The 115,343-nt window shown below is 40.3% G+C and carries 99 protein-coding genes and 2 tRNA genes (2 of these 101 only partly in view); 45 read left to right on the plus strand and 56 right to left on the minus strand.

What is annotated here, in order from left to right; genetic code table 11:
- Positions 1-1,616: the 3' portion of a T9SS type A sorting domain-containing protein gene (locus tag Q0058_RS03595; protein ID WP_298221365.1), read on the plus strand. 397 nt of this gene lie to the left of the window's left edge; only the last 1,616 of its 2,013 coding nucleotides appear in the window; its start codon lies beyond the left edge, outside the window; the stop codon is at positions 1,614-1,616.
- A gap of 63 nt (positions 1,617-1,679) precedes the next feature.
- Here Q0058_RS03595 and rpmA read toward each other — a convergent pair whose 3' ends face one another.
- Together rpmA and rplU are read right to left on the minus strand one after the other, a co-directional pair.
- Complete coding sequence (rpmA, locus tag Q0058_RS03600) at positions 1,680-1,940, minus strand: 50S ribosomal protein L27 (RefSeq protein ID WP_298221366.1); 261 nt, start codon at positions 1,938-1,940, stop codon at positions 1,680-1,682.
- Between the two features lie 23 nt (positions 1,941-1,963).
- Positions 1,964-2,338, minus strand: coding sequence for a 50S ribosomal protein L21 (rplU, locus tag Q0058_RS03605; protein ID WP_298221367.1), 375 nt, complete (start codon positions 2,336-2,338; stop codon positions 1,964-1,966).
- Between the two features lie 176 nt (positions 2,339-2,514).
- Between rplU and Q0058_RS03610 the strand changes: the two genes are divergently transcribed.
- Together Q0058_RS03610 and Q0058_RS03615 are read left to right on the plus strand one after the other, a co-directional pair.
- Positions 2,515-3,837, plus strand: a complete 1,323-nt coding sequence (locus Q0058_RS03610) for a pitrilysin family protein (protein WP_298221368.1) — start codon at positions 2,515-2,517, stop codon at positions 3,835-3,837.
- Positions 3,838-3,845: 8 nt separating this feature from the next.
- Positions 3,846-5,888, plus strand: a complete 2,043-nt coding sequence (locus tag Q0058_RS03615) for a pitrilysin family protein (protein ID WP_298221369.1) — start codon at positions 3,846-3,848, stop codon at positions 5,886-5,888.
- A 45-nt stretch (positions 5,889-5,933) separates the two neighbouring features.
- On the opposite strand, the gene Q0058_RS03620 is transcribed toward Q0058_RS03615, so the two are convergent.
- Positions 5,934-6,800 (minus strand): DMT family transporter, encoded by an 867-nt coding sequence (locus Q0058_RS03620; RefSeq protein ID WP_298221370.1) that lies wholly within the window; start codon positions 6,798-6,800, stop codon positions 5,934-5,936.
- A gap of 115 nt (positions 6,801-6,915) precedes the next feature.
- Here Q0058_RS03620 and Q0058_RS03625 point away from each other — a divergent pair, with 115 nt between their 5' ends.
- Positions 6,916-7,287 (plus strand): heavy metal-associated domain-containing protein, encoded by a 372-nt coding sequence (locus tag Q0058_RS03625; protein WP_298221371.1) that lies wholly within the window; start codon positions 6,916-6,918, stop codon positions 7,285-7,287.
- 49 nt (positions 7,288-7,336) lie between these two features.
- Here Q0058_RS03625 and gldD read toward each other — a convergent pair whose 3' ends face one another.
- The 4 genes from gldD to mutY are packed head-to-tail and all read right to left on the minus strand — an operon-like array spanning position 7,337 to position 10,737.
- Positions 7,337-7,900, minus strand: a complete 564-nt coding sequence (gldD, locus tag Q0058_RS03630) for a gliding motility lipoprotein GldD (RefSeq protein ID WP_298221372.1) — start codon at positions 7,898-7,900, stop codon at positions 7,337-7,339.
- A 6-nt stretch (positions 7,901-7,906) separates the two neighbouring features.
- The gene (locus Q0058_RS03635) at positions 7,907-9,202 is read right to left on the minus strand and encodes a gliding motility-associated protein GldE (protein ID WP_298221373.1); all 1,296 of its coding nucleotides are present in this window, start codon (positions 9,200-9,202) and stop codon (positions 7,907-7,909) included.
- A gap of 23 nt (positions 9,203-9,225) precedes the next feature.
- Positions 9,226-9,648, minus strand: coding sequence for a single-stranded DNA-binding protein (ssb, locus tag Q0058_RS03640; RefSeq protein ID WP_298221374.1), 423 nt, complete (start codon positions 9,646-9,648; stop codon positions 9,226-9,228).
- A gap of 48 nt (positions 9,649-9,696) precedes the next feature.
- Positions 9,697-10,737 carry an A/G-specific adenine glycosylase gene (gene mutY, locus Q0058_RS03645; RefSeq protein ID WP_298221375.1) on the minus strand — a complete coding sequence of 347 codons (1,041 nt, stop codon included), beginning with the start codon at positions 10,735-10,737 and terminating at the stop codon, positions 9,697-9,699.
- 132 nt (positions 10,738-10,869) lie between these two features.
- Here mutY and Q0058_RS03650 point away from each other — a divergent pair, with 132 nt between their 5' ends.
- Both Q0058_RS03650 and Q0058_RS03655 read left to right on the plus strand, forming a co-directional pair.
- Complete coding sequence (locus Q0058_RS03650) at positions 10,870-11,160, plus strand: HU family DNA-binding protein (RefSeq protein WP_166333787.1); 291 nt, start codon at positions 10,870-10,872, stop codon at positions 11,158-11,160.
- Positions 11,161-11,535: 375 nt separating this feature from the next.
- Positions 11,536-13,080 carry an Rne/Rng family ribonuclease gene (locus tag Q0058_RS03655; protein WP_298221376.1) on the plus strand — a complete coding sequence of 515 codons (1,545 nt, stop codon included), beginning with the start codon at positions 11,536-11,538 and terminating at the stop codon, positions 13,078-13,080.
- A 380-nt stretch (positions 13,081-13,460) separates the two neighbouring features.
- Here the strand turns inward: Q0058_RS03655 and Q0058_RS03660 are convergent, their stop codons facing one another.
- Positions 13,461-13,904, minus strand: coding sequence for a nucleoside deaminase (locus Q0058_RS03660; protein ID WP_298221377.1), 444 nt, complete (start codon positions 13,902-13,904; stop codon positions 13,461-13,463).
- On the opposite strand from Q0058_RS03660, the gene Q0058_RS03665 reads away from it, so the two are divergent.
- Positions 13,903-14,553: a hypothetical protein gene (locus tag Q0058_RS03665; RefSeq protein ID WP_298221378.1), complete on the plus strand. Its 651-nt coding sequence runs from the start codon at positions 13,903-13,905 to the stop codon at positions 14,551-14,553. The two genes, Q0058_RS03660 and Q0058_RS03665, sit on opposite strands and share 2 nt — an antisense overlap.
- Positions 14,554-14,597: 44 nt before the next feature.
- Positions 14,598-16,364: a 1-deoxy-D-xylulose-5-phosphate synthase gene (locus Q0058_RS03670; RefSeq protein ID WP_298221379.1), complete on the plus strand. Its 1,767-nt coding sequence runs from the start codon at positions 14,598-14,600 to the stop codon at positions 16,362-16,364.
- A 55-nt stretch (positions 16,365-16,419) separates the two neighbouring features.
- Here the strand turns inward: Q0058_RS03670 and Q0058_RS03675 are convergent, their stop codons facing one another.
- The 6 genes from Q0058_RS03675 to Q0058_RS03700 all read right to left on the minus strand — a co-directional run bounded on the left by Q0058_RS03675 (position 16,420) and on the right by Q0058_RS03700 (position 26,146).
- Complete coding sequence (locus tag Q0058_RS03675; protein ID WP_298221380.1) at positions 16,420-19,131, minus strand: T9SS-dependent M36 family metallopeptidase; 2,712 nt, start codon at positions 19,129-19,131, stop codon at positions 16,420-16,422.
- Between the two features lie 76 nt (positions 19,132-19,207).
- Positions 19,208-20,551, minus strand: coding sequence for a deoxyguanosinetriphosphate triphosphohydrolase (locus Q0058_RS03680; protein WP_298221381.1), 1,344 nt, complete (start codon positions 20,549-20,551; stop codon positions 19,208-19,210).
- 222 nt (positions 20,552-20,773) lie between these two features.
- A complete protein-coding gene (locus Q0058_RS03685; protein WP_298221382.1) occupies positions 20,774-23,191 on the minus strand; it encodes a ribonucleoside-diphosphate reductase subunit alpha in 2,418 nt (805 codons plus the stop codon).
- A 220-nt stretch (positions 23,192-23,411) separates the two neighbouring features.
- On the minus strand, positions 23,412-24,389 hold the full coding sequence (locus tag Q0058_RS03690) for a ribonucleotide-diphosphate reductase subunit beta (RefSeq protein ID WP_298221383.1): 978 nt from the start codon (positions 24,387-24,389) through the stop codon (positions 23,412-23,414).
- 289 nt (positions 24,390-24,678) lie between these two features.
- Positions 24,679-25,257, minus strand: coding sequence for a DUF3109 family protein (locus tag Q0058_RS03695; protein ID WP_298221384.1), 579 nt, complete (start codon positions 25,255-25,257; stop codon positions 24,679-24,681).
- A 22-nt stretch (positions 25,258-25,279) separates the two neighbouring features.
- Positions 25,280-26,146: a T9SS type A sorting domain-containing protein gene (locus tag Q0058_RS03700; protein ID WP_298221385.1), complete on the minus strand. Its 867-nt coding sequence runs from the start codon at positions 26,144-26,146 to the stop codon at positions 25,280-25,282.
- 309 nt (positions 26,147-26,455) lie between these two features.
- On the opposite strand from Q0058_RS03700, the gene Q0058_RS03705 reads away from it, so the two are divergent.
- Genes Q0058_RS03705 through Q0058_RS03715 form a run of 3 tightly spaced genes read left to right on the plus strand, consistent with a single transcriptional unit; the run spans position 26,456 to position 27,885 of the window.
- The gene (locus Q0058_RS03705; protein ID WP_298221537.1) at positions 26,456-27,034 is read left to right on the plus strand and encodes a MarC family protein; all 579 of its coding nucleotides are present in this window, start codon (positions 26,456-26,458) and stop codon (positions 27,032-27,034) included.
- A gap of 39 nt (positions 27,035-27,073) precedes the next feature.
- Positions 27,074-27,274 (plus strand): hypothetical protein, encoded by a 201-nt coding sequence (locus Q0058_RS03710; RefSeq protein ID WP_298221386.1) that lies wholly within the window; start codon positions 27,074-27,076, stop codon positions 27,272-27,274.
- Positions 27,274-27,885, plus strand: a complete 612-nt coding sequence (locus Q0058_RS03715; protein ID WP_298221387.1) for an FAD-dependent oxidoreductase — start codon at positions 27,274-27,276, stop codon at positions 27,883-27,885. Before Q0058_RS03710 ends, Q0058_RS03715 begins: the two co-directional genes overlap by 1 nt.
- 11 nt (positions 27,886-27,896) lie before the next feature.
- On the opposite strand, the gene Q0058_RS03720 is transcribed toward Q0058_RS03715, so the two are convergent.
- The 3 genes from Q0058_RS03720 to Q0058_RS03730 are packed head-to-tail and all read right to left on the minus strand — an operon-like array spanning position 27,897 to position 30,498.
- Complete coding sequence (locus Q0058_RS03720) at positions 27,897-29,477, minus strand: S41 family peptidase (RefSeq protein ID WP_298221388.1); 1,581 nt, start codon at positions 29,475-29,477, stop codon at positions 27,897-27,899.
- Entirely contained in the window at positions 29,477-29,905 is a 429-nt protein-coding gene (locus Q0058_RS03725; RefSeq protein WP_298221389.1) for a dCMP deaminase family protein, read from the minus strand. Before Q0058_RS03725 ends, Q0058_RS03720 begins: the two co-directional genes overlap by 1 nt.
- A 2-nt stretch (positions 29,906-29,907) precedes the next feature.
- Positions 29,908-30,498 (minus strand): HupE/UreJ family protein, encoded by a 591-nt coding sequence (locus Q0058_RS03730; RefSeq protein ID WP_298221390.1) that lies wholly within the window; start codon positions 30,496-30,498, stop codon positions 29,908-29,910.
- A 168-nt stretch (positions 30,499-30,666) separates the two neighbouring features.
- Between Q0058_RS03730 and Q0058_RS03735 the strand changes: the two genes are divergently transcribed.
- Positions 30,667-31,098, plus strand: a complete 432-nt coding sequence (locus Q0058_RS03735; protein ID WP_298221391.1) for a TerB family tellurite resistance protein — start codon at positions 30,667-30,669, stop codon at positions 31,096-31,098.
- 71 nt (positions 31,099-31,169) lie between these two features.
- On the opposite strand, the gene fbp is transcribed toward Q0058_RS03735, so the two are convergent.
- On the minus strand, positions 31,170-32,189 hold the full coding sequence (gene fbp / locus Q0058_RS03740) for a class 1 fructose-bisphosphatase (protein WP_298221392.1): 1,020 nt from the start codon (positions 32,187-32,189) through the stop codon (positions 31,170-31,172).
- Between the two features lie 197 nt (positions 32,190-32,386).
- Between fbp and Q0058_RS03745 the strand changes: the two genes are divergently transcribed.
- The 6 genes from Q0058_RS03745 (at position 32,387) to Q0058_RS03770 (ending at position 40,558) form a co-directional block, all read left to right on the plus strand.
- The gene (locus Q0058_RS03745; protein WP_298221393.1) at positions 32,387-32,872 is read left to right on the plus strand and encodes a GNAT family N-acetyltransferase; all 486 of its coding nucleotides are present in this window, start codon (positions 32,387-32,389) and stop codon (positions 32,870-32,872) included.
- A 2-nt stretch (positions 32,873-32,874) separates the two neighbouring features.
- On the plus strand, positions 32,875-34,137 hold the full coding sequence (locus Q0058_RS03750) for an aspartate kinase (protein ID WP_298221394.1): 1,263 nt from the start codon (positions 32,875-32,877) through the stop codon (positions 34,135-34,137).
- 104 nt (positions 34,138-34,241) lie between these two features.
- Positions 34,242-35,678, plus strand: coding sequence for a T9SS type A sorting domain-containing protein (locus Q0058_RS03755; RefSeq protein WP_298221395.1), 1,437 nt, complete (start codon positions 34,242-34,244; stop codon positions 35,676-35,678).
- A gap of 6 nt (positions 35,679-35,684) precedes the next feature.
- Entirely contained in the window at positions 35,685-36,413 is a 729-nt protein-coding gene (locus Q0058_RS03760; RefSeq protein ID WP_298221396.1) for a T9SS type A sorting domain-containing protein, read from the plus strand.
- A 124-nt stretch (positions 36,414-36,537) separates the two neighbouring features.
- A complete protein-coding gene (locus Q0058_RS03765) occupies positions 36,538-39,945 on the plus strand; it encodes a hypothetical protein (protein WP_298221397.1) in 3,408 nt (1,135 codons plus the stop codon).
- Positions 39,946-40,009: 64 nt separating this feature from the next.
- Entirely contained in the window at positions 40,010-40,558 is a 549-nt protein-coding gene (locus Q0058_RS03770) for a hypothetical protein (RefSeq protein ID WP_298221398.1), read from the plus strand.
- A 55-nt stretch (positions 40,559-40,613) separates the two neighbouring features.
- Here the strand turns inward: Q0058_RS03770 and Q0058_RS03775 are convergent.
- The 3 genes from Q0058_RS03775 to Q0058_RS03785 form a co-directional block, all read right to left on the minus strand.
- Positions 40,614-40,687: transfer RNA gene (locus Q0058_RS03775), tRNA-Ala, on the minus strand.
- A 21-nt stretch (positions 40,688-40,708) separates the two neighbouring features.
- Entirely contained in the window at positions 40,709-42,376 is a 1,668-nt protein-coding gene (locus Q0058_RS03780) for a DUF6029 family protein (protein WP_298221399.1), read from the minus strand.
- Between the two features lie 3 nt (positions 42,377-42,379).
- Complete coding sequence (locus Q0058_RS03785) at positions 42,380-42,856, minus strand: TlpA disulfide reductase family protein (RefSeq protein ID WP_298221400.1); 477 nt, start codon at positions 42,854-42,856, stop codon at positions 42,380-42,382.
- A gap of 95 nt (positions 42,857-42,951) precedes the next feature.
- On the opposite strand from Q0058_RS03785, the gene Q0058_RS03790 reads away from it, so the two are divergent.
- The 3 genes from Q0058_RS03790 to Q0058_RS03800 all read left to right on the plus strand — a co-directional run bounded on the left by Q0058_RS03790 (position 42,952) and on the right by Q0058_RS03800 (position 45,136).
- Positions 42,952-43,785 (plus strand): Omp28-related outer membrane protein, encoded by an 834-nt coding sequence (locus tag Q0058_RS03790; protein WP_298221401.1) that lies wholly within the window; start codon positions 42,952-42,954, stop codon positions 43,783-43,785.
- 119 nt (positions 43,786-43,904) lie between these two features.
- Positions 43,905-44,357, plus strand: a complete 453-nt coding sequence (locus Q0058_RS03795) for a 6-carboxytetrahydropterin synthase (RefSeq protein WP_298221402.1) — start codon at positions 43,905-43,907, stop codon at positions 44,355-44,357.
- A 23-nt stretch (positions 44,358-44,380) separates the two neighbouring features.
- Entirely contained in the window at positions 44,381-45,136 is a 756-nt protein-coding gene (locus Q0058_RS03800) for a UDP-2,3-diacylglucosamine diphosphatase (RefSeq protein WP_298221403.1), read from the plus strand.
- A gap of 5 nt (positions 45,137-45,141) precedes the next feature.
- On the opposite strand, the gene recJ is transcribed toward Q0058_RS03800, so the two are convergent.
- The gene (gene recJ, locus Q0058_RS03805; protein WP_298221404.1) at positions 45,142-46,830 is read right to left on the minus strand and encodes a single-stranded-DNA-specific exonuclease RecJ; all 1,689 of its coding nucleotides are present in this window, start codon (positions 46,828-46,830) and stop codon (positions 45,142-45,144) included.
- A 123-nt stretch (positions 46,831-46,953) separates the two neighbouring features.
- Between recJ and ade the strand changes: the two genes are divergently transcribed.
- A complete protein-coding gene (ade, locus tag Q0058_RS03810; RefSeq protein WP_298221405.1) occupies positions 46,954-48,573 on the plus strand; it encodes an adenine deaminase in 1,620 nt (539 codons plus the stop codon).
- On the opposite strand, the gene Q0058_RS03815 is transcribed toward ade, so the two are convergent.
- The 3 genes from Q0058_RS03815 to Q0058_RS03825 form a co-directional block, all read right to left on the minus strand.
- Positions 48,570-49,925, minus strand: a complete 1,356-nt coding sequence (locus tag Q0058_RS03815) for a TlpA disulfide reductase family protein (protein ID WP_298221406.1) — start codon at positions 49,923-49,925, stop codon at positions 48,570-48,572. The genes ade and Q0058_RS03815 overlap by 4 nt on opposite strands.
- A gap of 222 nt (positions 49,926-50,147) precedes the next feature.
- Complete coding sequence (gene rsmI, locus Q0058_RS03820; RefSeq protein ID WP_298221407.1) at positions 50,148-50,825, minus strand: 16S rRNA (cytidine(1402)-2'-O)-methyltransferase; 678 nt, start codon at positions 50,823-50,825, stop codon at positions 50,148-50,150.
- Positions 50,826-50,915: 90 nt separating this feature from the next.
- On the minus strand, positions 50,916-51,905 hold the full coding sequence (locus Q0058_RS03825; RefSeq protein ID WP_298221408.1) for a hypothetical protein: 990 nt from the start codon (positions 51,903-51,905) through the stop codon (positions 50,916-50,918).
- A 197-nt stretch (positions 51,906-52,102) separates the two neighbouring features.
- Between Q0058_RS03825 and Q0058_RS03830 the strand changes: the two genes are divergently transcribed.
- The 6 genes from Q0058_RS03830 (at position 52,103) to Q0058_RS03855 (ending at position 59,502) form a co-directional block, all read left to right on the plus strand.
- A complete protein-coding gene (locus tag Q0058_RS03830; RefSeq protein ID WP_298221409.1) occupies positions 52,103-52,732 on the plus strand; it encodes a thymidine kinase in 630 nt (209 codons plus the stop codon).
- A 2-nt stretch (positions 52,733-52,734) separates the two neighbouring features.
- Positions 52,735-55,179, plus strand: a complete 2,445-nt coding sequence (locus Q0058_RS03835; RefSeq protein WP_298221410.1) for a bifunctional UDP-N-acetylmuramoyl-tripeptide:D-alanyl-D-alanine ligase/alanine racemase — start codon at positions 52,735-52,737, stop codon at positions 55,177-55,179.
- Positions 55,180-55,260: 81 nt separating this feature from the next.
- Positions 55,261-55,662 (plus strand): large conductance mechanosensitive channel protein MscL, encoded by a 402-nt coding sequence (mscL, locus tag Q0058_RS03840; RefSeq protein WP_298221411.1) that lies wholly within the window; start codon positions 55,261-55,263, stop codon positions 55,660-55,662.
- A gap of 131 nt (positions 55,663-55,793) precedes the next feature.
- Entirely contained in the window at positions 55,794-56,783 is a 990-nt protein-coding gene (locus Q0058_RS03845) for an aspartate-semialdehyde dehydrogenase (protein WP_298221412.1), read from the plus strand.
- Positions 56,784-56,877: 94 nt separating this feature from the next.
- Positions 56,878-57,228, plus strand: coding sequence for a hypothetical protein (locus tag Q0058_RS03850; RefSeq protein ID WP_298221413.1), 351 nt, complete (start codon positions 56,878-56,880; stop codon positions 57,226-57,228).
- A 66-nt stretch (positions 57,229-57,294) separates the two neighbouring features.
- Positions 57,295-59,502, plus strand: coding sequence for a TonB-dependent receptor (locus Q0058_RS03855; RefSeq protein WP_298221414.1), 2,208 nt, complete (start codon positions 57,295-57,297; stop codon positions 59,500-59,502).
- Between the two features lie 36 nt (positions 59,503-59,538).
- Here the strand turns inward: Q0058_RS03855 and Q0058_RS03860 are convergent, their stop codons facing one another.
- A complete protein-coding gene (locus Q0058_RS03860; protein WP_298221415.1) occupies positions 59,539-60,354 on the minus strand; it encodes an SDR family NAD(P)-dependent oxidoreductase in 816 nt (271 codons plus the stop codon).
- 200 nt (positions 60,355-60,554) lie between these two features.
- Between Q0058_RS03860 and Q0058_RS03865 the strand changes: the two genes are divergently transcribed.
- Positions 60,555-60,929, plus strand: a complete 375-nt coding sequence (locus Q0058_RS03865) for a DoxX family membrane protein (RefSeq protein ID WP_298221416.1) — start codon at positions 60,555-60,557, stop codon at positions 60,927-60,929.
- A 40-nt stretch (positions 60,930-60,969) separates the two neighbouring features.
- Here Q0058_RS03865 and mtgA read toward each other — a convergent pair whose 3' ends face one another.
- Positions 60,970-61,647: a monofunctional biosynthetic peptidoglycan transglycosylase gene (gene mtgA / locus Q0058_RS03870; RefSeq protein WP_298221417.1), complete on the minus strand. Its 678-nt coding sequence runs from the start codon at positions 61,645-61,647 to the stop codon at positions 60,970-60,972.
- A gap of 6 nt (positions 61,648-61,653) precedes the next feature.
- Positions 61,654-62,766 carry an FAD-dependent oxidoreductase gene (locus Q0058_RS03875; RefSeq protein ID WP_298221418.1) on the minus strand — a complete coding sequence of 371 codons (1,113 nt, stop codon included), beginning with the start codon at positions 62,764-62,766 and terminating at the stop codon, positions 61,654-61,656.
- A gap of 236 nt (positions 62,767-63,002) precedes the next feature.
- Here Q0058_RS03875 and Q0058_RS03880 point away from each other — a divergent pair, with 236 nt between their 5' ends.
- On the plus strand, positions 63,003-66,926 hold the full coding sequence (locus Q0058_RS03880; RefSeq protein ID WP_298221419.1) for a reprolysin-like metallopeptidase: 3,924 nt from the start codon (positions 63,003-63,005) through the stop codon (positions 66,924-66,926).
- A gap of 199 nt (positions 66,927-67,125) precedes the next feature.
- Here the strand turns inward: Q0058_RS03880 and accC are convergent, their stop codons facing one another.
- The 6 genes from accC to pdxA all read right to left on the minus strand — a co-directional run bounded on the left by accC (position 67,126) and on the right by pdxA (position 72,126).
- The gene (accC, locus tag Q0058_RS03885; RefSeq protein WP_298221420.1) at positions 67,126-68,472 is read right to left on the minus strand and encodes an acetyl-CoA carboxylase biotin carboxylase subunit; all 1,347 of its coding nucleotides are present in this window, start codon (positions 68,470-68,472) and stop codon (positions 67,126-67,128) included.
- 92 nt (positions 68,473-68,564) lie between these two features.
- Positions 68,565-69,047, minus strand: coding sequence for an acetyl-CoA carboxylase biotin carboxyl carrier protein (accB, locus tag Q0058_RS03890; protein ID WP_298221421.1), 483 nt, complete (start codon positions 69,045-69,047; stop codon positions 68,565-68,567).
- A 24-nt stretch (positions 69,048-69,071) separates the two neighbouring features.
- Positions 69,072-70,070, minus strand: coding sequence for a beta-ketoacyl-ACP synthase III (locus Q0058_RS03895; RefSeq protein WP_298221422.1), 999 nt, complete (start codon positions 70,068-70,070; stop codon positions 69,072-69,074).
- 163 nt (positions 70,071-70,233) lie between these two features.
- Positions 70,234-70,431, minus strand: a complete 198-nt coding sequence (rpmF, locus tag Q0058_RS03900) for a 50S ribosomal protein L32 (protein WP_298221423.1) — start codon at positions 70,429-70,431, stop codon at positions 70,234-70,236.
- Positions 70,432-70,440: 9 nt separating this feature from the next.
- Positions 70,441-70,983, minus strand: coding sequence for a DUF177 domain-containing protein (locus Q0058_RS03905; protein WP_298221424.1), 543 nt, complete (start codon positions 70,981-70,983; stop codon positions 70,441-70,443).
- Positions 70,984-71,064: 81 nt separating this feature from the next.
- Positions 71,065-72,126 carry a 4-hydroxythreonine-4-phosphate dehydrogenase PdxA gene (pdxA, locus tag Q0058_RS03910; protein ID WP_298221425.1) on the minus strand — a complete coding sequence of 354 codons (1,062 nt, stop codon included), beginning with the start codon at positions 72,124-72,126 and terminating at the stop codon, positions 71,065-71,067.
- Positions 72,127-72,184: 58 nt separating this feature from the next.
- Between pdxA and Q0058_RS03915 the strand changes: the two genes are divergently transcribed.
- Positions 72,185-72,775 carry a riboflavin synthase gene (locus Q0058_RS03915; RefSeq protein WP_298221426.1) on the plus strand — a complete coding sequence of 197 codons (591 nt, stop codon included), beginning with the start codon at positions 72,185-72,187 and terminating at the stop codon, positions 72,773-72,775.
- A gap of 31 nt (positions 72,776-72,806) precedes the next feature.
- Here Q0058_RS03915 and Q0058_RS03920 read toward each other — a convergent pair whose 3' ends face one another.
- The 3 genes from Q0058_RS03920 to mce all read right to left on the minus strand — a co-directional run bounded on the left by Q0058_RS03920 (position 72,807) and on the right by mce (position 73,814).
- Positions 72,807-73,013, minus strand: coding sequence for a PID-CTERM protein-sorting domain-containing protein (locus Q0058_RS03920; RefSeq protein WP_298221427.1), 207 nt, complete (start codon positions 73,011-73,013; stop codon positions 72,807-72,809).
- 192 nt (positions 73,014-73,205) lie between these two features.
- Positions 73,206-73,279, minus strand: a tRNA-Ile gene (locus Q0058_RS03925).
- 133 nt (positions 73,280-73,412) lie between these two features.
- On the minus strand, positions 73,413-73,814 hold the full coding sequence (gene mce / locus Q0058_RS03930; RefSeq protein WP_298221428.1) for a methylmalonyl-CoA epimerase: 402 nt from the start codon (positions 73,812-73,814) through the stop codon (positions 73,413-73,415).
- A 216-nt stretch (positions 73,815-74,030) separates the two neighbouring features.
- Between mce and rbfA the strand changes: the two genes are divergently transcribed.
- Together rbfA and Q0058_RS03940 are read left to right on the plus strand one after the other, a co-directional pair.
- On the plus strand, positions 74,031-74,423 hold the full coding sequence (rbfA, locus tag Q0058_RS03935) for a 30S ribosome-binding factor RbfA (RefSeq protein WP_298221429.1): 393 nt from the start codon (positions 74,031-74,033) through the stop codon (positions 74,421-74,423).
- 1 nt (position 74,424) lies between these two features.
- A complete protein-coding gene (locus Q0058_RS03940) occupies positions 74,425-75,630 on the plus strand; it encodes an FtsX-like permease family protein (protein WP_298221430.1) in 1,206 nt (401 codons plus the stop codon).
- Positions 75,631-75,855: 225 nt separating this feature from the next.
- On the opposite strand, the gene dusB is transcribed toward Q0058_RS03940, so the two are convergent.
- The gene (dusB, locus tag Q0058_RS03945; protein ID WP_298221431.1) at positions 75,856-76,848 is read right to left on the minus strand and encodes a tRNA dihydrouridine synthase DusB; all 993 of its coding nucleotides are present in this window, start codon (positions 76,846-76,848) and stop codon (positions 75,856-75,858) included.
- Positions 76,849-77,188: 340 nt separating this feature from the next.
- On the opposite strand from dusB, the gene lepA reads away from it, so the two are divergent.
- On the plus strand, positions 77,189-78,985 hold the full coding sequence (lepA, locus tag Q0058_RS03950) for a translation elongation factor 4 (RefSeq protein WP_298221432.1): 1,797 nt from the start codon (positions 77,189-77,191) through the stop codon (positions 78,983-78,985).
- A gap of 82 nt (positions 78,986-79,067) precedes the next feature.
- On the opposite strand, the gene Q0058_RS03955 is transcribed toward lepA, so the two are convergent.
- Positions 79,068-80,000: a 1-phosphofructokinase family hexose kinase gene (locus tag Q0058_RS03955; RefSeq protein WP_298221433.1), complete on the minus strand. Its 933-nt coding sequence runs from the start codon at positions 79,998-80,000 to the stop codon at positions 79,068-79,070.
- Between the two features lie 126 nt (positions 80,001-80,126).
- Between Q0058_RS03955 and thiL the strand changes: the two genes are divergently transcribed.
- Positions 80,127-81,176, plus strand: a complete 1,050-nt coding sequence (gene thiL, locus Q0058_RS03960; RefSeq protein ID WP_298221434.1) for a thiamine-phosphate kinase — start codon at positions 80,127-80,129, stop codon at positions 81,174-81,176.
- Between the two features lie 263 nt (positions 81,177-81,439).
- Here thiL and Q0058_RS03965 read toward each other — a convergent pair whose 3' ends face one another.
- From Q0058_RS03965 to Q0058_RS03990, 6 genes are all read right to left on the minus strand, one after another.
- A complete protein-coding gene (locus tag Q0058_RS03965; RefSeq protein WP_298221435.1) occupies positions 81,440-82,108 on the minus strand; it encodes a response regulator in 669 nt (222 codons plus the stop codon).
- Positions 82,109-82,118: 10 nt separating this feature from the next.
- Complete coding sequence (locus tag Q0058_RS03970) at positions 82,119-84,068, minus strand: tetratricopeptide repeat-containing sensor histidine kinase (RefSeq protein WP_298221436.1); 1,950 nt, start codon at positions 84,066-84,068, stop codon at positions 82,119-82,121.
- Positions 84,069-84,232: 164 nt separating this feature from the next.
- The gene (locus Q0058_RS03975) at positions 84,233-84,898 is read right to left on the minus strand and encodes a response regulator (protein WP_298221437.1); all 666 of its coding nucleotides are present in this window, start codon (positions 84,896-84,898) and stop codon (positions 84,233-84,235) included.
- Positions 84,898-86,895: a sensor histidine kinase gene (locus Q0058_RS03980; protein WP_298221438.1), complete on the minus strand. Its 1,998-nt coding sequence runs from the start codon at positions 86,893-86,895 to the stop codon at positions 84,898-84,900. The genes Q0058_RS03975 and Q0058_RS03980 overlap by 1 nt, the downstream gene beginning before the upstream one ends.
- 151 nt (positions 86,896-87,046) lie before the next feature.
- Positions 87,047-87,328 (minus strand): hypothetical protein, encoded by a 282-nt coding sequence (locus Q0058_RS03985; protein ID WP_298221439.1) that lies wholly within the window; start codon positions 87,326-87,328, stop codon positions 87,047-87,049.
- 185 nt (positions 87,329-87,513) lie between these two features.
- Complete coding sequence (locus Q0058_RS03990) at positions 87,514-88,500, minus strand: LytTR family DNA-binding domain-containing protein (RefSeq protein ID WP_298221440.1); 987 nt, start codon at positions 88,498-88,500, stop codon at positions 87,514-87,516.
- Between the two features lie 286 nt (positions 88,501-88,786).
- Between Q0058_RS03990 and Q0058_RS03995 the strand changes: the two genes are divergently transcribed.
- Entirely contained in the window at positions 88,787-89,293 is a 507-nt protein-coding gene (locus tag Q0058_RS03995) for a hypothetical protein (RefSeq protein WP_298221441.1), read from the plus strand.
- Positions 89,290-90,231, plus strand: a complete 942-nt coding sequence (locus Q0058_RS04000) for a P63C domain-containing protein (protein ID WP_298221442.1) — start codon at positions 89,290-89,292, stop codon at positions 90,229-90,231. The genes Q0058_RS03995 and Q0058_RS04000 overlap by 4 nt, the downstream gene beginning before the upstream one ends.
- A gap of 53 nt (positions 90,232-90,284) precedes the next feature.
- Here the strand turns inward: Q0058_RS04000 and Q0058_RS04005 are convergent, their stop codons facing one another.
- Positions 90,285-91,832 (minus strand): glycine--tRNA ligase, encoded by a 1,548-nt coding sequence (locus Q0058_RS04005; protein ID WP_298221443.1) that lies wholly within the window; start codon positions 91,830-91,832, stop codon positions 90,285-90,287.
- Positions 91,833-91,926: 94 nt separating this feature from the next.
- Between Q0058_RS04005 and Q0058_RS04010 the strand changes: the two genes are divergently transcribed.
- On the plus strand, positions 91,927-92,610 hold the full coding sequence (locus tag Q0058_RS04010; protein ID WP_298221444.1) for a phosphoribosyltransferase family protein: 684 nt from the start codon (positions 91,927-91,929) through the stop codon (positions 92,608-92,610).
- 190 nt (positions 92,611-92,800) lie between these two features.
- Positions 92,801-94,408, plus strand: a complete 1,608-nt coding sequence (locus tag Q0058_RS04015) for an Ig-like domain-containing protein (protein WP_298221445.1) — start codon at positions 92,801-92,803, stop codon at positions 94,406-94,408.
- On the opposite strand, the gene Q0058_RS04020 is transcribed toward Q0058_RS04015, so the two are convergent.
- The 4 genes from Q0058_RS04020 to Q0058_RS04035 form a co-directional block, all read right to left on the minus strand.
- Positions 94,395-95,162, minus strand: coding sequence for a nitrilase family protein (locus Q0058_RS04020; RefSeq protein ID WP_298221446.1), 768 nt, complete (start codon positions 95,160-95,162; stop codon positions 94,395-94,397). The genes Q0058_RS04015 and Q0058_RS04020 overlap by 14 nt on opposite strands.
- Before the next feature lie 65 nt (positions 95,163-95,227).
- Entirely contained in the window at positions 95,228-95,989 is a 762-nt protein-coding gene (locus tag Q0058_RS04025) for a succinate dehydrogenase/fumarate reductase iron-sulfur subunit (RefSeq protein ID WP_298221447.1), read from the minus strand.
- 6 nt (positions 95,990-95,995) lie between these two features.
- Positions 95,996-98,005: a fumarate reductase/succinate dehydrogenase flavoprotein subunit gene (locus Q0058_RS04030; protein WP_298221448.1), complete on the minus strand. Its 2,010-nt coding sequence runs from the start codon at positions 98,003-98,005 to the stop codon at positions 95,996-95,998.
- 4 nt (positions 98,006-98,009) lie between these two features.
- Positions 98,010-98,846 carry a succinate dehydrogenase cytochrome b subunit gene (locus tag Q0058_RS04035; RefSeq protein WP_298221449.1) on the minus strand — a complete coding sequence of 279 codons (837 nt, stop codon included), beginning with the start codon at positions 98,844-98,846 and terminating at the stop codon, positions 98,010-98,012.
- Positions 98,847-99,106: 260 nt separating this feature from the next.
- Here Q0058_RS04035 and Q0058_RS04040 point away from each other — a divergent pair, with 260 nt between their 5' ends.
- The 5 genes from Q0058_RS04040 (at position 99,107) to Q0058_RS04060 (ending at position 102,748) form a co-directional block, all read left to right on the plus strand.
- Positions 99,107-99,667: a Crp/Fnr family transcriptional regulator gene (locus Q0058_RS04040; RefSeq protein ID WP_298221450.1), complete on the plus strand. Its 561-nt coding sequence runs from the start codon at positions 99,107-99,109 to the stop codon at positions 99,665-99,667.
- A 71-nt stretch (positions 99,668-99,738) separates the two neighbouring features.
- Entirely contained in the window at positions 99,739-101,031 is a 1,293-nt protein-coding gene (locus Q0058_RS04045) for an aminopeptidase P family protein (protein WP_298221451.1), read from the plus strand.
- Between the two features lie 23 nt (positions 101,032-101,054).
- A complete protein-coding gene (locus tag Q0058_RS04050; protein WP_298221452.1) occupies positions 101,055-101,564 on the plus strand; it encodes a GNAT family N-acetyltransferase in 510 nt (169 codons plus the stop codon).
- Positions 101,565-101,573: 9 nt separating this feature from the next.
- Positions 101,574-101,921 carry a DHCW motif cupin fold protein gene (locus Q0058_RS04055; protein ID WP_298221453.1) on the plus strand — a complete coding sequence of 116 codons (348 nt, stop codon included), beginning with the start codon at positions 101,574-101,576 and terminating at the stop codon, positions 101,919-101,921.
- A gap of 44 nt (positions 101,922-101,965) precedes the next feature.
- Positions 101,966-102,748: an alpha/beta hydrolase gene (locus tag Q0058_RS04060; RefSeq protein WP_298221454.1), complete on the plus strand. Its 783-nt coding sequence runs from the start codon at positions 101,966-101,968 to the stop codon at positions 102,746-102,748.
- Between the two features lie 4 nt (positions 102,749-102,752).
- On the opposite strand, the gene Q0058_RS04065 is transcribed toward Q0058_RS04060, so the two are convergent.
- From Q0058_RS04065 to Q0058_RS04080, 4 genes are all read right to left on the minus strand, one after another.
- Positions 102,753-105,509, minus strand: a complete 2,757-nt coding sequence (locus Q0058_RS04065) for a PD-(D/E)XK nuclease family protein (RefSeq protein WP_298221455.1) — start codon at positions 105,507-105,509, stop codon at positions 102,753-102,755.
- 63 nt (positions 105,510-105,572) lie between these two features.
- The gene (locus Q0058_RS04070) at positions 105,573-106,979 is read right to left on the minus strand and encodes an OmpA family protein (RefSeq protein WP_298221456.1); all 1,407 of its coding nucleotides are present in this window, start codon (positions 106,977-106,979) and stop codon (positions 105,573-105,575) included.
- A 111-nt stretch (positions 106,980-107,090) separates the two neighbouring features.
- Positions 107,091-108,284 carry a glycine C-acetyltransferase gene (kbl, locus tag Q0058_RS04075; protein ID WP_298221457.1) on the minus strand — a complete coding sequence of 398 codons (1,194 nt, stop codon included), beginning with the start codon at positions 108,282-108,284 and terminating at the stop codon, positions 107,091-107,093.
- Positions 108,285-108,307: 23 nt separating this feature from the next.
- Positions 108,308-111,493, minus strand: a complete 3,186-nt coding sequence (locus Q0058_RS04080; RefSeq protein WP_298221458.1) for an exodeoxyribonuclease V subunit beta — start codon at positions 111,491-111,493, stop codon at positions 108,308-108,310.
- Between the two features lie 259 nt (positions 111,494-111,752).
- Between Q0058_RS04080 and Q0058_RS04085 the strand changes: the two genes are divergently transcribed.
- Positions 111,753-112,361 (plus strand): superoxide dismutase, encoded by a 609-nt coding sequence (locus tag Q0058_RS04085; protein WP_298221459.1) that lies wholly within the window; start codon positions 111,753-111,755, stop codon positions 112,359-112,361.
- 433 nt (positions 112,362-112,794) lie between these two features.
- Here the strand turns inward: Q0058_RS04085 and Q0058_RS04090 are convergent, their stop codons facing one another.
- Together Q0058_RS04090 and Q0058_RS04095 are read right to left on the minus strand one after the other, a co-directional pair.
- Complete coding sequence (locus tag Q0058_RS04090; RefSeq protein ID WP_298221460.1) at positions 112,795-114,693, minus strand: amidophosphoribosyltransferase; 1,899 nt, start codon at positions 114,691-114,693, stop codon at positions 112,795-112,797.
- A gap of 67 nt (positions 114,694-114,760) precedes the next feature.
- Positions 114,761-115,343, minus strand: partial view of a PfkB family carbohydrate kinase gene (locus Q0058_RS04095; protein ID WP_298221461.1) — the 3' portion only. 341 nt of this gene lie beyond the right edge of the window; 583 of the gene's 924 nt are visible here — the last part of the coding sequence; the start codon falls outside the window, past its right edge — the gene reads right to left on this strand; it ends in the stop codon at positions 114,761-114,763.

Genomic DNA, 115,343 nt, shown 5'->3' on the forward strand with positions numbered 1-115,343 from the left:
AAAATGGTGTCAAAGTCTTTGGAAATGTATTCTTCGCGCCTACCGCTTTTGGTGGCTCGACGGCAACATTGACCAATTTTCTTGAACAAGACATCAATGGGAATTTTGTAGCCATTCCCAAAATGATCGCAATGATGCAATACTATAATTTTGACGGTTGGTTCATCAATCAGGAAACCGCTACCAACGCTGCTACCGCTGTACTCATGCATGATTTTGTACGCGATCTTACAGCACAGGCGGAAGCTTTAGGTAAAGAAATTATGTGGTACGATGCCATGAGGCTCAGTGGCGCCGTGGGTTGGCAAAACAGGCTCACCGCAAACAACAGTCCGTTTGTTCAGGACGATCAGGATAGCAACGGATCTTTTGAAACACGCGTAAGCAGCAATATCTTTATTAATTTTGGATGGGGCAGCAGTGCATTTCCCTTATCATCGAGAACCCGTGCGGATCTGATCGGCAGGTCTTCTTTTGATGTTTTTACCGGAGTTGATATTTGGCCCGGAAGAAACCAAGGTAATTTTGAAACCAATGGAAACACTTTTATGACCAATCTGCATGAAAATGCCACGACGCCTGTTACTTCGTTGGGGATTTTTGCGCCGAACTGTGTTTACAATAATTCAACTTACACCAATTTCAATAATGACCCAACGGATTTTACTTCATTCTACAATGCCGAGAATCATTTGTTCTCTGGTGATGACAATAATCCCGCGACTGTAGATGCGACAGGCTTTAAAGGTTTGGCAAATTGGCTTCCGGAAGTTTCCGTAATCAATTCAATCCCTTTTGAAACTGACTTTTGCACAGGTCATGGCACTAAAAAATTCAATCTTGGGACACAAACCAGCTCCGATAGTTGGCACGATATGAACAAACAGGCCATTTTACCGACTTGGCAATGGGCATTTTCAGAAAACAATGTGCTTGCGGCCAATTGGGATTTTACCGATGCGCTTTCGAATGGCAATTCTATAAAAATTGCAGGGAACTTAACGGCAAACCATGCCATCGATTTGATGTTGTATAAAACAAAACTCCAGATTACTGAAGGCGTATATACCTTCAATCTTTTTTATAAATGTACTGATGTGAATGACACCAAAATGAAATTATTGGTTGTTTTTAGTGACAACATCGCGCAAAAATATGAATTCCCGGTCATTGGCGGTTTTGGTCTTGGAAACAACTGGACCTATGGAGAAATAGCACTTCCTCTGGAATATTCCGGGCGCGAAATGGCGATGGTCGGACTGCGTTTCGATTCAGCAACGGCCGTTTCAGATTATGTCATGAATGTCGGAGGCATCAACATCGGAAATGTCGTTTTAGGGTTGGCCGATCAGATTAAAAACAATTCATTCGTAACCATCAGTTATCCTGTTCAGGGCAATGCTCTGATACTATTCAATCTCAATTGGCCTTACGCTAAGCAATTACAATATTCAGTGACAGATATGCAAGGAAAAATAGTAAAAGAAAATACGATTTCTTTAGATGCTTCTATCAACTTTCCTTTCCAAACCAACGGAATGGCAGCAGGAACTTATATCGTGAAATTCACCGATCAAAGTAACCACAGCGAAATCAGGAAACTGATCGTCAAATAAAACCCAACAAAAAACCCGATTCCAATGAATCGGGTTTTTTAATATCCAAAAAATCTTTATTCCCTATGCTTCAAAAGCAACGATAGAAACGTATGATTTGTTGTCTTTTTTCTTTTGGAACTGTACCACTCCATCAACCTTTGCATGTAAAGTGTGATCTTTACTGATGTAAACGTTTTCTCCTGGATTGTGTTTAGAACCTCTTTGTCTTACGATGATGTTCCCGGCAATAGCAGCCTGACCTCCATAAATCTTAACACCTAAACGTTTCGATTCTGATTCTCTACCATTCTTGGAACTACCGACACCTTTCTTGTGAGCCATGACGTATTAGTTTTTAATGTTAATTATGCTTCAGTTGTTTCATCTGCAGGTTCTGCTTTTTTAGCAGCTGCTTTCTTTTTAGTACCAGTCGCGCTGATGCCTTCGATTACAATTTGAGTAAGATACTGTCTGTGACCGTTTCTCTTTTTGAATCCTTTTCTTCTTTTCTTTTTGAAAACGATTACTTTGTCTCCTTTTAAGTGTTGTAACACTTTGGCTTCTACTGAAGCACCTTCTACAGCCGGGGCGCCTAAAGTGATTGTGCCATTGTCATCCAATAAAAGAACTTTATCAAAAGAAACTTTTGAACCTTCTTCATTAGCTAAACGATGAACATAAACCTTTAAGTCTTTGCTTACTTTAAATTGTTGCCCTGCTATCTCTACGATTGCGTACATAACAATGATGTTTATTTGTTTATAAAATGGATGCAAATATACAACTAAATCCCATTCTCGCAACTACTTGGGGAAAAAAATTATTTCATCCGAAAATATCCTCACTTTTAATTAAAAAAGTATTTTTGATGCAACGCGTTTGCCAAACCAACCGCTAAAGATTTAAATTTCTTTCTATGAAAAAAATCCTACTCGCTATCGGCGCTTTCACCTTTGTCTGCGTGGCATCGGCTCAGAAAGTCGTTTTTGAAGAATTCACCTTAGACAACGGACTTCACGTGATTTTGCATCAGGACAAATCTGCGCCGGTCATCATCACTTCGGTCATGTATCATGTCGGCACCAAAAATGAAAACCCGAACAGAACCGGTTTCGCCCATTTCTTTGAACACCTTTTGTTTGAAGGCACCAAAAACATCGGTCGCGGCCAATGGATGAAAATCGTTTCGGGAAACGGCGGCGTCAACAATGCGAATACTTCGGTTGATCGCACTTATTATTATGAGGTTTTCCCATCGAATAATCTGGAACTTGGCCTGTGGATGGAAGCCGAACGCATGCTGCATCCGGTCATCAACCAAATCGGGGTCGATACGCAAAAGGAAGTCGTCAAAGAAGAAAAACGACTCAAAGTCGATAACCAACCTTATGGAAACGTCTTCAAGGAAGTCAAAAGCCATTTGTTTTTCAAGCATCCGTACCGGTGGGATATTGACGGTTCGATGGATCATATCGACGCGGCCACACTCGAAGAATTTCAGGCGTTCCACAAAAAGTTCTATGTGCCGAACAACGCCGTGCTGGTCGTAGCCGGAAATTTCGAATCGGCTCAAGCCAAAGAATGGATCAAAAAATATTTCGGTATCATCAAAAAAGGCGAATCAGTGGAAAACATCAACATTACTGAAGAGCCTATTACGCAAACCCTAAAAGCGCGTTTTGAAGATCCGAACATTCAGATTCCGGGCATCGTAGCCGCGTATCGCACCCCTTCAATGAAAACACGCGACGCAAGAGTTTTAGAACTGATTTCAACTTTATTAAGCGAAGGGAAAAGTTCAAGATTGTACAAAAAAATCGTCGATGACAAAAAAATGGCGCTTCAGGTTGGCACATTATCCATGAATCAGGAAGATTATGGCGCTTATGTACTTTTCGGACTTCCTTTAGGGCAAAATACCACAGAAAGCATCCTCAAAGAAATGGATGAGGAAATCGTCAAACTTCAAACGGATTTGATTTCTGAACGCGATTTCCAGAAACTCCAGAACACAATTGAAAATGATTTTGTCAACAACAACGCGAACATAGAAGGCATTGCAGAAAATTTAGCAAGTTATTATCTATTGTATGGCGATGTCAACCTGATCAATACCGATATCGAAATGTACCGTTCAATCACACGCGAAGAAATCCGTTCGGTGGCCAAAAAATACCTAAACCCAAACCAACGATTGTTACTCGACTATGTTCCAGCCAAAGAACCATCCCAAAACTAATCGAACCCATGAAAAATAAATTTTTCCTTATCATAAGTTGCTTGCTGAGTTCGACTCTACAAGCCCAGAATGATATTCAACCTAAATCAGGTCCGGCACCAAGCATTAATATCGGCAAACCCCAATACTTTGAACTGACCAACGGTTTGAAAGTCATGGTCGTTGAAAACCATAAACTGCCCCGCGTCTCTTTCAATTTGTCCATCGACAACGCGCCATACGCTGAAGGCAATAGAAAAGGCGTGTCCACACTGACAAGTTTGCTTATCGGAAGCGGCAGCGAAACCATCTCAAAAGACGCCTTCAATGAAGAAGTTGATTTTCTTGGCGCTGAAATCAACTTCAGTAACAGCGGTGCTTATGCCAGCGGATTGTCAAAATATTCCAAACGGATTTTAGAACTCATGTCCGAAGGTGCCTTGCATACGGTATTTACACAAAGCGAATTCGACAAACAGAAAACCAAACTCATCGAAAGCCTCAAAGCGACCGAGAAAAGTGTTACAGGCGTTTCAAGACGTGTGGAAAATGTTCTGGCATATGGAAAAAACCATCCTTTTGGTGAATTCACGTCTGAGGCTACGCTCAACAACATTACTTTCGCCGATGTGATCCTGAATTACAATACGTATTTCGTTCCCGAAAATGCTTATCTGGTCGTAGTCGGCGACGTAACTTTTAATGACATCAAAATCCAAATCGAAACGCTGTTCAGTTCGTGGCTCAAAGCTTCCGCGCCTAATAACAGCTATTCCGACCCTAGAGACGTACAGTATACACAAATTGCTTTTGTAGATATGCCAAACGCCGTGCAATCTGAAATTTCTGTGATGAACTTAAACCATCTCAAAATGTCCGACAAGGATTATTTCGCGGTCATTGTAGCCAATCAGATTTTAGGCGGCGATTACAACAGTTATATGATGTCGAATTTGAGGGAAAAGCACGCCTGGACTTATGATGCCGGTTCGAATTTAGCGGCTAGCAAATACATCACACGGTTCATTGCCTATTCGGAAGTCCGCAATGCTGTAACTGATAGCGCCGTTGCTGAGACCTTGAAGGAAATCAAAAGAATCCGTCTTGAAAAAGTCTCTGATTCCGAACTGCAAAACGTCAAAGCAAGCTACATCGGACAATTTGTGATGCAGATTGAAAAACCCCAAACGATTGCCGGTTATGCACTCAGAATTAAAACCCAGGAATTGCCCGAAGATTTTTACGAGAATTACATCAAAAATATTTCAGCTGTTACCGCAGACGATGTTTTGCGCGTAGCCAATAAATATTTCCATCCCGAGCAGGCGCGTATTGTTGTTGTTGGCAAAGGCGAAGAAGTCTTGCCCGGACTCGAAAAACTCAAAATCCCGATATTCTATTTCGACAAATACGGTAATCCAACCGAGAAACCGAATTACAAAAGAGCGATTCCGACTGGCGTTACGGCAAAATCCGTTTTAGAAAATTACATCAAAGTCATCGGTGGCGATAAAGCTTTGAAAAATGTAAAATCACTCGTTACGATTTCTTCGGGAACCCTTCAGGGCGCACCTGTGGAACTGACTTCGAAAGCAACTTCATCACACAAACAATTGCGCGAAATCAAAGTCATGGGCATGTCAATGATCAAACAAGTGGTCAATGACAAAACGGCTTACATCATCCAGCAAGGCCAGAAAAAAGAAATCACGGGCGAGGAATTGAAAAAAATGAAATCGAGCGCGGTGCCTTTCGATGAATTGGAATTGTTGAACCAGCCGAATATCGTCCTTGAAAGCATAGAAACCTACAACGACGCCGACACTTATATTATCAAAGACGGCAATTCGAAATATTACTTCGATGTCAAATCCGGATTGAAAGTAGCTGAAACGAAATCAATGGTAACCGCAACAGAAACCATCTCGCAAACGACGACTTTCAGCGATTACCAAGACGTCAATGGCATTAAGATTCCTTACGTGATGAATGTCAATATCGGCATGGATATCTTGCTCACAATCACCGATGTCAAAATCAATGAAGGCATTTCCGATTCGGATTTCGAATAAGATATACAAACCAACACTAAAAGCTGTCAATCTTGGCGGCTTTTTTTATTTTTTGCTGGAAAGAAAAACGCCAAACAATATAATCGCCGCACCTATATATTGTACGAAAGTCAACAGTTCGCCATCAAGAACGCCCCAAAAGAAAGCGACAATCGGAATCAGATACGTAACCGTAGTGGCAAAAACCGGCGACGACATCTGAATCAGTTTGAAGAAAAGAATGTTGGCCACACCGGTTCCGACAATACCGAGAATCAAAATAAAACCGGCGGAATGTTGCACTTTTTCAAGATGCACAATATCAAAGAAACCTGAAAAGTAAAGAATGATGCTCGCGGGAATCGACATCACTAAAAAATTCCCGGTGGTGATACTCAGCGGACTTAAATCCGAAAGGTATTTCTTAATCAGATTTACATTGATTCCGTAACAAAGCGCGCCTAAAATCGCAAATGTCGCATAGCCGTAATTCTGGCTCGGATGGTGCATCGCGCCATTCAGAATCAGCAATGTCGTCCCTATAAAACCAATGATGACGCCTAAAACCTGCGCTCTTTTGTATTCGAGTTTGAAAATCAAAATTCCTAAAATCAATGCGTTTAAGGGTGTCAGCGAATTGAGTATCGAAGTAATCGAACTGTCGATATTGGTTTCCGCCAACGCAAAGCAATACGCCGGAATGAAAGTCCCGAACATGGCTGTGAGCGCGATAAATTTCCATTGCTGCAACGGAATTTTAGACAAACTTTTGAAGCCAATCAGCAATAAAAACAACGCAGCAAAAATAATCCGCAACGAACCCAACTGAAACGGATTCAATCCCACCAAACCTTTTTTAATCAGTATGAATGAGCTTCCCCAAATCAGGGCGAGTACCGCAAGTAAAATCCATTTGAGCTGTTTGGCCATCATAATCCTTTGTTAAGACTTCAAATTTGTAATAATTTTATGAATTGTCGCTGTTTTTTTTGGTTATTTTTGTCCCGAATAAGCAAGATCAAATTGTCCCATTTATAAAATCCCCGTTATGAATATTTCAAAATTACTTATAGCCGCTTCGCTTTCAGGCTTGGTATTTACCAGCTGCAAACAGACTGCAAGCGCGCCTGCTGAGAAAAATACCGCAGCTGCCGAAAAACATGCCATCAATCCTGAAAAAGTGGAAACCGCCTCTTTTACAATTACCGGAATGACCTGCGCTATTGGTTGTGCGAAAACCATTCAGGACGAATTATCGGAAACTGATGGCGTTCAGAAAGCTACGGTTGATTTTGACAAAAAACTCGCTACGGTTGCTTTTGACAGTTCGCTTCAAACTCCGGAATCAATCACAAAAATTGTAGAAGCCACCGCTGACGGAAAGACTTATAAAGTTTCCAATATGGTCGCATCTAAATAAGAAATCTGAAATTTTAAAATATATGAGGAACTCCAAAAGGGTTCCTTTTTTATTTCCAGCGCAAACTTTCCATGAGGCGTTGCATGTCGTTTTTGACGTAACTCGCCGCGGGCATCACCGAATCGAAATTGGGTTTGGCGTAAAAATAGACTGAGCAATCTATAAAATGTCTGATGCTGTCCGTGACGTAAAATTGCGCATTGGTTGCGGCATTCCCATCAACCTGATAAAACATTCCATATACTTTATTATCGGAATTGATGAACGGCTGTTCCAAAATATCATCGGCCTTGATTACGTGTTCGTAAGTGAGTTTCTGAGCATCGCGCAACAATACATTGATGTTATTGTTGACAGGTTTGTAGCTTAGGTAAATCGTCGCTTTCATCTTAGGATAATCTATCGTGAAGTTGCAGCTTGATTTCTCTTTGATGATCGCATCGGCATTCATATCGAAAGTAAACGGGCACGCATTTTCAAAATGGGCATACTCTGCAACTGGATATTCTAAGCGCAGCTGGCTTGTAGGTTTGGGAAGCACGTCTTTTTTACAGCTGAAGATTGAAAAAAGAATGGTGAACAGTAATATGGAAGGAATTAATTTTCGGAACATACCTTTTTATTCAATCGTGACTTTAATTTGTTTGATGCGTTTTTTGTCGACCGACTCAATAGTGAAACGGTATTTGTCGAAATATATTTTCTGCGCTTTCTTGGGGAAATTGCCGAGCACTTCCAATAAAAATCCTGCTAAGGTTTCGGCTTCGCCTTTTCTTTCCTCGAACAGGTTTTCATCGACGTCAATGATCCTGTAGAAATCCTTGAGGTTGATTTTGCCTTCGAACAGGAAATTCTTATCATCGATTTGCGAATAGCTGATATTTTCGTCATCAAATTCATCGCTGATATCGCCGACAATTTCTTCGATGACATCTTCGAGAGAAACCAATCCCGAAGTGCCGCCATATTCATCCACGACAATGGCCAAATGGCTTTTCATACTTTGGAAATCCTTGAGCAAATTGTCGAGTTTCTTGTTTTCAGGTACGAAAAACGGTTCGCGGATCAAGGCTTTCCAATCGAATTCTTTTTTGCTGATGTGCGGAATCAGATCCTTAACAAACAACACGCCTTCAACATGATCGATATTGTCACGATACACCGGAATCCTCGAATAGCCTTTCTCTGAAATCTTTGGGATAATCTCTGAAAACGATTCGTCGATTTCTAGCGCAAAAATATCAATTCGCGGGCTCATGACCTGTTTGGTATCGGTATTCCCGAACGAAACGATGCCTTCGAGAATCTTTTGTTCTTCCTGAGAAGTATCTTCCGAAGAAGTCAGTTCGAGCGCTTTCGAGAGTTGGTCGACCGAAAAATTGGTTTTCTGTTTGCCCAGTTTGTCATGCAAAAACACCGTAATAGCGCGCATCGGCAAACTAATCGGAGAAAGAATTTTATCTAAAAACGACAAAGGATACACGAAAAACTTCGCGAATTTGATGTTGTTGCGGCTGGCATATATTTTAGGAAGAACTTCACCGAACAACAAGATTAAAAAGGTGACCAGAATCACTTCGACGATGAATTTCAACAGCGGTGAAGCGATCGATTCGAACAAACTGTTGCAAACCACCGAAAACAAAATGACAATTCCAATATTGATGAAATTAATCGAAACCAATAAAGTAGCCAAGAGTTTTTTGGGTTTTGACAAAAGCGAAGTAATCATCTTGGCTTTCTCCGGATGCTTCTGAGCACAATCGTCGAGGTCTTTAGGCGTCAGGGAGAAGTAAGCGACTTCTGCACCAGACACCAAAGCAGAACAAAATAGCAATATAAAAATGCAGAGGAAACCAAAGAGTAAGTCAGCATCGATGGTTGAGAATAAATGAAAACTGGGCTCCGGGTCCAAATCAAGTTCAGTTAGTTAAACAATCAGAACGGCATATCGTTCTCCGGCAATGGATTTTGGTTCGTATCGTAATTCGGGGCTTTGTCGCCGCGGGTGGATTCTATTTCTTTTTTAACCGTCAAAAAGGTAAATTCCGTAACCTGAATTTCGGTTGTATATTTAGTCACACCGTCTTCGGTTTGCCATTGGCGCGATTTGATTCGGCCTTCTACATAAATTTTATCGCCTTTTGATAAGTATTTTTCGCAGATTTCAGCTGCTTTGTTGCGAACGACGAGATTGTGCCATTCGGTAGAAGTAATTTTTTCGTTGGTCGATTTGTTGATATAGGTTTCGTTGGTCGCCAAAGGGAATCTTCCGATGCAGTTGCCACCGTCAAAATAGTGCATTTTTACATCTTCACCTAAGTGACCAATCAACATAACTTTGTTTAAGGTTCCGCTCATTTTTTTCGGGATATTGTAATTTATCCAAATGTAGTAAAATTTTAAAAACTATTTCCAATCCTTTTCTATAAAATTATAAACCACGATCGGAAACGGAAAGGTCAATAAAGTCGCATAATCGATTGCTTTATTAAGCTTGCCCGACACGGTAACTTTCCGGAATTTGATGTATAAATGTTGGTGCGTGAGTTTGTGTATGCGGCTTTCAGAAGTGGTTTCTTCAATCGAAAGCACTTCGTTTTCTATAAATTGCCTTTGCTTCAAAAGTTCAACAAAATAATCAAAATCAATTTCGGTTTCGGTCTCAATTAAAGGAAATTCATACAGATTGTGCCAAATTCCTTTATCGGATCGTTTTTGTATTATGGTGTTTTGATCTTCATCGAGAAAAACAACATAATTGAAGAACCTGTTTTTAGCTTTTGCTTTTTTTGATTTGACGGGCAATTGATCGACTTTGTTTTTCTGCAACGCAAGACAACCATTATTTAAAGGACAAACTTCACAATTCGGATTTTTCGGCACGCATTGCAAAGCACCGAATTCCATAATCGCCTGATTGAACAAAGCCGGATTGTCCTTAGACATTAATTCGTAAGCCAAAGCCGTGAATTCTTTTTTGGCGCCACCAGATAATATATCAGTTTCAATATCGAAATATCTTGAAAGTACGCGAAACACATTGCCATCGACCACCGGAACATTTTCATCGAAAGAAAAAGAAGCGATTGCGGCAGCGGTATATTCACCGATACCTTTTAATTTGATTAACTCTTTATATGTATCCGGAAATTTTCCACCGAGTTCCGTAGCGACAAATTGAGCCGTTTTGTGCAAATTTCTCGCACGGGAATAATAGCCCAGGCCTTGCCACAACTTCAAAACCTGTTCTTCGGAGGCATTTGCGAGATCAAAAACCGTCGGAAAAGCATCGGTGAATGCAAAAAAATAAGGCATTCCCTGAGCCACGCGCGTCTGTTGCAGCATAATTTCAGACAGCCAAATGAAATAAGGATTTCGGGTGTTACGCCATGGTAAATCGCGCTTATTTTTTAGATACCAACGGGTTAATGAGTTAGCGAAATCCATGATTAATTTTTGGTGAACAAAAGTAAAAGATTATGTAATTAAATTTTAATCAATTAGGTTGAATAATTGTTTTTTTAATTCCTATATTTGCACCCTCAAATAAATCAAAAAAATTATTAAACAAGAAAGAAAATGACGAAAGCAGATATCGTAGCGAAAATTTCAGAAAAGTTAGGACTTGAAAAAGGAGACGTTCAAGCCACTGTAGAATCTTTTATGGAAGAAGTGAAAACTTCATTAGAAACAGGAGATAATGTTTATTTAAGAGGTTTTGGTAGTTTCATCATCAAAACAAGAGCAGAAAAAACAGGAAGAAATATCTCTAAGAACACGACGATTAAAATTCCTGCACACAATATTCCAGCATTCAAACCTGCAAAAGTATTTGTTGAAGGAGTAAAAACGAATAACGAAGCAAAATAAAAATATTTATTAATCACAAAATCACCAACTATGCCAAGTGGTAAAAAAAGAAAAAGACATAAGGTAGCGACGCACAAAAGAAAAAAACGTGCGAGAGCAAACCGTCACAAGAAGAAAAAGTAGTCTCACCACTACTTTTTTCTTTTTAAACGTTCATTGAAATGGAAGATTAGACTGTAAGATTACAAGACCATAAGACTATAAGATATTGGAAGTTTCCAGTCTCATAATCTTAAAATCCTAAAGTCTCACAATCCAATTTTCACCGGGTTCAATACCTGTTTAAAATATTGTTTAATCCATCCTTACTTCAAGTTATGAGCTAACAGCCAAAAGCTGACAGCCAAAAGCTTTCGTACGGATAAAAACTTACAGATGAATAAAGAATTAATCATTCGATCTAGTTCTGAAGCTGTAGATTTTGCCTTATTAAAAGATGGAAAACTAATTGAATTGCACAAGGAACAAGAAGCAAGCAACTTTCAGGTCGGCGATATTTTTATTGCCAAAATCAGAAAGCCGGTTGCCGGACTTAATGCTGCTTTTGTAAATGTAGGCTTCGAAAAAGATGCCTTCTTACATTATCATGACTTAGGACCGAACCTTGCTTCCCAACTGAAATTCATAAAACTTGTAAGCGCAGGTAAAATAAAAGATTTCTCCCTAAAGAACTTTCAGTTTGAAAAAGAGATTGATAAAGACGGTACCATAGCCGAAGTGCTTAATTCCAATCAATCCGTTTTAGTACAAGTCGTCAAAGAGCCGATATCGACCAAAGGCCCAAGAATCAGCTCCGAGCTGTCGCTTGCCGGAAGATTTATCGTGTTGGTTCCGTTCTCGGACCGCGTTTCTGTTTCTCAGAAAATAGAAGAAAAAAGCGAAAAAGACCGACTCAAGAAACTTGTACAAACTATCAGACCTAAAGGTTTTGGCGTTATTGTTCGCACAGTAGCCGAAGGCAAAAAAACAGCCGAAATAGAAAAAGACTTGCAGAACCTGCTCAGCAGATGGACTGCAATGTGTAAAAAATTACCAACCGCCCATCATCCTTCCAAAGTATTGGGAGAACTCAACAGAGCTTCTTCAATATTAAGAGATGTTTTCAACGATACCTTCAGCGGTATCTATATTGATGATGAGGAGTTGTACCAGGAAACCAAGGATTACGTGCAGGAAATTGCACCATCCAAACAATCAATCGTAAAGTTTTATCAATCTAAAGACACACCCATTTTCGAGAAACACAACATAGAGAGACAAATCAAGACTTCCTTCGGGAAAACAGTATCAATGAGTAAAGGTGCGTACCTGATTATAGAACACACTGAAGCCCTACACGTCATCGACGTCAACAGCGGCAACCGTTCTAACAAGGCCACCAACCAGGAAGATACCGCTATGGAAGTCAACATGATCGCCGCCGCGGAAATCGCCAGACAATTGCGTCTGCGTGATATGGGCGGAATTATCGTAGTCGATTTTATCGATATGCAGAATCCCGACAACCGCAAAGTGTTGTTCGACTTCCTAAGGGAAGAAATGAGCGATGATAAAGCCAAGCATAAGATCTTACCGCCGAGTAAATTTGGGCTAGTCCAGATTACCAGACAAAGAGTAAGACCTGAAGTCAACATCAAAACCAGGGAAGAAGATCCGAACAATGAAAATGGTGAAATCGAAGCACCGATCCAAATCATTGACAAGATCAATTTCGACCTTGAAAGAATACTAAAAAACCACAAAGGCATCGTGCTCAACGTACATCCGTTTGTGGCTGCTTACCTCAGTCAGGGTTTTCCATCTTTGCGTTTCAAATGGTTTTTGGAACACAAACAATGGGTGAAAATCATACCGCGTGACGCTTACACGTTCTTAGAATATCATTTCTACGACAAAACCGGAAAAGATATTTTAGATTAAAAAACAAACCGCCAATCATCATGAAAGGCGGTTTTTTTATACCTCACAGCCACTGGCTGTGCTCCTCTTAATCTCAAATGTTTCAAATGGTTTTTGGAACACAAACAATGGGTGAAAATCATACCGCGTGACGCTTACACGTTCTTAGAATATCATTTCTACGATAAAACCGGAAAAGATATTTTAGATTAAAAACAAAACCGCCAATCGTAAGAAAGGCGGTTTTTTTATGCCTTTTTTTTAGAAGCTAATCCTGCTGTCCACTATATCTTTTGTTCTGAACCCCAGAACAAAAGGATGCCGTTTCCATCAGGGCTAGGGCTTTTCGTTCCCTATCAAATCTGCGGAAATCCGTGCCATCCGCCTTATCAGCGTTCCAATCACTTTCTTCTTTCAGCAAAAAACTTCAACATCAAATCCGCCGCTTCTTCACCTAAGACGCCAGAAACAACGGCAGTTTTCGGATGCAGTTTCGTTCCCATCGCTACAAATCCACGCTTTTCATCAGTCGCTCCGTAAACGATTTTAGAAATCTGACTCCAATATAACGCACCTGCACACATCTGACAAGGCTCAACAGTCACATATAAAGTACAATCCTTCAGATACTTGCCACCCAAAAAATTAGCCGCCGCCGTAATCGACTGCATTTCAGCATGCGCTGTCACATCATGAAGCATTTCGGTCAGATTATGCGAGCGCGCAATCACTTTATTATCAATTACGATAACCGCACCCACAGGAATTTCGTCTTTTTCAAAAGCAACTTCGGCTTCCTGCAAAGCTTTTTTCATGAAATATTCGTCGGTAAAGATATTTTCCATGCGTCAAAAATACGGTTTTAGTCCTCATTTGCGTTATCTTGAAAACAAACAAATCATGGAAGCACCACTCAAAATCAGGATTCCAAAACCTTGTCATGAAGATTGGAACGCGATGACGCCGAACCAACAAGGCCGATTCTGCGACAGTTGCGCCAAAAGCGTAGTCGATTTCACCCAAATGAAAGCACCAGAAATTCAACAGTATTTCATTCAGAACCAAGGCAAAAAAGTTTGCGGAAGATTCAAAAACGACCAGCTTGAAACCATCAGAATCAGCATTCCCATGCGCGTATTGTATTCGCAGACCCAATTTCACAAAATGTTTTTACTGGCATTGTTCGTCTCCATGGGCACCACGCTTTTGAGTTGCTCTAATGCCAATGGCAACAAACAAAGCATCGAAATGGTAGAAATCGTCGAAGAAGATCCAAGCGATAATGTAATCATGGGAGCGCCCCTTCGACCGCAAAATGATTCGGTAGTTTCAAAAAAATCAAGAGCTGTGCAAACGCAGAAAGTACCTTCAATACCTAGGGTAACTACAGGAGATGTTGTACTTTCACCATCGAGTCAGCAACCGCCACCTCCTCAGTGTAAAGAAGAAGCGATTAAAGGCAAAGTAAAAATACATATTGATACAATTCCATAAGAAACTAATCCGATTGTTGTAAATTAGCGCATCAATATTTTCGTATGTCGCATTTGCTTTCCCACATTCATAATCCAACCGATTTACGGCTGTTAAAAGAAGATCAGCTTCCACAACTTGCCCAAGAACTCCGCGATTTCATCATCGATATTGTTTCGGTAAAAGAAGGACATTTGGGTGCGAGTTTAGGCGTGGTTGAACTTACGATTGCCTTACATTACATATTCAACACACCCGAAGATTTACTCGTTTGGGATGTCGGTCATCAAGCATACGGTCATAAAATCCTAACGGGAAGGCGAGAAAAATTCGATACGAACCGACAACTCGGCGGCATCTCGGGTTTTCCGAAAAGAAGCGAAAGTGTTTACGATACTTTTGGCGTCGGGCATTCTTCTACGGCAATATCGGCTGCGCTTGGAATGGCTCTAGCGTCGCATTTAAAAGGCGATTTTGAAAAACAGCACATTGCGGTGGTTGGCGATGCATCGATCGCTTCAGGAATGGCTTTTGAAGGTTTGAACCACGCTGGTGTTACGGATGCAAACTTACTAGTAATCCTCAACGATAACGCCATCGGAATCGATCCAAGCGTCGGTGCTTTGAAAAACTATTTCACCGCCGTCAAAGAAGGGAAAAATCCGAAACAGAACAATATGATCAAGTCGTTGAAATTTGATTATTCTGGCCCCATTGATGGTCATGATATTTTTGCGGTCATCAAAGAACTCCGACGGTTGCAAAAAATAAAAGGCCCGAAATTCCTTCATTTGCTGACCACCAAAGGCAAAGGATTGCAGCAAGCCGAGGAAAACCAAGTGAAATATCATGCTCCGGGGAAATTTGATAAAACGACGGGCGAAATCCATTACAAATCTGAGGAACACTTACCGCCAAAATACCAAGACGTATTCGGACTTACGATCGTAGAATTGGCAAAACAAAACGAAAAAATTATCGGAATCACACCGGCCATGCCTACGGGAAGTTCGTTAAAATATATGATGGAAGCTTTCCCGACACGTGCGCTCGATGTCGGAATTGCAGAACAGCATGCCGTGACTTTATCTGCCGGAATGGCAACGCAGGGTATGTTTGTTTTCTGCAACATCTACTCTACTTTTCTTCAGAGAGCTTATGACCAAGTGATTCATGACGTGGCTTTACAGGATTTACCGGTGATTTTTTGTCTTGATCGTGCGGGTTTGGTTGGTGAAGATGGTGCCACACATCATGGTGTTTTCGACATTGCTTATTTGCGTTGCATTCCGAATATGATGGTTTATGCGCCTTTGAATGAAATGGCCTTGCGAAACATTTTATATACGGCCCAATTGGGTTTGAATCATCCGATTGCGATTCGATATCCGCGTGGTCGTGGCGTGAATGTAGATTGGCAGAAGCCTTTTGAAAAAATTGAAATCGGTACCGGTCATTGTCTAAAACAAGGAACGAAAATCGCAGTAATTACCAATGGCGCTATTGGCAATAATGTCATCGAAGCATTATCAAAATTAGAGCATCCGGAAACCATTGCCCACTACGATTTTGCTTTTGTAAAACCTTTGGATGAAAAATTATTGCATACCATTTTTAACACCTTTGAGTCCATTATTACTCTTGAGGACGGCGTTATAAAAGGCGGATTTGGAAGTGCTATTGTAGAATTTGGCAAAGAAAACGGCTACACGACTTCAATCAAAACATTGGGAATTCCTGATCAGTTTATTGAGCATGGTTCGATTGCAGAGTTACAAAAACTTTGCGGTATTGATGCGGAAAGCCTAATCTCAGTTTTCGAAAAAGCATAAAAAAATCCAAACCTTTCGATTTGGATTTTTTAAAATTTATACTTCTAATATCAATTTAGTTCTTAATCAATTTCTCTGAGTAATTCAACTGGTTTCCTGTTACTTTCAAAACATAAATTCCGGTTTCTAAACTACTGATATTAATGGCTTTCTCGATATTGAATTTATCATCCGTTTGGTTGATAATCGTTCTACCATTAATATCAATCACTTGAATATTGACTTTGCCAACATATTGATTAACACGAATGTTTAACATCCCATTGGTAGGGTTTGGAAATATTCTGACACTTTGCTCATAATTAAATTGCGCTGTTGCCAATGGGAAGGCTGTAAAATCTTCCACTTGATCATTAGAATTGTTAACATCTCCAGATGATGCATTCAATCCGACACCTCTTCTTCTGAAAACCTCAGCAATCATGTTATAATTAGCGCCTCCAGTTGATGCTTGATCCGCGGCAAAAATCTTGTCTCTAGCATTAATAAAAGAATCCGTATTACAAGCCTCTAATTTTAAGGCATCAAGTGCCAATCGCATCACTTTATTGTTTCCTCCTGTACCATTATAAATATCTGGGTCAAAACCATAACGGTCTATATAAGCCCATGTTAAATCCCACATTATTGTAGCCCAAGTCTCTCCAATTGTATATCTGTAACCTGTATTGGTATTGTCAGGATTATTTGAACTAGCCAGTGTTCTTGGATTCAACGTCATATCTGTGGTGTATGGAAATTGTCTCAAACCTGGCCCAGTGTTAGGCTCATTTTCTGGATAAGTTCCTATAAATCTTGAATCGGTACCTTGATCACCCGTTTTTATTTGCATCATCAAACTGAACCAATCAGACCAACCTTCTCCCATTTGTTCGAAATTAGTCATACAACTAGTATTTGTTGGGCCTCCAATTAATCTTTGAGATATACCGTGACCAAATTCGTGTGAGATTACACCATTATCATAACTACCGTCAGCATTCAAATAAGAATTTCCAGGATCTTGTATGGTTACGTTTACCGGACCATTGGCCATTTCTGCAATAAGTATTTCTCCAGCATCTTTGGTAATAGAAATTGCAGGAATTGTTATCCCAACCAATCCTGTAGAGGTCATTCCGATAGTACCAATATATGTTGGACTTTGTGGAATACTATCCATAATAATAACTGCAATAGCGCCTGCATCCTGAGCATTTTTTACTTTATCCTTAAAAAAACAACCGCCTCTTCTTATTAACGTTATCTTACCACTAATATCGAAAGGATTGGTTGCTGTAGCGCAACCACTATTAGGATTTTGTCCCACATTAACAGGATCGTTTGTATACAATGCTAAGTCAGATGTAATTGCTGCTGGCGCTACTGGAACTGTTGCGTGATCTGTACCTTCAAAAGAATTGTCTTTTGCTGGTCTAGGGCCTGCAATTCCGGCAGGTGAATTAACATTTAAATAATTAATCAAAGGTGCTCCTTCATCCCACATATACATTTGCATTCTTGGTCTTTGTCCGTCATTTGGTGCAGAGAAATTAGCGTTATTTCTATTTTGCAGATTCGTTGCGCTAAATGGAGGTAACGTTTTAGCATTCGCTATTCCGTCTTGCGCATCGGCAAGTACATAATCTCCAGTAGCTGTTGCAGCGCCTCCTCTTCCTAAATTATTTTGTTGAAAATTACCACTAGCCTCATCAAAACCATACTGATACCAAACATCATGCATGATATTATTCATATAGAAAAGATTAGTAGTAGATGATGGCAAGTAAGAAGCTGGCAATGCAGACTCATTACCCGGTGCAAAATCAAAATTTAATGTCGCACCACCTTCAGCTCTTACTCCATTACCATTATTCCCATCAATATCATCTTGAGCCAAAACATTATTTCCTCTAGAATATGTAAATTTTAAAGAAGCTGCCGTACCGCCTATTCCATTAGAATCGTGCCATCCATTCGGAGAAGCTAAAGTATTGCCCGCTGTCGTAATCAATTGAAATGGACTGTGGTTTGGGCTCACATAATTGTATGGAATCACTCTGTAAGAACCTGCAAGTACTTCCAAAGGTGCCGTAAAAGTATCTTTAAATAAAATCTTATTAAAATCAAAACCTTTATTCAGGTCTTTCTTTTCGTTGTGAGGCTTTTCGAAAGAACACGAAATTGTTAGATCATTTTTATCTAAAATATTTCCATTTAACGCATCAATCCTTACGTCCCACAAATGTTGCCCGTCAGGAGAATAAAACTGATAGTACCAAGCTAACTTCAAATTCTTATCATTCATTACTTGATATACTAACTTAGCTGTAATTAGATCTTCATTTACATTATCAGTCAACATAAAAGATTTGCTGCTTTTAGTTTGAGCAATACTGTAATTAGGAACCGGAGTAATCCCTAATTTTGAACAAGCGGCTCTAATACCTTGAATTACCGATAAAGTCGGGGTATTACTATTTACTTTTGACGCAATGTTCTTTTGGAAATTATTTTCAACTTTTAAAACAGTATTGTTTTTTACCCAAGCATTTGACTGGGCGTTAAAAACTTCAATTCCATCATGCCTTTGCGTAATGAAGGTACTAGTTATACCTGTCGCGCTTCCTTTGACTTCACTGTCAATAACCCAGTCGGAAATATCCTGAGTCGTCAATCCGAATTGGGAGCGATTGGTTTCTAAATAGGTTTGAATCGCGCTCTTATTCGACTGCGAAAAGCCTATAAAAGAGCACAATAATGCGGTTAATAGTGTAATTTTTTTCATAGTTTTTTAAATTTTGAGAAACAAACTTAATTTATTTTTTTTAATATTTCAAACAATCCTCTAAAACATTAACAATCTAATGCTTAAATCCCGAAATGTTTTGATAATACAGCAATGCATTGCCGTCAGTGAGCAACGAAATGAAATGGCAAATATGCAGCAATCGATCGTATAATGTTTCCTTTTCCAAGTGGTGTTTTTCTGGTAAAATCTGCAAAAGCAATTTGTCGTAACTCGTAGCTTTGCCCTCGAAATTATTGTTGAAGGCCGTAATGAATTTGTCTAAAAGTGTATTAATAATCTGATAGCCTTTAAGTTCCTTGTCGATGACTTCGCGGCTTTGGTAAATATTCTTCACGCTGAGTTTGATGATGTCGTCCATCTGGGCTTTGTACTTGCTTTTGTCGGTCAGCGCAAACGGAAATTTTCCTTTTAGAATCTGTTCCTCATTTTCAATAAAAACGCGAACCGCGTCATTGATTAAATTGCCTATCGCGAGTGCCCGCAAATAACTGATTCGGTCTTCTCTTGTCGTCAGCGTTTTGTATTTGGCCGTATCAACCGTATCTTTTACAAGTTTGATCAAGTATTCCAAAGCGTAATCTTCCGAAACCAAACCTAAGTTGATGCCGTCTTCAAAATCAATGATCGTGTAGCAAATATCATCCGCAGCTTCCACAAGATAAGCCAACGGATGCCTTTCGAAACCGATGTCATTTCCGGTTTTGTTCGATACCAATCCGAGTTCGGAAGCCACATCCTGAAAAAATTCTTTGTCCGATTGGAAGAAACCGTACTTTTTATCGGCGATGTTTTTCGTTGGTTTTTTGGGAAGACTTTCTTTCGGATATTTCATGAAAGCGCCCAAAGTGGCATACGAAATCCTAAGCCCGCCTTCAATGCCCGGACGGCTTGCGGTAAGTACTGAAAATCCGTTCGCGTTGCCTTCAAAATCAATTAAGTCCTGCCATTGCTTTTCGGTGAGTTGGTCTTTGAATTGTTGTCCTTTTCCAATCGAAAAATATTCACCAATCGCTTTTTCGCCAGAATGACCAAACGGTGGATTTCCGATATCGTGCGCCAACGAAGCTGCTGCGACAATCGCACCGAAATCATTCATGTGAAAACCATGCACTTCCTGCAAATACGGATATTTCTCAATAATTTTCTTACCTACCAATCTTCCGAGCGAACGTCCAACCACAGAAACTTCTAAACTGTGCGTGAGCCGCGTATGCACGAAATCAGTTTTCGATAATGGAATGACTTGTGTTTTGTCTTGCAAACTTCTGAAAGCCGCCGAAAATATTATGCGATCATAATCGACTTCGAAACCGAGCCGCGTGTCGTCCTGTTCTTTTCTTAAACGTTTGCTCGTGTCGCCTTGGCGTTTGAGTGATAAAAGTTGTTCCCAGTTCATGGTTGGATTTTTAGATTGTAAGACTGTGAGACTGTAAGACTATGAGATTGTAAGATTCTGACTAAATATCTTATAGTCTTACAGTCTTTTTCTAGCCCTGATAGTAGCGGCAGCCCGCAACGCAGTGAGGACTATAGCGTATAGCAGGTTCCCGGCTCCTAAAAAACAAAACAGCTACCCAAAGATAGCTGTTTTTTAATGGGATTGTAACCGTCTCAAAAATTACGATCCACACATTTCGCAATCATCGGGACCTGCATTTCTGGCAAGTTCGATCATGGCTTTGAAATCTTCGGCAGACATTTCTCCGGTTTCGTTCGGTTCGGCTACCTCAACGGCGGCGGCAACTTCGGAAGTCGGTTCTGCTTTTTTATCGTTGTTCAGCGTAAACTTGATCGCGTCTACGGCTGATTTGGTTCTTAAATAATACATTCCGGTTTTGAGGCCCGACTGCCAAGCGTAAAAATGCATCGAGGTCAGTTTCGCATAGTTCGCGTCCTGCATAAACAGGTTCAGCGATTGCGATTGGTCAATGAAATAACCTCTGTGGCGCGACATATCGATGATGTCTTTCATAGACATTTCCCAAACGGTTTTGTAAAGTTCTTTCAAATCGTCCGGAACGGCTTCGATATTCTGTACCGAACCGTTGTGGCGCATGATTTCCTGTTTGAGCTCTTCGTTCCACAAACCGCGGTTGACTAAATCTTCAAGCAAATGTTTGTTGACTACGATGAATTCGCCGGACAACACACGACGCGTATAAATGTTTGAAGTATAAGGCTCGAACGCTTCGTTGTTTCCTAAGATTTGGGAAGTAGAAGCAGTTGGCATTGGCGCAACTAATAATGAATTTCTCACACCGTGTTCCATGACTTCTTTTCTGAGTGAAGCCCAATCCCAACGTCCCGAAAGTTCTTCGTCTTTCAAGCCCCAAAGGTTGTATTGGAATTCTCCTTGCGAAATTGGAGAACCTTTGAAAGTGGAATATGGTCCTTCTTCTTTGGCCATTTCCATAGAAGCGGTCACAGCGGCAAAGTATAAAGTCTCGAATATATCCTGGTTGAGTTTTTTAGCTTCGTCGCTCGTAAACGGCATTCTGAGCAAAATGAATGCGTCGGCCAAACCTTGCACGCCCAATCCTACCGGACGGTGGCGCATGTTGGAGTTTTCGGCTTCTTTGACGGGATAGTAATTCCTGTCGATGACTTTGTTTAAGTTGCGGGTCACGCGTTTGGTCACGTTGAACAACAATTCGTGGTTGAATGCTCCGTTTTCTACAAACATCGGCAATGAAATCGAAGCTAAATTACACACTGCGATTTCGTCGCTTGAAGTGTATTCCATGATTTCGGTGCACAAATTCGAAGAGCGAATCGTTCCCAAATTTTTCTGGTTCGATTTTCTGTTCGCTGCGTCTTTGTACAACATATAAGGTGTTCCGGTCTCGATTTGCGACTCCAGGATTTTCTCCCACAATTCACGCGCTTTGATGGTTTTTCTTCCTTTGCCTTTTTCTTCGTATGAAGTATACAACGCTTCGAATTCTTCACCATAAACATCATACAAACCAGGGCATTCATTCGGACACATTAACGTCCAGGTGGTGTCTTCTTGCACACGTTTCATGAACAAATCCGAAGTCCACATTGCGAAGAATAAATCTCGCGCACGCATTTCTTCTTTTCCGGTATTCTTTTTCAGATCGAGGAATTCAAAAATATCGGCATGCCAGGTCTCTAAGTAAATCGCAAAACTTCCTTTTCTTTTTCCGCCGCCTTGATCGACGTAACGTGCGGTATCATTGAATACACGCAACATTGGTACAATTCCGTTGGATGTTCCGTTGGTTCCTCTGATGTAAGAACCTGTCGCTCTTACATTATGGATAGACAAACCGATTCCTCCAGCGGATTGCGAAATTTTCGCGGTATTTTTCAAAGTATCATAAATCCCGTCGATACTGTCGTCCTGCATCTGCAAAAGGAAACAAGAAGACATTTGTGGTTTCGGTGTTCCGGCGTTGAATAAAGTTGGCGTAGCGTGCGTGAAGAATTTCTTCGACATCAAATCGTAAGTTTCAATCACGGCGTCAAGATCATTCAAGTGAATCCCGACCGAAACACGCATCAACATGTGCTGCGGACGCTCTACAATTTTCCCATTGATTTTAAGCAAATACGAACGCTCCAAAGTTTTGAAACCGAAATAATCGTAATTGAAATCGCGGTTGTAAATGATGTGCGAATCTAAAAATTCCGCGTTTTTCTGGATCACCTGATGCACTTCTTCCGAAAGCAAAGGCGCTTGTTGGTTGGTTCTCGGGTTCACGTAATGATACATTTCATTCATCGTTTCCGAAAACGATTTGGTGGTATTTTTATGCAGGTTCGAAATCGCTATACGGGCTGCCAACTGCGCATAATCTGGGTGCGCAATGGTCATCGACGCGGCGGTTTCGGCTGCGAGGTTGTCTAATTCAGAAGTCGTCACGCCGTCATACAATCCCTCAATGACACGCATGGCTACTTTCACGGCATCGACTAAGTCGTTTAAGCCGTAACATAATTTTTTGATTCTGTCCGTGATTTTGTCGAACATCACCGGCTCTTTGTGGCCGTCTCTTTTTACTACGTACATAGTTTGTTAGGTTTTAATGAAACAGCAAATCCCTTCACTGCTTCGGGTATTTGTAATTTGTTTTTTTGGAAGCTGATCCTGCTTTCTGCTATATCTTTTGTGCTGAACACCAGCACAAAAGGATAACGCCGCCAATCAGGGCTAGGCAATCCGGTAGACACAAGGCTTGTAATTTTAAATCGGCGTAGAAGTAATCTGTAATTTTGTTTTGTCAAGCACTCTAAAAATCCGCGTCGAACGAAATTTTTCCGGCTTCGGAATCGGTGTTCATCACGCCTGCTTTTTGATATTCGGCCACTCTTTTCTCAAAGAAATTGGTTTTCCCCTGCAACGAAATCATATCCATAAAATCAAACGGGTTCGAGGCGTTGTATTCTCTTGGGCAACCCAACTCGACCAACAAACGGTCTGCTACAAACTCCAGATACTGGATCATCAGGTTCGCATTCATGCCGATTAAACTTACCGGAAGCGATTCGGTGATGAACTCGCGCTCGATATCCAAAGCATCAACAATAATTTCCTTGATGCGTTTTTTAGACACCTTGTTCACCAAATGGTGGTTATGCAAATGCACCGCGAAATCACAATGCACGCCTTCATCACGCGAGATCAATTCGTTGGAGAAGGTCAAGCCAGGCATCAAACCGCGTTTCTTCAACCAGAAAATCGAACAAAAAGCACCCGAAAAGAAAATTCCTTCGACGGCCGCAAAAGCGATAAGCCTTTCGGCAAACGAATCCGATTCAATCCATTTTAACGCCCAGTCGGCTTTTTTCTTGATTGCCGGAAACACTTCAAGCGCGGTGAACAATTGGTTTTTTTCAACTTCGTCCTTCACATAGGTATCGATCAACAGCGAGTAGGTTTCGCTGTGGATGTTTTCCATCATGATCTGAAATCCGTAGAAAAATTTGGCTTCGGCATACTGCACTTCATTCACAAAATTTTCCGCGAGATTCTCGTTGACGATACCATCAGATGCGGCAAAAAAGGCCAAAATATGCTTGATGAAATATTTTTCATCATTACTAAGCTTGTTGTTCCAATCGGATAAATCCTGATGCAGGTCGATTTCTTCCGCAGTCCAGAAACTGGCTTCCATTTTTTTATACCATTCCCAAATGTCGTGGTGTTTGATTGGAAAAATAACAAAACGGTTCTTGTTTTCTTGTAGAATGGGCTCTATCGCTGACATGTGTTGTGTGTAAAAAAAGTGAGAATTTATTTCAAAAAGTATGTGCTTTTTGACTGCTACAAAGATGGCCTTTTGTTACGGATTTTGAAAGTCAAACTTATCCACAATCGAGTTTAGTTTTTAACAAATCGCTTTTTTAACAGGGTTTTTCATTCGATTTTTAAAAAATTGAAAATCAGTGTTTTAAGAAATAAAAATAAGAAAAAAGCGCCTAAAATGGGCGCTCATGTAGGATTGGAGTGATAGATTAATTTAACGTTTTTGGCAAAACGACTTCCTGAAATTCAGGTTATTTCGACCGTTGCTTTTTGAGTTCATCAGCTGCTTTTTCAAGTTCCGCATACCAGTCTTCACCGAAACGTCTGATTAGCGCTTCTTTGACGAATTTATACACCGGAACCTCGAGTTCTTTTCCTAACGAACAGGCATCATCGCAGATTTCCCATTTATCATAATTGACGGCGGCAAATTCGGTAAAATCTTTGACACGGATTGGATATAAGTGACAAGAAACCGGTTTCTTCCAATCGACAGCGCCTTGGTTGTAAGCTTGCTCAATACCACAAAGTGAAGTTTTTCCATCGTAAATTACGTAAGCACAATCTTTTTCGTCAATGAGTGGCGTTTCCATATCGCCGTCGGTTCCGATGCGCCAAGTGCCTTGCGCTTCAATAGCCGCAATGCCTTCCGGACGCAAAAAAGGTTTTACTTTAGGATAAATGGCTTCTAAAATTTTTGTTTCGCTTTCTAATAAAGGTGCTCCGGCGTCGCCGTCAACACAACAGGCGCCTTTGCAGGCAGAAAGGTTGCACACAAATTCTTTTTCTAAAATGTCTTCCGAGACGATGGTTTTTCCTAATTGAAACATGCGGCAAAGATAATCAGATTTATCAATGCGCAACTAGAATTTTCTGCTGCGAAATTGCGCCGCTGAAATCCTTGATTCTCGCCAAATAGATACCTGGTGGAAGCTCGCCAACACTTACTTGCTTGATATCGGTTGCTTGGATGATTTGAATCAAAATGCCCTTGAGGTCGTAGATGGCTATTTCTGCTATAGGAGATTTCGCTTGGATGTCTAAAATGCTGTCGGCAGGATTCGGAGATAAAAGCACCTCACTAAATGAATTCTCAACTACCCTTAATAAGTTAATATTACAACTTGCAGCATCCTGACAATTGGGGCAAACAAACGGTATCGGAGTTCCTAATTCTGCAATGGAACCATTAATTACAACTGGTGTTAAAGTATTTTCATTGGTGACAAATTGACCAGAATTTTTTAGAATATAAAGGGTATCGTTTAAAAACATAGCGCCATAGGTGCCCGTAGAATTGAACGAAATAGGATAAGATATAATCAATCCAGTTGCACTAAAGACTTTCAAACTTGACGTGATGATTGGAAAACCATCATTCCCTGTAAAAACCCATGCATTACCTTGAGAATCTACAGCAATGTCGGCCACTCCGATACCATACCCCAAAATGGCCACTGTTGTTGTATCGACACCATTAAAATACTTTAATGCATCTTCCTCAATAAAATAGTGATGATTGGCAAAACCACCATTATTAATGGCTTCAGGGTTATTAATTACATTTATCCAGCCCAAATTGGAGTCATACTTTGCCAGACCACTGCTGTTCGTACAGAAGAATGTTGCTCCTTCCCCAGAACTGCAATAGGCCAGACCGGTTGGGAAAAATTCATTGGTAACGACAACATTTCCACCGCTGATGACATTGGAGTTCAATTCCCACTCTTGAATATCTCCTTCGGTATTAAGTGTCCAGAATACCGAATTACAGTTTTGACCGATACTGATAATTGGAAATATTAAAAAGAATAGTTTTTTTAGCATAACTTCAATGGTTTGATCTTCCTTACATTAAAATTTGAGGTTGATTTTTTATTAATGCCGTTCGACGAAAAAGCACTCAAAAGTATAGAATTTTAAATTTTAAAAAAATATCATTGCTGATCAAAGTTAACCCTTTCAAAATTAACCTCTTTTTGGCATTTACTAGATATAGTTTGAATACTTTTGCCAAGAAATATAATGATTATGAACTTCGACTTCAAAGAAATCGCCACCGTTGGCATGGTACTTTTTGCTGTCATCGATATCGTCGGAACCATTCCGATTGTCGTTGATTTAAGAACCAAACACGGCCATATTGAATCCGAAAAAGCCTCGCTTGTAGCGGCGATCATCATGATTGTATTTCTTTTTGTTGGCGAAGGGCTACTGAACCTTATTGGTATTGACGTACATTCTTTTGCTGTTGCCGGTTCGTTCGTTTTGTTCTTCTTGGCCTTAGAAATGATTTTAGGAATTCGCATTTATCGCGATGCCGAGCCTAGTTCCGCCTCGATTGTTCCGCTGGCTTTTCCATTAATTGCTGGTGCGGGAACGATGACTACTTTACTGTCTTTACGCTCTCAATATTACACAGAAAACATTGTCGTCGCAATTATCCTGAATATCATTCTGGTCTACGCTGTCTTAAAATCTTCTTCGAAAATTGAAAAAATGCTCGGGAAAACCGGACTTGGCGTCGTGAGAAAAACCTTTGGCGTCGTGCTGCTGGCCATTGCCGTTAAATTATTCGCCTCGAATGTTAAAGGTTTGTTTGTTTAACCCATTTGTATTACTTTCACTCCAAATTCTATACAACGTATGAAAATTTTTACTTCCATCTTAGTTGTCATTGCGCTTGCTTTAATCATCTTCAACATCACCCTACTCGATTTCAACCATTTGTTTGAAGGCAACAGCGCGATAGCCTTAATAGGAATTGCCGCTTCTTTTTGCGCGGTTTGCATTCTGCTTATTTTCCGGATGTCGAAAATGATTGTGGAAAAAACCAAAGACCAATAATGGATTTTGACGTCCTGGTTCTTGGCGGCGGTGTTGCAGGCGTTTCGTGTGCTATGATTTTAGGTTCTGCACATAAAAAATCTTTTGTCGCCGATAAAAAAATCGGACTCATTGCCCACCAAAAAACCTCTTCGCTTCAGGAAGCTTTATTTAATAATGCCTACGGAATTCCTGTAGGCACTTTAGGTTCGGATTTGTTGCAAAGTAGCTTAGCGCAATTGAATGATTTATATCCACATGTCATGCAAATCGGAGGTGAAAAAGTGGTGCGCATTGAAGGTGATTTCCCGAATTTTACTGTAGTGACCAACAAAAATTCGTACACCGCAAAATCTATTGTGGTAGCGATTGGTTATTCAAACACTTTTGATATTGAAGGTTTAATGCAATTTGTAGCGCCGCATCCGAAAGCCATCGCCGAAAAACAACGCATTTACCTTCGCAATACAGACCACAAAGTAGCTGATGGTATTTATGTAGCTGGAACTTTAGCAGGCTGGCGCAGTCAACTGTCGATCGCTTCGGGAAGCGGCGCCGCAGTAGCCACCGACATTCTGACCTTGTGGAATAACGGCATCGATTCGCAAAGCCACGACAGCATCAAAAAATAAATCGAGTCCTATTATTTAGTATTCAAAACCGCCTGAACCATCGGGTCTTCTTTGAGGACAATCTCGTAATATTTCTGTTCGCCATAAAGTTGTGAGGCAAATTCAGCCGTGAGGTACCGTTTTACTAAAGTTTTGTTTTTCGATAAATTCAACCGGACGCCATAACCGAGCAAATAATTCTGCAGGTTATTGAAATATAATTCGCTTGCGTTCATTTTAGCGAGAAATTGTTCATAAGTCAATCCTTTAAAATCGTTTCTGTTGCGGTCGAGTTGTTCAAAAACAAAATGGTTGACAATGCCCGATTGCTCCATCACATACACAATACCTTCTTCACCGGATTGGCCTTCAAGCGGCACAAAAACATCGGGTACGATGCCGCCGCCGCCATAGACAATTTTGCCTTTAGGTGTTTTAAATTTTAAAGAATCGGCCACTTTAATGCTATCTTTTTTGTAGAGTTCCCCGCTTTCAAAACGTTTCGAAAACTCATTCATGTAAGCTTCGCCGTCGCCTTTGACATAAGGTTTTTGAATCGACCTTCCCGTTGGCGTATAATATCTGGCAATCGTCAAACGCACTGCCGAACCATCATCAAAATCCATTTCGCGTTGCACCAAGCCTTTCCCGAAAGAACGTCGGCCAACAATAATACCACGGTCGTTATCCTGAATCGCTCCGGCTAAAATTTCACTCGCAGAAGCGGAATTCTCATCGATCAGCATCGCGAGCTTTCCGGTTTCAAAATTACCTTGTGTTGTCGCCAATGTTTTTTCCGTCTGCCCTTTTTTATTTTTGATGAACACAATCGGCTGGTTTAGTTTGAGAAACTCGTCAGCAATCTGAGTCGCCATTTCCACATAACCGCCGCCATTTTCACGCACATCGATAATCAAGGAATTGGCGCCATTCTTTTTCAGTTGCAACAAAGCCTTTTTAAATTCCTCATAGGTTGTTTCCGCAAATCGATTGATCTTGATGTAACCGGTATTCGGATTGAGCATCAACGCCACATCGACGCTTTTGATCGGCACCACATCGCGCCGCACTTTAACCTTGAATTTTTTATGCCCGTTTTTTCTGTACACCGTCAGTTCGACTTCAGAGCCTTCCTCGCCTTTGAGTTTGGAGAACAAAGTATCGGAAGACAATTTCCTGCCAAAAAGTTTGGTTTTATCGGCGTATAAAATGCGATCTCCGGCCATGATTCCTGCTTTTGCCGAAGGGCCGTTTTCAAGCGGTTTGACCACCGCAACTGTATCTTTATACATATAGAAATTCACACCGATGCCTACAAAATTTCCTTTCATACTTTCGGCTTCATCGCTTTGTATGCTTGGCGGCAGATACATCGAATGCGGGTCAAGTTGCGCCAGGATATTGGTAACGGTCAGATCAACAATGGAATCGGTGTTGACTTTATCTACATATTCATTGTCAATAAAATCAATCAGTCGGTTGAGTTTGTTCTTGGTTCCGTTTTTAGAAAGCGACGGACGATCGACAGGGAAATTTAGAATACCGCCCAACACCACACCAATGGCGAGCATCAGAAAAAGTAAAAACGGCAAATAAATGTTGCTTTTTTTCATCAGTCCAAATGTTCAATCTGTTCGACGATGACGCCGGCTTTGGTTAGGAAATCAATGCCAGTAGTATCGCGATATCCCAATTGGTATACTACTCTTTTAATTCCGGATTGGTGGATGAGTTTGCTGCATTCCTTGCATGGTGACAAAGTAATGTATAGCGTGGCGCCTTCACAGGTTTGTGTCGAACGCGCTACTTTAAGGATTGCATTGGCTTCGGCGTGCAGTACATACCAATTCGTCAGACCTTCTTCATCTTCGCAATGGTTTTCGAATCCGGTCGGCGTTCCGTTATAACCATCGGAAATGATCATGCGGTCGCGCACTATGATAGCGCCTACTTTTTTTCGATCGCAGTAAGACAACTGGCTCCATTCGTTGGCTATCCGCAGATAGGCTTTATCGTATTTGTTTAATTTTTCTAATTCCATTATCAATTCCAAATTTCGTTTTGTAAAATCATGGGCACGGCAACTCCGATTATAAAGGCGGAAGCCACTATCGTAAAATCGCGTTTTGAAAACCTGAAAAAAGTCTGCACGCAATAAGAAAACAGCAGCATCACGATTACGACAATCATTTGCGCGCCTTCGATGCCAAGGGCAAACTCTAAAAGTGGCATTACTTTATCGGAAGGATTTCCGGGCAAGATCGATTTAAAATAATTCGAAAAGCCCAAGCCGTGGATTACCCCAAAAAACAACGTAATCAAAACCACGCTGTTGACGATTTCTTTCTTGGAGGTTTTCCCCATCGAGAAAAAATTAAAAACCGCTGTAGATAAAATCGTCACCGGAATCAGAAACTCAACCAGTTGCGGCTTGATCATCACGATCTGAAATACCGACAACAGCAAAGCCAAAGTATGACCAATCGTAAACACCGTGACTAAAAGCAGGATTTTTTTCCAGTCCTTGAAAGTGTGCGGAACCGTCAGCGCCATCAAAAACAGCACATGATCATAACTTTTGATGTTCAGTACGTGTTTTAAACCGATTTCAACATAAATCCAAAAATCAGACATCCGCTTCGTTATTAATGATTCAGGGGTTGTAAACTTACAATTTATTTTGAAAAACAAATCCTTTCAAAATCATAAAACATCGGCTTAAAAAATGAAATAAAATCGCCCGAATCCTTTTTAAGAAAATGAAATAAAATTATCTTTGCCAGAAACTAAACTCCCTGATTTATGTCAATCTCAGATTTATTTGATAGCGAATTCAAAACCCGTAACAAAGGGCATTTTTCGGCTATCGTACGTGTGGCGATTACCGATGGTAATGTGTCCGAAGAAGAAAAACACTTTTTGGAAAAACTGGCGATCACGCTCGAAATTTCCAAAGAAGAATTCGAAGAAATTTTAGAAAATCCGCTGAAATATCCTATCAACCCACCGTATTTGTACGTTCAAAGATTAGAGCGTCTTTATGATTTGGCCAGAATGGTACGCGTGGACCATCAGTTGGGTGACAAACAAGATACGTTGTTGCGGAAATTTGCGATTGCGCTTGGGTTTACGCCTAGCAATGTGAATTATATCGTAGACAAAGCCTTATCGCTGATTGATAAAAAAGTAGACGGCGATACGTTTGTTTATGAAATGCAGCACATGAACCGATAGTCAGGCATTCCTTATTATAGTATTGCGTCTTTGCGAGAGAAATAATTTCAAGCAAAGACGCAATGTTTTTTTTAGTATTTACTGAGTTTGGCCAAATGCATGAATTCTTCTGCTTTCTCGACCATGTTGTAACTTCCGCAGAAAAACGGCACGCGTTGGTGCAGTTCCGTTGGCTCGATTTCCATGATTCTTCCGAAACCGTCTGAGGCTTTTCCGCCAGCTTGTTCTGCAATGAATGCCATCGGGTTGCATTCGTACAACAACCGCAATTTTCCTTTAGGCGCTTTCGAACTTGTCGGATAAATATAGATGCCGCCTTTGATCATATTTCTGTGAATGTCCGAAACCAGACTTCCGATGTATCTTGAAGTGTAAGGACGATCGCCTTCCTCAATCTGGCAATATTTGATGTAATCCTTGACGCCTTGTGGGAAATGCACATAATTCCCTTCGTTGATTGAGTAAATGTTTCCATCTTTCGAGAACTGCATGTTCGGGTGCGACAAGTAAAAAGTTCCGATGGCGGGATTTAGAGTAAATCCGTTGACGCCATGTCCGGTAGTATAAACCAACATCGTCGAAGTTCCATAAATCACATAACCCGCAGCGACCTGATTGATTCCGGGTTGCAGGAAATCTTCTAAAGTGACCGGCGTTCCGACAGGCGTGATGCGTCTGTAAACGGAAAAAATAGTTCCTACAGGAACATTCACATCGATGTTTGAGGAGCCATCGAGCGGATCCATCAGCACGACATATTTGTTGTTGTGGCTTTTGTCCGAACCTGAAACGGTAATGAAATCGTCGTTTTCTTCCGAAGCGATGCCGCAGACAATTTCGCGGTTGATCAACGTCTGAATGAAAACTTCGTTGGCATAAACATCTAACTTCTGTTGGTCTTCGCCCTGAATGTTTTGTTCTCCGGCGGCGCCGATGATATCGACCAAACCGGCTTTGTTGACTTTGTAATTGACCACTTTGGCGGCCAATCGGATCGAGTTGATGATGCGGGACAATTCTCCTGAGGAATACTGGAAAGCATTCTGGTTCTCGATGATAAATTCTCCTAGTGTCTTGTTGCGTTCTTCCATGGCGAAATCGTTGTAGTTAGTGGTGCAAATATCGCTTTTTTTATGAAATTGTTTCCATTTTTGTGCGATAGTTTCTCAGAATTGTATATTTGTTTTTGAAACCGAAAACCCTAGCCCCGATAGCCGTGGAAATCCTTTTGCTTTTTCCTTTAAAAAGCAAAAGATTGTAGCAAATAGCGGGATAAAGCTCCTAAAAAATGACTATAAGAAAAGGCCGCAGAGAAGACATGCCCGCAGTTCTCGATCTGATTCGCGAACTCGCCGCTTTTGAAAAAGAACCTCATGCCGTTGTGGTAACCGTTGAAGATCTCGAGCGCGATGGCTTTGGCGACGATTCGTTGTTTTATACTTTTGTCGCGGAACGAAACCATGAAATTGTAGCGATGGCGCTGTATTATTACCGCTATTCGACCTGGAAAGGCAAAACGATCCATCTTGAGGATTTGATTGTCAAAGAAGAAATGCGAAGTTCAGGTTTGGGTTTTGCTTTGTATACTGAAGTGATTGTGCAGGCCAAAAAAGACGGCGTTCGCAGGATTGAATGGGCGGTGCTCGACTGGAATATCCCTGCGATTGAGTTCTATAAAAAATCAGGTGCGAAAGTACTCGAAGATTGGCGCGTGGCCCAAATGGACGAGAATGGCATTGATGCTTTCCTGAAATCTAATAATCTAACTATTTAAAGATGAGAATATTCAAATTTGGCGGCGCTTCAGTCAAAGATGCCGATGGAATCAAGAACGTATACGACGTGCTTCAGAAAGTCGGTTACGAAGACGTTTTGCTCGTAGTGTCCGCAATGGGAAAAACAACCAATGCGCTCGAAGTCGTGGTGAAGGATTATTTCGAAAAATCGGCTTCGCTGCAATCGTCGGTTCAGGAAGTCAAGAAATACCACAACCAGATTTTGCTCGATTTGTTTGAAGACGAAAAAAATCCGGTTTTCAAAGCTGTCAACGAATTGTTTTCAGAACTAGAATCCTTTTTAGGCCGCAACAAATCGCCGAATTACAATTTCGTGTACGATCAGATTGTGAGTTTTGGCGAACTGATTTCGACGACCATTCTTTCGCATTACATGAATTATCGCGGCATCAAAACGAATTGGATCGATGTGCGCCATTTCATCAAAACCGACGCGACTTACCGCGACGCCGAAGTCGATTGGGAACTCACGCAGAAAAGCATCTCGAAAAACGTCAAGAAAAAAATACTCAACATTACCCAGGGATTTTTGGGTTCGGACGAAAACGGATTCACGACGACTTTAGGCCGCGAAGGTTCGGATTACACCGCGGCGATTTTTGCGTATTGTTTGAATGCCGAAAGTGTCACGATTTGGAAAGACGTTCCTGGTGTAATGAATGCCGATCCGCGCTATTTTGAAAATGCGACTTTACTGAACCAGATTTCGTATCGTGAAGCGATTGAGTTGGCGTTTTACGGCGCGAGTGTGATCCATCCGAAAACCTTGCAGCCGTTGCAGAAAAAGGAAATTCCGTTGTATGTAAAATCATTTTTAGAACCGCTTTTGCCCGGAACCAGTGTTTCCAAAGGCGCCGATCTCGAGCCGCATTTACCTTGTTTTATCGTGAAGAAAAACCAATTGTTGATGTCATTGTCCTCGATTGATTTTTCGTTTATTATGGAAGAAAACATCAGCGAGATTTTTGCGCTGCTGCATCAGTATAAAATGAAAGTAAGCCTGATTCAGAATTCTGCGATTAGTTTTTCCGTATGTATTGAGGATAAGTTTGGCAACTTCAATGATTTGAAAAACGTGCTGTCTAAGAAATTCAAAGTAGCATATAACGAGAATGTTTCGTTGTATACGATTCGGCATTTTAACGAGAAAGCCGCACAAATCGTGGAGCAAAATAAAATTGTTTTACTCAAACAAGTCAGCAGAGAAACTATGCAAATCGTAACAAAAGAACCAAACCACTGAAAATTTAACAACTAATTTGATTTTATATTTTAATTATCATCAAATTATCCCTATTATTGCTGATTATAATTAACTACAAACCAAACTTTTAAAACCCTGTTTACATGAAAAAAATTACTTTGTTTTTTGCTTTTATTTTTTGCTCACTGCAAAGCCAAGCGCAAATTGCACCCGGCAGCGTGGCTCCTGATTTTACGGTAACTGATATCAATGGTGTTTCACATCATTTGGCAGACTATCTCGCCGCCGGAAAAACAGTCGTCATGGACATCTCGGCTACTTGGTGTGGTCCGTGTTGGAACCTGCACAAAGCAAAACTTCTAGAAGACATCTACAATTCTTATGGTCAAGGCGGCTCTAATGAAGTCGTTGTGTTGTTTTTTGAGGGCGACAGTACTACTTCTAATGATGACTTATTAGGGCTTACAACTGAATCTCGAGGAAACTGGGTTGAAGATGTACCTTACCCTATTATTGACGGCACCAATATTAGTAATTTATATCAAATCGCATTTTTTCCAACGATATTCAGAATCTGTCCTGACGGATTGGTTTCGGAAATGCCCGGCCGTACCGCTGGGGCTATAAGAGCCGATGTTAATAATAATTGTGGTACTTTGACTGGAACACAAAACAATGTGGGTTCTTTAGACAATACCAATGCATTCTGTTCGGCTGACGGAAGCGCTATAGCGAAAATCAGAAACTACGGTGAAAACGCCATCACCTCAGCTACTTTGAATTTAAAAGAAAACGGAACTGTAATAGCCACTAAAAACTACACGGGTTCTATGCCGAGATTCACCACAAGAACACTTACTTTTGACAGTTACACATACAACCCAGCGGCAGATTATACCGTTGAAGTTGTGAATGTTAACAGTGTGACGCCATTGAATCCGTCAATTACAAATGCTGAAATGGGTGTTGCTATTGCCAAACAAGCTACAACCGATATAGTCGTAAAAGTGTATACTGATAATTATCCAACTGAAATCTCTTGGAATATTAAAAACAGCGCCGGAGTTATTGTTGGAAATGGTGGTCCTTATGATGGTAATGTAAATGGTGGCGGTATCGATGCGAATACAACAAAAATTCATAATGTCTCTTTACCTGCAAATGATTGTTATTCTATCAACCTTATGGATTCCTATCCTGATGGATGGGCTGAAGGCACTACGCCACACGGGGTGGAAGTTTTTGACAATACCAATACTTCCATTTTAAATATTGTTGCCGGAAGTTTTGGCGCTACTTTAGCCAATCCGAACGTACTAACGACTAATGCCCTTGCGGTTGATAATTTCAAATCGACTACTTTCAACGTATTCCCTAATCCTAGCAGAGGCATCGTTTCCATCAATACGGAAGTGGCCGTTAGCGTAAACATCATTGATGTGACAGGAAAAGTTGTCTTCACAGCGAATCATGTAACCAAAGAAAAAAGCATCGATTTATCAGGCTTACAAAAAGGAATGTACTTGGCTAAAATCTCAAGTGCAGACGCCACGACCACAGAAAAAATCATATTAAATTAATACACCATGAAAAGTTTATTTCTTTCGATTGTTTGTCTTGCTTCGTTTTTTGCCACGGCGCAAATGTCCTTGGCAAAACTTAATGGTACACCGATTAATGATGGCGATGTATTTACTTTTGACAGTGCCGTAGAACCAGGCTCTTATTTAGGGATTAAAATTTTCAACAATTCCAATACAGACATCAACATCAAAGTAAAAGTAGTAAGCATTGTCAATGCTAACGGAACCAACCTGCAATTGTGTGTTGGAGATGTTTGTCTGAGTACCATTACTGCCGGAAGCACTTATCCTAATTTTCCAGCGGTGATTGAAGCCAATGGTCAAAACGGCGATTTCGATCACTTTTTGAATCTTAACACGGGGATTGATCAAACGGCTCCGGTAGAATACACCCTGAAGTTTTTTCAAGTAAACGACAATGGTGTTGAAGTAGGCAATTCTGTTACTTTTTCTTACCGTTTTGTTTCGGCTTTGAGTGTTTCCAATTTTAATGCTTTAGCGCAATCGGGTGTGACTTTAAAATCAAATGTCGTGACTAGTGACATCGAAATGAGCCTCACCAAAAATGTTCAATACGATTTGTATGATATCTCCGGAAAATCTGTGATGCATCAAAACGCAAACATTGGGGAACAACGCATCGATGTGTCGAACCTGAATTCAGGAGTATACCTTTTATATTTCCAAAACGAACAAGGTCAGAAAGCATCCGCAAAAATTATCAAGAAGTAATTTTCTGAAAAGCCTTCTTTCATAAATCAACCGTCTAAGCAATTAGGCGGTTTTTTATTGGTGTGAAAATGAATTCCATATCAATAAAACACACTACTTTTGAAGTCCATCCGTTATAGGCTTTATGTTTAAAAATTTCTTTTTTGGTCTTCTTCTGACTTGTTGCGGACTTCAGGCCCAACAAGTTGAAACGCCCTATAAAACAAAAAAAATAATCGCCACGCGCGACACGATAAGGATTGATTCTGTCAGCGTGAATTCGAGTTTTTTTAAACTTCTCAACGCTAAATCGGAGCCTATAGATTCCACTTATTATCATGTTGATTTTGAAAAAGGCACTTTAGTTTTTAAAGAAAATTATCCGTTTACAAGCGACACACTCACACTACGTTTTTTAAAATTCCCAAATGCCTTAACCAAGGTTTACAGTATTTACGATGAAAGCCGCGTCGTGAAAAGCGAAACCGGCCAATACAACCTGTATAAAATTTCGCGAGACCCATTCAAAAAATTCGTTCCTTTTGACGGCTTGAACACTTCGGGAAGCATCACGCGTGGCATCACGGTCGGCAACAACCAGAATGCCGTGGTTAATTCTAATCTCGATCTTCAGATTACCGGAAAGATTTCAGATAAGGTCAGTTTGCGTGCCTCGATTCAGGACAACAACATTCCTTTGCAGGACAGCGGTTATTCGCAAAAATTAGATGAATTCGATCAGATTTTCATAGAACTCTTCAGCGACAAATGGAGCATCCGCGCCGGTGATTTGTTTCTTGAAAACCGAAAATCAAGGTTCCTGAATTTCAATAAAAAAGTACAAGGATTGTCGACCAATTTCAATTTCGGAAAAGACGGCAACAAAACCAACGTATTTGCCTCAGCAGCTTTGGTTCGCGGACAATACGCCAAAAGCAGTTTCGTGGGTCAGGAAGGAAATCAAGGGCCATACAAACTCAAAGGTTCCAACGGCGAGCTTTTTATTCTCGTGGTTTCAGGTTCTGAGCGTGTGTACGTCAATGGAATTTTGCTCAAACGCGGTGAAAACAACGATTACATCATCGATTACAATGCCGGAGAAATCATCTTTACTTCACTTTTCCCAATCACTTCTGAAATGCGGATTTCAATCGAATATCAGTTTTCCGACCGGAATTACAGCCGTTTTGTGACTTATTTCGGGGCCTCGCACGAACGCGAATCCTGGAGCATCGGCACCAATGTTTATTCAGAAAGTGACCTAAAAAATCAGTCGCTGCAGCAAAACCTTTCGGCGGAACAAGCGCAGATTCTGGTCAATGCCGGTGACGATAATAACCTTATGGTAGCGCCTTCTGCCTATGTGGATGAGTATTCGGAAAATAAGATTTTATACAAAAAAGAAACCATCAATGGGGTGGAAAGGTTTGTCAATTCGAACGATCCGAATGAAGTTTTATACAATGTAAAATTCAGTTTCGTCGGTGAAAAACAAGGGAATTATGCATTATCCAATGCGGGAGCCATCGGTAGGGTTTATCAATATAAGGATCCGATTGGCGGGGTTAAACAAGGAAGCTACGAACCGATTATCCGATTGATTGCACCAACGAAAATTCAGATTGCGACTGTGTTCGGAAAATACAATCCATCGGAGAAAACTTCAGTCGATTTTGAAACTGCCATCAGCAACAATGATCTGAATTTATTTTCACCGCTAAACGACAACGACAACCAAGGCCTTGCAGGAAAAATCAATACGAAACAACGGTTGTTTACACGGAAATGGGAAGTGAATGCTTTTGCGAATTATCAGTTTGTACAAAAAGAATTTCGGACTATAGAACGGCTATACAACATCGAATTCGACCGCGACTGGAACCTGACTTTGGTTTCCGGAAATCAAAGCTTTTTGGTTTCGGGTTTGCAATTCAATTTGCCGCAAAAAGGATTATTGACTTATCAATTAGAAAACCTGAATTTCTCGAAAAGCTTCAACGGAAACCGACACAGTGTAAACGCCGCATTCAACCTCAACCATTGGAACATTCAGAATAAAAGCAGTCTGATGACGAGCGATGCAACCGTTTCGACTTCGAGGTTTTTAAGAAACCAATCGCAGGTCAAGTACCATTTCAAAACCAATTGGATTGGCAGCTCATTACGATTGGAAAACAATCAGGAACGCAATAAAGAAACCCATTTGCTGTCTTCGTTAAGCCAGCGTTTTACGGAGTATGGCGCTTTTGTTGGTCGCGGCGACAGCACCAAAGTGTTCATGGAATTGGGCTATCTGCACCGCACCAACGACAGTTTGCAAAGCGGAACATTGCAACGTGTGAATGTCTCACAATCTTATTATTTGAAATCGAAACTGATTCAGAACGAGAAAAGTGATTTGGCAGTTTACATCAATTACAGAAATTTAAAATATGAAGACAAAACCCGTGGGAACGAACCTTCATTGAATTCCCGAGTGCTTTACAACGATCGCTTTTTCGACCAGTTGATTCAAACTACAACGGCATATGAAACCACTTCGGGAAGCATCGCACAACAGGAATTTACGTACCTCGAAGTCGAGCCCGGCCGTGGGGTTTACGCCTGGAATGATTACAACCTCGACGGCGTGCAGCAATTGCAGGAATTTGAAATTGCGCCGTTCCCCGATCAGGCCAAATATGTGCGCATCTTTTTGCCGAATCAGGTATTTAAGAAAACGCATCAAAACAAATTTTCAGAATCGGTGACTTTGAACCCGAACCAATGGCAGAACGAAAGCGGGCTCAAGAAAATCCTGTCTTATTTCTACAACCAAACTTCGTTTCTCATCGACCGGAAGATCGAACGCGATGGCGATAATTTCGATTTGAATCCGTTCAGTTCGTCTGAAAAAAACCTTCTAGGACTCAGTACGAGTTACCGCAACAGTTTGTTTTACAATCGAGGCAAACAGCGTCATTCTGTGACTTACACTTATGTAAACAATCGCACCAAAAATTTACTTTCAGTCGGTTCGCAGGAAAGTAAAAACAGTTCGCATCAAGGACAGTATTCGCATCTTTATAGGAAATTCTGGCTGTTTGATTTCACAGGCAAAATAATACAATCGAAAGCCGTAGTAGAAAATTATGCTTCCAGAAATTATACTATAGACGGTTATCTGTTGGCGCCGAAGATTTCGTACCTGTTTTCCCAGAATGCCAGTTGGGATATTTTTTATGAATATCAGGACAAAAAAAACAAGATTGGGGATTTGGAAACCTTAAAACAAACCCGTCTCGGCACTTCTTTTACTTATGCGAGCTCAAAAAAACTCACGATGAATGGCGAGTTCTCTTTGTATGAAAACAAATTCGACGGCAATGCCCTAACGCCTGTGGCTTTTCAAATGCTAGAAGGATTGCAACCCGGACAAAATATGACCTGGCGCTTGCTCATTCAAAAAAACCTGACGGATTATCTTGACATCAACATCAATTATCAAGGTAGGAAAAGCGAGACCAGCCAAACCATTCACAACGGAAATATACAGTTGCGTGCGTATTTTTAATTTTTTGATTGCCATTTAAATTAAATCCTTAACTTTAATCTATGTAAAACCTAATTTTTAAATCATGAAAAAAGTACTCATTTTGTGCTTGTTATTTGTCTTCTCGACAAGTTTCTATGCACAGGAAACCAAAGCCAAGAAAACGGCTAAAGCCAAAACAGAAAAAGCTGTCGAAGCCAAAGAAAAAGCTCAGGCTAAAAAAGAAGCTGCCAAAGAAAAAAAGGAAAAAGCAGAGGCTAAGAAAGAAGCTGCCAAAGACAAGAAGGAAAAAGCGGAAGCTAAGAAAGAAAAGGCCGAAGCCAAAAAAGAAAAAGCGGAAACCAAAGTCAAAAAAACAGCTGAAAAAGCTGAGAAGAAAACAGAAAAAGCTGCTGAATCGGTAAAGAAAACAACCGAAAAAGCCGCAGACAAAACAAAAAAAGCTGCTGAAAAAGTAAAAGAAAGCGCTACCAAAAAAGCACCTAAAGTAAGAGAAACTTCAGAAAAAGCTCCGAAAGTAGCGGATAAGGTTTCGGGTATGTATAACGGTAAAAAAGTCTACACCGGACCAAGAGGCGGAAGATATTACATCAATTCCAACGGTAATAAGACTTATATCTCCGACGACAAATAAGCAAACGAATTGTATAAAACAAAAAACGCGATAAGTAAATTATCGCGTTTTTTTGTGGAGAATACCGGAATCGAACCGGTTACCTCTTGCCTGCCAGGCAAGCGCTCTAGCCAAGTGAGCTAATCCCCCGCATTGTTCGTGGCAAATATATTAAAAAGTTGTATTCAATGACAATGAAATTCCAGAACTTTCCGGAACAATTCTGCAAACACCGCCAACACACACCAAACCACCTCTTTGTCTGCCGTAATTAAGCGCAATTCGGGTTGATTTTTGTCTAAAAGCACCTCCGACATTATAGTAATGGTTTCTCATTTCCGAATCATCATTACCGTAATTGTACATGTCCGAAGCAAAAAATGAGTATTTTGAATTCAGGTTAAACTCTACTGTGGATGCCGCCCAATTCTTTTTATCGGTATCCGCCCACATATGCTCACCAACCATTCTGACCGATTTTGAATCCGTGAATTTATAAGTCGCTTCGGCGCCCAGTATATTCGTTTTGACCAATCCGTAAGTTTCCTCAATCAGTTTTTTATTATAATACTGGTTGATGTACGTGAAAGCCGACTGCCATTTCTGGCTCCATTTTTTGGTGATTTCTATATTGTAATCGGAAAAGTATTTTTTCCCGAAGCCGAAGAAATCCGTATTGTAATCTTTTTTTGGAAGGTAGAATTTTCCGCCCAAAGCATTCCAATTCGAAACATTGACCGCGACCTTTGTTCCGTATTTTCCACCCAATGCTGTTTCTTTTTTGAAATTGTAGAACACATCAAGCTGTCCGCCAATCTCGCCCGTTTTCAAAAGCGTTTCATCGGCTAAAATCACATTGGGTTGCGCCTGATACACATAAATATTCGCAAGATTGTAATGGTGCTGCCTGGTCAGGCTCGGTACAAAATTCATAATGCGGTCATTGAAAGCATTACCTTTAGCATTTCGTTCCGAGAAAAAACCCATATTCTCTAGTCTTCTGAACGTTCCGTCAAGACCAAATCCTTTTTTGGAATAACCCATATTGACGAGCAACGCATTTCCGGGTTTGATGAAATCATGTTCCACCTGTTCTTTCACTTCGACCACCGCATCTTTAGATTTGATGTCGTATTCCGTCGAAAAGTAAAATCCTTTGTGGTTGAAATCCATTCTTCCCGCAAAACCATTGGTCAGGCTATTGTATTTTGGATTGGCAATCGCTATCGCTTCTTCTCGCCCGACGTAGGTCAAGCCAAAAGACAATTCCGTATTTTCGAAATGAAACAGCTCAGACAATACTACTTCCGCGTCCACACCGTAAATTTCTCCTTCACTGACATCAAAACCCGTACGCTGTCTGCCGTAAATGCTTTTCAAAGTAAAATAAGAAGCCGGTTTGAAAATGACCCTTCCGCCACGCAAAGCATTGTTGATGCCCAACGCCCGATCTTCCCAACTTCTGTAAAGCAATCCGCTGCCGAACTGCTCATAAAAATAACCCGCCGTAAGATCAATTTTTTCGTTTTTGTATTGCACAAAATAAGTCGCCACATCAGATTTGTCAAACTTCGGATTGTAGTTCAACAACGCCTGGTCTTCATAAGATTCGCCCTGAATTCCGGCCGACCAGTTTTTATATTTTAAATTCAGAAAAAGATAATTGTTGGAACGAACAGGAATGTCCGGATGTTCAACGCCCAAATCCTCATCATTGAGATACCACTGCGAATTCGATTCAAATCCGCCAAAAAAATTGATTTTTTCCTTGGGTTTCACTTCCTGTGCTTGGGCTGCTATTGTAAACAAAATCATGAGGCCGGCTAGACGTATCTTCATGGTTTAAAGGGTTTTCAGTTTTTCGAACAATTCTTTTTCATTGCCCGGAACGTAACCATTTTGGATGTGAACAATCACGCCATTCTTAACTACAATTGTGTAAGGGATATTGACAATCGACATTGCGCGTTTAAAGTCCTGATTGGTATCGAGCAACACGTGATAATCCCAGCCTTTGCCATTGATTAGTGGTTTCACTCTTTTTTGCGTTCTTGAATCGTCTGTGGCTACCGCAATCACTTCAAAATTGGCCGATTTTTTCCATTCATCCTGCACGTCATTCAACTCGTCGAGTTCGCTGATGCATGGGGTACACCAAGTGGCCCAGAAAGAAAAAACATAAAGTTTGTCTTTTTCGGCGTAATCATTTTTCAACGAAATTGATTTTCCTTCAAGGTTGACCAGATTCAGGTTCGGGATTTGTTTCTGAGCGAAAACACTGCATCCGATTAAAAGCAACAACAGGTGTAATTTATTCATAATTGTATCGTTTTGTATGCAAATAAATAAATTATAATCATCAAAATAAAATATAATTTGTTTTATTTGTAATAATAAAATTTACGCTTGCCGCTATGAAAAAATCTGGTTTTTTAGGACTTCTTTCGATCACTTTGTTTTTGGCTTCCTGCAGCAGTACCGAGATGGTTTACAGTCCGATTCCTGTTGATGATACCGTAGATGCACCACCAATTTCAGGGCTTTTCCAAAAAAAGGTTCTGATTGAAGATTACACCGGCACCTGGTGTGGCAACTGCACGCGGGTATCATTGGCCATCAACAAAGTCGAAGCAGAAACCGACAATATGGTCGCGGTAGCCATTCACAACGGAAACGATCCTTATCATTTCGCGGGCTATCAACCTTTGCAGGAATTGGTTTCTCCGGGCCGTGATTTAGAATTACCTGTTTCACGATTAAACAGAATCACGAGGTGGACAACATTTGAAAACGATCATATCAACGAAGCTTTAAATTTAACGAGCAACAATTGCGGTCTCGGTTTAGCCATGAAAACTGTCGTGGGCGATGCTACGATCGATCTTGATGTCAAAGTAAAATTCGCGCAGAACTATGATAACCTCAGACTGGTCGTATATGTCTTAGAAAATCATTTGATTTACCGCCAAACCAATTATTACTCGTTTTGCGGCACATTGCCTACGATACAAAACTTCGACCACAATCATGTGCTTAGGGCTTCGCTGACCGATTTGCTCGGAAATCCTTTGGCCAATACCAATTTCAACCAAACCGTCACGACCCATTTTTCGGTGCCGATTCCTTCAAATATAAGCAATCCGGACAACATCAGTTTTGTAGCTTTTGTAGTCGATGCCAACAACAATGCGCTCAATGCCAGAGCAGCCGAGGGCAACGAAGACCAAGATTTCGAACAAAATCCATAAAAACCATAGCTTACAAAATTTAAGAGTCGCTTCATGGCGGCTTTTTTTGTGTATTTTGAATCAATCAAAACCGTTCGACTTATTTCAAAAGTGCTTACCTTTACGGCAAAATTTTCTCGATGAGTAAGATCAGGATTACCAAAGAATTCAGCTTCGAAACCGGTCATGCACTGTATGGTTATGACGGGAAATGCAAGAATGTTCACGGCCACAGCTACAAACTTTCGGTGACCGTTATTGGGGTTCCGATTACCGACCGAACTAACGTGAAATTCGGAATGGTCATCGATTTTTCGGATCTCAAAAAAATCGTGAAAGAAGAAATCGTCGATCATTTTGACCACGCCACGGTGTTCAACGAAACCACGCCGCACCTCGAATTGGCTAACGAACTCAAAACCCGCGGGCATCACGTCATCCTAGTCAATTACCAACCTACAAGCGAAAACATGGTCATTGATTTTGCCGAAAAAATTAAAAACAGGCTGCCAAAATCGATTCAGTTGCATTCCTTAAAATTACAGGAAACCGATTCCTCTTTTGCAGAATGGTATGCGAGCGACAATCTTTAAACCGAATTCCATAAATTAGCTTCATGGCACTTCCAAATCACAAGAAAATCTATTTCGCTTCTGACCAACATTTTGGCGCGCCAACGGCCGAACTGAGTTTTCCAAGAGAACAAAAATTCGTAGCCTGGCTTGATGAAGTCAAGAAAGATGCACAAGCTATTTTCCTACTCGGCGATTTGTTCGATTTCTGGTTTGAATATAAAAAAGTCGTTCCTAAAGGATTCGTCCGTGTTTTGGGCAAACTAGCGGAAATCCGTGACAGCGGCATCCCGATTTATTTCTTCGTCGGCAACCATGATTTGTGGATGTCGGACTATTTCCAAAAAGAACTCAACATTCCGGTATACCACGACAACGAGGAATACACTTTTGGCAACAAGACTTTCCTGATTGGCCACGGCGACGGCAAAGGCCCGGGCGACAAAGGCTACAAACGCATGAAAAAAGTGTTCACCCACCCGCTTTCCAAATGGATTTTCCGATGGTTGCATCCCGATATCGGCGTGAGTTTAGCGCAATATCTTTCTGTGAAAAACAAACTTATTTCGGGTGAAGCTGACGTCAAGTTTTTAGGTGAAGACAATGAATGGCTCGTGCAATACGCCAAGCGCAAACTCGAAACCAAACATTACGACTACCTGATTTTTGGCCACAGGCATTTACCGATGATCATCAAAGTTGGTGAAAATGCCGAATACATCAACCTTGGCGACTGGATTGGTTATTTTACTTATGGCGTTTTCGACGGTGAAAAATTCGAACTCAAAACCTTTGAATAAAATCCTTATCGCAAATCCTTGATGCGCAATTGCACGGAAACATTGCCGTTCCATTCATTTTCTTCGACACAATAGACGGTTTCAAATGGTTTTTTGTTTTTGGTCAAGTCAATTTTATCCGCCAAACCAAAACCAACCGCAGGAAAACCATCCGAATGTTTTTGCTTGACAAACAGTTTTAAATGCGTTTCGTCGCCTCCGATTTTTTTGGCATAACCGGTATCGAAAACATTACTGGTCATGAAAACCGGCGTTCTGTTTTGCGGGCCGAAAGGTTCGAATTGCTTCAAAAGTCTTGTGAGTTTTGGGGTAATTTCATCAAGCTCAATTTCGGCATCGACTTGTAATTCCTCTGTAAGCATTTCGGGTAAAATCGTATCCTTGACTGCTTTTTCAAAAGCATCCTTAAATTTTTGATAGTTCTCGGGTTTTAAAGTCATGCCCGCCGCATACATGTGCCCGCCAAATTGTTCGAGATGTTCCGAGCATGCTTCGAGTGCATTGTATACATCAAAGCCGTGAACCGAACGTGCCGAAGCTGCATACTTGTCGCCGCTTTTCGTGAAGACAATGGTTGGTCGGTAATGGTTTTCTATCAAACGTGAAGCAACAATACCAATCACGCCTTTATGCCAATCTTCCTTAAAAACGACTGTGCTAAACCGTTTTTGTTCGCCGTTTTCTTCAATCTGTTTTAAGGCTTCTTTGGTAATTTGCTGATCAAGATCTTTCCGGTCAGCATTATATTGCTCGATCTCTGAGGCAAATTGCTGCGCCTGATCGAAATCGAATTCCGTCAATAATTCTACTGCGTGGTTGCCATGTTTAATTCTTCCCGCGGCATTGATTCTTGGTGCGATAATGAAAACAACATCCGTAATCGTTAATGCATTCTTTTTAATCTGTTGCGTCAACGCCTGAATTCCCGGACGCGGAAAAGTATTGATGACCTGCAAACCAAAATGTGCGAGAATCCTATTTTCACCTGTCATCGGGACAATATCGGCAGCAATCGCTGTAGCCACCAAATCGAGATAAGAAGCAAGATCATCAATCGTCTGTTTTCTGTTTTTCCCTAAAGCCTGAATCAGTTTGAAACCCACGCCGCAACCGCACAACTCGTCATACGGATAACTGCAATCGTCACGTTTCGGATCTAAAACAGCCACAGCATCTGGCAAAGTTTCGCCGGGCCGGTGGTGGTCGCAAATGATAAAATCGATGTTTTTTTCTTTCGCATAAGCGACATGACCTATGGATTTAATGCCGCAATCGAGCGCGATAATCAGTGAAAACCCATTGTCGTCGGCAAAGTCAATGCCTTTATAAGAAATACCGTAACCTTCGTCATAACGATCGGGAATGTAAGTCGCTATGTTCGGATAAATCGTTTTCAAATAAGACGAAACCAAAGCTACAGCAGTCGTTCCATCGACATCATAATCGCCGAAAACCAAAATATTTTCTTGATTGGCGATAGCGGATTCAATACGTTCTACGGCTTTATCCATATCCTTCATCAGGTACGGATCGTGCAGATCATCTAAAGAAGGGCGGAAAAACTGTTTGGCCTGTTCATAGGTTTCGATGCCGCGTTGCAGCAGCAGTGTGGCAACAATAGCATCGACGTTCAAAACATCCTGAAGATGCTTAATTTTTTGGGAATCGGGTTTGGTTTTAAGGGTCCAGCGCATGAGATAAATTTTGTTTGGTGTATAGATTGATTGAATAGTGTTCCAAATTTAGGAAAAAATCTTTGTCATGTGTGCATCAATCCATTCGAAAAATTCGTTCTTTGTGATACAAAATATAATATCATGCAAATTCAGGGGCAAATCGTCGACATTACAAACAAAAGAATCTATTCGGGTGAAGTTCAGGTCGAAAACGGCAAAATCATCGGTTTAATTGAAAAAGAACACGACGTCAAAAACTACATTCTTCCGGGTTTTATAGATGCGCACATCCATATCGAAAGCTCGATGTTAGTGCCTTCCGAATTTGCAAAAATCGCGGTGCTCCACGGTACGGTCGCTACAATTTCCGATCCGCATGAAATTGCGAATGTTCTCGGAAAAGACGGCGTTTATTACATGATCGAAAACAGCAAAAAAGTGCCCTTGAAATTTCATTTTGGTGCGCCTTCATGCGTTCCCGCGACTTCGTTTGAAACCGCCGGAGCCATCATCGATTCGGACGGCATCAAAGAACTCATGGCGCATCCCGATATTTATTATCTCGCCGAAATGATGAATTATCCGGGCGTTTTGTTTGACGATCCTGAAGTTTTAAAAAAAATCGAATGGGCGAAACATTTCAACAAACCGGTCGATGGCCATGCTCCGGGTTTGCGCGGTGAAGCCGTTAAAAAATACATTAACGCAGGCATCACGACCGATCACGAATGCTTCACTTTTGACGAAGCGCAGGAGAAATTATCGTTGGGCATGAAAGTGCTGATCCGCGAAGGCAGCGCCGCCAAAAACTTCGAAGCGTTGATCGATTTGTTGCCCGAACATTTTGAAAACATGATGTTCTGTTCCGATGACAAACATCCCGACGATTTGATCGTGAGCCATATCAATGCATTGTGCGCGCGTGCCGTGGCTAAAGGCATTGATGTTTTTAAAGTGTTGCAATCGGCTTGTATCAATCCGGTAAATCATTATAAAATGAACGTCGGCTTGTTGCGTGAAAACGATGCGGCAGATTTTATCGTCGTCGAAGATTTAGTCGATTTTAAAGTGCTGCAAACATATATCGATGGCGAACTTGTGGCTGAGAAAGGAAAATCTTTCGTGAAGCATATCGATTTCGAAACTCCGAATAATTTTAACGTCAACCCTAAGCAAATCAGTGATTTTGAAATAGCTGGTTCGGCGACAAAAATCCGCGTGATTGAAGCTTTAGAAGGGCAACTCATTACGAATGAAATCCATGCTGACGCTTTATTTTCTGACGGAAAAATCATCAGCGACACCTCGAATGACATATTAAAAATGGCTGTTGTAAACCGCTATCAAGATACTAAACCAGCGATTGCGTTCATCAAAAACTTTGGCTTGAAAAAAGGCGCGATTGCAAGTTCCGTAGCGCATGATTGTCATAATATAGTTGTCGTTGGCACTTCAGACGAAGAAATCTGCAACGCCGTGAATACTTTAATTAAAAATACAGGCGGAATTTGCGCTGTGAACGGAACTGAAGTCAAATCATTAGCGCTTCCCGTAGCCGGAATCATGAGTGACAAAGACGGCTGGGAAACCGGAAAACTGTATCAGGAAATCGATGCGATGGCGAAATCGTTGGGAAGCCAGCTCAAAGCGCCTTTCATGACTTTGTCGTTTATGGCTTTGCTGGTGATTCCGGATTTGAAGTTATCGGACAAAGGTTTGTTCAGCGGCAAATCCTTTTCGTTTGTGGATTTGGAAATTTAAAGCGACTCAAGCCATTTTTGAAGGTCTTCTTTTACACTGTGCGCATCCATTTTGGCGACAATCTTGCCTTTTGAATCAATGAGAACGAACGATGGCAATGAGGTGATCGCGTATTCACCTATAGAAGTGTTGTTAGGCCCTTCCATCGTATTGATCCAGCCGTAACCCATATATTTCTTGATGAAACCGGTCCATTCTGCGGTGTTGGTGTTGGCCGCCACGGTAAAAATCTTAAATCCTTTTGACTTATATTGTTCTGCAATCGGCCCGAGTTTGGGTAAAGTTTCCTGGCAATGCGAACAACCCGGGCTGTATATTGCGAGCAAAGTATACTTTGAACTTGCGGCAACAGCTTTCAATTGTTGCACTGTTCCGCTTGTATCTTTAAGGCTTACGTTAATCAAAGGGCCGCCCACCATAGATTTCGCCAACCGCTGCAACTTTGCCTGAACCACCTGCTGCACCATTTTTCCCGGATTTGCCTGCGCCCAATCAATATAACCGTTGATCAAGTCCTGACGTTTGCTTTTCACAAGCCCGTCGTAAAGTGCATCTTGCAGCCGTTTGGCCGCTTCAGTGTTTTTTGATGCGCCATTGAGCAGCGACTCAAAAGCAGCAAAGGATTTGTCGTTTTTATTGCAAATGAAATTAATGTAATCTTCAATAATCCAGGTCGGAATAGAAGTATTATAAAATTTTGGATCGGCAAAATAAGGCCGTTTGAGATAATTTTGACGCAGGCTTTGAACCGACGCCAAATCTTTTTCAGTTACGCGGTCGGTAACGCTAAGATAATTCGCGGCATAGGTTTGCGGATTTTGTTTGGCGAAATCGGCAAGTTCGGTTTGATAATCGCGAATCAGTTTGGCGAATTCCTGAAATACTGTAGCGTCTTCGAGGTTTTTTTGGCGATAGCTGTCGATATTGGTCGAAAACTTTTTGTGTGCGTTTAAAAAGTCCTGATAGGCTCTATTCTCCGGCGAATTCTGGATTTGGATTGCATTTAAGATGTCATTGCCGCAAGTCAAATCGATTTGGTATGTTTTCTCTTTTGCGGTCACCATGAAATATTGTGAATAAAGGCCTTTTTTGAGGTAAACCAAACCCGGTTCTTTAAGCAAAACTTTGGCTGCAAATTCTCCGTTCGGGTTGACCTTTATCACTTGTCCGTCTTGCTCCGAACCGTGAAATTCGCCAAAATACAGATCGGCCGGTTTGCGATAATCGCCTAACAGTTTTCCTGAAAGCTGGATGCTATAGAACTTGTTTACAGCTTTTGATTTTGTTTTTTTGGGTTGCGCAGAAAGACAAAGACTGCTGAAAATTAAAAATACGGTAAGAAAATTTTTCACGACAATGACTTTATTTGTTGATTAACAATTTGGGTTGAAGCATTACGAAAATAGAAAAATTTACAAATATTCTGAAGTGTTGGAAGGTTAAATTTGAATCAACGAAAGCACTTCTTCGATCCGAGTCGCGTTAGGGATAGAGCCATTGTCTGAGCTCTTTTTGTGCTGGCGTTCAGCATAAAAAAGCGAGTGCGAAAGCCCGACCCGCAGGGAAACGCCCAATTATTTTGTTGATTTCCCAGCCACAACGACTACAATTTCCCCTTTTGGCGGCTTGTTTTCAAAATGCGTCAACACTTCTTTTGCCGTACCGCGCACATTTTCCTCGTGCAGTTTGGACAATTCGCGCGACACGCAAACCTGACGGTCTTCACCAAAATACTGCGTAAATTCAGCTAAAGTTTTTACAAGTTTGTGCGGCGATACATATAAAATCATCGTACGCGTTTCTTCAGCCAATGCCAAATACCGCGTTTGTCTGCCTTTCTTGTCGGGCAAAAACCCTTCGAAAACGAATTTGTCATTCGGCAAGCCACTGTTGACCAAAGCCGGAACAAATGCCGTGGCGCCCGGTAGACATTCCACCGTAATATTATTCTCGACACAAGCGCGCGTGAGCAAAAATCCGGGATCGGAAATCGCGGGCGTTCCTGCATCGGAAATCAGCGCAATGGTTTCTCCGGCTTTGAGCCTTGCGATTAGGTTCTCGACGGTTTTGTGTTCGTTGTGCATATGATGGCTGTGCATATGCGTGCTGATGTCAAAGTGTTTGAGGAGTTTGCCGCTCGTGCGCGTGTCTTCGGCGAGAATCAAATCGACTTCCTTGAGGATGCGGATCGCGCGGATTGTCATGTCTTCTAAATTGCCGATGGGCGTGGGAACGATGTATAGTTTTGACATAAGTAGTGTCTTTATTAAACACAAAATCCACTAATTTACACTACTTTTTTCGTGTGAATTGGTGGAATTGTAGCTTGTTTTTATAGGTTTCTATGAGAATCTTTTCTCGATGATTTCCATGAAACGCTCGGCGTATTCGTCTTTGCCTTCCCAATTGTCGTAATCGGGTTTGACCATGTTGTCAATGAAATTTTTGGCTTCTTCGAACGTATCAAACGTCATCAATTGTGATAACACGCGGTTGTAATCTTCACTGCTGTTCGCAAAAAGATTGCTCATGAATGCGATTCTGTCGTTGAGCCCGATGATGATGCCTTTTGACAATCGGTCATTAAGCGAAGTGGATTGGTCTTTATTGAGGGAAATGACCGGCGCCGCATCGTTATAGCTTCTTCCGATCGGAATGACATTCGACGGTTGGGTTGCTTTTTCTTTTTCGAGTTCTTCGGGTTTTACGAAAACAGGATCAACGTAATCCGGGCCTAATAAATCATCGAAAGTGATTTGTGGCGATACGTTTTTGATTTCTTCTTTGATCTGTTCTTGTATTTCTTCGTCTTTGGTGTCGAAAGACAATTCGAAGGCAGGTTTGAAATCGAGTGCTTCCGTTTTGATTTCTTCTTCTGAAGTTTCTTCTGTTTCTTCCGCTGCAAGTTCTTCTGTTTCCGTTTCCTGTGCGATTTCTTCAGATGCTTCGGTTTCGGCAACTGGTTCGCTTTCTTCTATTTCAACTTCGTGCTCTTCATCAGTAGCTTCTTCTTCGGCTTTTGGGCTTAAGGGGAGCGCTTCTTCCGTTTGCTGATCTTCTTCAGTCTGAGCAACTATAGTTATTTCCTCTTCAACTTCAGCTATAGGTTGCTCCGCTGGAGCTTCAAAAGCGGCTTCGATTTTATCTTCAATTTCGGCGCGTCCGATGGTTGGTTTTACTTCAGCAAAATGGTCTTCCACGAAACGAAGCACCGATAATTTCTCGTAGAGATTTTGGGCTTCCTGATGCAGTTGGTGCAATTCTGATTTGTTTTTAAGCTTTAGGATTCGATGCGCGATGCTGATCAATTCGGCTTCCAACTTTTTTTTCATAACTTTAAAATTACCTTGATTGGGGTTTTCTTTTTTATAATTTGCTTCTTTGCCATTTATTTCACGAGGCGAAGAAGTCAGCTTAAATAAAATTTTTCTACTTTTGACAACGGCGTAAATATACTAATTTTTATATCGGTTTATTTACAGTACAAAGTAATAAAATCTATTCATCTTTAGCGCAGAAAAAACACAAAATGTTTCTCGAAAATACAGTCAATCATAAAGAACAATTTGGATGGATAGAAGTGATCTGCGGGTCGATGTTCTCTGGGAAAACCGAAGAACTGATCCGACGGTTGAAGCGCGCGCAATTTGCCAAACAGAAAGTCGAAATCTTCAAACCTTCGATCGATACGCGTTACGATGAAGAAATGGTCGTTTCGCACAACAAAAACGAAATCCGTTCGACACCCGTTCCCGCCGCCGCCAACATCGCCATTTTAGCGCAAGGCTGTGATGTGGTCGGTATTGATGAAGCGCAATTCTTTGATGATGAAATCGTAAAAATCTGCAACGATTTGGCCAATTCCGGAATCCGCGTGATTGTCGCCGGACTCGACATGGATTTTAAAGGAAACCCGTTTGGTCCGATGCCTGCACTCATGGCAACAGCGGAATATGTGACCAAAGTACACGCCGTTTGCACCCGCACCGGAAACCTCGCCAACTACAGCTACCGAAAAACCGACAACGATAATCTGGTTTTTCTTGGAGAAACCGAAGAATACGAACCTTTGAGCCGCGCGGCCTATTACGAAGCCATGCGTAAAAGTCAGGAAGTACAGCAAACGGAAAAAGTCAAAACCCGCAAAAATCACGAATAACTTTGGTTTTATCCATCAAAAATATAGTCCCAATCCTTCATGCCCAATGGTTTGGCAAACATCCTAATACCTTAATTGAAAACATTGCGATTGACAGCCGTTCGTTGCAGAATGGAGCGCAAACCTTATTTTTTGCGATTGTCGGCCCGAACAATGACGCACATGTTTACATAGAAGAATTACTCGAAAAAGGCGTCCGAAATTTTGTAGTGACGCACGTTCCCGAACCTTTCAAAGACCGAGCAAACTTTTTGGTTGTCGGGAACACGCTCGAAGCCTTACAGCTATTCGCAGCGCACCACCGCGATCTTTTTGATTTCCCGATCATTGGCATTACGGGAAGCAACGGAAAAACGATTGTCAAGGAATGGCTCAATTTTTTATTGGGTCCGGATTACAATATCATCCGAAGCCCGAAAAGTTATAACTCACAAGTTGGCGTGCCGCTTTCGGTGATTGCGATCAATGAGCATCACAATCTCGGGATTTTTGAAGCCGGAATTTCTACCGTGCACGAAATGGAAAAACTTGAAAGAATCCTCAAACCAACGATTGGGATTTTGACCAATATCGGTTCGGCGCATGACGAAGGTTTTGCCAATATCGGCGAGAAGATGAAAGAGAAACTCAAGTTGTTTCATCACGCTAAGATTCTGATTTACAACAAAAACAAATCAATCGATGCGTTCCTGAATCCGAAAATCAAAACTTTTTCATGGAGCTGCAAAGACGAAGAAGCCGACGTATTCATCACCAAAAAATCGATTTTAGATAAGACACTTTTAAGAATCCGTTACGCCGAGTCGACTTTTGAAATCAAGATTCCTTTTCAGGATGATGCTTCGGTAGAAAATGCGATCCAGTGCATTATGGCGCTTTTGTATTTCAAATACGATCCGAAAGTCATTGAAAGTCGCGTCGAATTGTTGTTTCCGGTGGAAATGCGATTGAAAGTTAAAAACGGTATCAACAACACGATGCTGATTGACGACAGTTACAGTTCGGATTTCCAGTCGTTGAAAATTGCGCTCGATTTTCTCGAAAGCCAGAAACAATACAAAAAGAAATCGCTGATTCTGTCGGACATTTTCCAGAGCGGTTTGTCGGATGATGAGTTGTATTCGAAAGTTTCGCAATTGATCATTTCGAATAAAATCCAGCGTGTGATTGGTATTGGCGCAACGATTTCGAAGTTTAAGAATAAGTTCCTGAATTGCATCACCTTTCCCAATACCGAAGCATTTATCAATCATATAGAAAGCCTCAATTTTGGCAATGAAACCATATTGATCAAAGGCGCGCGGTCGTTCAACTTTGAGAAAATCGTGCATGCGCTTGAAGAAAAAACGCACGAAACGGTTTTAGAAATCAACCTCAATGCGATCAGCCACAACCTCAATTTCTTCAAATCGAAACTCAAAGCCAGAACCAAAATGATGGTGATGGTCAAAGCGTTCGGTTATGGCAACGGCGGTTTTGAAATTGCGAAACTGCTCGAGCACCATAAAGTGGATTATCTCGGGGTGGCGTTTGCCGACGAAGGCATTTCGCTTAAAAACGACGGCATCAAATTGCCGATTATGGTTTTGAATCCTGAATCGACAAGTTTTGCCGCAATCATCCAACACCAATTAGAGCCTGAAATCTACAGCCTTAAAGGCCTGAATGCGTTTTTGAAAATTGCCGAACAGAAGAAACTCAAAAATTATCCGATTCATATTAAGCTCGATACGGGCATGCACCGTTTGGGGTTTGAAGAAGAGCAACTTACAGAATTGATCGCAAGACTTAAAGACAATAAAGCCATTCAAGTCAAAAGCATCCTTTCGCACATGGCCACGAGTGATGATTTGGAACACCACGAATTTGCTCTGGAACAGATTGCATTGTTTGAAAAACTGTCGTCACAATTGATTTCGGAATTGAAAATCAAACCGATTCGTCATATCCTAAACACTTCGGGCATCAGCAATTATCCGAAAGCACAATACGATATGGTGCGTTTAGGTATTGGGCTTTACGGCATTTCTAATGATCCGGAAGAACAGCCATACTTAGAAAATGTAGGTACTTTAAAATCAATCATTTCCCAAATCAGAACGATTGATGCGGGTGAAAGTGTAGGTTACGGCAGAAGGTTCGTGGCTCAAAAAACCACCAAAATCGCTACGGTTCCGATTGGTTATGCCGACGGAATTTCAAGACATTGGGGCAATGGCGTAGGTTATGTTACCATTCATGACCAAAAAGCAACGATTGTCGGAAGCATTTGTATGGATATGCTGATGGTAGATGTTACTGACATTGCTTGTTTTGAGGGCGATCCTGTAATTATTTTCGGTGAAAACCCAACCGTTGTTTACATCGCGGAAAAATTGCAAACGATTCCATATGAAATTCTGACCAGCATTTCGCAACGCGTCAAAAGAATTTTTTACAGAGAATAACAGAATTGTGTTGTTTTATGTTAAATTTTAATTACATTAGCTCGATTTTTAAACTAAAACTATAATTAATCCCCCTTTATTATGTTAAAAGAATTCAAGAATTTTATTATGACTGGCAACGTAATCGAATTTGCTGTTGCAGTAATCATGGCAGGCGCAGTAGGCGCGGTTGTCAACGGATTTGTTGCTGATATCGCGATGCCGATTGTAGGAATGCTCACCGGCGGAATGGATTTCTCTGCACTGAAATACGTTTTATCTCCGGAAGTGAAAGACGCTGCAGGCGCTGTGGTTACTCCAGAAAACGCTGTGCGATATGGCGCTTGGATCAACACCATTGTTAGTTTGGTGGTGGTAGGTTTTGTGATGTTTTTGATCATCAAAGCTTACGGAAAAATGAAAAAACCAGCTCCGGCTCTGGCTCCTTCAGGACCAACGCAAGAAGAATTGCTGACACAAATCAGAGATTTATTGAAAAAGTAGTACCGCTACACTTTATATTCTAACCCAACCATTCGTTTCGGCGGATGGTTTTTCTTTTTTACAAATGCAAAATCAAGCGATTTTCTCGTTATTTTTGTGCTTTAAAAATTCAAACTTAAATCAAGAAATATATGAAAGTTGCTGTTGTAGGAGCCACAGGAATGGTTGGCGAAGTGATGCTTCAGGTTTTGGCTGAAAGAAATTTTCCGGTCACCGAATTGATTCCGGTTGCTTCGGAGAAATCTGTCGGAAAAGAAATCGAATTCAAAGGAAAAAAATATAAAGTCGTAGGCATGCAAACCGCCGTAGACATGAAAGCCGATATCGCTTTGTTCTCAGCCGGCGGACAAACTTCTTTAGACTGGGCACCAAAATTCGCAGCAGCAGGAACTACCGTGATCGACAATTCTTCAGCTTGGAGAATGGATCCGACCAAAAAATTAGTCGTGCCCGAAATCAATGCTTCGTTATTGACCAAAGAAGATAAAATCATTGCAAATCCAAACTGTTCTACGATTCAGATGGTTTTGGTGTTGGCGCCTTTGCATAAAAAATACAACATCAAACGCGTGATTGTTTCTACTTACCAATCGATCACAGGAACTGGTGTGAAAGCGGTTCAACAATTGGAAAACGAATACGCGGGCGTTCAAGGTGAAATGGCCTACAAATATCCGATTCACAGAAATGCGATTCCACAATGCGATGTGTTTGAAGACAACGGCTACACCAAGGAGGAAATGAAACTCGTTCGCGAAACCCAGAAAATCATCGGAGACGACAACATCAAAGTCACAGCTACAGCGGTTCGCGTTCCTATCGTGGGCGGACACAGCGAAGCGGTCAATGTTGCATTTGAGAATGATTTCGATATCAATGAAGTTCGCAATATTTTGCACCATACTGACGGCGTAGTTGTTCAGGACAATACCGATACTTACACTTATCCGATGCCGATGTACGCACAAGGCAAAGACGAAGTTTTTGTCGGAAGAATCCGTCGAGACGAAAGCCAGCCGAACACTTTAAACATGTGGATTGTTGCGGATAATTTACGTAAAGGCGCTGCAACGAATACCATTCAGATTGCCGAATATTTAGTAGCGAATGGTCTAGTTTAAAAATATACTTTTCATAAAAATCTGTTTGTGTTGACAAATCCAAAACTTTGTTAAAACAAACAGATTTTTTTATGGCTTCATTACATTTGTACCGATGAAAAAAAGGTGGGCCATAATCAATTCGGTGTTGATGGTTGCGGTATTGTGCTCGATGCTGCTGCAATCGGTGCATTCGTTGGAGCATCTCAGCAAACTGTTTTCCGAAAAGGAATGCCATCACAAATACAGCGGACAAACCGAAATCTCGCACCAGCACCATCCATTTGATGAATGTTTTACTTGTGAGTTTACGTTCAGCGCTTTCGTTACTCCCAAAGATTTTTCGTATTCTCCGCAGTTTTTTCAAGGATTCCTTCCTTATTCCTGCTTCGGTCCTAACGAAGTTATTGTTTCGTTTTCAGGAAGTTCCTATTCGCTTCGCGGTCCGCCAAGTTTTATTGTCTAAATAAGGTCATTTCTTCCTATCGCAAGTAGGAAGCTGTTTCTCATTGATAACAATAATACTATTCTCATGAAAAAAATCATACTATTCCTGTGTCTGGGATTTTCGGTCGTGCTGCATGCTCAAAACTCCGTTACCGGAACCATTACAGATGCGAAAAGCCAGCCCATCAAAGGCGTCACGATTACAGCTCCTGAATTACACAAAGGCACGACAACCGACGACAACGGAACCTACACTTTGAACAATCTTCCCAACGGCACGCTGAAACTGACTTTCAGTTATATCGGATTTGCCACTCAAAACAAATCCATTTCATTAGTACAAAAAGAAACGGTGCTTAACGTCAGCCTTGAAGAAAAAGCCTTCCAGATGGATGAAGTCATTGTGTCGACGGCCTTCAACAAACTGCAATCGCAGAACGTCATGAAAGTCGAACACGCAAGCATGCGCTCTTTACAACAAAAAGGAACGTCCACTTTAATTGAAGGTTTGGCAACCATTCCAGGCGTTTCGCAAGTTTCCACAGGAACATCTATCGGAAAACCTGTGATTCGCGGCTTGAGTGGCAATCGGGTTTTAGTGTATTCGCAAGGCGTTCGTGTCGAAAACCAGCAATTTGGTGACGAGCACGGTTTAGGTCTAAATGATGCCGGCGTTGAAAGCGTTGAAGTCATCAAAGGTCCGGCTTCTTTGCTTTACGGTTCGGATGCGCTTGGCGGCGTGTTGTATTTCAATCCTGAAAAATTTGCGGAAGCGCATACTTTCAAAACCAATTTCAGCCAAAAATTATTCTCGAACACTCTAGGAAGCAACACTTCTTTAGGTTTGAAAACGTCCACGGAACACTGGAAATTTTCGGCGCGCGGCAGTTATAACACTCATTCAGATTACAAAGTTCCGGATGATAATCGCGTGACCAATACGCGTTACAACGAATCGGATTTCAAAACGGGAATTGGTTATTCGAATGCGAAATTCTCAAGTGTACTGCGTTATAATTACAACAAACTCGATTTAGGCATTCCTGAAAACGGCATCGCAGAACAAACGAAATCCAAAAAAACTGATTACCCGAAACAAGGTGTTTTCAACCATTTGTTGAGCTGGAACAATATCGTTTATTTCAAAAATTCCAAGCTCGATGTCGATTTGGGTTATATCGAAAACGACCGCAGCGAATTTGAAGACAGCGATGTGGCCAACCTGCACATGAAACTCAAAACGTTCAATTACGATGCTAAATTTCACCTGCCGAAATTCGGAAAAATGGAATCGATTGTCGGCATTCAGGGCATGCATCAGACCAATACGAATTCTGGTGAAGAATATCTGATTCCCGACGCGAGCACGAATGATTTTGGGGTTTTCGGAACTTTCAATTGTGAATGGAAATCGAACGTCATCCAAGCCGGATTGCGTTATGACAACCGAAAAATAACAAGCAACGCGCATGGGATTTCAGGTGAAGAAGGTTCGTTTGAAGCCATCAATAAAAGCTACGACAGTTTTAACGCCGCGCTCGGATACAAAACCAATTTGCTCGAAAACCTCACTTTAAGACTCAATGCTGCTTCAGGATTTCGTGCGCCAAATCTCGCAGAACTCACTTCTAATGGCGTTCATGAAGGTACAAACCGTTACGAAATCGGAAATGCCAATCTTAAAACCGAACAGAACATCCAGACCGACATCAATCTCGAATACAACAGCGACCATTTTGAGTTTTTTGCCAATGGATTTTACAACCATATCAACCATTATATTTATGCAGCGCCAACTGGAACGGTGTTAGACGGCAATGATGTGTTTCAATACATTCAGAATGATGCGATGCTTTACGGCGGTGAAATCGGATTTCACATTCATCCGCATCCGCTCGATTGGCTGCATCTAGAAAGCAGTTTTGAAAACGTGACCGGCAAGAAACAAAATGGCGATTACTTGCCATTGATTCCGGCCAACAGTTGGAGCAATACGATTCGTGCGGAATTCAAGATCAAAAAATGGCTGACCGACGGATTCGCGACTTTGAATGCCGTGCACACTTTTGACCAGAATAATGTGAGCGGTTTTGAGACGCGTTCGAACGATTATACTTTGGTGAATTTGGGAATCGGCGGGAAAATACATGTAGGGAAATCCGCTTTTGATGTCAACCTTAACGGGAACAATCTTTTTGACAAAACCTACACCGCCCATTTGTCGCGATTGAAAACCGACGGCATTCCGAATATGGGAAGAACGATTGTTTTGGGTTTGAATTTTACGATTTAATATTGGGAAGCCGATTGTCTGTTGATGGTCGGCTTTTTATCTCAAAACAAACCTGCGGATCATACTGTTGAACAAGCGATAGCCTAATATTGCCCGAAGCGTTTTCATGGCGTTGGCGTCAAAACCAATCGAATATCTTCTGAAATTCGGGTTCGGGTTTTCGGCAATTTCTAATAATTTTTGGGTGATTTTCGGTGTCAAATCGGTGTTCTTGGCGGTTTTTTTATGGAGCATTTCTGTGACTTTTTCCATCAATCTATTGTATGATGGAATGGCGGAAGGCGCTGATTTGTTCACGTTGCTTTGAAAATTAGTAGCCGCATTGCCAAATTGTACGGTGCACACTGAAATGTTGAAATCGATTAATTCGTACGCCATACATTCTGAAAAACTTTCCACGGCTTGTTTGGTTGAATGGTAAAAACTACCCAGCGGCAAATTGACCAATCCGGCAATCGATGAAATATTGATAATCTGCCCATAATTTTGCTTTCTGAAAACAGGAATGAATGCGCGCGATACTTTAACAACGCCAAGCCAGTTGATATCGACAATTTTTTCAAAATGGTCATCTTCGGCTAGCTCGACAAAGCTTCGATAGCCGATTCCGGCGTTGTTGATGATAACATCAATATGGTCGAAATCCTGAAGTATTTTTTCTTTGGCGTTTTCGATGCTTGCTGTAGATGTAACATCGAGCAAATAACAATGGATGTTGGGCAATCCGTGTATCGCGTGACCTTCGTCAAGGCAAATCATTGATGCGATAACACTCCAGCCGTTGGTCGCAAAATGAAGCGCTGTTGCTTTGCCGATTCCACTCGAAGCACCCGTGATTAAAATGGTTTTCATAAATAATTTTCAAGCCGTGAATATAGAACTAAAGCTTATTTTTTTACACCATTTTGCTAAATAAATTTAAACAACCACACACCAACATATTGATTGAATTTTAAGAATTTTTTTTAGCTATTAAATGTCTTATGTGTATTTTATAAAGAATAAATTATTAATTTAGGATTTTATTTAACGTCTAATTAATCTGATTGCCTATGAATTCACAATTTACTTTACTGGTTAGAATCGTATTAGGAATTTTGCTTATCGTTTTTGGGAGCAATAAATTTTTGCACTTCATTCCATTACCGCCACCGACAGGTTCCGCTGCTGATTTTATGAATTCATTAGGCGCGACGGGTTATATTTTCCCATTCGTCGGCATGTTGGAAGTGATTATAGGCGCCATGCTCTTGTTTAAGAAATGGGTTGCTTTTGCTTTGATATTGTTAGCTCCGATTTCTATCAACATTTTGCTTTTCCATTTATTTTTAGACATTCCGGGTGTTGGCGCGGCTTTGATTGTGGCCATATTAAATGCCATTTTGATTTATAAGCATTGGAAACAATACCTCCCGTTGTTTCATTGATATTAAAAAAGCGCTCTCATCAGGGCGCTTTTTTTATGACTTAATAGTCTATTTTGACATAATTCATATGCTTGACGATCCTGCCTTTTCTCCGTGTAATAAAAGACGAGGAATTGGTCGCCGTAAATTTTCTTGGGTTTGGAAGAATTGCTGCGATTCCGGCGGCTTCCATTTTAGTCAGACTCACGGCGCTTTTACGGTACCAGTATTTAGACGCTGCTTCGGCTCCATAAACGCCGTTCCCCATTTCGATGCTGTTCAGATAAACTTCCATGATGCGCTCTTTGCCCCAGATCAATTCAATCAACACTGTGAAATAAGCTTCAAGACCTTTTCTCAAATAACTTCTGCCCTGCCACAGAAAAACATTTTTGGCCGTTTGCTGCGAAATCGTACTGCCGCCTTTGAGTTTTTTGCCTTTCTCATTGTTCTCCATCGCTTTTTCAATTGCTTTGAAGTCGAAACCGTGATGCGTCAGGAAATTGGCATCTTCACTCGCGATGACCGCTTTTTGCAAATTGGTTGAAATTTCTTCGAGCGGCACCCAGTCATGGCTGCAAACCATGTCTTCGCCATCGAGTTTGTTTTCGATCACTCGTGTCAGCATCAGTGGCGTTGAGGGAACAGGAACCCATTTAAAAATCAAAACGGAAAGTATCGAGATTCCTAAAAACCAAAGAAAAAATTTTCCAAGGATGCGAAGTGCTTTTTTTATCATGTTATGTTAAATTAAATCTGCGAGTTCATTTCCAATCAAACTTCCAATGGCAACGCCCATTCCGCCCATTCTTACACCGCAATAGACGTGATCGGACAATTGGGAAACAATAGGGTTTTTACTGGAACCCAATCCCATAATGCCACTCCAGCGGTGCTCTATTTTAAATTCCGTTTCAGGCAGAATGACTTCTTTTAAAAGTTGCTCCAGTCGGTTTTGGATCAATTCGGTTTCACCCAATTCGGTTGTGGTTTCGCCCTGAAAATCTAAGTTTCTGCCGCCGCCCAAAAGAATCCTGTCGCCTATGTTCCTGAAATAATAATAGCCTTTATCGATGTGAAACGTGCCTTTGATGTCAAGATTGGGAATCGGTTCGGTAATCAAAACCTGTGCACGCGCTGGCTTGACTTCCTGTTTGATGACTTGATTCGCGAAGCCGTTTGTAGCAAACAACAATTTCCTAGTGTTAAAACTAAAGTCGCCTAAAGCTACATTGACTCCATTCGCATTTTCCTCAAAAGCAGTTACCGTTTGCAGGTTAAGAATCAGGATGTCTTTTGAAATGGCTTGTTTTAGCAATGCTTGCATCATATTGCCGGTGTCGATTTGCGCTTCGAAAGGATTAAAAATCAGATATTCGTGAATGCCGCGAAAATTGAAACGGTCGAATTCCTTGAGAAAAACTTCCGTTTTAAAAATGGGTTTGATAATTTCATTGATGAACGGCAGTTTATGCAAACTTTCTTGATACGCCGATTCGTCTTCATTTAAAAACAATTCATAACCACCGTAAGGCTTGTAATCTATGGTTTGATCCCCGAGATTTTTTCGCAACAATTGCAATCCGCTCCATCGTTTTTGAATAAGCTGAATGACTTCTTCTTCGGAATGCGTTTTAAGATCTTCGACAATTTCAGAAATACTGCCGAAACACGCAAATCCTGCGTTTTTAGTACTCGCGCCTTGCGGCAACATGCCTTTTTCAAGCATCAGGATTTTACTCTCGGGAAATCGTTCGCGCAACCGAAGTGCTGCGTGCAATCCGACGATACCACTTCCGACGATTGTGTAATCCACGTTGGTGAACCAATTTTTAATTTCCCAGTAACTTAAATTCATGCGCAATAGTTTGTATAAAAATAGTTTTTATCTGATTTGAAAATGTATTCGATGAGAAATTATTTCTTTTTGAAATGTTATATTTCATTAATTGTAAGAAATCAACCCACAATATGAGAAATACCCAACTTATTTTTTAAAATATTGTCATAAATGTTAATAAAGTCTTGATTCGGTCGATAAATGATTAAAAAATAATTCTACATTTGAAGCCGAATTTAACCAAAACTCGAATTATGAAAAACAGATTACTCTCGATTGCTTTTATTGCGATCACCAGTTTTTCCTTTGCCCAATCAGGAAAAGCGGTTTGGAAAGCTGCTGCAAAAAACCCAAATGCAGTAACTTTTGCAAATAAACAAAGTATTGTGAGTCCGCGATTGTTTTCGCTGGATGTCAACCAATTGAAACAGAGCCTCAACAGCGCTCCGAGAAGATTCGCTTCGAATGCACAGTCGAACACCATCGTTTCTTTTCCGAATGCACAAGGCGTATTAGAAAACTTCCGCGTAAAAGAATCCTCAAACATGGATCCAGCTTTGGCGGCAAGATACTCAGACATTAAATCCTATATAGGACAAGGTGTTGAAAATCCAGCTTCAACCATTTACTTCAGTTTGTCGCCACTTGGATTACAAACTATGGTGGTTAAAGCAGATCAGTCTGCTGAATTCATCGAGCCTTACACCACAGATTTGAGCACTTATACAGTTTACAGAAAATCTGACAAAGCAGCTTCGTTGACTCCTTTCGAGTGTAGGGTTGCAGAAACTGCGAATGCACAAATCCGCAACACTGATATTGCAGCGCGTCCGAATGCCGATGATGCTATCTTAAGAACTTTCCGTTTGGCGATGTCAGTAACGGGTGAGTATACCGTATATTTTGGCGGAACAAAAGCGCTGGCTTTGGCAGCTATCAACAATACGATGACGCGTGTGAATGGTGTTTTTGAAAAAGATTTCGGTGCCAGAATGGTATTGATTGCTAATACTGACGCTGTAATTTATACGAGCGCCTCTACAGATCCTTATTCTGCTGCAGCCACAGGATCAGGCGGTGCATGGAACGCAGAATTGCAAAATACATTGACTTCTGTTATCGGTGAAGCCAACTACGACATCGGACACTTATTTGGTGCTTCCGGTGGTGGTGGAAATGCTGGTTGTATTGGTTGTATCTGTACTAATGGTTCTAAAGGAAGCGGATTTACTTCGCCTGGAGATGCAATCCCTTCTGGAGATAATTTCGACATCGATTATGTAGCGCATGAGATGGGCCACCAGTTTGGCGCGAACCATACTTTTACACACAGCAACGAAGGAACGGGTGTTCAGATGGAACCTGGAAGTGGTTCTACGATTATGGGTTATGCTGGTATTACATCGCTTGATGTGCAGCCACATTCTGATCCTTATTTCCATGCGGTAAGTATTCAGCAAGTCACTAACAATATCAAAACAAAAACCTGTTCTGTAAACACGGCCACAGGAAATGCCATTCCAACTGCCGGTGCAGGTTTGGATTATACGATTCCTAAAAGTACGCCTTTCATGTTGACCGGAACATCCACTGATGCCAATGGTGACGCCTTAACTTACGACTGGGAACAAATGGATTCCCAAACCAATGCTACGGCACCAAGTGCTACTAAAACCAGTGGTGTGAATTTCAGATCTTACAATCCGACGACTTCTCCTGTGCGATATTTTCCTAAAATGTCTTCTGTTTTAACAGGCGCTACAACCACTGCGGGAACAGAACTTACGGTTGAAGCATTGCCTTCAGTAGCCAGAACTTTAAACTTCAGAATGACCGTTCGTGACAACAGAGCCGGAGGTTCCGCAAACAACAGCGACGACATGATCGTAACGGTGAATGCTACGGCCGGACCGTTTGCTGTAAGTTCGCCAAACACAGCGGTTTCTTATCCTGGTGGCAGTTCACAAACTGTGACTTGGGCTGTAGCCGGAACCACTGCAAATGGTGTTAACTGCGCCAATGTTGATATCCTATTATCTACAAATGGCGGAACCACTTGGACCACTTTATTGGCTGCTACTCCAAACGATGGAACAGAAGCGGTAACCATTCCAAATACTCCAGGAACTACCAATAGAATTATGGTAAAAGGAACGAATCATATTTTCTTTGACGTTTCGAACACAAACTTTACGATTACTTCGGGAACAACAGATACTGTAGCTCCGACTGCACCTACTTTGGCTGCTTCAGGTACTACACAAACCAATACGGTGTTATCTTGGTCTGGCGCTACCGACAACGTAGCGGTTACCGGATATGACATTTATAAAGACGGCGTTTTATTGAATACTGTAGCTTCTTCGCCTTATACTGTAAGCGGATTAGTAGCTTCAACTACTTATGTGTTTACTGTGAAAGCTAAAGATGCAGCAGGAAATGCTTCAGTGGCTAGCAATGGAGTAAGTGTAACAACTTCAGCTCCTGTGGTAGATACAACGGCTCCAACGGCTGCGACTTTATCAGCTTCAGGAACAACTTCTAGCACTACAAACTTATCTTGGTCTGGCGCTACTGATAACATTGGTGTTACAGCTTATGATGTATATCAAAATGGTGCATTTAAAGCGACTGTAGCTGCTACAACTTACGCAGTAACCGGATTATCGGCTTCTACAACTTATACTTTCTATGTGATTGCTAAAGATGCGGCAGGAAATGCTTCTCCGGCAAGCAACACCGTTAGCGTGACTACTTTGGTGGCTTCGTTAGCTTATTGTACTTCACAAGGAAACAGCACGGCTGATGAAAAAATCGGAAAAGTGGTTTTTGGAACCATTAGCAATACCTCAACAGGAGCAACGGGTTATGAAAACTTTACAGCACTTTCTTCAAATGCATCAAGAGGAGCTGCCTATACCATTACTATAACACCGGCTTGGACAACTACTACTTATGCTGAAGGTTATGCGGTATTCATTGATTACAACCAAAATGGCGTATTCACTGATGCGGGCGAAACCGTTTGGACCAAAGCGGCTGCTACTACAACACCTGTAAGCGGAACCTTTACGATTCCTGCAACTGCTACGTTAGGTGCTGCAAGAATGAGAGTTTCTATGAAATATAACGGAATTCCAACTTCTTGCGAGGCGTTCTCTTTCGGACAAGTGGAAGATTATACTGTTAACATTCAAGTGGGCGTTGTTGATACGACAGCTCCAACAGCTGCAACTCTTGCTGCTTCCGGAACGACTTCAACTACGACTAACTTATCATGGTCTGGTGCTACTGACAATGTTGGTGTGACCGCTTATGATGTTTATCAAAATGGTGTGTTCAAAGCTACTGTGGCTACAACAACTTACGCAGTAACCGGATTATCGGCTGCTACAGCGTATACTTTCTATGTGATTGCTAAAGACGCGGCAGGAAATGCTTCGCCGGCTAGTAATACTGCAAATGTAACGACTACAACCGCTACATTGACATACTGTACTTCTCAAGGCAATAACACCGCTGATGAAAGAATTGGAAAAGTGGTTTTAGGATCGATCAGTAATACTTCTACAGGAACAACTGGTTACGAAAACTTTACGGCGCTTTCAACCAATGCGGTAAGAAGTACAGCGTATACCATTACGATTACACCAGCTTGGACAAGCACGGTTTACGCTGAAGGTTATGCGGTATTTATTGACTACAATAAAAATGGTGTATTCACTGATGCTGGCGAAACCGTTTGGACCAAAACAGCTTCAACAACTACACCTGTGAGCGGAACTTTTACCATTCCTGCTACTGCTACATTAGGAGCAACAAGAATGAGAGTTTCTATGAAATATAATGGTGTACCAACTTCTTGCGAGGCATTCTCTTACGGACAAGTGGAAGATTACACGATCAATATTACTTCTACAGCCAGAGAAATCGAAGACAACGTGAACGCATCAACTTTATCGTTCAACGTTTATCCTAACCCTGTGAATGGTGATATGTTGTATATTTCTTCTGTTGAAAATGCCACATACAAAGTATTCAACGTACTAGGTCAGGAAATCTCAAGAGGTAAAATAGAAAACGAAGCGATTCCGGTATCGAACATCCAAGCCGGAACTTATTTGCTTGAAGTAACCAGCAATGGCCAATCAGCAGTAAAACGTTTCATCAAAAAATAAAAGTAAAAAACCCAATTTTTTAAGGCCACTCTTTATGGGTGGCTTTTTTTATGTCCGAAATCTAAGGAAAGAGAATGTATCTGTTAGAAATTCTAATCAAAATGACGGTACTCCTGTTCATTAGAATCATTTCAAAACGAAACCATGTAAACAAAAAAAGCCTCACATATCGCGAGGCTTTTCTATTGATTATTGATGCTTATTCAAGATCGTGCATTTTAAACGTTTCCATGAATTTTGTAGTGTAATTTCCGGCCACATAATCCGGCTCATCCATCAACTGGCGGTGGAATGGGATTGTGGTTTTTACGCCTTCGATATAAAATTCGTCCAAAGCGCGTTTCATTTTATTGATCGCTTCTTCTCTGGTTTGCGCGGTTGTAATCAACTTGGCAATCATCGAATCATAGTTTGGTGGAATAGTATACCCAGCATAAACGTGCGTATCTAAACGCACACCATGACCTCCCGGCGCGTGTAAAACCGTAATTTTTCCCGGCGAAGGTCTGAAATCATTGTATGGATCTTCGGCATTGATACGACATTCAATCGAGTGCAATTGCGGAAGGTAATTTTTTCCTGAAATCGGAATTCCGGCAGCTACCAAAATCTGTTCACGGATCAAATCGTAATCGATGACTTGTTCCGTAATCGGGTGCTCTACCTGAATACGCGTATTCATTTCCATGAAATAGAAATTCCTGTGTTTGTCTACAAGAAACTCTACAGTTCCGGCGCCTTCATATTGGATAAATTCTGCGGCTTTTACCGCTGCTTCCCCCATTCTTGAACGCAAATCATCGGTCATGAATGGCGAAGGAGTTTCTTCCGTGAGTTTTTGATGGCGGCGTTGTACCGAGCAATCTCTTTCTGAAAGGTGACAAGCTTTTCCGTAAGCATCCCCAACCACCTGAATTTCTATATGGCGTGGCTCTTCGATAAGTTTTTCTAGATACATTCCGTCGTTCCCAAAAGCGGCTGCAGATTCCTGACGGGCACCTTCCCAGGCTTTGAGCAAATCTTCTTCTTTCCAGACGGCGCGCATTCCTTTTCCACCACCACCCGCTGTTGCTTTAAGCATGACAGGATAGCCCATTTCTTTGGATAATGCTTTGGCCTGTTCGAAAGATTCCAACAAACCATCAGAACCGGGAACGCAAGGAACACCGGCGGCTTTCATGGTCGCTTTTGCTGAAGATTTATCGCCCATTTTGTCAATCATTTCTGGAGAAGCGCCAATAAATTTGATTCCGTGCTCCTGGCAGATTTTCGAAAATTTGGCATTTTCAGAAAGAAAACCATACCCTGGGTGAATCGCATCAGCATTAGTGATTTCAGCTGCTGCAATAATGTTGGACATTTTAAGGTAAGAAAGATTGCTTGGCGGCGGACCGATACAAACCGCTTCGTCTGCAAACTTCACATGGAGGCTTTCAGCATCAGCAGTAGAATAAACCGCTACGGTTTTAATTCCCATTTCCCTGCAGGTACGGATCACACGAAGTGCAATTTCGCCCCGGTTAGCAATTAATATTTTTTTAAACATCTTATGAAATTTTAAATTATAAATTATAAATTTTAAATTATTTGAACAATGACACTTTCATTCATCATTCAAAATTCATCCTTTAAAATAACTTATGATGGGTCTACTAAGAATAAGGGTTGGTCGAATTCTACCGGAGACATATCATCCACTAGGATTTTTACGATTTTTCCGGAAATTTCCGATTCGATTTCGTTGAATAACTTCATCGCTTCAATCACGCAAAGCACATCACCTTTAGCGATAGATGCTCCAACCTCAACAAAAACAGGTTTGTCCGGCGAAGGTTTTCTATAGAATGTTCCAATGATGGGTGATTTTATAGTAATATATTTTGAAGTTTCATCTGCTACTGGAGCCGCAGCTATTGGAGTTGCCGGGGTTGCTTGTGGAGCGGATGCTGCTTGTGGTAATGCTTGCTGGATTGGCGCTTGCTGCACGTAAGTGATGTCCGGAGTATTACCTTCAAGTGTCGTTCTGATGGTAATCTTGATGTCTCCTGTTTCTAATTTTACTTCAGCAACTCCTGAATTTGATACAAATTTGATTAGGTTTTGAATTTCTTTTAAATCCATAATGATTTGTTTTTAGTTTTAGTTTTATTGTTTGTTGTAAGCCCATTTCAAATAAATCGACCCCCAAGTGAATCCGCCGCCGAAAGCTGCGAAAATAAGGTTGTCGCCTTTTTTTAATTTGTGCTCGAAATCATTCAGCAACAACGGTAAAGTGGCTGAAGTGGTATTTCCGTATTTTTCGATATTGACCAGTACTTTTTCTTCGTCAAGTTCCATTCTGCTGGCTGTGGCGTCGATGATTCTTTTGTTTGCCTGATGGGCCACGAGCCAATCTACGTTATCCTTGGTCAAATTATTTCTTTGCATGATTTTCTCACTAACATCAGCCATACCGGTTACGGCATATTTGAAAACCGTTTTTCCATCCTGGAAAACATAGTGTTGTCTGTTTTCCACTGTTTCTTTGGATGCAGGAAGTATCGATCCGCCTGCGTCAATTTTTAAGTATTCACGACCGATTCCGTCGCTTCTCAGATATTCATCCTGAAAACCTAAACCTTCATGATTCGGCTCGAACAATACCGCGCCAGCCCCGTCACCAAAAATGATGCAGGTTGCTCTGTCGGTATAATCAATGATTGATGACATTTTATCGGCGCCGATCAAAAGTACTTTCTTATAGCGACCGGATTGGATATAAGCCGAAGCCGAAGACATTCCGTATAAAAACCCCGAACAGGCGGCCTGGATATCAAAAGCAAAAGCATTGACGGCTCCGATTTGCGTAGCGACAAAAACAGAAGTCGCCGCCACAGGCATGTCGGGTGTAGTCGTCGCAACAAGCACTAAATCAATATCTGCAGGATTTATACCGCTTTTTTTGATCAAATCTTCAGCGGCTTTGATACACATATAGGAAGTTCCCAAACGGTCTCCTTTAAGTATTCTTCTTTCTTTGATTCCCGTACGGGTGGTGATCCATTCGTCATTCGTATCTACGAGGGTTTCAAGTATTTTATTGGAAAGTACGAAGTCGGGAACATAGGCTCCAACAGCAGTAATAGCGGCCGTAATTGTATTCATAAGTTTCGATTAATTTTTATTAAATGAAGTAATTTAATAAAGGGTGGAATTTACAAAAAATTATAAAACAAATTTGTTTTGCAAGGGCTTATTTGGTTAAAGATATAAACAACAAAAAACTCCCACATCGGTGAGAGTTCAGCTGTTATTTATCAAAGATTGATTACGCAAGCGCAACTGGTGACTTATCGACCACCACTTGTCCTCTGTAGTACATTTTTCCTTCGTGCCAGTAAGCTCTGTGGTATAAATGCGCTTCTCCTGTTACCGGGCAAGTAGCGATTTGAGCAACCGTAGCTTTATAATGTGTTCTTCTTTTATCTCTTCTTGTTTTGGAGACTTTTCTCTTAGGATGTGCCATTTTACTATATTATTTATCCGTTAATAGTTTCTTTAATTTGTCCCATCGTGGGTCTGTTTCTTCTTCTTCTTTTATGCTTTGCTTTTGACTTTGAACCGTTAATTCTTTCAGTTTGTCAAGAGCGGGTGTCTGTAATGTTCCGTCTTTGATGCCGGGATGTGTCTTTTTGAGTGGAACCGACAACACAATCATTTCATAAATGTATTGTTTGATGTCCAATTGGTGTTCGCCATGTGGTAAAACCAACAACTCTTCGTTGTCATTGTTGAACTGTTCCCCGAATTGCACTACGACTTTGATTTTTCCTTTGACGGGCAAATCAAAAAGCTCTCCGGTCAGATCACAAGGTACGTTTACAGTTCCTTTGTGCTTGAAAGCCAGCTCCATCATCGTGCTTTTCTTTTCTAAAACCACATTGACTTTGATGTCTGAATCTTCAAATTCGTCGTAATCAAAATCTTCAAAGAACGCTTTATTAATTTGATATTCAAATTGATGCTTTCCTAACTTTAATCCTATAAAAGGAATTAAAAATTCACTTAACTGCTTCATTTCAACAACAATTTGACCGAATGATTCGGGAGCGCAAAGATATAAAATTATTGTACATTCAAAACTGTTGCGCCAATTTTTTTAGCGATTATTTTTCTCGAGCTGTTTTTCCCTTATTTTCATGGGGTTTTGGGTAATCTCCTGATGCTGAATTCTCGAATGAAAGATGTCCATCGCGAGATAAACCGCTTCTTTGAACGAATTGTAATCGGCTATTCCTTTGCCTGCAATATCATAAGCCGTTCCGTGATCTGGAGAAGTTCTGATTTTATTCAAGCCGGCGGTATAATTTACGCCTTTGCCAAACGACAAGGTTTTGAATGGAATCAATCCCTGATCGTGGTAGGCCGCTATGATGGCGTCGTATTTTTCATATTGGTTGCTGCCAAAAAATCCGTCAGCCGGAAATGGACCAAAAACCATTGTGCCTTTCTGGAATAAATTTTTGATGGTCGGCAACATGATTTCGATTTCTTCTTTTCCGATCACGCCGTTGTCACCACTATGTGGATTCAATCCTAAAACGGCTATTTTGGGTTTATTGATTCCAAAATCCTGGACTAAAGAATTTCTGACTGTTTCAATTTTTTGTGTGATTAAAGCTGGCGTAAGATGTTTTGCAACTTCGTTCACCGGCACGTGATCTGTCAATAATCCAACGCGAAGATTGTCCTGAACCATCAGCATCAAAGCATGGCCTTCAAGCTGTTCGTTGAGATAATCTGTATGTCCCGGAAATTTGAATTCCTCAGATTGGATGTTGTATTTATTAATGGGCGCTGTTACTAAAACATCAATTAACCCATCTTTTAAAGCCTGAGTGGCTGCAGTAAAGGATTTGATTGCATACTTGCCTACATGCTCATCATTGACGCCGAAATTGATGTCAACGCTTTCTTTCCATACATTCAGCACATTAATTTTACCAGGAATAATTTGATCCAGATGATCAATCCCTTGCAAAGTCGAGGTCGATTCGAAAGTCTTTTTGACAAACGACAGAATTTTGACATTCGCAAAAATAACCGGCGTACAGAATTCGAGCATACGCGAATCTTCGAACGTTTTTAAAACCACTTCGCTTCCAATACCGTTCAAGTCTCCAATCGAAATCCCGACGATTATATTTTCTGCTCTTTTCATGCGCTATAGGTTATTTATTGCTAATTTTGACGTGCAAATTTAGTAAAATAAAACAAGAATGTTTACAGGAATTATAGAAACCCTCGGAACGATCCGCGAATTACAAAAAACAGGTGACAATGTTCACATCACCATTGAATCAACGATAACTCCTGAACTTAAAATCGATCAAAGTGTTGCGCACAATGGCGTTTGCCTGACCGTGGTGGCAATACAGGAAAATCAATATACTGTTACGGCCATCCGCGAAACTATTGAAAAAACCAATCTCAGCGACTGGAAAACAGGAGACCTTGTGAATCTTGAGCGCGCGATGAAACTCGGAGACCGCCTTGACGGGCACATCGTGCAAGGACACGTAGACCAGACCGGAAGCTGCAAAAACGTCGAGTCAGCCAACGGAAGCTGGTATTTTACTTTTGAATATGACCCGGAATGGAATAATCTGACCATTGAGAAAGGTTCGATTACGGTAAACGGCGTAAGTCTGACCGTAGTCAATTCGAAACGCAACGAATTCAGCGTGGCCATCATTCCTTACACTTATGAGCACACTAATTTCAAAACCTTTGTGCCGGGTTCTAAAATCAACTTAGAATTTGATGTGATTGGGAAGTATGTTTCGCGATTGCATGCCTTACAAAAGTAGTCATGCCTATAAAAATAAAAAACTCCGATTTTTACATCGGAGTTTTTTTATGAAATTTCAATTGATTGATTTTGTATATCCCGTAACCCAGCGCTGCCACTAATAATAAAACAACACCTCCGTCTATCGGAAGTCCTGGTGGCGGAACTCCTGGCGGTGGTGGCCCTTGTGGTGCCGCGTATGCAGATGCTCCGAATAGAACAAAAGCACTTAAGATTATTACTGGGACAATTTTCATAGGTCGTAAAAGTAAATAAAATTTCCTTTCGTCAAAATTTTTTTCTATTAATATTTAAAATACAACATTTCGCCCTGATTTCGTTAATTCCTTAACATTTCCATAACGCCAAATCCGAAACTTTATTCTATTTACGCAGAAATTTAGTTTTCGGTTCGAAAAAAAAAGACTTTCGTTTTGAAAGCCTTTTTGTGGTCCCACTTGGAATCGAACCAAGCACCTACTGATTATGAGTCAGTTGCTCTAACCGAATGAGCTATAGGACCGTTTGTAATTCACAGACTTTATTTGTTTTCTGTGTTCCGTGAATAAGGCTTGCAGCCTTATTTGAGGTTGCAATATTACTATTATTTTTGCTTTGCTCCAAATGTTTGTTGGATTTAAAAGCCCATCGGGAGTCTATTTTTTTTCCTGACACAGTTCAATTAAAACACCATTGGTAGATTTCGGATGCAGAAAAGCGACCAGTTTATTATCGGCACCTTGCTTAGGAATTTCATTGAGCACGATAAAACCTTCTGATTGCAAACGCTTGATTTCCGCTTCTATATCTTCAACATCGAACGCTATATGGTGAATGCCTTCACCTTTCTTTTCTATAAATTTAGCGATGGGACTATCCGAATTTGTGGCTTCTAACAATTCTATTTTGTTCGGACCGTTCATGAAAAAGGAAGTTTTTACGCCTTCGCTGACCACTTCTTCAGATTTGTACGGTGGCGCTCCGAAAAGTTTTTCAAAAATCGGATTTGAAACCGCAAGGTCTTTTACGGCGATGCCTATATGTTCTATTTTTCGCATTGGATTTGTTTTACTACAAAGTTCGCAAAGTTTTTTGCAATGACCACAAAGTTTGATATGAAATCTGTTGCCCTAGCCCTGATCGTAACGGTTATCCTTTTGCGACGGGTTTCGGCGCAAAAGATATGAGTGTAGAGCAGGAAACAGCTCCTGAAAATTCTCATAATTATCAATTATCAATTATTAATTATCAATTGCTTATCGTACTTTTGCCCCATGGAAACCAACAGACAGAAAAAAATAGGCGGCGTCATCCAGAAAGATCTGGTCGATATCCTGCAAGGTGAAGTGCGAAAAAATGGCATACAAAATCTAATTATTTCCGTATCCAAAGTGAGCGTAACTACTGATTTGTCAGTCGCTACGGTACATTTGAGTATTTTTCCTCAGGAGAAAGCAAAGGAAACGCTCGCTGCGATCAAATCGAATTCGGCTTTGATCAAGCACGACCTTTCGCAACGCGTGCGCCTGCAATTGCGCAAAGTGCCGAACCTTACTTTCTTTATAGACGACTCTTTAGACTATATCGAAAAGATTGACAATGCCTTGTCTGCCAAGGAAAATCCTATCGAAAACCGTGACTTATTAGAACGACGCAGAAAATCATAAGTTGAATTTTCCTCTTTACATAGCCAAACGATACCTCAGGAGCGCCAGTAAAAACAACGCGATCAACATCATCAACGGCATCGCTTCGGTCGGCATTATTGTCGGTGCGATGGCGCTGTTCGTCGTGCTTTCGGTGTTCAGCGGACTTAAAGATTTCAGCTTGTCGTTCAGCAATGATTTCGATCCCGATTTAAAAATGTCGGGCACTTCAGGAAAATCATTCCATATCAGTCCGGCACAAGAAGCACAGATTAAAAATATCAATGGCATTGTTGCCTCAAGCAAAATCATTGAAGAACGTGTCCTTTTTTTATTCGACGGCAAAGAACAAGTGACTTATATCAAAGGTGTTGATTCGCTTTTCAGCAAAGTTAATCCTGTTAAAAAAAATATTTACCAAGGCGAATGGCTCGAGCCCAATACGAACCAAGTCGTGTTCGGTTACGGCATTGGCCAGAAACTGTCGATGGGACTTTTTGATTTCAACCATCCGTTTGAAGTGTTCGTGCCTAAAGTCGGAAGCGGCACGATTGAAACTGCTGAAGGCGCTTTCAACAAATGCAAACTCGCTCCGGTTGGGATTTACGCGATCAGTGAAGATTTAGATTCCAAATTCGTTTTTGCCGATTTGGGTTTGACGCAGGCTTTATTGGAATATAAGCCTGATCAGATTTCCAGCGTCGAAATTAAACTGAATCCTAATACTGACGAACAGGCTGTGATCAATCAACTGCAAGCCATCTTCCACAATAAAGTAACGATCAAAACGCGCGCACAACTCAACGACAGCCTTTATAAAATGCTCAATACTGAGAACATTGCGGTCTACCTGATTTTTACTTTGGTCATTATCGTGGCGCTTTTCAACCTCGTCGGCGCTTTGATCATGATGATTTTAGACAAGAAAGGCAACCTCAAAACGCTTTTCAATCTCGGAACAGAAGTGGCCGATTTGCGCAAAATATTCCTACTGCAAGGCACTTTGCTTTCGGTTTTTGGCGGGATTATCGGGTTGGCTCTCGGAATCATTATCGTCCTGATACAACAGCGTTTCGAAGTCATTATGATTACGCCTACTTTGGCCTATCCTGTGGTTTTCTCGATCCAAAATGTTCTGATTGTACTGGCGACGATTGTGTCGTTGGGCATTTTAGCTTCCTGGATTGCTTCGAGCCGCGTGACTAAAAAATTATTGGAGGATTTTTAACAGGGCGTTGCCTGACGGCCGGGCTCTCGCACTCGCTTTTTTGCGCTGAACGCCAGCGCAAAAAGAGCTCAGACAATGGCTCAATCCCTAACGCGGTTCTGCGGAAACTTTGGCGATTTACCTTAAAATAGAAAGTTCAGATGGCAACACAGATAACACAGATCAGACGGATAAACACGGATTTAATCTGCGGAAATCGGCAAAATTAGCGTCATCCGTGTGCCTTTACAGTATTTCCATGCCGCTGTATTTTTCGAGCACATCGTCAAACGTAGAAAAAATCAGTTCGGGTTCGTCGCTCGTGACCATGCGCGTGCGGTATTCCTTGAAGTTCGGCAAGCCTTTGAAATAATTCGTGTAATGTCTTCTGGTTTCTACGATGCCGAGGTGTTTTCCTTTCCAGTCCATCGCCCATTGCAGGTGGTTTTTGGCGGCTTCGACGCGGTCTTCGATGGTGGGTTTTGGCAAGTGTTCGCCTGTGGCGGCGTAATGTTTGATTTCATTGAAAATCCATGGGTAGCCTATGGCGGCGCGTCCGATCATGATGCCGTCAACGCCGTATTTGTTTTTATATTCTAAAGCTTTTTCTACGGAATCTACATCGCCGTTTCCGAAAATTGGCATCGTAATTCTTGGGTTGTTTTTGACGCGCGCAATGTGCGACCAGTCGGCTTCTCCTTTATATAACTGAGCACGGGTTCTTCCGTGAATTGATAAGGCTTGTACGCCAATATCCTGTAACCTTTCAGCAACCTCATCAATGTTGATCATGTGCTCGTCCCAACCCAAACGGGTTTTTACAGTAACGGGCAAGTTCGTGCTTCGGATTACGGCTTCTGTGAGCCTTACCATCAAATCTACGTCTTTTAGAACTGCGGCACCGGCTCCTTTACATACGACCTTCTTTACCGGGCAACCAAAGTTGATGTCAATCAGATCAGGGTTGACCGTCGTAACAATTTTGGATGACATCGCCATCGCTTCCTCGTCGCCCCCAAAAATCTGGATGCCGACCGGGCGTTCGTAATCGAAGATGTCGAGTTTCTGGCGGCTTTTGATTGCGTCGCGGATCAGTCCTTCGGAAGAAATAAATTCGCTGAACATCAGATCGGCACCGTGCAGTTTGCAAAGGCGGCGGAAAGGTGGATCGCTGACGTCTTCCATGGGCGCGAGTAGCAGCGGAAAGTCGGGAAGTTCTATGTTGCCGATTTTGACCATTGTGGATTTTTGGGGCAAAATTACACTTTTTTTTGAGGTGGTGCGCGGTTGTGGAAAGAGGTTTTGAAAGGACTAAGGTGCTGAGGCGCTAAGGTTCTGAGCAGTCAGGAAGTAAGTATTCGTTTTCTTTTATGGAATCGTGTTTTGAGGCTGACGAAGTTTGAACTATATTTGCAGGCTATTGCGGGTGCGCGTTAGGGATGGCAGCGATTGTCTGAGCTCTTTTTTGAGCAGCACAGCGGAACAAAAAAAGCGAGTGCGTACAGCCCGGCCCAAAGGACACGAGGCTAAAAGCCGAACTGGCGAAGCAAACGCCCATAAAATTTGACAGAAAAAGAATATGAAGCATATCAGAAATTTTTGCATTATCGCCCACATTGACCATGGGAAAAGTACTTTGGCTGACCGCTTACTAGGCGCGACGCAAACCGTTACGGCCCGTGAGGAAAAGGCACAATTGCTTGACAACATGGATTTGGAACGCGAACGCGGGATTACGATCAAGAGCCACGCGATTCAGATGGAATATACTTATAAAGGCGAGGAATATATCCTGAACCTCATTGATACTCCGGGACACGTTGACTTTTCTTATGAAGTTTCTCGGTCTATTGCGGCTTGTGAAGGTGCGTTGTTAATTGTGGACGCGGCACAAAGCATCCAGGCGCAGACGATTTCTAACCTGTACCTCGCTTTGGAAAACGACCTTGAGATTATTCCGGTTTTGAATAAGGTAGATTTACCGAGCGCGAACCCTGAGGAAGTCAGCGATGACATCATTGACCTTTTGGGTTGTAAACTTGAGGACATCATCCACGCTTCGGGGAAAACCGGTTTTGGTGTTGAAAATATTTTGGCCGCCATCATTGAAAAAATTCCGGCGCCGAAAGGAGATCCGAATGAACCTTTGCAGGCTTTGATTTTTGATTCGGTGTATAATCCGTTTCGCGGAATTGAGGTTATTTTTCGTGTTAAAAACGGTGAAATCCGCAAAGGTCAGAAGATTAAGTTTATGGCGACGGGCAATGAATATTTTGCCGATGAGATTGGCACTCTGAAACTGAACCAAGTACCGAAACAAGTGATTTCTGCAGGCGACGTAGGTTATCTGATTTCAGGAATTAAGGAAGCGAAAGAAGTGAAGGTCGGTGACACACTTACCGATGCCAAAACACCTACAACCAATATGATTACAGGGTTTGAAGACGTGAAGCCGATGGTTTTCGCCGGTATTTATCCTGTAGACACTGAAGATTACGAAGAGTTGCGCAACTCGATGGAAAAACTGCAACTGAACGATGCTTCGTTGGTGTTTTTGCCTGAAAGTTCCGCGGCTTTAGGTTTTGGTTTCCGTTGCGGATTCCTTGGGATGCTGCACATGGAAATTATCCAGGAGCGTTTAGAGCGTGAGTTTAATATGACCGTGATTACGACGGTTCCCAACGTTTCGTATCTCGCTTATACCAAGAAAGATCCTGAGAAAGGATTGGTCGTCAATAACCCGTCAGACCTTCCGGAGCCTTCTAAATTAGACCATGTAGAAGAACCTTACATCAAAGCTACGATCATCACCAAAGCGGATTTTGTCGGCAACGTCATGAGTTTATGTATTGAAAAACGCGGCTTGATTACGAACCAGACTTACTTAACTACCGAAAGAGTCGAGTTGACTTTTGACATGCCTTTGGCTGAAATCGTGTTTGATTTTTACGACCGTTTGAAAACTGTTTCTAAGGGTTATGCTTCGTTTGATTATTCTCCGATTGGGATGCGTACTTCGAATTTGGTGAAAGTCGATATCTTATTGAACGGAACGATTGTGGATGCTTTGTCATCATTGATTCACGTGGATAATGCTTACCATATCGGTAAGAAGATGTGTGAGAAACTTAAAGAGTTGATTCCACGCCAGCAGTTTGATATTCCGATTCAGGCAGCGATTGGCGTCAAAGTGATTTCAAGAGAAACCATCAAGGCTTTGCGAAAAGACGTTACAGCGAAATGTTACGGTGGTGATATCTCGCGTAAGAGAAAACTACTTGAGAAACAGAAAAAAGGTAAGAAGCGTATGCGCCAGGTAGGTAATGTGGAGATTCCGCAGGAGGCGTTTATGGCGGTGTTGAAGTTGAATGATTAAAGAAAAGGTTCTAAGCAACTGAGGCGCTGAGGCACTAAGGTCGTTATATATAAATAAACCCGGTTGTGTAAGCAGTCGGGTTTTATTTTTCCTTTAATGCTTTGAACAGTTTATTGGCGTCTTCGAGTTTGAAGAGTTGGGTGCCTTCGTTCATGGTTGCTGCCGAACCACAGGCTACGCCCCATTGTATTACTTCTTGCAAAGGTTTGTTTTGAGATAGTGCCCAGACCATGGCTCCGAGCATACTATCGCCTGCTCCCACAGTACTTTTTTTTGGTACTTCAGGCGCGGGGATTTTGATGGTATGATCTTTAGTGACCAATACTGCTCCTTTAGGACCTAGCGAAACCACTACGATTTCTGCGCTTCCTTTTGCTATTAATTTTTTGGCGGTTTCAGGAACTTCGGTGATTTTTAATTTTTCGATACCCATCAACTTTGCGAGTTCGCCTATATTGGGTTTTACGAGCCACACTCCTAATTCTAAAGCTTTTTCTAATGCCTTTCCTGAAGTATCCAAAATGACTTTTGTTCCGGATGCTTTGGCTTTCTTAATGATCTTTTGGTAAAAATCTTCTGAGAGATTTTCGTTGAGGCTACCACTCAATACGAGGTGTTTTGCTTTGGTCTGGCTGACGGTTGCAACTATTTGCTTTTGTTCCGCTAGCGTAAGCGGTGGTCCCGGAAATCCGAAACGGTATTGTGATCCGGTATCGGTATCGAGGGCGACGAAGTTTTCTCTGGTCCATTTTTGGATTGCAACTATCTGCATTGGAATGTTTTCTTTTTCAAGGCAGCCTTCGAGCATTTTCCCTATGGGTCCGCCTGAAGTGAAGACACACAAGGATTCGCCACCTAACCTATGAATTGCTTTGGAGACGTTGATTCCGCCTCCACCTGCATCATATTCTGGATCTTCGCAACGGATTTTCTGCTCCGGCATCAAGTGCGAAAAGCTGCTGCTTTTGTCAAGCGCCGGATTGACCGTCAGCGTTACTATGTCGTAGGTTTTCATATTTTAATTTTTATTTAAAGGTCGGAAAAAATAAGGCAACCCCATCGTTCTTCCACAAAAACAATGGTTCCTTGCATTTTAAAACCTCGTCATCTTTGTACCTTTGCGCTTTAGCAATTCAAAAAAATGATAGAAGATAAAAACCCGCAACGCACGAGCATTGCCCAATTGGGCGAATTTGGCCTCATAGACCACCTTACCAGAAATTTTGAAACCAACCAGCCGTCGACCCTCAAAAGCATCGGCGATGATGCGGCAGTATTGGATTTTAAGGAGAAGAAAATCGTAGTATCGACCGACCTTTTAATCGAAGGCGTACATTTCGACCTGTCTTATATGCCGCTCAAACACTTGGGTTATAAAGCTGTCGTTGTCAATGTGTCGGATATCTGCGCGATGAATGCCAGAGCTACACAAATCACAGTTTCAGTAGCGGTCTCGAACCGATTCCCGCTCGAAGCACTCGAAGAATTGTTCGCAGGAATCACGCTTGCAGCGCAGGAATATAAAGTAGATGTGATTGGGGGCGATACCACTTCGTCACAGAAAGGGCTCATTCTCAGCATCACCGCGATTGGAGAAGCCGATGCAGAAGAGCTCGTTTATCGCAGCGGGGCTAAAGCAAATGATCTACTTGTGGTGACCGGAGATCTGGGCGCAGCCTACATGGGACTCCAAGTTTTGGAACGCGAGAAACAAGTGTTCCAGGTGAATCCGAACTCACAGCCCGATCTTGAAGCCTATACTTACCTCATCGAAAGGCAGCTCAAACCTGAAGCGCGCAAAGATGTCCGAACTTTGTTGCATGCGCTTGAAGTGAAACCCACTTCGATGATTGATATTTCTGATGGATTGTCTTCTGAGATCATGCATCTCTGCAAACAGTCGGGTGTCGGATGCAACCTGTATGAGGAAAAGTTGCCTTTAGACCCGCAGTTTATCAATGTCTGTGAGGAATTCAATATTGACAGCACCACTGTAGCGATCAATGGCGGTGAGGATTATGAATTGTTGTTTACAATTGATATGGGTGATTTCGACAAGATCAAGGGCAACCCGAATTTTACGGTCATCGGGCATATGGTTCATCCAAGCGAGGGCATGCATCTCATTACACGCGCCAATACGAAAATACAACTCAAAGCACGCGGTTGGGACTCCATACAAGAATCCTGAGACCTTCACTTATAGGCACAAAAAAAAGCGACACTCCCTAATTTGTCGCTTTTTCTTTATACTGTAGTTCGTTGATTCTTATTCTTTTGATTTGGGGCAAAAAGGATGTCAGATCATGCACTACATTGTATGGATGTTATGTTACGACTACTACCTCAATAACACATGGCTAAATTACAATGTAGGTTTGTATTTTCATCTGAGGTTTTCCTCAAAACCCATTACGGTTTCCCGCATTTTTTTTTACGGTTTGCCGTAAACGACTATAATAACCCTTTATTTTTAGCTTCACGGATTAAATCGATGTCGCTTCCTCCTTTAATTTCAAGTAAATCTTTTAGATGCAATTTTCTTTTTTCAACGGCACTCAGAGATAACGGAACATATTGAGGAATATCTTTGGTTTTAGTTCCTTTAGAAAGGTGAAATAAAATTTGTTTGTCGAAAGCGTCGATTTCAATATTGTCGTATTGAATTTGGCTGACCAATTTCACAACGGTTTGGCTGTAATAATTCTCTTCCTTGAGTATTTTATCAAACGCTAATAAGAGTTCGTCAAAAGTCAAATCATTTTTGATGACCAACCCGTTGGGATTGATGTTTTTGATGATGGTGTTTATTTTTAACAATTCTGTATGCATCGTCAGTAAAATGATTTTGCAATCGGGCATTTCTTTTTTGATGAGTTGGGCCAAATCTTCACCCGAAAAAATACCTTTTTCTTCATAAATGGGCATGCTCAAATCGAAAAAAGCAATTCCAAAGGCTTCCGGAGCTTCAGTAATGGCTTCGTAACCCGTTTTACAATCTTTAGCTTGAGTTATTGAAAACTCATATTCTCCTTTGGCGTTATATCCTTTTATGGCGTTTTTATATGCCTCGATGATAAAAGGGTGATCGTCTACAATCAGAATGTTTACTGGTGTTGCCATATTGCATTTTTTATATTGGTATTCTCACTATCACGGTAGTTCCCTCGTTGAGTCTGGATTTAATTTCTGCACTCCCTTTGCAGGATTTTGCCCTTGAATATATATTTTGCAAACCTATACCTTTTTTCTTGTTCTTTGACGAAAATCCGTTGCCGTCATCAAAAATTTCTACTAAAAGGTGTCTTTCTTTTTTTAGGATACTCACAATAATATTTTTTGCCCGAGCATGTTTTTCGATATTTTGAATGGCTTCCTGAAGTATTCTGAAAAGGTGTATTTTCTTGAATCCGGCAAGTTGTTCCCAATTAATTGATGCATCAATTTCAAGATGATAATTGCTGCTGGAAATGCTTTTCTGTTCTTCAATAAAAGACTCAACAATACCAATAAAACTGGTCTTATTGGTGAATACGTTACTGTTTAGATCGTGTGCAATATTACGAATTTCTTTCTCAATTTCTTGAATGCCATCAATAAACGGCAAACATTTTTTTATAGTTTCAGTCTCAGAATTTTCAGCAATAACATGCAAATTGAGTCGGGTTGAAGTCAGGCGATTCATAATACCATCGTGCAAATCTTGCGCAATGCGTTTCTTTTCCAACTGCCTGCCTTCATCCATTTTATTTTGTTGGTTTTGGAGGAGCTGATAGATTTCTTCATTGGCTTTTTGTTGGTCTTGAAGTAACCGCATTTCTTTTTGTTTGGTCCTTTGGTGGATAACCATGAACAATAAAATACCTATTAAGAAAAGTAAAACGGCTATACTTAAAAATATCCATTTTTGTTTGATGGCTTGGTCTTTTTCGGTGGTGATTTCTTCGGTTTCGTAGGCGATTGCTGCAAATTTGTTTTTAGCAATACTTTGTTTTCTGTACAGACTATCAAAGATTTTTATGTATTCTGAAGAATACGAAGAATAATTTTTAAAATCTACTATTGAAATTTGCTTCAAGGAGGGTAATAAATCGTTATAGTTACCTTTTTTTCTGGCTAATTTAAGTGCTTCGTTAGCATATTTAAATGATAGTAGAGTGTCTTTTTTTGAAAAAAAATATTCTGACAAATGATTCTTACAATAAATAATTTCAGCGTTTAATCTTAGGCTATCTTTAATTTTTAAGGCCTCTAAAAACAAACTCAATGATCCCTTGTTGTTGTTATTCAATTTGAATTCAACGTAAGCAAAATTGTCTACTATTGTTGAATATAATTTAGGATTATGTTTACGTAATTTTTTATTTAATAATGCCTTTTTAAATGTTTTTGATGCTTTTTTATAATCCTTAAGATATAAGTAATTATTTCCTAAATTATTTAAGCATATTTCCTTCAGAAAAAATTGTCCTTCCAAATTATTTTCACTAATCAATCTAATTGCTTTAAAAATATAAAAGTTTGATTTTTTATAATCTTCGCTAGCATTAAATGCTATCCCCAAATTTATTAAAGCATCATAAACTCCTAATTTATCATTAATCCTTTTTGAATATATTAAGGATTTAATTGCTGAACGTTCCGCTCCAAAAATATCAAAAACATTTATTTGAATTGTCGATTTGTCTAAATATAAACTAGCTAACAACTTCTCATCCTTTTTGTTTAAAAAAAATTTTTCTGCTTTTAAAAGATAATAAAAAGCGCTATCATTATGACTTATAGTTTTATAATAAATCCCCAACCACCTATATGATTGACCAATAAAATATTCGTTTTTTTGGAGGCGAGCTTTTTTAAATACTATTCTACTCGTAACTTTTAAATCACCCCAAGAATTCAACAAATAAAAATTACGAGCCATCCTTATGAGTTTATCAGTATTTGCCGAGTCATTCTTCTGTAGATTTAGACATCCAACCGCTTTTCTAGTATACTTTACCCGCAACCCATATGGAACCTTAATATTTTCTGCCTTACGCATATATATTGCTGTACTGTCTTTATTAGTTTCAGCAATCAAAGGCTGCTTTTTAGTACAACCAAAAAACAAAACCAATAAAATAAAAGTGATGTTGCGAAACCGAATCAACGTTCTTTGCTTTTAGGGTTAAAAACTAAGTTTCTTTACAAGATAAAATATTAATAGGATTTGAAAGTGTAGTTTTTCTTCATCAAATGTTAAAACTAGACTAATCCTCTTTTCCTTGCTTCTCTAATAATATCCTCATCACTACCTTTTTGGATATTAAAAAACAATTTAATTTGAGCTTTTCTTTTATCAATAGCGCTGATGGTAATGCCAATATGCTCTGGAAGGCTTTTAGTTTTTATGCCTTTTGCCAATAAAGAAATAATGCGTCGGTCATAGGAATCCAGACCAAAGTTATTCATCCCAACTTCTTTGAGGCTTTGTTTCGCTGTAAGGGTATAATATGTTTGTCCGGAAACAACACTCTCGAATGCCTCGATAAGCTCGTTTGACTGGAAATCACTTTTAACCAATAAGGCTTCCGGATTGATTTTCTTAATTAGATTGTAGAGTATAAAGGCTTCGGTGTGCGAGGTGATCATCATTATTTTTGTATCCCTCCAGAGCTTTCTTATCAGAACTGCCAAATCTTCACCCGAAAAAAGTTTTGCAGATTCATACGGCGGTAGTGCTAAGTCTAGGAAAACAATATCGAACGCCTGGTTAGTTTTAGTAATATATTCGTTTGCCTTTTCACAATTATAAGCGATTGTGATTAATAACTTTTCATAGGAATACTTTGAGTTAAGGATACTTTTATATCCTTCAATCATGGTCGGATGATCATCTACTATGAGTATTTTTATTAATGCATTTAACATTATACTTCTGTAACTTTCTTTTCTAATGGTACTAAAACTGTTGTGGTTGTTCCTTTGCCTTTTTTCGATTTGATCTCAAAGGTTCCTTCACATTCATTTACCCTGGATTGCATGTTTTGAAGGCCAATACCTCTTTTCTTGGTATTCACATCGAAACCAATCCCGTCATCTGTTATTTTTAATGAAATATGCTCATTATCTTTTTTAAATTCTACCGAAATGTGTTTGGCATTGGCATACTTATTAATATTCTGTAAGGATTCTTGAAGAATACGGTACAAGTTAATTTTAACGGCATTAGATACTTTGTCCCATTGGATGCTTTCATCTAATGAGGACGACAAATCTGCTTCGAAAGAGTTAATCTGTTCTTCTAAGAGATTACTAACAATCGCTACAAAATTATTAATTAACACATATTTTTCGCGGTTAAGATCATGTGAAATTTCCCGAATATCCTGTTCAATATTTTTCAATTCTGCCAAATAATTAAAACGGCTATTAATAGAATCTTCATCGTTAAAGCGGTTCAAACTATCTAAATTCAGTCGTGCGCCGAACAATCTACCGAGGACGCCATCATGCAGTTCTTGCGCTATACGTTTCTTTTCTTTAACCCTATTTTCCTCGATAGTTGCCTGCTGAGAGATCATGAGGTTGTAAATCTCTTCATTGACAATTTGCTGTTGCTGCTTCAATAAGAGTTCCCTATTTTTGGCCCTTTGGGTTCTAATCACAAAAAGCAATAACCCAAGCAATAGTGTACCAATAAAGAAATATAGTAAAGTTCTGTTTTGTTCGGTAAGTTTGTCTTTTTCCTGGATGATTTCGTCTGTCTCAAAGGCGATGCGGGCGAATTTATCTTTGGATTTTCGCTCTTCTAGTTGGATGCTATCACTGATTCTTATGTATTCTTTAGAATATTTTCCCGAATTTTTATGTTCCACCAAAGAAAGTTGTTTAAGAGAAGCTAAAACATCTGATGAAACTTTTGTTTTTTTTGAAAAATCTAAGGCATCATTAGCATACTGTTGAGATTTTACACTGTCCTTCTTTGCTGCAAAGAATTCGGATAAATGAATTTTCGTTAAAATAATTCCTGAAAAATCCACGTTAAGACTCTCTCTAATTTTAAGGGACCTATAAAATAAATTGGATACTTCACTATAATCTTTAATCTTAAATTTGGAGTAAGCTAAATTATCAAGCAACATAGCATAGAGGCTTGGATTATCATTATAGAGGTCTTTAGTATTTAACGCTAGATTAAAGTTTTCAACCGCGTCTTCATTCATATTCATATTTTGATAAACATATCCTATATTATTCAAAGAATTTGCATCTAGGTGAAATTTACTATTTAAGTTATTTGTTTTTAAATAGTTAAGTGCTTTATAATGATACTCTAATGCCTTTTTGTAATTCTTCAATTGATTGGAGCATGCACCTACAATATTATATGCATCATATATTTTTAACTTGTTTTTAGACTTATGAAGAAACCTTAAAGATTTAATAGCTGAGTATTCGCTGCCATTAAAATCACCTTCATTAATTTGAATAAAAGCCTTGTCAATAAGAATTTCTCCAATACTCACGCTATCTTTCAAGTACTTTGCAAATTTTTCGGCTTTTAAATAATAATAAAACGAACTATCATTTTGACCCACATCAAGTTGATAAGAACCTAAGTTCTTTAATGCTCTTGCAATATTCAAGGTGTCCTTTTCCTCTATAGAATTTGCTAATAGAATGCGAGAAACTTTTCTAAATTCTTTATGATCCTTTAATTCATTATAATTTATTCCAATTTCGTTTAAATTCTCCCTATTCTCTTTACTATTTTTTTTTGTATTGATAATTTCAAACACTCTCTTATTATATTTCAATCTATTTTCTTTAGTTATTCTTTCATCTTTAACTAAAGAAAAATAAATAGAAATACTGTCTGAAGATTTATCAGTTACTTTTTTTTTATTGCCTTTATCACAGCTCAAAAAAAATATTAGAATATAGGTAAGTAGTAAAAATCTAATTTTCAATGAATTTTATTTGCGTTTTCCAAAAATAATAAAAAAGAGGCTATCATATAAAAATGATAGCCTCTTTTAGTAAATTTTTTTCTTATTTTTTAAGAAAATGTTTTAATTAATTTCTTGTTATACTATTCCCACCTATTTCGCTTCTCGTGATACCGTTTCCGCCAATTTCGCTTCTCGTGATACCGTTTCCACCTATTTCACTTCTCGTGATACCGTTTCCACCTATTTCACTTCTAGTGATACCATTTCCTCCAATTTCACTTCTAGTGATACCATTTCCTCCAATTTCACTTCTAGTGATACCGTTTCCTCCAATTTCAGGACTAGTAAAAGAAGTTAGGATCATCATTAAAGAGAATAATCCACATGTTAAGATTGCTTTTTTCATAATTTGAGACTTTTATGTTGTTAATGTGTTTGTTCTAAATTTCAGCGAACCTAGTTAATGATTCACGATGTAAAACTACACAGCATGTCTCGTTGAGCCTAGTGTTTGAAGGCCTATGTGGTGAATGGTATTTGTTTGGTAGTGAATGAACGTCAAATTATGGTAGATGAATTTGACGATTTTGGCTAAATCTCCAAATAATTGCCTTTTGTGATGCTGCTGATGATAGCATCGACGTTTTCTTTATAGGATTTTGAAAACGGCAATTTTGTTGTAGTGTTCTTGATATAGCAAACCGAATTACCGGTATGGATTCTAGAAACATAATCTATATTGACAATGTAGCTATTATGGATGCGGACAAATGGGGAAGAAAGTACATTTTCAAAATGCTTTAATGTTTTAAAAGCTGTGATCATTTCACCATTATAGAGATGAATGTCCGTTGAGTTGTTATCCGCCTGTAGGTAGCAAATATCTTTTGCTTCTATAAAACGGTAGTCCCCATAAGATTTTACGCAAATTATCAAGGGTTTATCTTCATTATTAGGTTCAATATGAAGAAATGGTTTTTTTATTGGCTTTTCAACTTCTTCGGTTTCGTTTGAAATGCTTTCATCATCAAATTCAGCTCCTGTAGCTTTTTCATCTATAGCTTCAACTTCGGTCAACTCTTCAGGAACTGGATTATACTCGGACTGGGTGATCGGCAAATCAAACGACGGTTTTAAAGTGGAAGATTGCATAAAATCCTCAGAAACCGAACTTTGATTTATAAAATGGTTATTGGGAACATCATATAGCTTTTCGAACTTAAGAATAGTCTTTCTTAGGGTATTCCCATCGATCGGTTTTGACAAATAATCAAACGCACCATATTGAATTGCCTCAATGGCTAATTCCGGATTATTGGTAGTAACAATAATTTTCGGTATCACTTTTAAATAACGATGCAATTCATTAATGAGCGCTAATGATAAATCACTATCCTTGTCTGTCGGGCTTATTTCCAAGAAAACCAGACTTGGTTGGTGTTCCAGAATCAAATCTAGACCTTCCATATAGGAGTGAGCAGACGCTAAAAATTGTAAATTCTGAAAACGTGCCGCTACAGACAATGTCTTCAGAATACTTTCCGCGTTATCATCAATAATGATATATGAATGTTTCATCAACTGCTTTTCCTAAATTGGTTTAGTAAAGCATTGTCAGATTTAAAGATGTGGGCAGGCTTGGGGCGACTGTCCGGTTTTAAATTAAACCGAGGCTAAATTACTGTTTTTGATTATTCCATTTTGTGATTGTTAATAGTTTTGTCGCGATTGTTAACATTATTTTACGAACGGTAAAAATATTCGTTGAACTGCATTATGGTTGAGGAATTTATGCGCTTTATTTTAAATATTGTTTAAATTATATATTTATTTACACTAATTTTGTTTTCATATTTTATAACTCATGATTAACGTAGAATTTGAAAAAATTTCTGACATCACAACTGCTTTTCCAACAGAACAAAGCTGTATAGATCATCTTACTCACCTGAGATGGGAGCATTTTGTTGTGAGCCCTTTTGATGCAAGTTCAAAAATATATCACTGCCCAAACAACACCTATAAATGTAAAAACAGCGGTAAATATTTTAATGTTAAAACCAACACGCTGTTCCACAATTCCAAAATCCCGTTACAGCAATGGTTCGTTGCCATTTGGTTGGTTGGTGAAGCTCAGCCTAACATCAGCTCTGTCGCCTTGGGGAAAGAATTAAACATCACCCAAAAAACAGCCTGGTACATCATCAAACGTATTAAAACATATTATCCATCTGAAAAAAACAATCTCTTTGGTGAAAAAAGCACTTCTAAACCAATTTTGAAAAATAGAGAAAGTAACAAGCCAAAGCAAAACGAAAAAACCAAACTGCAATTGTTGGATTGGCTGGCATTATACCAAATTAAAAAATGAGTTCTACTGCGTTGAAAATAGCCTATGGCTCGACACATTTGCCTCTAAAATTAGGCGAATCGAGTGTCTCTTGTTTTATTCTAAGTAATAACCAGTATGTTTTGCCTATCAGTAGCGTTCAGAAATTATTGGGTTACGACGGGAAATCAGAAACCTGGTTGCTGAATATCATGAACAATATTTCGAAGTTTACAAAAATCTCAAAAGATTTGCTACAAGCTTATGAAGACCCCATAAAGGTGGTTATGAATTCCACTAAGAAAACACCTCAAATCATAGCATTAATTGACTCGACGATCTTCCTTGAAACTTGTAAAACATTTGTTGACGCCAAAAATGACGGGCTATTGGGTGTCCATCTAATCAAAATATCAAAAACAGCTGAGAAAATCCTAAAAAATACAACCCATCAAAACATCAATATGCTAATTGCTGTAGCTACAGGTTATGAAACGCATAAAGAGCAAGTTAAATCATTGCTCATAAAGTACCTGCAAACAGAGCTCAATGACGATGCTGTCCTATGGATTAAAACTTTTCCCGACGCCTTTTTTAAGACTCTTTTTGAAATTCATGAGCATCACTGGAACGACATGAAAACAAGGCCTGATTTCATAGGTAAAGTTCTTTATGATCTTATTTTCAGCAGGATTTCATCAGCATTACTAGTTGAATTAAGAGAACATCCGCCAAAGAGATCCTATACAAGAAAAGGATACGCCCCTCAGGACAACGAACATCCCGAATTGAAAAAGCATCTGGAAGAACTCATGACATTATTGGAAACGTCGGGCAATGACTGGTTTATCTTTTTACAATTGGTCCAACGGAGTTTTCCGATTAAAAACCACTATACCAATACCTTAAAGTTTGAAAAACCAACGAAAAACAAACCCTTGCTTTCCAGTTTCAACAAGCAGCTCAGAAAACTGACGTAAATTAAAAAAGCCCAACTGCTAAGTTAGGCTCTTCATATTCTTTCAAAAGTACTTTACACTATGGCTTTCATCAACCAGTTTTTCATGGATACTTCGTTTTCGATGATTGCTTTCAGGTCTGTGATATTGACCCGATCCTGTTTCATTGAATCGCGGTGTCGTATAGTGACGGTTTTGTCTTCCAATGTCTGATGATCGACGGTAATGCAGAACGGAGTTCCCAAAGCATCTTGTCTTCTGTAACGTCTTCCCACGGCATCTTTTTCGTCATAAGCTACGTTAAAATCCCATTTCAAATCTTCTATGATGGCTCGGGCAACTTCGGGCAGACCATCTTTTTTGACCAATGGTAATACGGCCGCTTTTGTAGGCGCCAATACTGAAGGCAATTGCAAAACCGTTCTTGTCGAGCCGTCTTCGAGGGTTTCTTCTTTTAATGAATTCGAGAACACTGCCAAGAACATCCTGTCAAGTCCTACAGAAGTTTCGACAACATAAGGCGTATAATTCGCATTGGTTTCCGTATCGAAATATTGCATCTTCTTACCTGAAAACTGCTCGTGCGCTTTGAGGTCAAAATCTGTCCTGGAATGTATCCCTTCAAGTTCTTTGAATCCGAATGGGAAATTAAATTCGATATCAGCAGCGGCATTAGCGTAATGTGCTAACTTTTCATGGTCATGGAAACGATAATTTTCTTGACCCAAACCTAACGATAAATGCCAGTTTAAACGCGTGTTTTTCCAGTATTCGTACCATTTCATCTCTTCACCCGGTTTGACAAAGAACTGCATCTCCATTTGCTCAAATTCGCGCATGCGAAAGATGAATTGTCTGGCCACAATCTCATTCCTGAAAGCTTTTCCAGTCTGTGCTATACCAAAAGGAATTTTCATCCTTCCGGATTTCTGGACATTAAGGAAATTCACAAAAATACCTTGTGCGGTTTCGGGACGTAGGTATAAATCCATGGCGTTTTCGGCTGAAGCTCCGAGTTTTGTTCCGAACATCAGATTGAATTGTTTCACATCGGTCCAGTTTCTAGAACCTGTTTCGGGATCAGCGATTTCGAGTTCCTCAATAAGCGACTTAACATCTTCTAAGTTCTCATCGCCCAAGGATTTGGCCATTCTTTCGAGGATTTCTTTTTTTCTGGAAAGGTATTCCATGACACGCGCATTGGTCGTCACGAATTCCTCACGGTTAAAGGCTTCTCCAAAACGGGCACTTGCTTTTTCGATTTCTTTTTCTGCCTTTTGATTCAGTTTTTCCGCATAATCCTCAATCAGCACGTCGGCGCGATATCTTTTTTTGGAATCCTTATTGTCAATCAACGGGTCGTTGAAAGCATCTACGTGTCCTGAAGCTTTCCATGTGGTTGGATGCATTAAAATTGCGGCATCAAGACCCACAATGTTTTCATGCATCTGCACCATTGATTTCCACCAGTATTCCCTGATGTTTTTCTTCAATTCTACTCCGTTTTGCGCATAGTCATAAACAGCGCTCAACCCGTCGTATATTTCACTTGATGGAAAAATGAAACCATATTCCTTTGCATGTGAAACGACATTCTTAAATAAATCTTCTTGTTTTGCCATAGTGCTGCAAAAATATAAAAGTGAAATTAAAAATGAACACAAATCGGCATTGAATCATAGTTTTTTATAATTTTATGACATAAACGCCAAAAAGATGTTCGAAAATATTATAAGCCTCTTCTTTCCAAAGGTTTGCGCTGGTTGCCAATCTTTATTACTATCTCACGAAAAGATCGTGTGCACCGACTGCAGACATCACATTCCGCTGACCTGCCATCATTTGAATCCTGAAAACGAAGCTTTCAAAAAGTTTTACGGTAAAATACCGATAGTTTTTGCCTGCTGTTTTGTTTATTTTCACAAAAAAGGGATTGTTCAGAATATGATTCACAATCTCAAATACCGAGGCCATGAAGATGTTGGTAGTTTTTTCGGAGATTGGTTTTCTGAAGACCTGAAGACCATCCCGGGAATTGAAACTGTAGATGTCATCATTCCTGTTCCGCTGCATCCCAAAAAAATGAAACAACGTGGTTACAACCAGGTAACGGCTTTTGGCTTAAGTTTGTCACAAAGTCTTAATTTTTCCTATGATGACTCTATACTAATCCGAAAAATTTATTCAAAAACACAGACCAAAAAAGATTTGTTGACGCGGACAGAGGTAAATAAGCAGAATATATTTGATGTAAACTTAACCACTGCCCACCACAATAAGCATTACTTACTTATTGATGACGTGCTGACCACCGGATCAACTTTAGAAGCCTGCTGTCATGCTTTAATGAAAATTCCTGGCGCTAGAATCAGTATTGCGTGTATGGCTATGTCGCATTGACACATGAATAAAATAGTGTAAAAATATACTATTTGATTTGTAAACAATTGATTTTATTGAGATTGCTTTATTTTTAAAATAGTTTTTTAAAGTCGACAATCACTCGATACTTAAATTTGATATTTATTACTATTTTTTTTAATTCCATAAATAATAATCGTTATTTTGTGGTTCGAAAAAAGTGTTACCCTTGAAAAAACAAATCTGTTATTTTTTTTTATTTTCGTTGTTAGTCATTACTGGCTGCGCCAAACGTGGATCTATATCAGGTGGGCTTAAAGACACCATCGCTCCGGTACTTGAGGTCAGCTTCCCGAAAAATTATTCCACTGATTTTAAAGGAACCTCCATTAAATTGACGTTTGATGAGTATGTGAAGTTGAAAGACATCAACAAACAACTTATTATTTCACCACCCATAGCAAAAAAGCCACAGATTCTTCCGCTTACGGCAAGTAAAACTGTTACCGTCAACTTTCTGGAAGCATTGGAACCGAATACGACTTACAGTTTAAATTTTGGGCAAAGTATCGAAGATAACAATGAAGGAAATCCTTATCGCCAGTTTAAGTATGTATTCTCGACCGGAGCTTACATCGACTCTTTATCAATAAGTGGCAATATCAGGGATGCTCTCGATAGAAACGCAGATACTTATGTTAACGTGATGTTGTACGAAATCAACGAAAAATATAACGATTCGCTCATCTATAAAGAAAATCCGAGGTATGTCACCAACACTTTAGACAGTGCGTCGACATTTAAAATTGAAAACATTAAAGCCGGGAAATACCGTCTGCTCGCATTAAAGGACAACAATAACAACTACAGATTTGACCCTAAAACTGAAAAAATAGGTTTCTACAGCAAGATTATATCTATTCCAAACGATTCCCTTTTTGAAATCAAACTTTTTAAAGAAGTTGAGAAATTTACAGCATTCAAACCCTCGCAATCCTCCGGAAACTCAGCATTAGTAGGTTATTCAGGCAGTGACAAAGAGGTAAAGCTGACCTTGAAAAAAGGAAATGACATTGTGCCTTCGATTGTCACCAAAATCCCAAAAAAAGATTCCTTGCAATTATGGTTTAAGCCATTCAAAATGGAAAAAAATGCTGTGGACTCATTACAGCTTTCGGTCACAAAAGAAGGTTATAACAAAGATTTTACTTTTAATATCAAGAACCAAAAAGCAGATACGCTGACCATTGCTTCATTGTCAAAAATTTTGCATTTAGGGGAAATCGCAACCTTAAACGTCAACATTCCTATTTTAAAACCTGACGAATCAAAAATACTTTTGACCAATAAAGATTCTGTGGCTGTTCCATTTAAAATCATCTATGATGAGCGGAACCTCAAATTAAAAATTGATTTCAAAAAAGAACCTTTAGAACAATATCTTTTTACATTATTGCCTGATGCGATTACCAGTTTTATGGGCCAGACCAATAAAAAGAAACTTAAATTTCCTTTTGAAACCAAGAATACTTCTGATTATGGCAACCTGCGTGTGAATCTGGAAAATATCAGACAATTTCCAGTCATTGTGGAGCTTACGGACAAAAACGGAGAGGTACAACTTTCTTATGTGTCAGAAAGTGAAACACAAATCGATTTTAACCTTATCAAACCTGAGATTTATACACTTCGCGTTATTTATGATGAAAATAAAAACGGAATTTGGGATGCTGGTAATTTTCTTGAAAAAAGACAATCTGAAGAAGTAATCTATTTCCCAAAAGACATTGATGTCAGGGCCAATTGGGATGTGCAGCAGACCTTCAGCTTAAAATAGTAAAGGCATCACGGTCGGATAAAAAATCGAGTTTTTTTCGTGTCTCTAACATATTCTTTTTGTCTAAATCAGTGATGAAAACACCTTCTTTTTCTTGTGGTTCCAGAATATAATTCCCGAGACAATCGACAATTTGGGAATGGCCTATATAGTCATGGTTGTTGTTGTCAACGCCAATTCTGTTGACACCAATAGTGAAGCATTGATTTTCAACAGCGCGTGCCTTTAGTAAAATATCCCACGCATTGATTCTTGGTTTTGGCCAATTGGCAACATACACCAGCGCATCATAATCTTCCGTATTCCTTGAAAAAACCGGAAAACGCAAATCATAACAAATCAAAAGGCAGATTTTGAAACCGAAGTATTCAACGATTAGTTTTTCGTGACCCGAAGTATAGATTTTATCTTCTCCTGCCAAAGTAAACAAATGCTTTTTGTCATAAGTGCTGATTTCTCCGGAAGGAAAAACGAATACCAAGCGATTATAATAACGTTCTCCTTCTCGGACAACCAAACTGCCGGCGATTGCAGAATCTTTCAATCTCGCGAGGGATTTCATCCACGAAATCGTTTCTCCTGTCATGGTTTCCGCCACTTCTGTTGGATGCATTGTAAAACCTGTCGAAAACATTTCTGGAAGTAGAATCAAATCAACTTGTTCTTGAATTGAATTGATGTGCTCTTCGAAATGATCCCGATTTGCTTTTGGGTTTTCCCAGTGCAGTGAGGTTTGTATTAAGGCGACTTTCATTTTATAAAAATAAAAAATCCCAACCGAATTGATTGGGATTTGATGTTATTATTTTTGAAGCTTTATTAAGAAAGGCTTGCTTTCAAATATTCTCTGTTCATGCGTGCGATGTTCTCGAGCGAAATGCCTTTCGGACATTCAATTTCACAAGCTCCGGTATTGGTACAATTTCCGAAACCTTCTTCGTCCATCTGACGCACCATGTTCAGTACGCGTTGTGAAGCTTCTACTTTTCCTTGTGGTAACAAGGCATATTGAGATACTTTCGCTCCGACGAATAACATTGCCGAACCGTTTTTACAAGTCGCTACACAAGCACCACAACCGATACAGGCTGCTGCTTCAAATGCTTTATCTGCATCGTCTTTAGGAATTGGAGTCGCGTTAGCGTCAATCGTATTTCCTGAAGTGTTTACCGATACGAAACCACCGGCTTGCTGGATTCTGTCGAAAGCGCTTCTGTCAACCACTAAGTCTTTGATTACAGGAAATGCTTTGCTTCTCCAAGGCTCAATAAAAATAGTATCTCCGTCTTTAAATTTTCGCATGTGCAACTGACAAGTTGTTGTTCCGGTAGCCGGACCGTGTGCTCTTCCATTAATGTATAAAGAACACATCCCACAAATTCCTTCACGACAATCATGATCAAAAGCTACTGGCTCTTTTTGACTGTTGATGAGCTGCTCGTTTAATTGGTCTAACATTTCCAAAAACGAACTTGCCGTAGAAACATTATCCAATTGGTAAGTTTCCATGCTTCCTTTAGCATTGGTGTTTTTCTGACGCCAAACTTTAAGGGTTATATTGATGTTTTTTGCTGAAGACATAATCTGTTATTTATAATTTCTAGCTGCAATTTTGATAAACTCATATTTCAACTCTTCTTTGTTCAAGATTTCCTTGCTGATATCATAGCCCATATATTCCCAGGCGCTAACGAATGCAAAATTCTCATCATCCCGAAGGGTTTCACCTTCTGAATCTTGATATTCTTCACGGAAATGGCCTCCACAAGACTCTTTTCGCTGTAAGGCATCCATAGCCATCAGTTGTCCGAGATCAATAAAATCAGCTACTCGAAGTGCTTTTTCCAATTCCGGATTCAATTCGTCAGAAGTTCCCGGAACGTAAACATCTTTGTAAAACTCTTCTTTCAAGGCAGCAATTTCCTCAATAGCTTGCTTTAAGCCTTGCTCATTTCTGGCCATTCCTACTTTATTCCACATGATTAAACCCAAACGTTTATGGAAATGATCCACAGATTTTGAACCTTTATTGTTGAGGAATTTATCGATAGTTTCTTTAACACTATTCTCTGCTTCTGCAAATTCTGGTGAATCTGTAGATATTTTCCCAGTTCTTATTTCGTCGGCTAAGTAATTTGAAACGGTGTAAGGCAACACAAAATAACCGTCTGCTAAACCTTGCATCAGTGCAGAAGCGCCTAAACGGTTGGCTCCGTGATCTGAGAAGTTAGCTTCTCCCGCAACAAAGCAACCTGGAATGGTAGACTGCAAATTATAATCTACCCAAACGCCACCCATGGTATAATGTACTGCAGGGTAAATTTTCATTGGGGTTTCATAAGGATTCTCGTCGGTGATTTTTTCATACATCGCGAAAAGATTTCCGTATTTTTCTTCCAACCATTGTTTCCCTAAGGCTGTGACTTCTTCATTGGTAGGGTTGTGGTTTCCTTTTGCATAAGCTGCCTGACGTCCTTTATTTTGGATTTCGGTCGAAAAATCTAAGTATACCCCTTCATTCGTATCGTTGGCCTCGATGCCATGTCCTTCATCACAACGCTCTTTAGCGGCTCTTGACGCCACATCACGAGGTACTAAATTACCAAAGGCCGGATATCTTCTCTCGAGGAAATAATCTCTGTCTTCTTCTGAAAGTTGTGTCGGTTTCAATTTTCCGGCACGAATCGCTTCGGCATCCTCTTTACGCTTCGGCACCCAAATTCTACCTGAATTTCGCAATGATTCCGACATCAATGTCAGTTTGGATTGATTGACTCCATGAACCGGAATACAGGTTGGGTGAATCTGAACAAAGCACGGATTCGCAAACAACGCACCTCTTTTGTGTACTTTCCAGCCTGCGGTTACGTTACTTCCCATCGCATTCGTCGAAAGGAAATAAACGTTGCCGTAACCGCCTGAAGCAATAATCACAGCATGTGCTGAATGTCTCTCCAATTCTCCTGTAACCAAATTACGGGCGATGATGCCTCGCGCTTTTCCGTCGACTTTTACCAAATCAAGCATTTCATGGCGGTTGAACATTTGTACGCGACCTAATCCGATTTGTCTTGACAAAGCTGAGTAAGCACCCAACAACAACTGTTGTCCGGTTTGACCGGCTGCGTAAAACGTACGCTGTACCTGTGTTCCACCAAACGAACGGTTGTCTAACAATCCGCCATAATCTCTTGCAAAAGGAACACCTTGAGCGACACATTGGTCAATAATATTTGAAGATACTTCAGCCAAGCGATGAACATTCGCTTCACGTGCTCTGTAATCTCCACCTTTAATCGTATCATAAAACAAACGATAGGTACTGTCGCCGTCGTTCTGATAATTCTTTGCGGCGTTGATTCCGCCTTGTGCTGCAATTGAGTGCGCTCTACGTGGGGAATCCTGAAAACAAAATGCTTTTACGTTGTAGCCCATTTCTCCAAAAGAAGCTGCTGCTGAAGCGCCTGCCAAACCCGTTCCCACGACGATAATATCGATTTTCGGGCGGTTGTTCGGAGCTACTAATTTTAGATGGTCTTTATAGTCTGTCCATTTGTCTGAAATCGGACCTTGAGGTATTTTGGAATCTAATGCCATAGAATTAAGCTTTTAGAAAGAAATGAATGTATAATGGAATGATCGCAAACAACAAAGGAACCACAATCGCGAAACCTTTTCCGAACGCTTTAATCGCCGGTGTATATTTGGGATGGTTCAATCCTAAACTCTGGAAAGCACTGCTGAAACCGTGCAATAAGTGAAATGCCAAAATGATCATTGACAATACGTAAAGCAATGTATAAATCAATCCGTACTGCGCATCCTGAAAGAAAGCAACCGTGATTTTGTATAAATCTTTATACCCTTCTTTAACCTTTACATTGGCTGTGGCATCGTAAAAGTCGGTTCGGTCTTTAATTACAATCATCTTTTGATCAACTTGCGCTTTAGGTAAATAACCACCGTCGGTAGTTACATAAAATTCCTGCGACTGCCCTTGAGCACTGATTGTGATGGTCTGTAATGGCATCTTTTCATCAAAGTGCATTTTTGCCCAAAAGCTCACCATGTGTGTCACGATGAAAATCAAAATCACCGTTCCCATCACTGCCATGTTTCTTGAAGCCCATGGACTATTCGCCGAAGGATTGTTTTTTGCATAACCAATCGGACGTGCGGCTTTATTTTGGAAAGCCAGCATAATCCCGTCGAAAGCATGAAAAAGAATGGAAATGTAAGTGAGGTAAGAAAGTATTTTTACTGCCGGATTCGAAGTCATGAACAAAGCGTATTTGTTAAAATTCAACGCATTGTGAGGAACCAATAATTGTAGATTTCCCGCCAAGTGACCACTTAAGAACAAGCATAAAAATAAACCTGTCAGAGCCATCCAGTATTTCTTAGCTAGGGACGACTTTAATAATGCAGATTTTGCCATAAGATTAGATATAGTTTGTTTTAAAATCACACAAAAATAAGGCTATTTGGTTTTAACTACAACCTTTTCACGCTAATTTATAATGATTTTAAAATGTTTAAGCAGAAAGCCTGAGAAATATCTAAAAACCTAATGTTTATTGGCTAATTTTCAATACTTTATTCAAACAAAACGGCATTTTGAACCTTATCAATTTACAATTGCTATTTTTGTTGAAATTTATCAATGCTATGAAATCTCAGGAACCTCAAACTGGTTTATTGGAACACCTACAAGTTATGGCTGGTGAAGCTTGTCTTGAGCATTTGATCGATGAAGCAAAAACTGCTTTTCAATTATTAAAACTGAAGAAAAACGAATTCCTGGTTCGTGAAGGCGAAGTTTGCCCGTATTTCTGTTATGTTGAAAGTGGCATCCTGCAGCACGAAGTCCTCATCAATGACGAAGAAATCACCACTTATCTGGCCTTACGTGATACGTTCACGGCTTCGTTAAACAGTTTCTTATTCCAAAAACCTTCGCGCAAAAGCATCAAAGCCATTTTCGATTGCAAACTCTGGGTGCTCGATCTAGATGCGTTCCAAAAACTACTTAAAACCAACGAAGCCTTTCACCAATTCTATTACAATCTTATCGAGAAACAAATCTGCCTGATTGACGATTACCGTATCGATCTGCTGACGCTCACGCCTGAAGAACGGTATAAAAAACTGCTTACGACCGAACCGCAACTGATGCAGCAAGTGCCTTTGCATTATCTGGCTTCATTTCTCGGAATTTCTTCACGACATATGAGCCGAATCCGAAAGAACATAAAATAACGCCATTTGGCTAGTAGGTAAATCAATTGTTTGCTTAATTTTGAGTTCGAATCAATCTCAAAATTACCGTTATGAAATACCATCAAATTGACCGCCATCTTTTTATAAAAAACCGCGCTAAATTCAACGCACAGATGAAGCCGAACAGCGTTGCGGTTTTCAATTCCAACGATATCTATCCGGTTTCCGCCGACAGTACTTTGCCTTTTGCGCAACACCGCGATATTTTTTATTTATCAGGAGTTGATCAAGAAGAAAGTGTCTTATTGCTTTTCCCGGATGCGCCTTATGAGCACCAACGTGAAATGCTTTTCTTAAAAGAAACCAGCGAACACATTGCGATTTGGGAAGGCGAAAAACTTACCAAAGACCGCGCTTTCGAAGTGTCAGGAATTAAAACCGTTTATTGGCTCCAGGATTTCCATAAGATTCTTAATGAAATGATGACTTATTGCGATACGATTTACATCAACACCAACGAACATTACCGCGCCGCCGTGGAAACTGAAACGCGCGAAGACCGCTTCGTGAAATGGTGGAAAGCAAAATATCCGGCACATCAAGTCGCGAAAAGCAACCCGATTCTACAGCGTTTGCGTTCGGTGAAAGAAAGCGAAGAACTCGATTTGATTCAACAAGCGTGCAACATTACCGAAAAAGGATTTCGTCGTTTGCTACCGTTTGTAAAACCGAACGTGACGGAATACGAAATCGAAGCCGAGCTCATCCACGAATTCATCCGCAACCGTTCCAAAGGATTTGCTTACACGCCGATCATCGCTTCGGGCAACAATGCGAACGTTTTGCATTATATCGAAAACAACCAACCTTGCAAAGCTGGCGATTTGATTTTGCTTGATGTGGCCGCAGAATACGCCAATTATTCAAGTGATTTGTCGAGAACCATTCCGGTTTCTGGCCGCTATAATGATCGTCAAAAAGCAGTTTACAATGCCGTGTTGCGCGTCAAAAATGAAGCTACAAAGATGCTGACACCCGGAACTTTATGGAAACAATATCATATAGAAGTCGGCAAACTCATGACTTCAGAATTGCTCGGTTTAGGATTGATCGACAAAGCTGATGTGCAAAACGAAAATCCCGATTGGCCGGCTTACAAAAAATATTTCATGCACGGAACCTCGCACCATTTAGGGCTTGACACGCACGATTACGGCTTGCTGCACGAACCGATGAAAGCCAATATGGTCTTTACCGTGGAACCCGGAATTTACATTCCTGCCGAAGGTTTTGGAATCCGTCTTGAGGACAACGTCGTAGTTCAGGAAAAAGGTGAGCCTGTAAACCTGATGCGCAACATTCCGATTGAGATTGATGAGATTGAAAGTCTGATGAACGCTTAGACCATGACGTTCCTTAAAACTGAATGATGAAACCCATTATTGAAACCAAACGGCTGCGTTTGCGCGAATTTACTCTGGAAGACACACAATTTATAATGGCGCTGCTGAATAGTCCGGGTTGGATTGAATTCATTGGAGAACGAAACGTGAAAACTAAGCAAGACGCAGTAAATTACCTTCAAAACGGACCGATGAAAATTTATGAAAATCACGGTTTCGGGCTTTGGATGGTCGAACTTAAAGACGGCAAAACACCTGTTGGTATGTGTGGGATTTTAAAACGCGACACGCTCGAATTTCCCGATATCGGTTTTTGCTTTTTACCTGAATTTTCAGGGAAAGGCTACGCTTATGAAAGTGCTATGGCTACTATGACTGTGGCACAAGAAACCTACAATGTTGACAATCTCTGCGCCATTACGCTTGCTCATAATTCACCATCAATAAAGCTTTTGGAGAAATTAGGGTTTCGGTTTGTTTCACCTATACAATTTCCGGACGATGGCGAAGTATTGATGTTATACCAAAATTAAAATCGGCTTATGAATATTCCATTTCAAACTATAGATTGGTCAGCTATTCCTAAAACGGAACATCACGGCGAGACTGGAACCGCTCATTGGCAAACCATCCAGTTTTCAGGTTTAAGGATTCGCGTTGTCGAATACACTGCCGGTTATATTGCTGATCATTGGTGTCAGAAAGGCCATATCGTGCATTGTCTTGAAGGTGAATTTATCAGTGAATTGAGCACCGAAGAACAACTTACCTTGACTAAAGGAATGACTTATGTCGTGTCTGATGATTTAAGCAGCCATCGCTCGATTTCGGAAAAAGGTGTCAAATTATTGATTGTTGATGGTGATTTTTTACTTCCGGATTTGCCGTAATTTTCAAAATTTAAAAGCTTATTTTTGCTTCATAAAACTGCATTTTGAAATTCCACAGCTATAAAAACACCAACATCGCTTATACCGATTCCGGCAAAGGAACGACCATCGTATTGCTTCATGGTTTCCTTGAAAACCAACAGATGTGGCGCGATATCATTCCCGAACTCGAAAAAAAACACCGCGTCATCACCATTGATTTGTTAGGTCACGGACAAACGGAATGTTTGGGTTATATTCATGCCATGGAAGACCAAGCCGACATGATTCATGACGTTTTATCGCATCTTAGAATCCGGAAAGCAATTTTTATCGGGCATTCGATGGGCGGTTACGTGGCTTTGGCTTTTGCGGAATTGTATCCTGATTTTATAAAAGGCATTGTCTTGTTGAATTCGACTTCTTTGGCCGACAGCGACGAAAGGAAAACCAACCGCGATCGCGCCATCAAAGCGGTGAAAAAAGATTACACGGCTTTTGTGAGACTATCGATCGCTAACCTTTTCAGTGAAGACAACCGCGAAAAACTGACCGATGAAATCGAGCGCGTGAAACTCGAAGCATTGAAAACGCCACTTCAAGGCATTGTCGCTGCTTTAGAAGGCATGAAAATTAGAAAAGACCGCGAAGTGTTATTGCATTTTGGTCCTTATCCGAAACTGCTGATTTTGGGTCAAAAAGATCCGGTGCTCAATTATGAGGAAAATCGCAATCAGATTGAAAACACCAATACCGAATTGGTTACTTTGACAGGAGGACACATGAGCCACATTGAAAACCAAGCCGAAGTTTTGAAAGCTATCGGTGATTTCGTTAAAAAGATTTAATGGTTTAGACTTTCTCTTCGAAAGGCATGTCGGGGTTTAAAATTTCCTGCAGCAATAAAACAATTTGTTCGGTAAAGTCGCTCAGGATTTGATTATCGATTACAGAAACTGCTTCCTTATCTTCTTTAAAAGCAAACGGTAAGAATCCTGATTTCATATTTTTGAAAGAAATAATCCCGGCTTCTATCGGTTTGCCTTGCGCTTTTTCCTGATACATATACGCATAAGCCAAAACCTGAATGATTTTGTCGTTTTTAAGGTCTTCCGTGAGGCCATCCCATGTTTTTAGGGTTACGCTTCGTTTCTCCACTTTTCCAGTCTTATAATCGATGATTCTGATGTGGCCGTTACGCTCTTCAATGCGGTCGACATTGCCTTTAATCAATACCGGAAATGGCAAATTCGGATGTTCGAGCAACCGTTCGTAGGTTTGTTCTAAAGCAATTATTTTTAGTACATCTCCGTTTTTGAAGCTTTCGAGTTCCATTTGCAGGAAATTGTAGACGTGGCGTTTAGCCACCTCAAAAGCCAAAAGGTTTCTGCCTTTTTTGATTTCGCCTTCTTTATAGACTAATTTAAACTGGTTGAGCACTTCCTGATCCAATAAATTCAGGCCCGAAAGAATATCATTCTCATTGATAAATTTCCCGACAAATGGTTCATACAAAACCCTGAGTGTCTCATGAATGATGGTTCCGAGGGTATTCAGGGCTATGTTTTCCTCCACTTCTTCTATTTCCCGAATGTGCAGAATCTTCTGGAAATAAAAATCAATCGGGTTTCGGATATAACTCGTCAGTGCTGATGGTGAAAAGCCTTTAGTTGCAATTTCCCTGAGTCGGACCATTACAGCATCTGACTTTGAAATAATCCTTCGATCATCCGCTATTTCAGGCAAAATCGCATTGTATATTTCGTGTGTCAGTTGGTGATTGGGTTGTTTTTCGATTTCGAGTTGGGTAATGAAGCGGCTTTTTTCACCGGCATCAATTCCGTCGCTTTCGGTATTATACAAAAGATAGACATTCTTGGCGCGTTGCAATAAATGATAAAAATGGTAGGTATAGATGGCATCTTTTTCTTTAAAGGTAGGCAGGCCAAACTCTCTTTTGACATCATATGGAATGAAAGAATTTTGTGATTTACCCGCAGGAAATTTCCCTTCATTCATCGAAGTGATAATGACTGTATCAAAATCTAGCACGCGGCTTTCTAAAACGCCCATAATTTGCAGACCGTTTAACGGTTCGCCTTCAAAGGAAACTTCCGCCAAATCGATGATTTGTTTGTAAATCGAATGAAGCGTATCCAGGGAATTGATGTGCGGATATTGAGATGCGTAATTGATCAGTTTATTGATTGTTTTAAAAATCGCATATACAAACGCCTTTGTGATTTTCTCCTCGTGACTTTCGTTTGCCAAATTGTTTTTGATGGTTTCTAGCAACGTGGAAATGGCCTGCAATACTTTGATGACATCATTGTCCCATGGTTCTAACAATAATTTCAAAAACTCATTTTGTTGCCCATGAATTTCCAATACTTTCCTGTGGGTAATGAAGGTATAATTCTGTTGGTTAATTCTTTGTATCAAATCCTGCGCATTGATATAGGGTTCAGCCAATGGATGCATCAGTACATCGAGTAAATCCTTGTAATAAAACACATACTGGCTTCGGGAAGATGCGGTGGTATGAAGTTTAAACAATTTGGCAATCAATACTTGAACCGGATTGTTTTTACTGGAATATCCCATTGTTATATTCAAATTCTGTACACTGGCCGGTAAAGAATATAAAATCGGAATTAAGATACTTTCTTCGCCTAATACTACAGCGGTCTTATTGATATTGAACTCAGGATTTGTCAGGATTTGTTCTTCAATGACGCTTCCTACTATTTTGGCTTGTCCAATGCTTTTAGGTGTGCCTATGATTTGAATGTTTTTGGTTTTTGAAAAATCATCTCCAATCCATTGGAAAGGGTTCGATTTGTAATAACTCCATTGTTTTTTAAAACGACGCACGAATAAACTTGCTTCGTGTGACGGGTCGGTCAAAAATAATTCATCCACATCCCAATAAATCATTGCCTGATCGGAATGCAATAGCTGCTGAACGATTTTTTCTTCTGCAGCATTCAAAGCGTTAAACCCAGCAAACAAAAACTTTTTGTTGGTTATGGCTTTAGAAAAAGAATCAGTTTTTTTTACTGCTTCACGATAAATCATTCCTTGGTATCCTATGCCTTTACTTTCGAGATGGGAATAAAATGAGTGATAATAATGCGGTAACAATTTCCAGAACTCTAAATGCTTATTGATGAGTGTTGTTCTTTTTTCAGCATCAACGGACCAATGCTCTATTTCTTTGATATCATCGAGATATTTTAGAATCTTATCCGGCTCTAAAAGATAGCGGTCTATTTCATTGAAATCCTGTAATAGCGTCTTTGCCCAATTGGCAAACAATTCGAAGGATTGCTGTTGCGCTTTTTCTGTAACCGACAAATAAACTTCGTAGAACTCAAAAATCAACTCAATAGGGTCAATGCTGCGAAGCCCTGAAATATCTTGGATGAAATCTTCAATACTGATGATCTCGGGAGCAAAAACAGTATGGCTAATTTGGTTCTTCAGCGCTTCGATTAGGAAAATTTTGGCGCGTTTGTTTGGTAAAATAACGGTTGTATTCGGCAAGGCATCGCTGTAGTCTTCAATCAATACACCGGCTATTCTATCAAGAAAAGAAGTTTTTGTCATATCATAAAAATAAAAAAAACGCCCCGATAAATCGGGGCGTTTTTGAGAAATATTTAAAGGAAATTATTTTACTAATTTCACTTCTACTCTTCTGTTGTTAGCTTTACCAGCTTTAGTTTTGTTGCTGTCGATTGGTTTTGTTTCACCGAAACCTGCAGAAGTTAATCTTGAAGCAGCAATACCATTTTCAACCATATAGTTTTTCACTGCAGCAGCTCTGTCTTCTGATAATTTTTGGTTAGCAGCATCTTTACCATCACTGTCTGTGTGACCTTCGATGCTGAAGTTAGAAGAAGGATATTCTTTTAAGATCGCAGCAATCGATTGTAATACAGGGTAAGTTTGTTGTTGGAATGTTGATTTTCCGGAGTTGAACAAGATTGTTTTAGCGTAAGCATTCAATTTGTTTACTTGCTCTTCTGAGATTTCAGGACATCCGTTGTTAGCAACAGTACCCTTAACGTCAACACATTTATCGTCTTTGTCTAAAACTCCGTCTCCGTCAGTATCAGGCCATGGACAACCACCATTTTCTTTTGGACCTTTCACTTGTGGACATTTGTCTGATTTATCTGCAACTCCGTCTCCGTCAGCATCAGGACAACCATTTAATGATTTTGGACCAGCAACTTCTGGACAAGCATCATCTTTATCTGCAATTCCGTCAGCATCTGTATCAGGACATCCTTGGAATTCTGCTAAACCAGCAACTTCTGGACAAGAATCGCTTCCGTCAATAATTCCGTCACCGTCAGTATCAGGACATCCTTTGAATTGTTTCAAACCAGCCACTTCAGGACAAGCATCATCTTTGTCGTAGATTCCGTCGCCATCTGTATCTTTTCCGCCAAATTTGAAAATCAAACCTGCGAAGTGTTGCATGTGAGAAGGAACATTTTGTTCTGGGATTCTTGATTCATTGTCAAATGAGTACTTATAAGTAGACTGGAATGACAAACCTACCATTTCAGTAAACCAGAAAGTTAATCCAAGACCACCGTTAGCAGTTCCGTAACTTGCTTTACCCATTGAAGTATAACCTCCACCAACATGTACAGAAGGGTCAATGTATTTCCATTTTAAGGCTCCGCCGATGCTATATTTGATTACTCCATCCGCTGCATAGTAGCTTAAATCACCAGGATTGATTACGGTATAATCTCCAGGTTCAGTAACTCTAGGCTCAACCCATCTCTTGATTCTGTTAACAGATCCTGTCACACCAAACGAGAAATTTCCACCTACATGTTTTGCAACGCTAATGTATGACACCGATGGAAGAATATTCCAGTACTCGTTTACATTAAAATACTGAGAAAATTGGTCTTCTACTTTCGATGCAGCACTAACTCGAGTGTCAACGGCATTCGTACCAAAGGAAATAGCCCATGGATTGTTACTATCTTGTGCTTGTGAACTTAGTCCGATAAACATTACCACAGCAGCAAATAATTTGTTAAGATGTTTCATACTTAAATTTTGTTAGATTACAATATTTTGTAAGGCAAAAGTAATACGTAATTTTTTAACTACAAAACTAAATGTTAAAAAAAACAAACTAAACCCTTAATGAAATGGCAATTATATAATATTTAACATTTCTCCTACTTCTTTAAACGCAACTATTGCTTTGTCAATATGCTCTTTTGTATGGGCTGCGGAAAGCTGAACCCTGATTCTGGCTTTGTCTTTAGGCACCACTGGAAAAAAGAACCCTATGACATAAATTCCTTTCTTTAATAGTTCGTTGGCCATAGTCTGAGACAATTTCGCATCGTAAAGCATGACTGGAACAATCGCAGAATCGCCATCGATAATATCGAAACCCGCTTCTTTAATTCCTTTTTTGAAATATTGGGTGTTCCATTCGAGTCGATCCCTAAGGGTAGTTTCTTTTTCAAGCAATTCAAACACTTTAATGGATGCCCCAACAATTGATGGCGCTAATGAATTTGAAAAGAGGTAAGGACGTGATCTTTGTCGAAGCAATTCAATAATTTCCTTTTTGGCAGTAGTATACCCTCCCATGGCGCCGCCTAACGCTTTACCTAATGTTCCTGTAATGATATCAACCCTTCCCATTACTCCTTTTGCTTCAAGGGTTCCTTTACCAGTTGCTCCAATAAATCCTGCTGCGTGACATTCGTCCACCATAACCATCGCATCGTATTTATCGGCCAGATCACAGATTTTATCCAACGGCGCGACGATGCCATCCATCGAAAAAACACCGTCAGTGACAATCAGTTTGTATCGTGCGCCTGCTTCATTTGCCTTTATTAATTGCTGTTCGAGATCTTCCATATTACTATTTTCATATCGATACCTTGCCGCTTTACACAACCGGACGCCGTCAATAATGGAAGCATGATTTAAACTGTCAGAGATTATAGCATCGTTTTCATTAAGCAACGGTTCGAAAATTCCTCCGTTTGCATCAAATGCAGCGGCATATAGAATGGTGTCTTCAGTGCCGTAGAATTCAGCGATTTTTTTCTCAAGTGTTTTGTGGATATCTTGTGTGCCGCAGATAAAACGAACAGAAGACATGCCAAAACCATGGCTATCTAAGGTGTCCTTTGCAGCCTGAATCACTTCCGGATGCGATGATAATCCCAAATAATTGTTGGCACAAAAATTTAAAACTGTTTCACCCGTTGAGATAGTAATTTCAGGGCCTTGAGGTGAAGTGATAATTCTTTCCTTCTTGAAAATGCCATTTTCTTCAATGGTTTTCAACTCATTCTGGAGATAGTCTTTGATTTTTCCGTACATTTTTTTGAGATAATAGTTCGTGTTTACAAAGGTATCACTTCTATTGATTTTCCTATATACACCAAAGCTTTTTTTGTGACTTTGAAATTCATTTCCTCAATTACCTGTTGATAATTTTCCAACTGTTGCCTATGCTTTTCCAAATGCTTTCCTGTTTTGTAATCCAACAGAAGTAACTCATTGTCTGGTGTCAGTACCATACGGTCGGGCTTAAAGGTTTGCCCATGCTTTTGAATAATACTCTGCTCATTAAAAACCCGGTTTCCGGATGCAAAATATTTTTCAAGAGATGGATGCCGTATAATTTGATGTATCGCCCTATAAACTTCGTCTTTTTGTTTGAGTTGAATCAAACCCATCTCAACGGATTGGTGCATGGCTGTATCAATGTCGTCCTCTGTATGTATTAAAGATAGAATTTCATGGATGATATTTCCATATTCAATGGCTTCTTGTTGCTGCGTTCCCCACAATAAGGCCTCTTTTTGCGCTATTCTGATGCTGTCAGGATTAAATCTTTCAGAAACATAAGTAATAGATTTTGACGTATCAAGAGAAACGGTTTCTTTGGACAACTTGCGTGGTGTCCCGAATTCATATACCCGTTGTGTATCATTAAAAACACCTTTACAAAGTAGGTATTTAGTAAACAAGGCCGCCATACTGTGTGGATATTCTCCATCTTTTTTCGGTTTCACCATTTGTGAAATAAGATACAGTTGCTCTTGCGCTCTTGTTAAAGCTACGTATAGAATATTGATGTTATCGAGCAATTCTTCCTGTTTCTGTCGGTTGTATTTCAGGGATGCTTTTTCGCCAAAACCTGTTATGGCTTTAGTGTTGTCAATTAAGACCTTTTGAAGACCAAAATCGGCTTCATCAGCCTCAAGCCAAAGTTTGTCTTTTGGTTTTTTTTCATAATCCTCATCAGCAAACGGCATAATAACGACCGGAAATTCCAATCCTTTTGATTTGTGAATGGTCATGATTTTTACCGCATTATTTCCTTCCGGCGATGGAATGCTGTGTTTGCCTGAATTCTTATCCCAATAATTTAGAAAATCCGAAATCCCGGCTTGCTTATGGTAATCTCTTTCTAAAATAATATCTAAAAAGTATTGTAAGTAAGCATGGTTTTGTTTCGAAAAAATAAAGGTGGAAATAATCGCCTCAACACCTTCATACAAAGACTTCTTTCTAATATTATTGAATTTAATTGATATATCAATTTTTTTAAGAAACGCTTCAAATTCGACCTCTTTTGTTATGTCAACCCCTTGTGCAATAAAATCATGTTCCGGCAATTCATTCTGACAATTCTTAGCGATATAAAACAGAAAATTGGCTTTAGATTCTATATCAGCATCATTCTTCAGATATCTTAAGACATGAATTATAAATTGCACTTCACTCGCATTTTCAATCAACAATGTTTCAGAAGAAACCAATGGAATGTTTTGCTCCGTCAAAAAATTTGCAACCGCAATTCCTTGATCTCTTTTTCGGGTTAGAATAGCAATATCGGTGTAAACAAAACCTTCCTTTATAACTTTTTGAATGGTTTGAAATGTCGCTTGACAATACTGTTCCTTTTTATCCAATTCTTCGTTTTGCTCGGCATCATTCTCGAAATTTTCCGTTAACGGTAAAAAAGTAAGGTTAACATAACCCCCAATGTTTTGATTGATTTCCTGATGGCTGTGATTTTCATATAAATCTTTGTAATCTTCGTCTGTAAACTCGTTCGACAAATACTTAAAAAACGAATTGTTGAAATCGATAATTTCAGAATAACTTCTGTAATTGGTGTCGAGATGGGTTACTTTTTTATAAGGATTACTAAAAGGATTTTCTTTTTTATCTTTAGGATTTCTCTCTTTGCTTAAAGCGATGAACTGCTCTGCCTTCCCACCGCGCCAGCGATAAATCGATTGTTTTGGATCGCCGACAATCATCAAAGTGCCTTTTTCACCCGCTTCATTTTGACTGGACAACGCATTATCAATCAGCGGAACCAGATTCTGCCACTGCATTTCGGAAGTGTCCTGAAACTCATCAATAAAAAAATGGCGATACCTTTCCCCCAACCGCTCGTAAATAAAAGGCGCAGGCTGTTCATGGATTTCACGATGGATTAAAGCATTGAATTCTGCAATGGAAAGCACATTTTGTTCCGTTTGGATTTTCGCCAATTCATTACTAACGGTTTGTAATAACGATAAAGGTGTGATGTTTTTCAAAAAAGCCCTATAAAAATCGCGTTGGTCAAAGTTTTTGTAAGTGGTTTTCAGAATCGAAAGCAATTCATCGATGATACTTTCGATAATGGGCCTGTCAGCAGCGGTTTTATTAATTCTGACATCCTCAGGCTCATGATACTTTTTGTGTTGCGGATTAAAATTCCCGTTGATGATGTTGAGCAGATGGTTCGGGAAATGTCCGGCAGAAAAAGATTTTAAGTCAATGTTGTGCTTTTCGATCAAAGCCATGGCGCTTGTAGCGTATTCGATATTTTGCTTTTCAATATCTTCGATTTTAGCTTTAAGTTTTTGTTTGATTTCAATAAAGGCCCGGATATCTTTTTGGTTCAGCTGGCTGATTTCTTCACGGTTGTTTTCATTGAAAATGAGCTTGCTGGTTTCGAGGATTTCGCGTGAAATATCCCAAGATTTATCGTCATCTGTTTTTTCCATCGTAAAATCGATAAGCAGCTTGGTAAGCGTTTTATCTTCTCCGGCTTGGGCGATAATGGCATCTACAGCTTCGGTTAAGAGTGCCTCGGTGTCGAGCGTCACTTCGAAAGTGATTGGCAAATTGAGATCATGGGCAAAAGCGCGAATAACTTTATGTGTGAATTTATCGATAGTCAGAATGTCAAACGCTGCATAATTGTGGATGATGTGCTTGATGATTTCCTGTGACTTGATTTTGATCTGAGAAAGTGACAGCCCGGTTTCATAAGATAAAAGCTCCATGAGTTGTTGTGCTTTTGCGTGAGGCTCGACTTTGGTAAATTCTGAAAGATTGTCAACAATTCGGCTTTTCATTTCGTGCACCGCTTTATTGGTGAACGTAATCGCGAGAATATGACGGTAAGCATCATTCTTTTTAGCAGTCAGGATAATTTTAAGATATTCCTTAACGAGTGTAAAAGTTTTTCCCGAACCCGCTGAGGCATCATAAAGTGAAAAGGAAGGTCTTTCGATCATATCTGAATCAAAGTTTATATTATAGCAATGGCCCTAGCCCCGATTGTAAACAAAATTCTTTTATGCTGGGGTTCGACGTAAAGATTACTTCACTGACCTTTATTTTATTTGGAGTTCAGCGAACTTCGTTTGTATTGGAATGCGGGAACAGCTCCTGAAAATAAATTTATATAAATTATAACGGGGCGTGGTTTCTTTTCCAAAGTTAAATCTTTAAATTTGAATAAAATTATTTATAAATCATTTAAACACTCATATTATGGCTTTTGAATTACCGAAATTACCTTATGCCTATGACGCCTTAGAACCTCATATTGATGCAAGAACGATGGAGATTCATCATTCGAAACACCACAACGCTTATACGACCAACTTGAATGCTGCCGTTAACGGAACTGATTTAGAGGGCAAAACCATTGAAAATATCTTGATTAATTTGGATATGAAAAACGCTGCTGTTCGTAATAATGGTGGCGGATTCTACAACCACAATTTGTTCTGGACTGTAATGTCTCCGAATGGCGGCGGATTGCCAACCGGTGATTTGCTCGATGCGATTGAAACTGAGTTTGGCACGTTTGAAGAATTCAAAGCACGTTTCTCCAAAGCCGGCGTTACACAATTCGGTTCAGGCTGGGCTTGGCTCTGCGTGCATAAAGGCGGGAAACTAGATGTTTGCGGAACACCGAACCAAGACAATCCATTGATGCCCAATATAGGTTGTGGTGGCACGCCAATTTTAGGAATGGACGTTTGGGAGCATGCCTATTATCTGCATTATCAGAACCGCCGTCCGGATTATATTGAAGCTTTCTTCAATGTAATTAATTGGACTGAAGTCGCCAGAAGGTATGCTTTAGAGAAATAGATTCCTATTGAGATTAAAACAGAAAGCCCGGTTTCACAATACTGAAACCGGGCTTTCTGTTTTTCTATCGATGATACCAAATAAAAAAGGTGAAGAAAATCTTCACCCTTTTTGCCCCAAATCTACCATAAGCTTAAACCTACTAAATTATGGTAGCGTAAAATTAGCCGTAAATGTTAATAAACAATTTTTGAAATGTTGAATTAATTGGAATGGTGGGCAAATAAGAGTCGATTGACCTTTTATGTGAGTTATTTCCGAATTTTTATAAAATAAAAAAGGTGAAATTTCTTTCACCCTTTTTGCCCCAAATCTACCATAAACTTAACCTACTAATGCTATGGTTCTCCAAAAGTATAGTGGTAATGCGTTATGAACAAATAAATTAGATGAAATACACCAAAACTCGATAAAGTGTTAAAATTTACTGATTTTAGTAGGCTCTCGCGTCTTTTCCCTCGTAGAAGTTCATGAATGCTTTGTTAACAACTCTGTTTCCTCCAGGTGTAGGATAATCTCCTGTGAAGTACCAATCGCCTAAATTCTTAGGGCAAGCGCTATGTAAATCTTCGATGAATTGAAATATGATTTTCACTTCAGCATTGATTTCAGAAGAACTTAGCATGGCGGCAATCTTATCCGATATTTCCTGTGGCTGAAAAGGTTTGTAGATTTCAGTCACGGCATTCACTATTTCATGGTCTTTAAAGTGTTCCTGAGCTTTACATTTTTTATAGACTTCATCCACGATATCGTAAAGGTTTCTTTCTTTCAATAATTCCAACGCGGCTTTAAAGGCGACCAAACCTTCTAATCTTGCCATATCAATTCCGTAGCAATCCGGATAACGGATTTGTGGTGCTGAAGAAACAATCACGATCCGTTTGGGTTTCAATCGGTCCATCATTTTGAGAATACTCATTTTGAGGGTCGTTCCGCGCACAATACTATCGTCAATAATCACCAAGTTGTCAGTTGGTTTGATTACACCATAAGTAACGTCGTAAACGTGGGCCACCAAATCATCACGACTGCTGTCTTCGGTTATAAAAGTTCTGAGTTTAGCATCTTTAATGGCGATTTTTTCGGTGCGTATTTTAACCGAAAGGATTTCTTCGAGTTTTTCTTTCGTTAAGGTTTTCCTATTGTCGAGGATGTACTTGTTTTTTCTTTGATTCAAGAAATCCTGTGCTGCTTCGACCATTCCATAAAAAGAAGTTTCAGCGGTGTTCGGAATGTATGAAAAAACGGTGTTGTCAGTATCATCATCAATCGCTTTTAAAACGGACGGAAGAATCAATTTTCCGAGTTCTTTGCGTTCCTGATAGATTTCAGCATCACTGCCACGCGAAAAATAAATCCTTTCAAACGAACAGGCTTTTTTAACCGATGGCTCGATGATTTCGGTTTCGGTAACCAAACCATTTTTCTTAATGATTAAAGCATTACCTGGTTGCAATTCCTGCACTTTATCGAAATCGACATTAAAAACTGTTTGAATTACCGGTCTTTCAGAAGCGACTACGACAATTTCATCATCTTCATAAAAATAAGCCGGACGGATTCCCGCAGGGTCACGGAACACAAACGCGTCGCCATGCCCAAAAAGCCCAGCCATCGCATAACCGCCATCCCAACCACGCGAGGCGCGTTTTAAGATTTTAGCAATATCAAGTCGCGCTGCGATTACCGGAGACGCTTCTCTTTTTGACAGTCCGTTGTTTTTACATTCCTGATACAATTCAGTGACTTCATCATCCAAAAAGTGACCGATTTTTTCCATTACCGTAACGGTGTCTGCCATTTCCTTTGGATGCTGCCCTAATTCAATCAAGCTGTTGAAAAGTTCCGTAACATTGGTCATGTTGAAATTTCCAGCGACAATCAGGTTCCGGTGCATCCAATTATTCTGACGTAAAAACGGGTGAACACTTTCGATGCTGTTCTTGCCAAAAGTACCATATCTTACATGCCCCAAAAACAATTCGCCTATGTATGGGATATTCGCTTTTTGCAACGCAACATTGTCAGCATATTCAGGATGCGAAGTCATCTCCTCATTGATCCTTTCATTGATTTGCGTGAAAACATCCTGGATCGGTTGTGCATCATTGGAGCGCACACGACTGATGTAACGTTGCCCGGGTTCCACATCAAGTTTTATCGAAGCGAAACCTGCGCCGTCCTGTCCGCGGTTGTGTTGCTTTTCCATGAGCAGGTACATTTTCTGTATGCCATAGAAAGCTGAACCGTATTTTTCTTTGTAAAATTCGAGTGGTTTTTTTAATCTTAAAAGGGCTATCCCACATTCATGTTTGATGGCGTCGCTCATTGTAGTTGTGTTGTTGTAGTGGTTATTTTAAATAAAAATGCCCCGGGAATTCCGAGGCATAAATTTATTACAATTCTATATCAAAATGTGTTAAGGATTTGAATTGTTTCAAGCGCTCCTGCACTTCTTCTTTTTTGAGTTGCTGCATTCTTTCGGTGCCGAATCGCTCAACACAGAACGAAGCTAAATTAGAACCCTGAATGATCGCTTGTTTCATATTGTTGAAAGAGATGTTTTCGCTTTGTGTAATGAATCCCGCAAATCCGCCTGCGAAAGTATCTCCCGCTCCGGTTGGATCAAACACTTCTTCTAATGGCAATGCCGGTGCGAAGAAAATTTCTTTATTGTGGAATAACAAAGCACCGTGCTCTCCTTTTTTAATCACTACATATTTCGGGCCCATTGTGTGGATTTTCGCTGCAGCTTTCACCAAAGAATATTCTCCTGACAACTGACGCGCTTCTTCGTCATTGATGGTAATCACATCAACGCGTTTGATAACGGCTAACAATTCAGGTAAAGCACAATCCATCCAGAAGTTCATTGTGTCCAAAACGATTAGTTTTGGTTGCTTGGTCATTTGATCTAAAACGCTGCTTTGCACTAATGGATGCAAGTTTCCTAACATCACAACATCAGCATCTTTAAAG

Source organism: Flavobacterium sp. (assembly GCF_027484705.1).
Taxonomy (GTDB): domain Bacteria; phylum Bacteroidota; class Bacteroidia; order Flavobacteriales; family Flavobacteriaceae; genus Flavobacterium.

Excerpts from the sequence above, each read along its gene's own strand:
- rpmA (WP_298221366.1), bottom strand. The coding sequence starts at position 1,940 with ATGGCTCACAAGAAAGGTGTCGGTAGTTCCAAGAATGGTAGAGAATCA.
- rplU (WP_298221367.1), bottom strand. The coding sequence starts at position 2,338 with ATGTACGCAATCGTAGAGATAGCAGGGCAACAATTTAAAGTAAGCAAA.
- Q0058_RS03610 (WP_298221368.1), top strand. The coding sequence starts at position 2,515 with ATGAAAAAAATCCTACTCGCTATCGGCGCTTTCACCTTTGTCTGCGTG.
- Q0058_RS03615 (WP_298221369.1), top strand. The coding sequence starts at position 3,846 with ATGAAAAATAAATTTTTCCTTATCATAAGTTGCTTGCTGAGTTCGACT.
- Q0058_RS03620 (WP_298221370.1), bottom strand. The coding sequence starts at position 6,800 with ATGATGGCCAAACAGCTCAAATGGATTTTACTTGCGGTACTCGCCCTG.
- Q0058_RS03625 (WP_298221371.1), top strand. The coding sequence starts at position 6,916 with ATGAATATTTCAAAATTACTTATAGCCGCTTCGCTTTCAGGCTTGGTA.
- gldD (WP_298221372.1), bottom strand. The coding sequence starts at position 7,900 with ATGTTCCGAAAATTAATTCCTTCCATATTACTGTTCACCATTCTTTTT.
- ssb (WP_298221374.1), bottom strand. The coding sequence starts at position 9,648 with ATGAGCGGAACCTTAAACAAAGTTATGTTGATTGGTCACTTAGGTGAA.
- mutY (WP_298221375.1), bottom strand. The coding sequence starts at position 10,737 with ATGGATTTCGCTAACTCATTAACCCGTTGGTATCTAAAAAATAAGCGC.
- Q0058_RS03650 (WP_166333787.1), top strand. The coding sequence starts at position 10,870 with ATGACGAAAGCAGATATCGTAGCGAAAATTTCAGAAAAGTTAGGACTT.
- Q0058_RS03655 (WP_298221376.1), top strand. The coding sequence starts at position 11,536 with ATGAATAAAGAATTAATCATTCGATCTAGTTCTGAAGCTGTAGATTTT.
- Q0058_RS03665 (WP_298221378.1), top strand. The coding sequence starts at position 13,903 with ATGCGTCAAAAATACGGTTTTAGTCCTCATTTGCGTTATCTTGAAAAC.
- Q0058_RS03660 (WP_298221377.1), bottom strand. The coding sequence starts at position 13,904 with ATGGAAAATATCTTTACCGACGAATATTTCATGAAAAAAGCTTTGCAG.
- Q0058_RS03670 (WP_298221379.1), top strand. The coding sequence starts at position 14,598 with ATGTCGCATTTGCTTTCCCACATTCATAATCCAACCGATTTACGGCTG.
- Q0058_RS03675 (WP_298221380.1), bottom strand. The coding sequence starts at position 19,131 with ATGAAAAAAATTACACTATTAACCGCATTATTGTGCTCTTTTATAGGC.
- Q0058_RS03680 (WP_298221381.1), bottom strand. The coding sequence starts at position 20,551 with ATGAACTGGGAACAACTTTTATCACTCAAACGCCAAGGCGACACGAGC.
- Q0058_RS03685 (WP_298221382.1), bottom strand. The coding sequence starts at position 23,191 with ATGTACGTAGTAAAAAGAGACGGCCACAAAGAGCCGGTGATGTTCGAC.
- Q0058_RS03690 (WP_298221383.1), bottom strand. The coding sequence starts at position 24,389 with ATGTCAGCGATAGAGCCCATTCTACAAGAAAACAAGAACCGTTTTGTT.
- Q0058_RS03695 (WP_298221384.1), bottom strand. The coding sequence starts at position 25,257 with ATGTTTCAATTAGGAAAAACCATCGTCTCGGAAGACATTTTAGAAAAA.
- Q0058_RS03710 (WP_298221386.1), top strand. The coding sequence starts at position 27,074 with ATGAAAATTTTTACTTCCATCTTAGTTGTCATTGCGCTTGCTTTAATC.
- Q0058_RS03715 (WP_298221387.1), top strand. The coding sequence starts at position 27,274 with ATGGATTTTGACGTCCTGGTTCTTGGCGGCGGTGTTGCAGGCGTTTCG.
- Q0058_RS03720 (WP_298221388.1), bottom strand. The coding sequence starts at position 29,477 with ATGAAAAAAAGCAACATTTATTTGCCGTTTTTACTTTTTCTGATGCTC.
- Q0058_RS03725 (WP_298221389.1), bottom strand. The coding sequence starts at position 29,905 with ATGGAATTAGAAAAATTAAACAAATACGATAAAGCCTATCTGCGGATA.
- Q0058_RS03730 (WP_298221390.1), bottom strand. The coding sequence starts at position 30,498 with ATGTCTGATTTTTGGATTTATGTTGAAATCGGTTTAAAACACGTACTG.
- Q0058_RS03735 (WP_298221391.1), top strand. The coding sequence starts at position 30,667 with ATGTCAATCTCAGATTTATTTGATAGCGAATTCAAAACCCGTAACAAA.
- fbp (WP_298221392.1), bottom strand. The coding sequence starts at position 32,189 with ATGGAAGAACGCAACAAGACACTAGGAGAATTTATCATCGAGAACCAG.
- Q0058_RS03745 (WP_298221393.1), top strand. The coding sequence starts at position 32,387 with ATGACTATAAGAAAAGGCCGCAGAGAAGACATGCCCGCAGTTCTCGAT.
- Q0058_RS03750 (WP_298221394.1), top strand. The coding sequence starts at position 32,875 with ATGAGAATATTCAAATTTGGCGGCGCTTCAGTCAAAGATGCCGATGGA.
- Q0058_RS03755 (WP_298221395.1), top strand. The coding sequence starts at position 34,242 with ATGAAAAAAATTACTTTGTTTTTTGCTTTTATTTTTTGCTCACTGCAA.
- Q0058_RS03760 (WP_298221396.1), top strand. The coding sequence starts at position 35,685 with ATGAAAAGTTTATTTCTTTCGATTGTTTGTCTTGCTTCGTTTTTTGCC.
- Q0058_RS03765 (WP_298221397.1), top strand. The coding sequence starts at position 36,538 with ATGTTTAAAAATTTCTTTTTTGGTCTTCTTCTGACTTGTTGCGGACTT.
- Q0058_RS03770 (WP_298221398.1), top strand. The coding sequence starts at position 40,010 with ATGAAAAAAGTACTCATTTTGTGCTTGTTATTTGTCTTCTCGACAAGT.
- Q0058_RS03780 (WP_298221399.1), bottom strand. The coding sequence starts at position 42,376 with ATGAAGATACGTCTAGCCGGCCTCATGATTTTGTTTACAATAGCAGCC.
- Q0058_RS03785 (WP_298221400.1), bottom strand. The coding sequence starts at position 42,856 with ATGAATAAATTACACCTGTTGTTGCTTTTAATCGGATGCAGTGTTTTC.
- Q0058_RS03790 (WP_298221401.1), top strand. The coding sequence starts at position 42,952 with ATGAAAAAATCTGGTTTTTTAGGACTTCTTTCGATCACTTTGTTTTTG.
- Q0058_RS03795 (WP_298221402.1), top strand. The coding sequence starts at position 43,905 with ATGAGTAAGATCAGGATTACCAAAGAATTCAGCTTCGAAACCGGTCAT.
- Q0058_RS03800 (WP_298221403.1), top strand. The coding sequence starts at position 44,381 with ATGGCACTTCCAAATCACAAGAAAATCTATTTCGCTTCTGACCAACAT.
- recJ (WP_298221404.1), bottom strand. The coding sequence starts at position 46,830 with ATGCGCTGGACCCTTAAAACCAAACCCGATTCCCAAAAAATTAAGCAT.
- ade (WP_298221405.1), top strand. The coding sequence starts at position 46,954 with ATGCAAATTCAGGGGCAAATCGTCGACATTACAAACAAAAGAATCTAT.
- rsmI (WP_298221407.1), bottom strand. The coding sequence starts at position 50,825 with ATGTCAAAACTATACATCGTTCCCACGCCCATCGGCAATTTAGAAGAC.
- Q0058_RS03825 (WP_298221408.1), bottom strand. The coding sequence starts at position 51,905 with ATGAAAAAAAAGTTGGAAGCCGAATTGATCAGCATCGCGCATCGAATC.
- Q0058_RS03830 (WP_298221409.1), top strand. The coding sequence starts at position 52,103 with ATGTTTCTCGAAAATACAGTCAATCATAAAGAACAATTTGGATGGATA.
- mscL (WP_298221411.1), top strand. The coding sequence starts at position 55,261 with ATGTTAAAAGAATTCAAGAATTTTATTATGACTGGCAACGTAATCGAA.
- Q0058_RS03845 (WP_298221412.1), top strand. The coding sequence starts at position 55,794 with ATGAAAGTTGCTGTTGTAGGAGCCACAGGAATGGTTGGCGAAGTGATG.
- Q0058_RS03850 (WP_298221413.1), top strand. The coding sequence starts at position 56,878 with ATGAAAAAAAGGTGGGCCATAATCAATTCGGTGTTGATGGTTGCGGTA.
- Q0058_RS03855 (WP_298221414.1), top strand. The coding sequence starts at position 57,295 with ATGAAAAAAATCATACTATTCCTGTGTCTGGGATTTTCGGTCGTGCTG.
- Q0058_RS03860 (WP_298221415.1), bottom strand. The coding sequence starts at position 60,354 with ATGAAAACCATTTTAATCACGGGTGCTTCGAGTGGAATCGGCAAAGCA.
- Q0058_RS03865 (WP_298221416.1), top strand. The coding sequence starts at position 60,555 with ATGAATTCACAATTTACTTTACTGGTTAGAATCGTATTAGGAATTTTG.
- mtgA (WP_298221417.1), bottom strand. The coding sequence starts at position 61,647 with ATGATAAAAAAAGCACTTCGCATCCTTGGAAAATTTTTTCTTTGGTTT.
- Q0058_RS03875 (WP_298221418.1), bottom strand. The coding sequence starts at position 62,766 with ATGAATTTAAGTTACTGGGAAATTAAAAATTGGTTCACCAACGTGGAT.
- Q0058_RS03880 (WP_298221419.1), top strand. The coding sequence starts at position 63,003 with ATGAAAAACAGATTACTCTCGATTGCTTTTATTGCGATCACCAGTTTT.
- accC (WP_298221420.1), bottom strand. The coding sequence starts at position 68,472 with ATGTTTAAAAAAATATTAATTGCTAACCGGGGCGAAATTGCACTTCGT.
- accB (WP_298221421.1), bottom strand. The coding sequence starts at position 69,047 with ATGGATTTAAAAGAAATTCAAAACCTAATCAAATTTGTATCAAATTCA.
- Q0058_RS03895 (WP_298221422.1), bottom strand. The coding sequence starts at position 70,070 with ATGAATACAATTACGGCCGCTATTACTGCTGTTGGAGCCTATGTTCCC.
- rpmF (WP_298221423.1), bottom strand. The coding sequence starts at position 70,431 with ATGGCACATCCTAAGAGAAAAGTCTCCAAAACAAGAAGAGATAAAAGA.
- Q0058_RS03905 (WP_298221424.1), bottom strand. The coding sequence starts at position 70,983 with ATGAAGCAGTTAAGTGAATTTTTAATTCCTTTTATAGGATTAAAGTTA.
- pdxA (WP_298221425.1), bottom strand. The coding sequence starts at position 72,126 with ATGAAAAGAGCAGAAAATATAATCGTCGGGATTTCGATTGGAGACTTG.
- Q0058_RS03915 (WP_298221426.1), top strand. The coding sequence starts at position 72,185 with ATGTTTACAGGAATTATAGAAACCCTCGGAACGATCCGCGAATTACAA.
- Q0058_RS03920 (WP_298221427.1), bottom strand. The coding sequence starts at position 73,013 with ATGAAAATTGTCCCAGTAATAATCTTAAGTGCTTTTGTTCTATTCGGA.
- mce (WP_298221428.1), bottom strand. The coding sequence starts at position 73,814 with ATGCGAAAAATAGAACATATAGGCATCGCCGTAAAAGACCTTGCGGTT.
- rbfA (WP_298221429.1), top strand. The coding sequence starts at position 74,031 with ATGGAAACCAACAGACAGAAAAAAATAGGCGGCGTCATCCAGAAAGAT.
- dusB (WP_298221431.1), bottom strand. The coding sequence starts at position 76,848 with ATGGTCAAAATCGGCAACATAGAACTTCCCGACTTTCCGCTGCTACTC.
- lepA (WP_298221432.1), top strand. The coding sequence starts at position 77,189 with ATGAAGCATATCAGAAATTTTTGCATTATCGCCCACATTGACCATGGG.
- Q0058_RS03955 (WP_298221433.1), bottom strand. The coding sequence starts at position 80,000 with ATGAAAACCTACGACATAGTAACGCTGACGGTCAATCCGGCGCTTGAC.
- thiL (WP_298221434.1), top strand. The coding sequence starts at position 80,127 with ATGATAGAAGATAAAAACCCGCAACGCACGAGCATTGCCCAATTGGGC.
- Q0058_RS03965 (WP_298221435.1), bottom strand. The coding sequence starts at position 82,108 with ATGGCAACACCAGTAAACATTCTGATTGTAGACGATCACCCTTTTATC.
- Q0058_RS03975 (WP_298221437.1), bottom strand. The coding sequence starts at position 84,898 with ATGTTAAATGCATTAATAAAAATACTCATAGTAGATGATCATCCGACC.
- Q0058_RS03985 (WP_298221439.1), bottom strand. The coding sequence starts at position 87,328 with ATGAAAAAAGCAATCTTAACATGTGGATTATTCTCTTTAATGATGATC.
- Q0058_RS03990 (WP_298221440.1), bottom strand. The coding sequence starts at position 88,500 with ATGAAACATTCATATATCATTATTGATGATAACGCGGAAAGTATTCTG.
- Q0058_RS03995 (WP_298221441.1), top strand. The coding sequence starts at position 88,787 with ATGATTAACGTAGAATTTGAAAAAATTTCTGACATCACAACTGCTTTT.
- Q0058_RS04000 (WP_298221442.1), top strand. The coding sequence starts at position 89,290 with ATGAGTTCTACTGCGTTGAAAATAGCCTATGGCTCGACACATTTGCCT.
- Q0058_RS04005 (WP_298221443.1), bottom strand. The coding sequence starts at position 91,832 with ATGGCAAAACAAGAAGATTTATTTAAGAATGTCGTTTCACATGCAAAG.
- Q0058_RS04010 (WP_298221444.1), top strand. The coding sequence starts at position 91,927 with ATGTTCGAAAATATTATAAGCCTCTTCTTTCCAAAGGTTTGCGCTGGT.
- Q0058_RS04020 (WP_298221446.1), bottom strand. The coding sequence starts at position 95,162 with ATGAAAGTCGCCTTAATACAAACCTCACTGCACTGGGAAAACCCAAAA.
- Q0058_RS04025 (WP_298221447.1), bottom strand. The coding sequence starts at position 95,989 with ATGTCTTCAGCAAAAAACATCAATATAACCCTTAAAGTTTGGCGTCAG.
- Q0058_RS04030 (WP_298221448.1), bottom strand. The coding sequence starts at position 98,005 with ATGGCATTAGATTCCAAAATACCTCAAGGTCCGATTTCAGACAAATGG.
- Q0058_RS04035 (WP_298221449.1), bottom strand. The coding sequence starts at position 98,846 with ATGGCAAAATCTGCATTATTAAAGTCGTCCCTAGCTAAGAAATACTGG.
- Q0058_RS04045 (WP_298221451.1), top strand. The coding sequence starts at position 99,739 with ATGAAATACCATCAAATTGACCGCCATCTTTTTATAAAAAACCGCGCT.
- Q0058_RS04050 (WP_298221452.1), top strand. The coding sequence starts at position 101,055 with ATGATGAAACCCATTATTGAAACCAAACGGCTGCGTTTGCGCGAATTT.
- Q0058_RS04055 (WP_298221453.1), top strand. The coding sequence starts at position 101,574 with ATGAATATTCCATTTCAAACTATAGATTGGTCAGCTATTCCTAAAACG.
- Q0058_RS04065 (WP_298221455.1), bottom strand. The coding sequence starts at position 105,509 with ATGACAAAAACTTCTTTTCTTGATAGAATAGCCGGTGTATTGATTGAA.
- Q0058_RS04070 (WP_298221456.1), bottom strand. The coding sequence starts at position 106,979 with ATGAAACATCTTAACAAATTATTTGCTGCTGTGGTAATGTTTATCGGA.
- kbl (WP_298221457.1), bottom strand. The coding sequence starts at position 108,284 with ATGTACGGAAAAATCAAAGACTATCTCCAGAATGAGTTGAAAACCATT.
- Q0058_RS04080 (WP_298221458.1), bottom strand. The coding sequence starts at position 111,493 with ATGATCGAAAGACCTTCCTTTTCACTTTATGATGCCTCAGCGGGTTCG.
- Q0058_RS04085 (WP_298221459.1), top strand. The coding sequence starts at position 111,753 with ATGGCTTTTGAATTACCGAAATTACCTTATGCCTATGACGCCTTAGAA.
- Q0058_RS04090 (WP_298221460.1), bottom strand. The coding sequence starts at position 114,693 with ATGAGCGACGCCATCAAACATGAATGTGGGATAGCCCTTTTAAGATTA.